The 111,731-nt window shown below is 73.1% G+C and carries 101 protein-coding genes and 2 pseudogenes; 49 read left to right on the forward strand and 54 right to left on the reverse strand.

All coding sequences use genetic code 11. The features are described 5' to 3' along the window. Positions 1-138 precede the first annotated feature (138 nt). Positions 139-537 carry a MarR family winged helix-turn-helix transcriptional regulator gene (locus ACFY2B_RS06355; protein WP_390761996.1) on the forward strand — a complete coding sequence of 133 codons (399 nt, stop codon included), beginning with the start codon at positions 139-141 and terminating at the stop codon, positions 535-537. On the opposite strand, the gene ACFY2B_RS06360 is transcribed toward ACFY2B_RS06355, so the two are convergent. Further along, a complete protein-coding gene (locus ACFY2B_RS06360; RefSeq protein ID WP_390761997.1) occupies positions 534-1,481 on the reverse strand; it encodes an MBL fold metallo-hydrolase in 948 nt (315 codons plus the stop codon). The genes ACFY2B_RS06355 and ACFY2B_RS06360 overlap by 4 nt on opposite strands. A gap of 571 nt (positions 1,482-2,052) precedes the next feature. On the opposite strand from ACFY2B_RS06360, the gene ACFY2B_RS06365 reads away from it, so the two are divergent. From ACFY2B_RS06365 to ACFY2B_RS06375, 3 genes are all read left to right on the forward strand, one after another. Further along, positions 2,053-3,468, forward strand: a complete 1,416-nt coding sequence (locus ACFY2B_RS06365; RefSeq protein WP_390762341.1) for a family 2B encapsulin nanocompartment shell protein — start codon at positions 2,053-2,055, stop codon at positions 3,466-3,468. 294 nt (positions 3,469-3,762) lie between these two features. Further along, positions 3,763-4,722, forward strand: coding sequence for an adenylyl-sulfate kinase (locus ACFY2B_RS06370; protein ID WP_390761998.1), 960 nt, complete (start codon positions 3,763-3,765; stop codon positions 4,720-4,722). 141 nt (positions 4,723-4,863) lie between these two features. Further along, positions 4,864-5,256, forward strand: a complete 393-nt coding sequence (locus tag ACFY2B_RS06375) for an SCO5389 family protein (protein WP_390761999.1) — start codon at positions 4,864-4,866, stop codon at positions 5,254-5,256. 58 nt (positions 5,257-5,314) lie between these two features. Here ACFY2B_RS06375 and ACFY2B_RS06380 read toward each other — a convergent pair whose 3' ends face one another. Next, positions 5,315-6,283, reverse strand: a complete 969-nt coding sequence (locus tag ACFY2B_RS06380; RefSeq protein WP_390762000.1) for a threo-3-hydroxy-L-aspartate ammonia-lyase — start codon at positions 6,281-6,283, stop codon at positions 5,315-5,317. Between the two features lie 561 nt (positions 6,284-6,844). Here ACFY2B_RS06380 and ACFY2B_RS06385 point away from each other — a divergent pair. Then, entirely contained in the window at positions 6,845-7,111 is a 267-nt protein-coding gene (locus ACFY2B_RS06385) for a DUF1876 domain-containing protein (RefSeq protein WP_390762001.1), read from the forward strand. Positions 7,112-7,130: 19 nt separating this feature from the next. Here the strand turns inward: ACFY2B_RS06385 and ACFY2B_RS06390 are convergent, their stop codons facing one another. After that, positions 7,131-9,500: a glycoside hydrolase family 65 protein gene (locus ACFY2B_RS06390; protein WP_390762002.1), complete on the reverse strand. Its 2,370-nt coding sequence runs from the start codon at positions 9,498-9,500 to the stop codon at positions 7,131-7,133. Positions 9,501-9,743: 243 nt separating this feature from the next. After that, entirely contained in the window at positions 9,744-10,619 is an 876-nt protein-coding gene (locus tag ACFY2B_RS06395; RefSeq protein ID WP_390762003.1) for a universal stress protein, read from the reverse strand. A gap of 293 nt (positions 10,620-10,912) precedes the next feature. Here ACFY2B_RS06395 and ACFY2B_RS06400 point away from each other — a divergent pair, with 293 nt between their 5' ends. Continuing rightward, the gene (locus tag ACFY2B_RS06400; protein WP_376531297.1) at positions 10,913-11,371 is read left to right on the forward strand and encodes a Crp/Fnr family transcriptional regulator; all 459 of its coding nucleotides are present in this window, start codon (positions 10,913-10,915) and stop codon (positions 11,369-11,371) included. A gap of 26 nt (positions 11,372-11,397) precedes the next feature. Here the strand turns inward: ACFY2B_RS06400 and ACFY2B_RS06405 are convergent, their stop codons facing one another. Next, entirely contained in the window at positions 11,398-12,411 is a 1,014-nt protein-coding gene (locus ACFY2B_RS06405) for a zinc-dependent alcohol dehydrogenase (RefSeq protein WP_390762004.1), read from the reverse strand. A 346-nt stretch (positions 12,412-12,757) separates the two neighbouring features. Further along, complete coding sequence (locus tag ACFY2B_RS06410) at positions 12,758-14,482, reverse strand: GAF domain-containing protein (protein WP_390762005.1); 1,725 nt, start codon at positions 14,480-14,482, stop codon at positions 12,758-12,760. A 520-nt stretch (positions 14,483-15,002) separates the two neighbouring features. Here ACFY2B_RS06410 and ACFY2B_RS06415 point away from each other — a divergent pair. After that, a complete protein-coding gene (locus ACFY2B_RS06415) occupies positions 15,003-15,524 on the forward strand; it encodes a pyridoxamine 5'-phosphate oxidase family protein (protein WP_390762006.1) in 522 nt (173 codons plus the stop codon). Here the strand turns inward: ACFY2B_RS06415 and ACFY2B_RS06420 are convergent. The 3 genes from ACFY2B_RS06420 to ACFY2B_RS06430 are packed head-to-tail and all read right to left on the reverse strand — an operon-like array spanning position 15,500 to position 17,761. Then, a complete protein-coding gene (locus ACFY2B_RS06420) occupies positions 15,500-15,940 on the reverse strand; it encodes a pyridoxamine 5'-phosphate oxidase family protein (RefSeq protein WP_376531308.1) in 441 nt (146 codons plus the stop codon). The two genes, ACFY2B_RS06415 and ACFY2B_RS06420, sit on opposite strands and share 25 nt — an antisense overlap. Positions 15,941-16,000: 60 nt before the next feature. Next, on the reverse strand, positions 16,001-16,675 hold the full coding sequence (locus ACFY2B_RS06425; protein ID WP_390762007.1) for a helix-turn-helix domain-containing protein: 675 nt from the start codon (positions 16,673-16,675) through the stop codon (positions 16,001-16,003). 18 nt (positions 16,676-16,693) lie between these two features. Continuing rightward, the gene (locus tag ACFY2B_RS06430; protein WP_390762008.1) at positions 16,694-17,761 is read right to left on the reverse strand and encodes a zinc-dependent alcohol dehydrogenase family protein; all 1,068 of its coding nucleotides are present in this window, start codon (positions 17,759-17,761) and stop codon (positions 16,694-16,696) included. A 277-nt stretch (positions 17,762-18,038) separates the two neighbouring features. Here ACFY2B_RS06430 and ACFY2B_RS06435 point away from each other — a divergent pair, with 277 nt between their 5' ends. The 3 genes from ACFY2B_RS06435 to ACFY2B_RS06445 all read left to right on the forward strand — a co-directional run bounded on the left by ACFY2B_RS06435 (position 18,039) and on the right by ACFY2B_RS06445 (position 21,236). Next, the gene (locus ACFY2B_RS06435; protein WP_390762009.1) at positions 18,039-18,431 is read left to right on the forward strand and encodes an STAS domain-containing protein; all 393 of its coding nucleotides are present in this window, start codon (positions 18,039-18,041) and stop codon (positions 18,429-18,431) included. A 164-nt stretch (positions 18,432-18,595) separates the two neighbouring features. Next, positions 18,596-19,927 carry a phosphoribosyltransferase family protein gene (locus ACFY2B_RS06440; RefSeq protein WP_390762010.1) on the forward strand — a complete coding sequence of 444 codons (1,332 nt, stop codon included), beginning with the start codon at positions 18,596-18,598 and terminating at the stop codon, positions 19,925-19,927. A gap of 169 nt (positions 19,928-20,096) precedes the next feature. Beyond that, positions 20,097-21,236, forward strand: coding sequence for a site-2 protease family protein (locus ACFY2B_RS06445; RefSeq protein WP_390762011.1), 1,140 nt, complete (start codon positions 20,097-20,099; stop codon positions 21,234-21,236). 56 nt (positions 21,237-21,292) lie between these two features. On the opposite strand, the gene ACFY2B_RS06450 is transcribed toward ACFY2B_RS06445, so the two are convergent. After that, positions 21,293-23,674 (reverse strand): phosphoketolase, encoded by a 2,382-nt coding sequence (locus ACFY2B_RS06450; RefSeq protein ID WP_390762342.1) that lies wholly within the window; start codon positions 23,672-23,674, stop codon positions 21,293-21,295. A gap of 67 nt (positions 23,675-23,741) precedes the next feature. Here ACFY2B_RS06450 and ppk2 point away from each other — a divergent pair, with 67 nt between their 5' ends. Together ppk2 and ACFY2B_RS06460 are read left to right on the forward strand one after the other, a co-directional pair. Beyond that, the gene (gene ppk2, locus ACFY2B_RS06455) at positions 23,742-24,545 is read left to right on the forward strand and encodes a polyphosphate kinase 2 (RefSeq protein ID WP_390762012.1); all 804 of its coding nucleotides are present in this window, start codon (positions 23,742-23,744) and stop codon (positions 24,543-24,545) included. A gap of 197 nt (positions 24,546-24,742) precedes the next feature. Further along, a complete protein-coding gene (locus ACFY2B_RS06460; protein WP_390762013.1) occupies positions 24,743-25,447 on the forward strand; it encodes a response regulator in 705 nt (234 codons plus the stop codon). A 244-nt stretch (positions 25,448-25,691) separates the two neighbouring features. On the opposite strand, the gene ACFY2B_RS06465 is transcribed toward ACFY2B_RS06460, so the two are convergent. Next, positions 25,692-26,114 carry an Hsp20/alpha crystallin family protein gene (locus tag ACFY2B_RS06465; protein ID WP_390762014.1) on the reverse strand — a complete coding sequence of 141 codons (423 nt, stop codon included), beginning with the start codon at positions 26,112-26,114 and terminating at the stop codon, positions 25,692-25,694. 211 nt (positions 26,115-26,325) lie between these two features. Here ACFY2B_RS06465 and ACFY2B_RS06470 point away from each other — a divergent pair, with 211 nt between their 5' ends. Continuing rightward, the gene (locus tag ACFY2B_RS06470) at positions 26,326-26,769 is read left to right on the forward strand and encodes a cyclic nucleotide-binding/CBS domain-containing protein (RefSeq protein WP_390762015.1); all 444 of its coding nucleotides are present in this window, start codon (positions 26,326-26,328) and stop codon (positions 26,767-26,769) included. A gap of 24 nt (positions 26,770-26,793) precedes the next feature. Here the strand turns inward: ACFY2B_RS06470 and ACFY2B_RS06475 are convergent, their stop codons facing one another. From ACFY2B_RS06475 to ACFY2B_RS06490, 4 genes are all read right to left on the reverse strand, one after another. After that, positions 26,794-27,240 (reverse strand): universal stress protein, encoded by a 447-nt coding sequence (locus ACFY2B_RS06475; protein WP_390762016.1) that lies wholly within the window; start codon positions 27,238-27,240, stop codon positions 26,794-26,796. 270 nt (positions 27,241-27,510) lie between these two features. Then, on the reverse strand, positions 27,511-28,578 hold the full coding sequence (locus tag ACFY2B_RS06480; RefSeq protein WP_390762017.1) for a CapA family protein: 1,068 nt from the start codon (positions 28,576-28,578) through the stop codon (positions 27,511-27,513). Between the two features lie 485 nt (positions 28,579-29,063). Beyond that, on the reverse strand, positions 29,064-29,537 hold the full coding sequence (locus ACFY2B_RS06485; RefSeq protein WP_376531338.1) for an SHOCT domain-containing protein: 474 nt from the start codon (positions 29,535-29,537) through the stop codon (positions 29,064-29,066). A gap of 180 nt (positions 29,538-29,717) precedes the next feature. Further along, the gene (locus ACFY2B_RS06490; protein ID WP_390762018.1) at positions 29,718-30,254 is read right to left on the reverse strand and encodes a cupin domain-containing protein; all 537 of its coding nucleotides are present in this window, start codon (positions 30,252-30,254) and stop codon (positions 29,718-29,720) included. A 483-nt stretch (positions 30,255-30,737) separates the two neighbouring features. Between ACFY2B_RS06490 and ACFY2B_RS06495 the strand changes: the two genes are divergently transcribed. The 3 genes from ACFY2B_RS06495 (at position 30,738) to ACFY2B_RS06505 (ending at position 33,087) form a co-directional block, all read left to right on the forward strand. Beyond that, positions 30,738-31,166 (forward strand): hypothetical protein, encoded by a 429-nt coding sequence (locus ACFY2B_RS06495; RefSeq protein ID WP_390762019.1) that lies wholly within the window; start codon positions 30,738-30,740, stop codon positions 31,164-31,166. 255 nt (positions 31,167-31,421) lie between these two features. Beyond that, the gene (locus ACFY2B_RS06500) at positions 31,422-32,567 is read left to right on the forward strand and encodes a PP2C family protein-serine/threonine phosphatase (protein ID WP_390762020.1); all 1,146 of its coding nucleotides are present in this window, start codon (positions 31,422-31,424) and stop codon (positions 32,565-32,567) included. A gap of 148 nt (positions 32,568-32,715) precedes the next feature. Next, positions 32,716-33,087, forward strand: a complete 372-nt coding sequence (locus tag ACFY2B_RS06505; protein ID WP_390762021.1) for a DUF2255 family protein — start codon at positions 32,716-32,718, stop codon at positions 33,085-33,087. Positions 33,088-33,175: 88 nt separating this feature from the next. Here ACFY2B_RS06505 and ACFY2B_RS06510 read toward each other — a convergent pair whose 3' ends face one another. Next, positions 33,176-34,603: an aldehyde dehydrogenase family protein gene (locus ACFY2B_RS06510; RefSeq protein WP_390762022.1), complete on the reverse strand. Its 1,428-nt coding sequence runs from the start codon at positions 34,601-34,603 to the stop codon at positions 33,176-33,178. A 209-nt stretch (positions 34,604-34,812) separates the two neighbouring features. Here ACFY2B_RS06510 and ACFY2B_RS06515 point away from each other — a divergent pair, with 209 nt between their 5' ends. From ACFY2B_RS06515 to ACFY2B_RS06530, 4 genes are all read left to right on the forward strand, one after another. Continuing rightward, positions 34,813-35,943, forward strand: coding sequence for a sensor histidine kinase (locus ACFY2B_RS06515; protein ID WP_390762023.1), 1,131 nt, complete (start codon positions 34,813-34,815; stop codon positions 35,941-35,943). Beyond that, the gene (locus tag ACFY2B_RS06520; protein ID WP_390762024.1) at positions 35,940-36,620 is read left to right on the forward strand and encodes a response regulator; all 681 of its coding nucleotides are present in this window, start codon (positions 35,940-35,942) and stop codon (positions 36,618-36,620) included. The genes ACFY2B_RS06515 and ACFY2B_RS06520 overlap by 4 nt, the downstream gene beginning before the upstream one ends. A 439-nt stretch (positions 36,621-37,059) precedes the next feature. Next, the gene (locus ACFY2B_RS06525) at positions 37,060-37,476 is read left to right on the forward strand and encodes a hypothetical protein (RefSeq protein ID WP_390762025.1); all 417 of its coding nucleotides are present in this window, start codon (positions 37,060-37,062) and stop codon (positions 37,474-37,476) included. Between the two features lie 295 nt (positions 37,477-37,771). Next, positions 37,772-39,169: a glutamate decarboxylase gene (locus ACFY2B_RS06530; protein WP_390762026.1), complete on the forward strand. Its 1,398-nt coding sequence runs from the start codon at positions 37,772-37,774 to the stop codon at positions 39,167-39,169. A gap of 113 nt (positions 39,170-39,282) precedes the next feature. Here ACFY2B_RS06530 and ACFY2B_RS06535 read toward each other — a convergent pair whose 3' ends face one another. Then, a complete protein-coding gene (locus tag ACFY2B_RS06535; protein WP_390762027.1) occupies positions 39,283-40,203 on the reverse strand; it encodes a LysR family transcriptional regulator in 921 nt (306 codons plus the stop codon). Between the two features lie 217 nt (positions 40,204-40,420). Then, positions 40,421-40,834, reverse strand: a complete 414-nt coding sequence (locus ACFY2B_RS06540; protein ID WP_390762028.1) for a hypothetical protein — start codon at positions 40,832-40,834, stop codon at positions 40,421-40,423. A 448-nt stretch (positions 40,835-41,282) separates the two neighbouring features. On the opposite strand from ACFY2B_RS06540, the gene ACFY2B_RS06545 reads away from it, so the two are divergent. After that, on the forward strand, positions 41,283-42,674 hold the full coding sequence (locus tag ACFY2B_RS06545; protein ID WP_390762029.1) for an MFS transporter: 1,392 nt from the start codon (positions 41,283-41,285) through the stop codon (positions 42,672-42,674). Positions 42,675-42,900: 226 nt separating this feature from the next. Here ACFY2B_RS06545 and ACFY2B_RS06550 read toward each other — a convergent pair whose 3' ends face one another. The 3 genes from ACFY2B_RS06550 to lnt all read right to left on the reverse strand — a co-directional run bounded on the left by ACFY2B_RS06550 (position 42,901) and on the right by lnt (position 45,915). Next, a complete protein-coding gene (locus tag ACFY2B_RS06550; RefSeq protein ID WP_390762030.1) occupies positions 42,901-43,701 on the reverse strand; it encodes a 3-hydroxybutyrate dehydrogenase in 801 nt (266 codons plus the stop codon). A gap of 54 nt (positions 43,702-43,755) precedes the next feature. Beyond that, on the reverse strand, positions 43,756-44,235 hold the full coding sequence (locus ACFY2B_RS06555; RefSeq protein WP_389015711.1) for an NUDIX domain-containing protein: 480 nt from the start codon (positions 44,233-44,235) through the stop codon (positions 43,756-43,758). A 69-nt stretch (positions 44,236-44,304) separates the two neighbouring features. Further along, positions 44,305-45,915, reverse strand: coding sequence for an apolipoprotein N-acyltransferase (gene lnt, locus ACFY2B_RS06560; protein WP_390762031.1), 1,611 nt, complete (start codon positions 45,913-45,915; stop codon positions 44,305-44,307). A gap of 455 nt (positions 45,916-46,370) precedes the next feature. Here lnt and ACFY2B_RS06565 point away from each other — a divergent pair, with 455 nt between their 5' ends. Further along, positions 46,371-47,405 (forward strand): O-antigen ligase family protein, encoded by a 1,035-nt coding sequence (locus ACFY2B_RS06565; protein WP_390762343.1) that lies wholly within the window; start codon positions 46,371-46,373, stop codon positions 47,403-47,405. On the opposite strand, the gene ACFY2B_RS06570 is transcribed toward ACFY2B_RS06565, so the two are convergent. After that, positions 47,383-47,937, reverse strand: a complete 555-nt coding sequence (locus ACFY2B_RS06570; protein ID WP_390762032.1) for a hypothetical protein — start codon at positions 47,935-47,937, stop codon at positions 47,383-47,385. The two genes, ACFY2B_RS06565 and ACFY2B_RS06570, sit on opposite strands and share 23 nt — an antisense overlap. A 115-nt stretch (positions 47,938-48,052) precedes the next feature. Then, entirely contained in the window at positions 48,053-48,838 is a 786-nt protein-coding gene (locus ACFY2B_RS06575) for a glutamate racemase (protein ID WP_390762033.1), read from the reverse strand. A gap of 39 nt (positions 48,839-48,877) precedes the next feature. Here ACFY2B_RS06575 and ACFY2B_RS06580 point away from each other — a divergent pair, with 39 nt between their 5' ends. Further along, complete coding sequence (locus tag ACFY2B_RS06580) at positions 48,878-50,071, forward strand: glycosyltransferase (protein WP_390762034.1); 1,194 nt, start codon at positions 48,878-48,880, stop codon at positions 50,069-50,071. Positions 50,072-50,078: 7 nt separating this feature from the next. Here ACFY2B_RS06580 and ACFY2B_RS06585 read toward each other — a convergent pair whose 3' ends face one another. Continuing rightward, positions 50,079-51,389 (reverse strand): TerD family protein, encoded by a 1,311-nt coding sequence (locus tag ACFY2B_RS06585; protein WP_390762035.1) that lies wholly within the window; start codon positions 51,387-51,389, stop codon positions 50,079-50,081. A 286-nt stretch (positions 51,390-51,675) separates the two neighbouring features. Between ACFY2B_RS06585 and ACFY2B_RS06590 the strand changes: the two genes are divergently transcribed. The 4 genes from ACFY2B_RS06590 to ACFY2B_RS06605 all read left to right on the forward strand — a co-directional run bounded on the left by ACFY2B_RS06590 (position 51,676) and on the right by ACFY2B_RS06605 (position 56,751). Beyond that, the gene (locus ACFY2B_RS06590; protein ID WP_390762036.1) at positions 51,676-52,119 is read left to right on the forward strand and encodes a DUF6643 family protein; all 444 of its coding nucleotides are present in this window, start codon (positions 51,676-51,678) and stop codon (positions 52,117-52,119) included. Positions 52,120-52,161: 42 nt separating this feature from the next. Next, positions 52,162-52,986, forward strand: coding sequence for an MOSC domain-containing protein (locus ACFY2B_RS06595; RefSeq protein WP_390762037.1), 825 nt, complete (start codon positions 52,162-52,164; stop codon positions 52,984-52,986). Between the two features lie 553 nt (positions 52,987-53,539). Then, positions 53,540-54,145, forward strand: coding sequence for a hypothetical protein (locus ACFY2B_RS06600; protein ID WP_390762038.1), 606 nt, complete (start codon positions 53,540-53,542; stop codon positions 54,143-54,145). Between the two features lie 164 nt (positions 54,146-54,309). Continuing rightward, a complete protein-coding gene (locus ACFY2B_RS06605) occupies positions 54,310-56,751 on the forward strand; it encodes a right-handed parallel beta-helix repeat-containing protein (protein WP_390762039.1) in 2,442 nt (813 codons plus the stop codon). A 147-nt stretch (positions 56,752-56,898) separates the two neighbouring features. On the opposite strand, the gene ACFY2B_RS06610 is transcribed toward ACFY2B_RS06605, so the two are convergent. Beyond that, positions 56,899-59,271 carry a hypothetical protein gene (locus tag ACFY2B_RS06610; RefSeq protein ID WP_390762040.1) on the reverse strand — a complete coding sequence of 791 codons (2,373 nt, stop codon included), beginning with the start codon at positions 59,269-59,271 and terminating at the stop codon, positions 56,899-56,901. A 289-nt stretch (positions 59,272-59,560) separates the two neighbouring features. Between ACFY2B_RS06610 and ACFY2B_RS06615 the strand changes: the two genes are divergently transcribed. Together ACFY2B_RS06615 and ACFY2B_RS06620 are read left to right on the forward strand one after the other, a co-directional pair. Continuing rightward, positions 59,561-60,391 (forward strand): DeoR/GlpR family DNA-binding transcription regulator, encoded by an 831-nt coding sequence (locus ACFY2B_RS06615; protein WP_390762041.1) that lies wholly within the window; start codon positions 59,561-59,563, stop codon positions 60,389-60,391. A 71-nt stretch (positions 60,392-60,462) separates the two neighbouring features. Then, positions 60,463-60,954 (forward strand): SRPBCC family protein, encoded by a 492-nt coding sequence (locus ACFY2B_RS06620; protein WP_390762042.1) that lies wholly within the window; start codon positions 60,463-60,465, stop codon positions 60,952-60,954. A gap of 301 nt (positions 60,955-61,255) precedes the next feature. Here ACFY2B_RS06620 and ACFY2B_RS06625 read toward each other — a convergent pair whose 3' ends face one another. Beyond that, positions 61,256-62,380: a PLP-dependent cysteine synthase family protein gene (locus ACFY2B_RS06625; RefSeq protein WP_390762043.1), complete on the reverse strand. Its 1,125-nt coding sequence runs from the start codon at positions 62,378-62,380 to the stop codon at positions 61,256-61,258. A gap of 357 nt (positions 62,381-62,737) precedes the next feature. Between ACFY2B_RS06625 and ACFY2B_RS06630 the strand changes: the two genes are divergently transcribed. Beyond that, positions 62,738-63,061, forward strand: a complete 324-nt coding sequence (locus ACFY2B_RS06630) for a hypothetical protein (protein ID WP_390762044.1) — start codon at positions 62,738-62,740, stop codon at positions 63,059-63,061. A gap of 181 nt (positions 63,062-63,242) precedes the next feature. Beyond that, the gene (locus tag ACFY2B_RS06635; RefSeq protein WP_390762045.1) at positions 63,243-63,785 is read left to right on the forward strand and encodes an ATP-binding protein; all 543 of its coding nucleotides are present in this window, start codon (positions 63,243-63,245) and stop codon (positions 63,783-63,785) included. A gap of 274 nt (positions 63,786-64,059) precedes the next feature. Here the strand turns inward: ACFY2B_RS06635 and ACFY2B_RS06640 are convergent, their stop codons facing one another. From ACFY2B_RS06640 to ACFY2B_RS06655, 4 genes are all read right to left on the reverse strand, one after another. Further along, positions 64,060-64,203, reverse strand: coding sequence for a hypothetical protein (locus ACFY2B_RS06640; RefSeq protein ID WP_390762046.1), 144 nt, complete (start codon positions 64,201-64,203; stop codon positions 64,060-64,062). Between the two features lie 283 nt (positions 64,204-64,486). Then, positions 64,487-64,777 carry an SHOCT domain-containing protein gene (locus ACFY2B_RS06645; RefSeq protein ID WP_390762047.1) on the reverse strand — a complete coding sequence of 97 codons (291 nt, stop codon included), beginning with the start codon at positions 64,775-64,777 and terminating at the stop codon, positions 64,487-64,489. A 394-nt stretch (positions 64,778-65,171) separates the two neighbouring features. Then, positions 65,172-66,419, reverse strand: coding sequence for an ROK family protein (locus ACFY2B_RS06650; RefSeq protein WP_390762048.1), 1,248 nt, complete (start codon positions 66,417-66,419; stop codon positions 65,172-65,174). A 139-nt stretch (positions 66,420-66,558) separates the two neighbouring features. Further along, complete coding sequence (locus ACFY2B_RS06655; protein WP_390762049.1) at positions 66,559-67,209, reverse strand: alpha-ketoglutarate-dependent dioxygenase AlkB family protein; 651 nt, start codon at positions 67,207-67,209, stop codon at positions 66,559-66,561. 68 nt (positions 67,210-67,277) lie between these two features. Here ACFY2B_RS06655 and ACFY2B_RS06660 point away from each other — a divergent pair, with 68 nt between their 5' ends. Then, complete coding sequence (locus ACFY2B_RS06660; protein WP_390762344.1) at positions 67,278-68,411, forward strand: methyltransferase; 1,134 nt, start codon at positions 67,278-67,280, stop codon at positions 68,409-68,411. Positions 68,412-68,470: 59 nt separating this feature from the next. On the opposite strand, the gene ACFY2B_RS06665 is transcribed toward ACFY2B_RS06660, so the two are convergent. Both ACFY2B_RS06665 and ACFY2B_RS06670 read right to left on the reverse strand, forming a co-directional pair. Beyond that, positions 68,471-69,343, reverse strand: coding sequence for a ketose-bisphosphate aldolase (locus tag ACFY2B_RS06665; protein WP_390762050.1), 873 nt, complete (start codon positions 69,341-69,343; stop codon positions 68,471-68,473). A 23-nt stretch (positions 69,344-69,366) separates the two neighbouring features. Beyond that, the gene (locus tag ACFY2B_RS06670) at positions 69,367-70,248 is read right to left on the reverse strand and encodes an SIS domain-containing protein (RefSeq protein ID WP_390762051.1); all 882 of its coding nucleotides are present in this window, start codon (positions 70,246-70,248) and stop codon (positions 69,367-69,369) included. Between the two features lie 142 nt (positions 70,249-70,390). On the opposite strand from ACFY2B_RS06670, the gene ACFY2B_RS06675 reads away from it, so the two are divergent. Next, positions 70,391-71,170: a DeoR/GlpR family DNA-binding transcription regulator gene (locus ACFY2B_RS06675; protein WP_390762052.1), complete on the forward strand. Its 780-nt coding sequence runs from the start codon at positions 70,391-70,393 to the stop codon at positions 71,168-71,170. A gap of 420 nt (positions 71,171-71,590) precedes the next feature. Here ACFY2B_RS06675 and ACFY2B_RS06680 read toward each other — a convergent pair whose 3' ends face one another. Then, a complete protein-coding gene (locus tag ACFY2B_RS06680; RefSeq protein WP_390762053.1) occupies positions 71,591-71,986 on the reverse strand; it encodes a luciferase family protein in 396 nt (131 codons plus the stop codon). Positions 71,987-72,183: 197 nt separating this feature from the next. Here ACFY2B_RS06680 and ACFY2B_RS06685 point away from each other — a divergent pair, with 197 nt between their 5' ends. From ACFY2B_RS06685 to ACFY2B_RS06695, 3 genes are all read left to right on the forward strand, one after another. Further along, a complete protein-coding gene (locus ACFY2B_RS06685; protein WP_390762054.1) occupies positions 72,184-73,038 on the forward strand; it encodes a class I SAM-dependent methyltransferase in 855 nt (284 codons plus the stop codon). Positions 73,039-73,463: 425 nt separating this feature from the next. Beyond that, complete coding sequence (locus tag ACFY2B_RS06690) at positions 73,464-74,666, forward strand: MFS transporter (RefSeq protein WP_390762055.1); 1,203 nt, start codon at positions 73,464-73,466, stop codon at positions 74,664-74,666. Positions 74,667-74,985: 319 nt separating this feature from the next. Further along, positions 74,986-76,872: an ATP-binding protein gene (locus tag ACFY2B_RS06695; RefSeq protein ID WP_390762056.1), complete on the forward strand. Its 1,887-nt coding sequence runs from the start codon at positions 74,986-74,988 to the stop codon at positions 76,870-76,872. Between the two features lie 869 nt (positions 76,873-77,741). Here ACFY2B_RS06695 and ACFY2B_RS06700 read toward each other — a convergent pair. Further along, positions 77,742-79,380, reverse strand: a pseudogene (locus ACFY2B_RS06700) (ATP-binding protein); the annotation flags it as partial. Positions 79,381-79,663: 283 nt separating this feature from the next. Here ACFY2B_RS06700 and ACFY2B_RS06705 point away from each other — a divergent pair. After that, a complete protein-coding gene (locus tag ACFY2B_RS06705; RefSeq protein ID WP_390762057.1) occupies positions 79,664-80,410 on the forward strand; it encodes a maleylpyruvate isomerase family mycothiol-dependent enzyme in 747 nt (248 codons plus the stop codon). Positions 80,411-80,421: 11 nt separating this feature from the next. On the opposite strand, the gene ACFY2B_RS06710 is transcribed toward ACFY2B_RS06705, so the two are convergent. Continuing rightward, on the reverse strand, positions 80,422-80,814 hold the full coding sequence (locus ACFY2B_RS06710) for a MarR family winged helix-turn-helix transcriptional regulator (RefSeq protein WP_390762058.1): 393 nt from the start codon (positions 80,812-80,814) through the stop codon (positions 80,422-80,424). An 85-nt stretch (positions 80,815-80,899) separates the two neighbouring features. On the opposite strand from ACFY2B_RS06710, the pseudogene ACFY2B_RS06715 reads away from it, so the two are divergent. Both ACFY2B_RS06715 and ACFY2B_RS06720 read left to right on the forward strand, forming a co-directional pair. After that, positions 80,900-82,368 (forward strand): annotated as a pseudogene (locus ACFY2B_RS06715) (MFS transporter). A 71-nt stretch (positions 82,369-82,439) separates the two neighbouring features. Beyond that, positions 82,440-82,724 carry a DUF6332 family protein gene (locus ACFY2B_RS06720; protein WP_390762059.1) on the forward strand — a complete coding sequence of 95 codons (285 nt, stop codon included), beginning with the start codon at positions 82,440-82,442 and terminating at the stop codon, positions 82,722-82,724. Here the strand turns inward: ACFY2B_RS06720 and ACFY2B_RS06725 are convergent. From ACFY2B_RS06725 to ACFY2B_RS06735, 3 genes are all read right to left on the reverse strand, one after another. Further along, positions 82,685-83,350: a response regulator gene (locus ACFY2B_RS06725; protein ID WP_390762060.1), complete on the reverse strand. Its 666-nt coding sequence runs from the start codon at positions 83,348-83,350 to the stop codon at positions 82,685-82,687. The genes ACFY2B_RS06720 and ACFY2B_RS06725 overlap by 40 nt on opposite strands. After that, complete coding sequence (locus ACFY2B_RS06730) at positions 83,347-84,582, reverse strand: sensor histidine kinase (RefSeq protein ID WP_390762061.1); 1,236 nt, start codon at positions 84,580-84,582, stop codon at positions 83,347-83,349. Before ACFY2B_RS06730 ends, ACFY2B_RS06725 begins: the two co-directional genes overlap by 4 nt. Positions 84,583-84,871: 289 nt before the next feature. Further along, complete coding sequence (locus ACFY2B_RS06735; RefSeq protein WP_390762062.1) at positions 84,872-86,140, reverse strand: geranylgeranyl reductase family protein; 1,269 nt, start codon at positions 86,138-86,140, stop codon at positions 84,872-84,874. A 175-nt stretch (positions 86,141-86,315) separates the two neighbouring features. On the opposite strand from ACFY2B_RS06735, the gene ACFY2B_RS06740 reads away from it, so the two are divergent. Next, on the forward strand, positions 86,316-87,671 hold the full coding sequence (locus ACFY2B_RS06740) for a dipeptidase (protein ID WP_390762063.1): 1,356 nt from the start codon (positions 86,316-86,318) through the stop codon (positions 87,669-87,671). A gap of 513 nt (positions 87,672-88,184) precedes the next feature. Here ACFY2B_RS06740 and ACFY2B_RS06745 read toward each other — a convergent pair. Further along, entirely contained in the window at positions 88,185-89,225 is a 1,041-nt protein-coding gene (locus tag ACFY2B_RS06745) for an NUDIX domain-containing protein (protein WP_390762064.1), read from the reverse strand. A 46-nt stretch (positions 89,226-89,271) separates the two neighbouring features. Continuing rightward, positions 89,272-89,406 carry a hypothetical protein gene (locus ACFY2B_RS06750; protein ID WP_390762065.1) on the reverse strand — a complete coding sequence of 45 codons (135 nt, stop codon included), beginning with the start codon at positions 89,404-89,406 and terminating at the stop codon, positions 89,272-89,274. Between the two features lie 224 nt (positions 89,407-89,630). Here ACFY2B_RS06750 and ACFY2B_RS06755 point away from each other — a divergent pair, with 224 nt between their 5' ends. Then, positions 89,631-90,002, forward strand: a complete 372-nt coding sequence (locus ACFY2B_RS06755; RefSeq protein ID WP_390762066.1) for a YciI family protein — start codon at positions 89,631-89,633, stop codon at positions 90,000-90,002. Next, a complete protein-coding gene (locus tag ACFY2B_RS06760; RefSeq protein WP_390762067.1) occupies positions 89,999-91,258 on the forward strand; it encodes an RNA polymerase sigma factor in 1,260 nt (419 codons plus the stop codon). The genes ACFY2B_RS06755 and ACFY2B_RS06760 overlap by 4 nt, the downstream gene beginning before the upstream one ends. A 68-nt stretch (positions 91,259-91,326) precedes the next feature. On the opposite strand, the gene ACFY2B_RS06765 is transcribed toward ACFY2B_RS06760, so the two are convergent. Continuing rightward, a complete protein-coding gene (locus ACFY2B_RS06765; RefSeq protein WP_390762068.1) occupies positions 91,327-91,518 on the reverse strand; it encodes a hypothetical protein in 192 nt (63 codons plus the stop codon). 7 nt (positions 91,519-91,525) lie between these two features. Beyond that, the gene (locus ACFY2B_RS06770) at positions 91,526-91,852 is read right to left on the reverse strand and encodes a DUF6191 domain-containing protein (protein WP_390762069.1); all 327 of its coding nucleotides are present in this window, start codon (positions 91,850-91,852) and stop codon (positions 91,526-91,528) included. A 450-nt stretch (positions 91,853-92,302) separates the two neighbouring features. On the opposite strand from ACFY2B_RS06770, the gene ACFY2B_RS06775 reads away from it, so the two are divergent. Beyond that, positions 92,303-94,378 carry an NPCBM/NEW2 domain-containing protein gene (locus tag ACFY2B_RS06775; protein ID WP_390762345.1) on the forward strand — a complete coding sequence of 692 codons (2,076 nt, stop codon included), beginning with the start codon at positions 92,303-92,305 and terminating at the stop codon, positions 94,376-94,378. Between the two features lie 48 nt (positions 94,379-94,426). Here ACFY2B_RS06775 and ACFY2B_RS06780 read toward each other — a convergent pair whose 3' ends face one another. After that, on the reverse strand, positions 94,427-95,380 hold the full coding sequence (locus tag ACFY2B_RS06780) for an ROK family protein (protein WP_390762070.1): 954 nt from the start codon (positions 95,378-95,380) through the stop codon (positions 94,427-94,429). Between the two features lie 203 nt (positions 95,381-95,583). Here ACFY2B_RS06780 and ACFY2B_RS06785 point away from each other — a divergent pair, with 203 nt between their 5' ends. Together ACFY2B_RS06785 and ACFY2B_RS06790 are read left to right on the forward strand one after the other, a co-directional pair. Then, a complete protein-coding gene (locus ACFY2B_RS06785) occupies positions 95,584-96,633 on the forward strand; it encodes a LacI family DNA-binding transcriptional regulator (protein ID WP_390762071.1) in 1,050 nt (349 codons plus the stop codon). A gap of 6 nt (positions 96,634-96,639) precedes the next feature. Continuing rightward, positions 96,640-97,440: a hypothetical protein gene (locus ACFY2B_RS06790; RefSeq protein WP_390762072.1), complete on the forward strand. Its 801-nt coding sequence runs from the start codon at positions 96,640-96,642 to the stop codon at positions 97,438-97,440. A gap of 108 nt (positions 97,441-97,548) precedes the next feature. On the opposite strand, the gene ACFY2B_RS06795 is transcribed toward ACFY2B_RS06790, so the two are convergent. Continuing rightward, positions 97,549-98,853 (reverse strand): DUF6986 family protein, encoded by a 1,305-nt coding sequence (locus ACFY2B_RS06795; protein ID WP_390762073.1) that lies wholly within the window; start codon positions 98,851-98,853, stop codon positions 97,549-97,551. 210 nt (positions 98,854-99,063) lie between these two features. On the opposite strand from ACFY2B_RS06795, the gene ACFY2B_RS06800 reads away from it, so the two are divergent. Continuing rightward, the gene (locus tag ACFY2B_RS06800; RefSeq protein ID WP_390762074.1) at positions 99,064-99,969 is read left to right on the forward strand and encodes an endonuclease/exonuclease/phosphatase family protein; all 906 of its coding nucleotides are present in this window, start codon (positions 99,064-99,066) and stop codon (positions 99,967-99,969) included. A 68-nt stretch (positions 99,970-100,037) separates the two neighbouring features. On the opposite strand, the gene ACFY2B_RS06805 is transcribed toward ACFY2B_RS06800, so the two are convergent. The 4 genes from ACFY2B_RS06805 to ACFY2B_RS06820 form a co-directional block, all read right to left on the reverse strand. Further along, positions 100,038-101,000, reverse strand: coding sequence for an electron transfer flavoprotein subunit alpha/FixB family protein (locus ACFY2B_RS06805; RefSeq protein WP_390762075.1), 963 nt, complete (start codon positions 100,998-101,000; stop codon positions 100,038-100,040). Positions 101,001-101,051: 51 nt separating this feature from the next. Then, positions 101,052-101,840, reverse strand: a complete 789-nt coding sequence (locus ACFY2B_RS06810) for an electron transfer flavoprotein subunit beta/FixA family protein (RefSeq protein ID WP_390762076.1) — start codon at positions 101,838-101,840, stop codon at positions 101,052-101,054. Positions 101,841-102,058: 218 nt separating this feature from the next. Further along, complete coding sequence (locus ACFY2B_RS06815; protein ID WP_390762077.1) at positions 102,059-102,568, reverse strand: flavin reductase family protein; 510 nt, start codon at positions 102,566-102,568, stop codon at positions 102,059-102,061. A 207-nt stretch (positions 102,569-102,775) separates the two neighbouring features. Then, positions 102,776-103,192 carry a TlpA family protein disulfide reductase gene (locus ACFY2B_RS06820; RefSeq protein WP_390762078.1) on the reverse strand — a complete coding sequence of 139 codons (417 nt, stop codon included), beginning with the start codon at positions 103,190-103,192 and terminating at the stop codon, positions 102,776-102,778. A gap of 376 nt (positions 103,193-103,568) precedes the next feature. Here ACFY2B_RS06820 and ACFY2B_RS06825 point away from each other — a divergent pair, with 376 nt between their 5' ends. Further along, a complete protein-coding gene (locus ACFY2B_RS06825) occupies positions 103,569-104,294 on the forward strand; it encodes a lysophospholipid acyltransferase family protein (RefSeq protein ID WP_390762079.1) in 726 nt (241 codons plus the stop codon). A gap of 100 nt (positions 104,295-104,394) precedes the next feature. Here ACFY2B_RS06825 and ACFY2B_RS06830 read toward each other — a convergent pair whose 3' ends face one another. From ACFY2B_RS06830 to ACFY2B_RS06850, 5 genes are all read right to left on the reverse strand, one after another. Then, complete coding sequence (locus ACFY2B_RS06830) at positions 104,395-105,111, reverse strand: B3/4 domain-containing protein (RefSeq protein ID WP_390762080.1); 717 nt, start codon at positions 105,109-105,111, stop codon at positions 104,395-104,397. Positions 105,112-105,121: 10 nt separating this feature from the next. Further along, the gene (locus tag ACFY2B_RS06835) at positions 105,122-105,694 is read right to left on the reverse strand and encodes a transglutaminase domain-containing protein (protein WP_390762081.1); all 573 of its coding nucleotides are present in this window, start codon (positions 105,692-105,694) and stop codon (positions 105,122-105,124) included. 117 nt (positions 105,695-105,811) lie between these two features. Continuing rightward, a complete protein-coding gene (locus ACFY2B_RS06840) occupies positions 105,812-106,891 on the reverse strand; it encodes a threonine aldolase family protein (protein WP_390762082.1) in 1,080 nt (359 codons plus the stop codon). Continuing rightward, positions 106,888-107,640: an SDR family NAD(P)-dependent oxidoreductase gene (locus tag ACFY2B_RS06845; RefSeq protein ID WP_390762083.1), complete on the reverse strand. Its 753-nt coding sequence runs from the start codon at positions 107,638-107,640 to the stop codon at positions 106,888-106,890. The genes ACFY2B_RS06840 and ACFY2B_RS06845 overlap by 4 nt, the downstream gene beginning before the upstream one ends. A 41-nt stretch (positions 107,641-107,681) precedes the next feature. Continuing rightward, entirely contained in the window at positions 107,682-109,079 is a 1,398-nt protein-coding gene (locus ACFY2B_RS06850; RefSeq protein WP_390762084.1) for a DUF6421 family protein, read from the reverse strand. Between the two features lie 418 nt (positions 109,080-109,497). Here ACFY2B_RS06850 and ACFY2B_RS06855 point away from each other — a divergent pair, with 418 nt between their 5' ends. After that, entirely contained in the window at positions 109,498-110,181 is a 684-nt protein-coding gene (locus tag ACFY2B_RS06855) for a glycerophosphodiester phosphodiesterase (RefSeq protein ID WP_390762085.1), read from the forward strand. A 3-nt stretch (positions 110,182-110,184) separates the two neighbouring features. On the opposite strand, the gene ACFY2B_RS06860 is transcribed toward ACFY2B_RS06855, so the two are convergent. Further along, positions 110,185-110,724: a GNAT family N-acetyltransferase gene (locus ACFY2B_RS06860; protein WP_390762086.1), complete on the reverse strand. Its 540-nt coding sequence runs from the start codon at positions 110,722-110,724 to the stop codon at positions 110,185-110,187. A gap of 71 nt (positions 110,725-110,795) precedes the next feature. Here ACFY2B_RS06860 and ACFY2B_RS06865 point away from each other — a divergent pair, with 71 nt between their 5' ends. After that, positions 110,796-111,188, forward strand: a complete 393-nt coding sequence (locus tag ACFY2B_RS06865) for a VOC family protein (RefSeq protein WP_376526879.1) — start codon at positions 110,796-110,798, stop codon at positions 111,186-111,188. The last annotated feature ends 543 nt before the right edge of the window (positions 111,189-111,731 follow it).

Consider the following 111,731-nt stretch of genomic DNA (forward strand, 5'->3'; position numbering starts at 1 on the left):
GCCGACGACATCTTCGAACGCCTCGCCGGCTATCTGAACCGCCTACCGAACCCCAAATCCTAGATATGCGGCCCTTCCGAGACTCAGGACACTAGTTGCATACTCAATAATTGGCCCGATCGGTGTTACCGTGCGGATATGGCAGTCAAGGTGGCCGAGGCAGGGCTGGAGGATCGCTGGCGGGACATCCTGTCGGTGCACGCACGCACGATGTGCGAGATCGACCGGGTCCTGCACCCTCACGGCCTGGGCGCGAGCGACTTCGAGGTGCTCGACGTCCTGGCCGCGGAGTCCCCGCGGGAGGGCGACCAGTGCCGGGTGCAGAACCTGGCCGGACGCGTCCATCTCAGCCAGAGCGCGCTGTCCCGGCTGATCGGGCGGCTGGAGAAGGACGGTCTGGTGGTGCGCTCGGTGTGTGCCGAGGACCGGCGCGGTGTGTGGGTCACGCTCACCGGCAAGGGTCGCGACCTGCACGCCGAGGTGCTGCCGCTGCAACGGGCGGTGCTGGAGCGGATGCTGTCCGCCCCGGCGGGTTAGGTCCCGGGCCCCGGCGTCGGCTCCCCGGGGTTCGCACGGGGGACGCGCGCACCGGCACCGCGGCGTGAGGAGCGTGTCCTCCGCCCTGGAGGGCGTGCCGGGTGCCGTCTTTCCCCCGGCTCGACGGAGCGTGCGTGCCTGGACCACGAACTCGGACCCGTCCGGCAGGACTTCCACCTGCTGGGCGGCGATCTGCGCGCGGGCCGGTGAGTCGGGGTCCAGCAGGGGGTTCGTGTCGTCCAGGTGGGTGTAGACCCGGCGGCGGCCCGCGCGGCCGTCCCCGTCGCGGAAGCGTCGAAGTGGGTGCCGTCCAGCAGGACACAGTCGGCCGAGGCGCACAGGTCGTCCAGCGCGGGGCTCCAGGCGCCGACGCAGGGCGCGTACAGCAGGACCCGGCCGGTGACCAGGTCCTCGACGCGGTACGCCGTCACCCACGGGGCGTCCGCCGCCGTACGGGCCGGTACGTATGCCGGGACCTTCGCGGCCAGCGGATGGGCCGTGACCACCAGGCCGCCGGCCAGCACGAAGCCGCCGTCGGCCAGGCTGTCGGCCCACTCCCAGGGGGCGTAGCGGTCGAGTCCGGCACGGACCGGCGCGAGGACGGCGCGGACGGGCGGGGTCGCGTACACCTTGAGGCCCGTGGACCCGCGGAGCGCGGCCAGGCCGCCGACGTGGTCGGCCTCGGCGTCCGTCAGCAGCACCCCCCGCAGCCAGGTGTCGCGCGGACGGGCCCCCGGCCACAGCGCGGGGGTGACGGTGAGCTGGGTCCGTATGTCGGGCGAGGCGTTGAGCAGCCACCAGTCGCGTCCGTTGCCGGTGATCGCGGCGCATTGCTGGGTACGGGACGGCAGCTTGACGTCCCGGGCGGCCGCGCACAGCGCGCAGGCGCAGCTCCACCGCGGGAAGCCACCGCAGGCGGCGGTGCCCAGCGGGACGACCCTCAAGACGATCTGCCCTCTCGCTCACCCGGCCCTTCGCTGGGATCTTCCCGCCGGAACCGGGTGGAGCACACCTTCCCGGGGAGAAGTTCCGGCCGACCTCACCGCGCCGCCGGGGCCGGTGCCCACCGCGGAACGCGGACAACGGCCGCGCTTTGCGGAGTGCCGAAGTCGTCCCGTGCGCCTACGGTTTGCTCACGGCACTCGGAGATCGCCGAGGGGATGGGCGGGGTCGGCGCCGCTCATCCTCGTCCGGGCCCGCCCGGGATCGCGCCTGCGCGGCGCGGTCGCCCCCCCACCTCGGCCACACCACGCCGCGAAGCGACGGACCGTACCGGATCCCCGGTCGGCGACGGCCCTGCGGTCCGGAGCACGTCCTGTCTCGGCCGTTCCACCGCGGAAACCGTCGAGCGGGGGAGCGTGGGTGGCACGGGGGGTGGTGCGGATGCAGTTCTCGGGGGCGTGTGCCTCGCCCGCCGTCGGAGTTCATCCCTCGGGGCCGCCGGCCGCGGGTAGCTGTTGGCACGGAGTGACGGCACGCACGTGGGCCGTCCGGTGCGACAGGAAAGAAGGCATGATGTCGGTCGAGACCGAACCGGTGCCCGAAGCGGCCGCCGGAGCACGGGAGCAGCAGAGCCTCGGCACGTCCGCGGCCCGCAACCTCACGACGACGAAGAAGTCCGAGCCCCAGATGCAGGGGATCAGCTCGCGCTGGCTGACCCGCACGCTGCCGTGGGTGGACGTCCCGGGCGGCACGTACCGCGTCAACCGCCGGCTGTCGTACGTGCTCGGCGACGGCCGGCTGACGTTCGTCAAGACCGGTGCGCAGGTCCGGGTGATCCCGGCGGAGCTGGGCGAACTGCCGCTGCTGCGCGGCTTCGCCGACGGCAGCTCGCTGGAGGCACTGGCCGCGCGGTTCGAGCAGCGCGAGTACGCGGCCGGGCAGGTGATCGTGACGGCGGGCCGCCCCGCCGACCACGTGTACCTGGTCGCGCACGGCAAGGTGGAGCAGATCAGGCAGGGCCCCTACGGCGACGAGGCAGTCGTCGCCCTGCTCTCGGACGGCGACGCCTTCGGCGGCCAGGTGCTCGCCGGGCCGGACGGCGCCTGGGAGTTCACCGCCCGCGCGGCCACGGCCACCACCGTACTGGCCCTTCCACACGCCGCGTACCTGGAGGTGGCCGAGCGCCACGAGGCCCTGCGCGCGCACGTCGAGCGGGCCCTGCTGGACAGCCGTCCGCCGGTGAATGCGAGCGGTGAGGCCGAGATCGCGCTGCGGTCGGGGCACACCGGGGAGCCCGACATCCCGGGCACGTTCGTGGACTACGAGGTGGCGCCCCGCGAGTACGAGCTGAGTGTCGCCCAGACGGTCCTGCGGGTGCACTCCCGGGTGACCGACCTGTACAACGGCCCGATGAACCAGACCGAGGAGCAACTTCGCCTGGTCGTCCACGAGTTGCGAGAGCGCCAGGAGTACGAGCTGGTCAACAACCGCGACTTCGGGCTGCTCCACAACGCCGACCACGACCAGCGGATCTCCACCCACTCCGGTCCGCCGACCCCGGACGACCTGGACGAGTTGCTGAGCATGCGGCGCGACACCCGCTTCCTGTTCGCGCATCCCCGGGCCATCGCGGCGTTCGGCCGCGAATGCAGCAAGCGGGGCCTGTACTTCGGCAGCATCGATCTGAACGGCCACCATCTGCCGGCCTGGCGCGGGGTGCCGCTGCTGCCGTGCGGCAAGATCCCGGTCACCGAGAACCGTACGTCGTCGATCCTCGCGCTGCGCACCGGCGAGGACGACCAGGGCGTGATCGGCCTGTACCAGACGGGGATCCCGGACGAGATCGAACCGGGTCTCAACGCCCGTTTCATGGGCATCAACGAGCAGGCGGTGATCTCCTACCTGGTCAGCACGTACTTCTCGGCGGCGGTGCTGGTGCCCGACGCACTCGGTGTCCTGGAGAACGTGGAGGTCTCCCGCCGCGACTGAGCCGCTGCCGGACCTCTCCGCCGGGACCGCCAGGACCGCCAGGACCGCCAGGACCGCCAGGAACAGCGGAAACACCGTGAGCGCCGGGGCCACCGGCACCACCGGGCGCGTCCACCCGGTCAGGCCCCGCGCCACCGTGCGCGACGACGGCGCCCCGGCCGCCGGCGCACACACGCCGGGGCGCCCGAACCGGGTGCGTGCGCACCCCCATTGGCCGACCACCGATTTGACACCCGTTCCGCACCCCCACCACTGTACGCTCATGAAATCCATTTCCAATAGGAACGGCTAGTCATGCGCGTCGCATTCGTCGGCAAGGGTGGCAGCGGCAAGACGACCCTGTCGGCCCTCTTCTCCCGGCATCTGGCGCGCGCCGGCGCGCCGGTCGTCGCCATCGACGGCGACATCAACCAGCACCTGGCCCATGCCCTGGGCCTCGACGAGGAGGAACGCCTGACGGCGCCGCCCCTGAGCGCGCGCACCGGCGAGATCAAGGACTACCTGCGGGGCACGAATCCGCGGATCCCCTCCCGCGACGCCATGGTCAAGACGACCCCGCCGGGCCGCGGCTCACGGCTGCTGCGGCTGCTCGGGGACGACGAGATCCACACCCGTCATGTCCAGGTGGTGGGCGGGGTGCCGCTCATGGCCACCGGCGCGTTCGACGAGAGCGACCTCGGAGTGGCCTGCTACCACTCCAAGCTGGGCGCCGTCGAGCTGTATCTCAACCACCTGGTGGACGAACCCGGCGAGTACGCCGTGGTCGACATGACGGCGGGCGCGGACGCCTTCGCCTCGGGTCTGTTCACCCGGTTCGACCTCACGTTCGTCGTGGTCGAACCCACCCGCAAGAGCCTGTCCGTGCTGCGTCAGTACCGGGACCACGCGGCCGAGTTCGGCATTCCGGTCGCCGTGGTCGGCAACAAGGTCACGGGCGCGGACGATCTGGACTTCCTGCACCGGCACGTCGGCGAGGACCTGCTCGCCCACTGCGAGCTGTCGTCCTTCGTCCGCGCCCAGGAACAGGGCCGCGGCGCGGGCGCGCTGGAGCCGCACAACGCCCTTGCCCTGGACCGGATGCGCGCGGCCGTCGACGCCCGGCCCAAGGACTGGACCGTCTTCCAGCGGCACGCCGTCGACTTCCATCTGCGCAACGCCACCGCCTGGGCCGACGACGCCACCGGCCACACCCTGGCCGACCAGATCGACCCGCAGTTCCGGCACGGCCCCGCGGCGATGGCCGCCTTCGCCTGACCCGCAGCCCCCATCCCGCAGCCCGCAGCCCGCAGCCCGCAGCCCGCAGCCCGCAGCGACTCGTGTCGCCCGGCCCCGCGGAACGCCACCCAGCAGCACCCAGCACATGCCGAACCAGCCCGACAGACAGGACACCTCATCATGTCGCTCGACGTCTCCCCGCAGTTGCTCGCCCAAGCCGAGAACGGCGAGGTGCGGGAGCGGGACTTCGTGGAAACGGTCCGCACGTCCCTGCCGTACGCCTACGACCTCATCGCCCGGCTGACCACCGAACTGCGCGCCGGTGACCGGGAGTTCGCCGACAACCAGACCCCGCCGCCCTCGGAGCCGGAGCGCGGGCAGCTGCTGCGTGCGCTGTCCAGCGACGCGATCCGGGGCTGCCTGGAACGGCACTTCGGCGTCGCCCTCGCGTTCCAGAACTGCCACCGAGTCGCGGTCTTCCCGCCCGGGGCCCGTGGCGGGGCGACCCACGCCCGGTTCACCTCGCCGCGTGCGCAGCTCCTCAACCAGTCGCCCGAGCTGCGGGACTGCTGAGCCGGCCGCGGGCCGGACCGTGGTCCGGCCCGCTCGCACAGCCGTCAGCCCTCGGCCCTCAGCCGTGGAGCAGTTCCGCGAAGCGCTGGGCGCCGACGTTGCCGCCGGAGACGATGACGCCGATCCGGCGCGGCACCGGATCGATCCGGTGTGCCAGCAGCGCGGCCAGGGCGCTCGCGCCGCTCGGTTCGACGACGGTCTTCATCCGCTCGAAGGCGAACCGCATCGCCTCCCGGATCTGGTCGTCGCTCACCAGGACGATGCCGTCCAGCAGACGCCGGTTGACGGAGAAGGTGAGTTCCCCCGGGATCTCCGCAGCCTGCCCGTCGGCGATGGTGCGGGGCACCGGGATGGCGACGCGACGGCCGGCCTCCAGGGACCGCTTGGTGTCGTCACCGGCCTCCGGTTCGACGCCGACGACCCGGATCCCGGGGAACAACCCGGTGGCCGCGACCGCGCTGCCCGCGATCAGCCCGCCGCCCCCGACCGGCACCACCAGGGCATCGAGCTCCCCCGCCTCCTCGATGAGTTCGAGGGCCGCGGTGCCCTGTCCGGCGATGATGTGCGGATGCTCGTACGGGGGCACGAGTGCCAGCCCGCGGTCGGCGGCCAGCGCCGCACCGATGGCCACCCGGTCGCCGGTGTAACGGTCGTAGGTGACGATCTCGGCGCCGTAGCCGGCGGTCGCCTCCATCTTCGAGCGCGGGGTGTCCTCGGGCATCACGATCACCGCGGTGGTGCCCAGCTCCCGGGCCGCCAGCGCGACGGCCTGCGCGTGATTTCCGGAGGAGTAGGCGGCGACGCCCTTGGCGAGCTGCTCCGGGGGCAGCCGGGAGACGGCGTTGTAGGCACCGCGGAACTTGAAGGCGCCGACGCGCTGGTAGTTCTCGCACTTCACATGGACCTGGGCGCCGACGAGCCGGTCCAGGGTGCGCGAGCGCAGTACGGGCGTGCGGTGGGCCACGCCCGCGATCCGCGCGGCGGCGTCCCGGACGTCCTGGAGGGTGACGGGCGGGTGATCGGGCATGTGCGTACTCCGTTCCGGACGGTGCGGCGAGGGCGGGGAGGGAGAGGTGGGGAGCTGGTCGGCGTTCTTCGGCGTTGTCCGTCGTCCTTCGGCGTTCTTCGGCGTTCTTCGGCGTTCTTCGGCCTACGGTGCGGGACGATGTTCCGGATCCGCGGGACGATGCGCTGGACGGTCAGCGGGCGGTGGCCGCGGAAGGTCTCGGCCGCACCGTGCACTCCGGTCCGGCCGGTCCGGGGACGACCGCCCGGCCGGTCCCGGCCGCTGAGGAACCACCGATCGAGGAAACACCCGCTGGAGAAACGCCCACGGGGAAATACTGCACCTGCCGTACGCCGGACACCCATGGTCTGGACGGTCACGCCCGGTGGAGCCTGCCGCGTACCCTCGCCGTCCCGGGCCGTCCCGGGCGCAGGCGGACGCAGGACAGACCCGACACCGTGGTCCGGCCGTCGGCCGCCGCACCGCCCGGAAGGGGCAGGGCCGGGCGGAATGGGCCGTTCGGCTCTGGACCGCCCCCGCGGACGCGCGCAGCCTGGGGAGGGTGGGGGATCGCCACGGGAGGTGGACACGGTGGAAGCCAAGCAGTGGACCGTGCAGATCTACATCACCGAGGAGGGCGACGACACGCATGCGCGTGCTGTGCTGACCACCCGCGACACGTCCCGGCTCACCGGCCGGGGCATCGCCCGCCGCAATCCGGTCGACCGGCCGATCCCGGAGGTCGGCGACGAACTGGCCGCGAGCCGGGCCCTGGAGGATCTGGCCATCCGGCTGCACGACGTGGCCGCCGACGACATCGTCCAGTTGGCGGGTCCCGTCCACCGGTGACGGTCGCCTGCCGGGCAGGTCACTGCGGGAGCACGAGCAGGAACGTCTCCCCCGGCCGCACGCCGACCGACCGGCCGGGCAGCCGGAGGTCGACCGGCGCACGGTCGGACGGCGGGACGGCGACCTCCAGCTTCCCGCACTCCAGCCGCAGCCGGATGCCCCAGTGCCCCCGGTAGCGGAGCGAGAACCCGTACGACGACAGCTGCGGCAGCGGCACCGGATCGAGCCACAGGGCTCCCTGCCGGGTTTCGAGACCGGTCAGTCCGCGCTGGACGAGGTCCAGGGTGCCGGCCATGGCACCGAGGTGGATGCCCTCGCCCGTGGTGCCGCCCTGGAGGTCGGCGATGTCGCCGCGGAGGGCTTCCTGGCAGAACATCCAGGCGTCCGCGCGGCGGGCCCGGGCCAGGATCCAGCCGTGGACGAGGCCGCTGAGGGTGGAGCCGTGGCTGGTGCGGCGCAGATAGTACTCGACGGTGTGCCGCCAGGTCTCCTCGTCCAGCCGGTAGCCCAACCGGTCGAAGAGGGAACGCAGTTCGGCCGGCGAGAAGAGGTAGCCGAGCATGAGCGCGTCGGCCTGCTTGGACGCCTTGTAGCGGTTGACGGTGTCGCCCTCGGCCTCCAGGATCCGGTCCAGCCGCCGGATGTCGTCGTAACGTTTGCGGTAGCCGTCCCAGTCGAGTTCGGTGAGGTCGGCGTAGCCCTCGAACTGGCTGATCACACCGTCGTGGAAGGGCACGTGAAGGGTGCGGGACACCTCCTCCCAGCGTTCGGGCTCGTCGTCGGCCAGGCCGATGCGGTCGGCGAGTTCCCGGCGCCGCGGCTCGGGCAGGACGCCCAGCAGGTCGAGGGCGCGGCCCAGCACCCAGGCGGCCGTCACATTGGTGTAGGCGTTGTCGTCCAGGCCCGGTCGCGGTGCGTCGGGGTAGGCGTCGTGGTACTCGTCGGGGCCGACCACGCCGAGGATGCGGTGCCGGCCCCGGTGGGTGTCGTGGACGGCCGAGTCAGCCCAGAAGCGGGCGATCTGCAGCAGGATCTCGGCGCCCTCGGTGTGCAGGAACTCCGTGTCGCCGGTCGCCTCGCAGTACTGCCACACGTTGTACGCCACCGCCGAGCCGACGTGCCGCTGGAGGCGGGAGTGGTCCGGCAGCCAGTGCCCGGAGCGCGGGTTGAGGTGCAGTCGCTGCGTCTCCTCGCGGCCGTCGCTGCCGCTCTGCCAGGGATACAGGGCGCCCCGCCGGCCGATCGCGCGGGCCGCCGAGCGGGCCTGGCCGAGGCGCCGGTGGCGGTAGCGGAGCAGGGCGCGGGAGACCTCCGGGAAGTGCAGGTTGAGGTAGGGCAGGACGAACAGTTCGTCCCAGAAGACATGGCCGCGGTACGCCTCGCCGTGCAGTCCGCGGGCGGGCACGCCCACGTCCAGGTCGGCGGTGTGCGGGGAGAGGGTCTGGAGCACGTGGAAGAGGTGCAGGCGCAGGATGTGGCCCGCCCGGCCGGGGACGTCCAGGCCGGTGCGGGTCCACAGCTGGTCCCAGGCCGTGCGGTGCGCGGCCAGCCGCTCGTCGAACCCGGCCGCGGTCCCGAGCCGGTCGGTGGCGGCGCGCAGCGGGTCGCTGATCGCGGGGTCGTGGGAGGTGTGCAGGGCCACGGTCTTGTCGACGCGGACGGTGCGGCCGGGGGTGAGGCTCAGCCGCAGCCGCTGCACGACCCGTGGCGGTTCGTGCGCCACCGCCACCGGGACGTCGGCGGTCAGGCGGGCGGCCAGACCGATCCGGACGTCCGAGGTGCGGGTGCGGCAGCGCAGCCACACCGTGTCGGGGGCGGCGGCGCCGGTGAGCACATGGGTGAGGTGGCGGCCGTCCAGTTCCCGGTAGCGGGCCACGCCGGTGTTGGCGACCCCGCCGTCGAGCGCGGCTTCCACGTCGAGTTCGCCGGCGAAGCCCTCGGCCGTGAACTCGGTGCGCAGGGCGGCCAGGTGGGGATCGGCCATGTCGACGAGGCGCTGCTGGCGGACGAACAGTACCTGCCCCTCGCCGAGCCCGTAGCGGGTGTGCCGCTCCAGCAGGCCCGAGTGGAGGTGCAGGACCTGCCGGTGGTCGAGCACCGTCGCGGTGTCGGGGGTGAGCCAGTCGTCTCCGGCGGGGCAAAAGCGCAGCGGCAGCCAGTTCGGCAGGTTGACCAAGTCCTCGTTCTCGACCCGCTGTCCCGCCACCTCCGAGGTGAGCCGGTCGTAGCAGCCCGCCGCGTAGGTGCCGGGGTAGTGCACGTCGTCGGCGGCGCACTCGGGCAGCGCCCCGCGGGTGGCGAAGTAGCCGTTGCCCAGGGTGCACAGCGATTCCCTGAGGCGTTCGTCAGCGGGTGCGTAGCCGTCGTACTCCCAGGTCCAGCCCGTCACTGCGGCACCCCTTCGTCGAGTCCGTCGAGTCCCTCGGGTGCGTCCGGTCTCCCCTCCCTCTCCGCTTGGTCCTGCCGCGGAGGGCCGCCGCCCCTGTCGAGGACCCCCTCACCCCACTGTCCGGGGATCGGGCCCGGCCCGCCACCGGCGCCGGTGGCGGGGCGGAGCCGGACCGCGGGCGGATCGCCGGCCGCGCCGGGGAGGCCGCCGCGGCCCGTGCCGGCGGAGGGGCGCGGCGGGGTGTCACCCGGCTCGCGGTACGACGGCAACGGGGCAGGCCGCGTGGTGCAGCAGCGCGCGGCCCACCCGGCCGGGCCGGGGTCCGAAGCGGCCGGTCCCCTCCCCCGCTCCGACGATCACGAGGTCGGCCGCGGCCGAGCGGTGCACGAGGATCCTGCGGGCCGAGCCCTTCACGGTGGCGCTCCGCACCCGGACCCCGGGGTGGTCGGCGGTGGCGTCCCGGAGCAGCGCGTCCAGGGTGGCGGCGGCCTGCCGCTCGTGGGCGCGGGCCGGATCCTCGGGCGGTGCGGGGAACTCGGCGCTCTCGTACACGGCACATCGCCAGGCGCGGACGACGTCCAGGGTGCACCTGCGCGCCTCGGCCTCTCGGAACGCGAACCGCACGGCCGCCGCGCCGGTGTCCGCCTCACCCGCGCCGAGCAGGATCCGCGCATGGGTGCCGGCCAGGCCCGCCGCGTCCCCGCGGACGACGATCACGGGGCTGTGCGCGCGGGCGGCCACGGCCGGGCCGACCGCGCCGGGCAGCAGTCCCGCGGGCCCGCCGCGGGCCCGTGCCCCCGTCACCACCGCGAAGGCGCGGCCGGTCTCGCGCAGCAGCGCGTGCGTCGCGTCCTCGGGGACGATGTCCGTGCCGATCTCCACTCCCGGCGCACGGCGGGCCGCCCGTTCGGCAGCGGCGGCCACGATGTGCTGCGCCGCGGTACGTCCGGCCGCGCGTCCCCGCTCACCCACCGGCAGGGCCGCCTCGTAGCGCTCCCACAGCGAGGCGTGCACCAGGAGCAGCGGGACACCGTGGCGGGCGGCCTCGGCCGCCGCCCAGTCGACCGCCAGCAGGCTCGGCTCCGCACCGTCGACACCCACGACCAGGGGCCGGGTCATCGTCGTCCCCCGCGCGCCGGGGGCCGGCGCCCGCCGGGCCGCGGGACGGCCCGGCTCGCCGTCGCACCGGCCGGCGGGCCGTCCGCGAGGCGCGCGGCGCCTGTTCGCGGGTGCCCCGACCCGGGTCGCCCGGGAGCACGAGGGCGGTCCGTCCCGTACCGGGGCCGAACGACCCGGTGTCCGGTCCGGGCGGCCCGTGGCGGGCGGCCGCGCCGGCGCCCAACCTGGAAGAAGGAGCCCAGTGGCGTGCGGCGCTGTCGGGCCGCGGGCCGCGGACGGAAGGAGCCGGCGCGATGACCTCCGCCACCACCCTCAACTCGGCCCTGGCGGCCGAGCATCGTGAACGACTGATGCGGATCGCCCGTGAGGTCTCCTTCGAGGCCGGCACCCGGCTGTTCGAGGAGGGCCGGCGTGCCGACCGGCTGTGGATCGTACGCACCGGGACGGTCGCCCTCGACCTGCACGTGCCCGGCAGGCGCGCGGCCGTGGTCGAGTCGCTGGGCCCGGGCGAACTGATCGGCTGGTCCTGGCACTTCCCGCCGTACGTGTGGCACATGGGTGCCGAGGCGGCCACTCCGGTGCGGGCCTACGAGTTCGATGCGAGGAGCGTGCGGGCGATGTGCGCCGAGGACGCCGAATTCGGGCGGGCCGTCGCCGTCTGGGTGGGCCGGGTGATCGCCCAGCGGCTGCACGCGGCCCGCATCCGGCTCCTCGACCTCTATGCGCCCTACGGCAGCGGAGTGTGGCCCTGACCGCTCCACGCCCGGCACGGCCGGCCTCAGAATTCCAGGACGAGCCGTGCCTCGGCCCGTCCGCCGAGCACCTCGTCGAAGGCGTCGTCGACCTGCTCCAGGCGGCGCGGTTCGGCGATCACCCGGGTACGGCCGGCGGCGTGCAGCGCGAACACCTCGGCGAGGTCCTGCCGGGTGCCGACGACGGAGCCGATGACGGAGATCCCGCCGAGGACCGTCTTGTGGATCGGCAGGTCCATCGAGGCGTCGCCGCCGGGCAGGGCGACCACGACCAGGCGCCCGCCGCGGTCGAGGGACCGGAATGCCTGCTCGAACGCCTGGGGCGCGGTGGCCAGGACGAGGGCCACGTCCGCGCCGCCGGCCCGCCCGATCTCCTCGACCGGGTCATGGGTGCGGGAGTTGACGACCTGGTCGGCCCCGAGCTGGTGGGCCAGGCCCAGTTTGTCCGGTTCGATGTCGACGGCGCTGACGAATCCGCCGACGAGGCGCGCGTACTGTACGGCCAGGTGGCCCAGGCCGCCCGCGCCGAAGACGGTGACGCGTTCGGCGGGCACCACGGCGGCGGCCTTGATCGCCTTGTACGTGGTGACGCCCGCGCAGGTCAGCGGTGCGGCCTCGAAGGACGGCACCGCATCGGGGACCCGGACGACCGCGCGCGCGTCCGCCACGGTGTACTCGGCGTAACAGCCGTCCACGGAGTATCCGGTGTTGACCTGGCTCTCGCACAGCGTCTCGCGGCCGGTGACGCAGTAGCGGCAACTGCCGCAGGACGAGCCGAGCCACGGGACGGCGACGCGGCTGCCGACGAGGCCGGCGCCGACACCGGAACCTACGGCGGTCACGGGGCCGATGCCCTCGTGGCCGGGGACGAACGGGAGCCGCGGCCTGACCGGCCAGTCGCCTCGCGCGGCGTGGATGTCGGTGTGGCAGATCCCACAGGTCTCCATGCGCACCAGCACCTGGCCGGGACCCGGCTCGGGCACGGGCCGCTCCTGGATCTCCAGGGGCTTGCCGAAGCCTGTGACGACCGCTGCCTTCATCTCTCCTCCTCGTCCGGCCGACGGTGCAGGTCTGCATGCCGGACCGGCCGTACGGCAGGTCGCCCGGCCCGGACGACAGGACATGTCGGCCGAGGGCGACAGGAAAGATTCTTCCGTTACGCACGGTTTGTCGTCCACTGCGAGCGGGCCGACCGATTGCCGTGGACGGCGCACACAACGGCGTGCAGGCTCACCGACCGATCACCCGAGCCGGTCGGGCACCCACGCCGACCGGACCGAGGTGGTGCGGCGCGCCGACGGTCGATCACGCGCACCGACACGGGCCGGTCACCTTGCAGGGCGGACGGCGCGGGCCGGGAAGGGCGCCCGGCCCGCGCGCGTACCGCTATCCGGGAAGCGGAACCTGCCAGACCAACGTGGCCCCGCCGCCGTCCGTCCCGGTCACCTCCAGCCACCCGCCCAGCTGTTCGGCCCGTTCGGCGAGGTTGCCCAGCCCGCTGCGCCGGCCGTCGGGCGGGATGCCCACGCCGTTGTCGGCGACCTTGACCCGTACGTGCCGGCCGTCCGTGGTCAGCGCCACCTCGGTCCGGTCGGCGTGGGCGTGGCGGGCGACGTTGGTGAGGGCCTCGGAGAGCACGGCCACGACGTGCTCGGCCGTCTCCCGCGGCACATCGGTGTCGACCAGGCCCTCGATGCGCACGCTGGGCGCGAAGCCCAGCAACGGCGCGGCCTCCTGGGCCACCCGGACGACCCGGGCGCGAAGCCCGCCGCCACGGGGCATGTCCTCGCGGGCCCGCAGGCCGAAGATGGTGGACCTGATGATCTTGATGGTCTCGTCGAGGTCGTCCACGGCCCGCAGCACCCGCTCGGACGCCTCCTTGTGCTCGATGAACCGGCCCGCGCTCTGCAAGGTCATCCCGGTCGCGAACAGCCGCTGGATCGCCAGGTCGTGCAGGTCGCGGGCGATCCGGTCACGGTCCTTGAGCACCGCGATCTCCTGGGCGTCCTGGCGGCGCTCGGCCAGTTCCATGGCGAGCGCGGCCTGGGCGGCGAAGCCTTGCAGCGTCTCGGTCTCCTGCGCCGAGAACAGCGACTGCCCGGACTCGCGGGCCAGCAGGACCACACCACGCACACCGCCGCCCGTGCCGATGGGGACGGCCACGGCGGGGCCGAGACCGTCGAACCGCGGGGGATCCTGGGAGATGCGCTCGTCGTGCGCGACGTCCGCGCTGGTGACCGGAGCGGCAGCGGAGAAGGCCAACCCGATCAGGCTCTCGCCCATGGGCAGCACGAGACCGCGGTGCGCCTCCGAGTCCGTCCCGACGGCGATCTCCACGGTGAGCGACCCGGTGTCCGCCATCGGCATGGCGACCACGCCCAGGGCCGAACCCGTGATCTCCCGGGCGCGGTCGGCGATCACGCCGAGCGCCTGGGCCCGCTCGCTGCCCGCCATCAGGCTGTGGGTGATCTCGGCGTTGGCCTCCAGCCACCGCTCGCGCAGCCGGGACTCCTCGTACAGCCGGGCGTTGTCGATCGCGACGCCCGCCGCCACGGCCAGGGTGGACAGGACCGACTCGTCCTCCTCGTCGAACTCCGCCCCGCCGCGCTTCTCGGTCAGGTACAGGTTGCCGAAGACCTGGTCGCGGACCCGGATCGGGACGCCCAGGAAGGTGTTCATCGGCGGGTGGTTCGGCGGGAAGCCGTACGAGGCGGGGTGCTGGGAGAGCTTCGTGAGCCGCAGGGGTTCGGGGAGCCGGATCAGCTCGCCGAGGATGCCGTGACCCTCCGGGAAGTGGCCGATCTCGGCGATCTGCTCCTCGGTGACCCCGACCGTGTGGAAGGCGGACAGCCGCTTACCGCCCGGCCCGATCACGCCGAGGGCGCCGTACTCGGCGTCGACCAGGACCACGGCGGCCTCCACGATGGAGTGCAGGGCCTGTTCGAGGTCCAGTTCCCGGCCGACCGAGAGCACCGCCTCCAGCAGACTGTGCACGCGGTCGCGGGTGCCGCGGGCCGCGTTGAGGCGGACCTGCAGCTCCGCCAGCAGCTCGTCCAGCTTCAGCTGCGGCAACCGGAGGCGGGCCTCCCGGAACTCCTCGGAGCTTCCCACCGGCGTTCCTCCAGCTCCCCTCGGCTCGTGGGCACCGACCGGCCCGTCAAGTGCCACGGTAATGCTCCACCACCCGGGCCGGTACGGCATCCCGCCCCGTATCTCGGCCGGCGAACGCCCCGCGCACCGGTCGTCATCGCCCGCCCGGCGTCCACCGGCCGTCCAGGGCCGGTCGGCCCTGGATGCGCGGCCGGGTATCGGCGACAGTGGAGTCAGGAGCGGCACCGGTCCCCCGCGGTGCCGCTCCGTCGTGCGGCCGCGGGCCCGGCACCGCGGGGAACGGTCCGCGAGCGCCCGTCCGCCCGAACGGTCACCGGCCGGCGGCCGGCACACGGTGACCGGCGCCGACCGGGGCGCCTGGCACGCGAAGATCTCGCCCCTGCGTGCGAAATTCGCATCCTGGGCCGAAAGACCCTAGCGGGCAGAGCCGCGGGACGGTTCGAATGGCCTGTCCGAGCCGTCCGCAGCCGCCGCGTCCGGATTCCGCGAGGCGTGCGCACACCCGCCATGGAAAGCCGCGATGACCACCGAAGACGACCGACCGCGCGTGAGCGTCGAACTCGACCGCGCCGAGGCCCTGCGTCTGCTGGGCAGCGTGCCGCTGGGCAGGGTCGTCTTCACCCGGCACGCCCTGCCCACCGTCCGCCCGGTCACCCACGTCCTCGACGGCTGCGACATCGTCATCCGCACCCACGAGAGCGCGGAACTGACCTCGTACGCCCGGCGGGCCGACGGCGCGGGCGTGGTCGTCGCCTACGAGGCCGACGCCATCGATCCGGACACCCACCTGGGCTGGAGCGTGGTGGTCACCGGCTACGCCCGGCTGGTCACCGACCCGGACGAACTGGCCCGCTACCGGCGGCTGCCGCACCCCTGGGTCGCGCGCACGATGGACCACGTGGTCCGTATCCGTCCCGACCTGGTCACCGGAATCCGCCTCACCACGAACGGGGGTCCGCCGTCGCCGTCCGCGCCGGAGGCGAGCGGGTCGTCCGCGCCGGACGCGGGTGACGGGGCTCAGGGGGCCAGGTCCAGGCCGTAGAGCGTACGGCCGCCGACCAGTTCCCGTCCGGTGACCAGTTCCGGCGCGATGCGTACGAAGACCTCGTGCGGCGCGGGCACCCAGGAGCGCGGGCCGGTGCGGACCAGCCGTTCGTGTTCGGCCGAGTCGGTGACCACAGTGGCCGCGCCGGTGACCACGACGCTCCAGCCGGACTGGGTGTCCGCGTCGACCTGGTCGGCCTCGAAGGCGACCACCGACCCGTGGATCGCCCGCACCAGCTCCGACGACGCGGAGGTGCGCAGCAGCACCGTGCCGTCGCCGTCCAGGGAGAAGTTCACGGGAAGCACCGCCGGCAGGGCGTGGTGCGTGTGGACGATGCGGCCGACGGGCACCTTCGCCAGCAGTTGCAGGCACTCCTGCCGGTTCAGCTCGCGGAATCCGTCATTGGCGTACATCTGTCGTCCCGTCCTCTCGCCTCGGTACGGGCCCGTGTCACCGGGCTCGGCCGGTCCGGCTCAGACCGTGATCCGGCGGCCGGTGAGGGTGTACGGATCGATGCACACCCACAGGGCGCGTTTGCCGCCCGCCCAGGGCGTGCTGTACGCCCTGGCCGCGAGCCGGCGTTCCTCGTCCGGGTCCGCGACCGTCCGGGCGTGCCCGCGCACCAGCACGCTCCAGCCCTGGCTGAACGCGTCGTCGATGTGGTCGACCTCGAAGGCGACCTGGCAGCCTGCCGCCAGCGACGGCGTGGCGCCCTGCGCGGTCCGGAAGACGATCGCGTCGTCGATGACGCTGTAGTTCACGGGCACGATCACCGGTCCGGAGGCCGTGGGCACGCCGAGCCTGCCCACGCCGTGCGACGAGAGCAGGGAGCGGCACTCCTGCGGGCTCAGCTCCGTGAACTCGGGGGCGCGCGCCGCACGTCCGGGGCCCGGCGGCAGGGTGACCGTGCCGCCCGTGAGGTCGTTCACCGTGGTCTTGAGGACCTCGGCCAGCCGGGCGAGGGGGCCGGTGCCCGGAGCGGCGCCGGGATGCTCCTCCAGGTAGCGGAGGTAGCTGGGCGCCATACCGGCGCGCGCGGCCGTCTCCCGCCGCGACAGGCCGAGCTGGGTGCGCCGGGTGGCCAGCCTGCGGCCCAGGTCGCCCAGGGGTGCGCCCTCCACCACGTTCGTCCGGGACTGTTCCGCCATGGCCGTCACGTCCTCTCGTCAGGCCGCCCGAACGGCCACTTCGTGCTGTTCCACGCCGAGCACGACCTTGAGCGCGCCGGTCTCGGCGGCCCGCGCGAAGACGTCGTACGCCTCCGTCATGTGCGACAGCGGGAAGGTGTGGGTGACCAGTTGTCCGGTCGGCAGCCGGCCCGCGGCCGCCATGCGCAACAGGGTGGGGGTCGAGCAGGTGTCCACCAGGCCGGTGGTGATCGTCAGGTTCCGGTTCCACAGGTCTTCGAGGTGCAGGGTCGCGGGCCCGCCGTGCACACCGACGTTGGCCACGTGCCCGCCCGGGCGCACCATGCGGGTGCACAGCTCGAAGCTCTCGGCCACGCCGACCGCCTCGACGGCCACGTCCGCGCCGAGCCCGTCGGTCAGATCGTCGACGAGTTGCCGGGGCGCCTCACGGGCGTCCGCCACGGCATCGGCACCGATCCGCCTGGCCGCCTCCAGCCGGTCCGGGGCCAGGTCCACGGCGATGATCCGCTCGGGCGCGAACAGGCGTGCCGCGGCGATGGCCGCGAGACCGACGGGCCCGGCGCCGACGACGGCGACGGTGTCCCCGGGACGCACCCGGCCGTTGAGCACGCCCACCTCGTAGGCGGTCGGGAAGACATCGGCGAGCAGCACGGCTTCGCTGCTCGGCAGCGTGCCGGGCAGCGGGTGCACGGACAGGTCCGCGTAGGGGACGCGGACGTACTCGGCCTGGGTGCCGTCGATCAGATGGCCGAGGATCCAGCCTCCGCCGCCCCGGCACTGACCGTAGGAGCCCTGCCGGCAGTAGCGGCAGCGGCCGCAGGCGCTGATGCAGGAGAGCAGCACCCGCTCGCCCGGCCTGACGCTCCATACGTCGCCGCCGGTCTCGACGATCTCGCCGACGGCCTCGTGCCCCAGCACCGTGCCGGGGCGTACTTCCGGCACGTCGCCCTTGAGGATGTGCAGATCCGTCCCGCAGATGGTGACGGCGTCTACCCGCACGATCGCGTCGGTGGGCTCCTTGAGGGCGGGGTCCGGGACATCCTCCCAGGCGGACTGTCCGATGCCGTGGAAGACGAAGCCTTTCATGTCGCTCCTCACGTTCATGGGAACACCGGGGCGCATCCGGATCCGCCTCCATGCCGACGGCCGGTGCGGGCAGCGCGCCGCACCGGGGCGCGGATCGCCGCTCAGCTCCAGCTTGTCCGGCGGCCGGGGGCCACGCTTGGGCCGGTCGGCCCCGGTGCCCGGCCGACGGGGCCCGTCCGTCCGCGGGGCCGCACGGGGGCCGAAAGACCCTGCGGGCCCCGCAACGGGTACCGACCGGCCCTTCCGTGTGACCGGTCCCACACGCTTGTCTCAGGACATGACCGACAACCGGACCGGTTCCGGCCCGCTGCACTCGGCGCGCATCGTCGGCGGGGCCACCGTGGTCACGCTCCGCGGTGAGATCGACCTTCTGGCCGCCGCTCCGCTGTCGGCCCGGCTGGACGCGCTGACCGCCGGTCCCCGGCCCGATCTGGTGCTCGATCTGCGTACGGTCGATTTCATCGACTGCGCCGGGCTGGGGGTGCTCTGCCGCGCCCGCAACCGGGTGCGGGACCGGGACGGCCGGCTGCGGCTGGTCACCGACAGCGCCCAGTTCCGGCGGCTGCTGCGGGTCACGGGTCTGACGGACGTCTTCGAGGTGCACCCGCGGCTTCCGGGATGCCTCGGCGGCGGGGCGCCCCCGGGCCCGCGCGCCGCGTCGACGGGCTGAGCACGGCGGGCGGCGGCGGGACTCCTGGAGAGACCCGGTCCGGACACGCCGCGAGGGACAAAGGCCCCGCGAAGGCCGGACTTCCCGGGCAAGGAGCGGGCCTCGGCCGAGGACGGCCGTGGCCCCGGCGCCGGGAAGACCGGCCGCGCGCGAGGAGGTGCCGCATGCCGTTCGAGGACCGTACGGAGGCCGGACGCCACCTCGCCCGGCGGCTGGAGCGGCTGCGCGGCCCGGACGTGATCGTGCTCGGGCTGCCGCGCGGCGGGGTCCCAGTGGCGTACGAGGTGGCACGGGCGCTGGACGCTCCGCTGGACGTACTGGTGGTGCGCAAGCTCGGGGTCCCGTGGCAGCCCGAGCTGGCGTTCGGGGCGATCGGCGAGCGGGACGTGCGGGTGCTCAACGACGACGTCGTCGCGGACACCGGTCTCGAAGCGGACGAGCTGGCGGCCGTCGAGGAGGCGGAGCGGGCCGAACTCGAACGCCGGGTGCGCCGCTACCGGGTCGGCCGTGCCCCCGAACCGCCGGCCGGACGTACCGCGGTGATCGTGGACGACGGGGTGGCGACCGGTGCCACCGCGGAGGCCGCCTGCCGGGTCGTGCGGCAGGCGGGCGCGGCCCGGATCGTGCTCGCCGTCCCGGTCGGGCCCGAGGGGACGCTCAGCCGGCTGCGGAACGTGGCCGACCAGGTGGTGTGTCTGGAGACGCCGCGCCACCTCGGCGCGGTCGGCGCCTGGTACCACGACTTCACGCAGACCACCGACCACGAGGTCGCCGCGCTGCTCGGGCGGGCCGCGGGACACGCTCCCGCGGCCCGCCCGCGCCCGTCCAACCGGGAGGTCGAGGTACCGGCGGGGCCGGTGCGGCTGGCCGCCCGGTTCGTGCTGCCGGACCGGGCGCCGGCCGTGGTGGCGTTCGCGCACGGCAGCGGGAGCGGCCGGCACAGCCCGCGCAACCGGCATGTCGCCGCCGTCCTCGACCGCGCCGGTCTGGGCACGCTGCTGCTCGACCTGCTCACCGAGGACGAGGAGCACGACCGGCACAACGTGTTCGACATCATCCTGCTGGCGGGCCGGCTGCGGGCCGCGTCCGCCTGGCTGCGCCGGGAGACCGGTCTGCCCGTGGGGTACTTCGGCGCGAGCACCGGTGCGGGTGCGGCGCTGGAGGCCGCCGCGGACGACCCGGAGATCGGCGCCGTCGTCTCCCGCGGCGGCCGTCCCGACCTCGCCTCCCCCGCCGCGCTGTCCCGGGTCCGGGCGCCGACGCTGCTGATCGTCGGCGGCCATGACTGCCGGGTGCTGAGCCTCAACCGGCTGGCCGCGGACTGGCTGCGGTGTGAGCACCGGCTGGCCGTCGTGCCGGGCGCGGGTCATCTCTTCGCCGAGCCGGGCACCCTGGCCGCGGCCGCCGTCCTGGCCCGCGACTGGTTCACCGCGCACCTGACCCACCCGGAAACGGGGGATCCGGAAGCCGGCGGCCCGCCACCGCCTTCGCCCTGATCCGCCGGGCACGGGCCCGGCTGGAGCCGACCGGCCCTGTCCGCTTGCCGCACGGCGCCGGACAATGGAGGTACCGCGGGAGCGTCCGCGGTGTGCACGAGGCCGCCGGGCCGCTGTCACCGGACGGCGGCCGCCGACTCCGCTAGCCGGAGGGCGAGGCGAGAGATTCGTGAAAGAGACGCTGTCCCTCGGCCGGATCGCCGGCGTACGCGTCGGGCTGAACTGGAGCGTGCTGGTCATCGTCGTACTGGTGACGCTCGCGCTCGCCCGGGGCCGCTTCCCCGCGGCCCATCCCGGCTACTCCGCCGCCGCCTACTGGGCGCTCGCCCTGCTGACCGCGGTGGTCTTCCTCGCCTCGCTGCTGGTGCACGAACTCGCCCACGCGATGGTCGCGCGGCGCAACGGCGTGCAGGTGGAGGGAATCACGCTGTGGATGCTGGGCGGCGCCGCCCGGCTGCACGGCGAGGCGCCGAGCCCGGCCGCGGAGTTGCGCATCGCGGGCGTGGGGCCGCTGACCAGTGCGCTGGCCGGCGGTGTGTTCGCCGGGCTGGCGGCGTGGCTCGCGGCGCTGCGCGTGCCGGGGCTGATCGTCGAGGCGGTGGCGTGGCTGGCCGCGATCAACATCGTGCTGGCCCTCTTCAACGCGCTGCCCGCCGCCCCGCTGGACGGCGGCCGGCTGCTGCGGGCACTCCTGTGGCACCGCACCGGTGACCGGCTGCGGGCCACCCGGGGAGCCTCGGCCGCGGGGCGGGCGCTCGGCTGGTTCCTGGTGGCCGCCGGTTTCGCCGCCGTCCTGTTCGCCGGGAACCTCTCCGGGCTGTGGTCGGCCCTGATCGGCTGGTTCCTGATCGCGGCGGCGACCGCGGAGGTCCGCCAGGCCGAGATGCAGGGCGCGCTGGAGGGCGTCCCGGTCGGGCGGGTCATGACCCCGGACCCGATCACGGTGCCGTCCTGGACGACCATCGCGGGCTTCCTCGCCGAGGGGCCGTTCGGCCCCTACCGGCACTCCGTCTTCCCCGTCGTGGCGCCGGACGGCTCGCTGGCCGGGCTGTTCACCATGGGCATGGCCGAGCGGACTCCGGCCCGGGCCCGGACGCGGACGACGGTCGGTGACGTGATGCGCCGGCTGCCGGACGTCGTGACGGTCGGCCCCGACGAGCCGGTGGTGGACCTGCTGCCCCGGTTGCAGGAGGGCGGCCTGCGCCGGGCCCTGGTGCTCGACGGCGACCGGCTCGTCGGCATCGTCACCCTCGCCGACATCACCCGCGCGCTGACGTGGCCGACCGCGGCACCACGGCAGCCGCACTGAGCGCCGCCCCCGTCACGCGCGTCGGCGCCGGCCGGACTCCGCGGTCCCTGCCGCGGTCAGGCGGTCCAGCTCCACTCCGCGACCTCGGGCAGGTCCAAGCCGTGCTCGCGGATCCAGGTGTGGTGGCGGGCGCGGGCGTCCGCCATCGTCTGGCGCACGCCCGCCGCACGCACGGCGAGCCCGGGAACGCGGTCGATGACGTCCATCACCAGCCGGAAACGGTCGAGGTCGTTGCGGACCACCATGTCGAACGGGGTGGTCGTGGTACCGGACTCCTTGTAGCCGCGCACATGCAGGTGATCGTGACCGTCCCGGCGGTAGGCGAGCCGGTGGACCAGCCACGGGTAGCCGTGGTACGCGAAGATGACCGGCTTGTCGGTGGTGAACAGGCCGTCGTACTCGAAGTCGGTCATCCCGTGCGGGTGTACGTCGTGGGGCAGCAGCCGGGTCATGTCGACGACGTTGACGACGCGCACGGCGAGCTGCGGCAGGTGCCGGCGCAGCAACTGCGCAGCGGCCAGCACCTCCTGGGTGGGCACGTCGCCCGCGCAGGCCAGCACCACGTCGGGTTCGCCGCCGTCCTCGGTGCCCGCCCACTCCCAGATGCCGGCGCCGCGCGCGCAGTGCACCCGGGCCTGGTCCATGGACAGCCAGTCGAAGCAGGGCTGCTTGCCGGCCACGATGACGTTGACGTGGTCGCGGCTGCGCAGGGCGTGGTCCGCGACCGACAGCAGCGTGTTGGCGTCCGGCGGCAGGTAGACGCGCACGACCTCGGGGCTCTTGTTGAGGACGTGGTCGACGAAGCCGGGGTCCTGGTGGGAGAAGCCGTTGTGGTCCTGCCGCCACACGTGTGAGGTCAGCAGGTAGTTGAGGGAGGCGATCGGCGCCCGCCACGGCAGTTCGCGGGACGTCTTCAGCCACTTGATGTGCTGGTTGACCATCGAGTCGACGATGTGCACGAACGCCTCGTAGCAGGAGAACAGCCCGTGTCGGCCGGTGAGCAGGTAGCCCTCCAGCCAGCCCTGGCACAGGTGCTCGGAGAGGACCTCCACCACCCGGCCGTGCCGGTCCAGGTACTCGTCCACCGGCAGGGTCTTCTCCTGCCATGCCTTTCCGCTGGCCTCGAAGACGGCCTGGAGCCGGTTGGAGGCGGTCTCGTCCGGGCCGACCAGCCGGAAGTCGCGGCGGTCCTGGGTGTCCGCCATGACCTGTTCGAGGAGGGTGCCGAGGATCCGGGTCGGTTCGTGCAGGCTGGTGCCCGGCTTGTCCACCGGTACGGCGAAGTCGTCCAGGGAGCGGATCGGCAGGTCGCGGACGAGGAGGCCGCCGTTCGCGTACGGAGTGGCGCCGAGCCGCGCCGCTCCGGCCGGGACGCGGGCGAGGACGTCGGCGACGGGCCGGCCGTCCCGGTCGAACAGCTCGTCCGGGCGGTACGAACGCAGCCACCTCTCCAGTTGCCGCAGGTGCTCAGGGTTCTCGCGGACGCCGGGCAGCGGGACCTGGTGGGCGCGCCAGGTGCCCTCGACCGGTACGCCGTCGACCTCCGCGGGGCCGGTCCAGCCCTTCGGGGTGCGCAGCACGATCAGCGGCCAGTGCACGCGTTGGGTGCTGCCCTCCTCACGGGCGGCACGCTGCGCCCGCGCGATGCGGTCCAGGGCCCGGTCGAAGGCGGCGGCCAGGTCGCGGTGCACCTGCGCCGGGTCGTCGCCGGACACATGGACCGGCTCGTGTCCGTACCCGCGCAGCAGCGCATCCAGTTCGGGCTCCGGCAGCCGGGCGAGCACCGTCGGGTTGGCGATCTTGTAGCCGTTGAGGTGGAGGATCGGCAGGACGGCGCCGTCGTGCACCGGGTCGAGGAACTTGTCGGAGTGCCAGGAGGCGGCCAGCGGGCCGGTCTCCGCCTCGCCGTCGCCGATCACGCAGGCGACCAGCAGACCGGGGTGGTCGAAGGCGGCTCCGTAGGCGTGGGCCAGTGAGTAGCCCAGTTCGCCGCCCTCGTGGATGGAGCCGGGTGTCTCCGGCGCCACATGGCTCGGCACACCGCCGGGGAAGGAGAACTGCCGGAACAGCCGCGCCATCCCGGCCGCGTCCCGTGTCACGTCCGGGTAGGTCTCGCTGTAGCTGCCCTCCAGCCAGGAGTTCGCGAGGACGGCCGGTCCGCCGTGCCCGGGACCCCATACGCACAGCGCGTCCAGACCGCGCGCCGCGATCACCCGGTTGAGGTGGGTGTACACCAGGTTGAGGCCGGGCGTGGTGCCCCAATGGCCGAGCAGCCGCGGTTTGATGTGCTCCGGGCGCAGCGGCTCGGTCAGCAGCGGGTTGGCGAGCAGGTAGATCTGCCCGGCCGCGAGGTAGTTGGCGGCCCGCCAGTGCGCGTCCAGGGTGCGCAGTTCCGCGTCGGAAAGTACGGTGGCGTCCTGGTGTTCGGCAGGCGGCATGAGTGCTCCGGAAGTCATCGACGCAGGTCATCGGGCGGTTCGTAGGTCATCGGGCGGTGGAGGCGGCATGGCCGGCAAGCAGGCGGAAACGCTGCCGCGCAAGGCGTACGAGAAGGAACTGCTGCGCCTGCAGACGGAGTTGGTCAAGCTCCAGGAATGGGTGCGGACGGAGGACGCCCGCCTTGTCGTCATCTTCGAGGGGCGGGACGCGGCGGGCAAGGGGAGCACCATCAAGCGGGTCACGGAGCACCTGAATCCGCGGGTGGCGCGGATCGCGGCGCTGCCCAAACCGACCGAGCGCGAGCGGACCCAGTGGTACTTCCAGCGGTACGTGGAGCATCTGCCCGCCGCCGGGGAGATCGTGCTGTTCGACCGGTCCTGGTACAACCGGGCCGGGGTCGAGCGCGTGATGGGTTTTTGCACCAAGGAGGAGTACCAGCTGTTCCTGCGGCAGTGCCCGATCTTCGAGCGGATGCTGGTGGAGGACCGGATCCTGCTGCGCAAGTACTGGTTCTCGGTGAGCGACGCGGTGCAGGAGGAGCGGTTCCGGCGGCGGCTGGACGATCCGGTGCGGCGGTGGAAGCTGTCCCCGATGGATCTGGAGTCGATCGCCCGTTGGGAGGCGTACTCCCGGGCGAAGGACGAGATGCTGGTGCACACGGACATCTCCGAGGCGCCCTGGTACGTCGTCGAGAGCGACGACAAGCGCCGGGCGCGGCTGAACATGATCGCCCATCTGCTGGGCTCGGTGCCGTACCACGAGGTGCCCCCGCCGGTACTGGAACTGCCGCACCGGCCGCCGTCGACCGGCTACCAGCGCCCGCCGCGCGACCTGCAGACCTACGTCCCCGACCACGCGGCGGACCTCTGAACCACACATGTCGGCCACGCGCGTCCGGCGACCGGGCCGGTGCCCCCTCGGCGGTGCGCCCGGGTACCGGTCCGTGCGGCCGGACGAGTGGGGCGGGGGGCGTGGGCCGGTCGGCCCTGGTGTCCGCGGGACGGGCGGACAATGATCGTTGTCGTGGGCGGCCGACGGAGCGATCGCCGCCCTGGAACGAGGGGCGCATGAACGCGACACGCACATTCACGGAGCAGGACCCCATCAGGGTGTTCCTGCTGGACGATCACGAGGTCGTGCGGCGCGGGCTGATCGATCTGCTCGACTCCGAACCCGACATCACCGTGGTGGGCGACGCGGACACGGCGCAGCACGCGATCGTCCGGGGTCCGGCGCTCCGCCCAGACGTCGCGGTGCTCGACGTGCGCCTGCCGGACGGCGACGGCATCACGGTCTGCCGGGAACTGCGCGACCGCATGCCGGGCCTGGCCTGTCTGATGCTGACGTCGTTCGACGACGAGGACGCGCTGCTCGACGCCATCATGGCCGGTGCCGCAGGCTATGTCCTCAAGCAGATCAAGGGCTCCGACCTGGTCTCGGCGGTGCGGACGGTCGCGTCCGGGCAGTCGATGCTGGACCCGGCGACGACGGCGAGGCTGATGCGCTCCCTGCGTGCCGATCCCGCGCAGACTCCCGCCGTCCCGTCCGAGCTGGCGAACCTGTCGCCCCGCGAGCGGGACATCCTCGCCCTGATCGGGGACGGTCTGACCAACCGGGAGATCGGCCGGCGGCTCTACCTGTCGGAGAAGACCGTCAAGAACCACATCTCGCGGCTGCTGGCCAAGCTGGGCGTGCAGCGCCGGGTGCAGGCGGCGGTCCTCGCCTCCCAACTGGAGCAGTCGGAGCGGGGCGAGAGCGGCCGGGGCGGGTGACGGCCGAGAGGGACGGGGACGGAAGACGGCCGAGAGCGACCGGGACGGGGTCGGGCATGGGCAGAGCCCGGCCCGGGGCCTTCCCGGCCGATGAGGCGCGGGTACGGCGCGGATCCGGGCGAGGCTCGGACGCGGGTCGGGGCGGGGCTCGGACGCGGGTCCGGGCGAGGGCTCAGACGCGGGTCCGGGCGAGGGCTCAGACGCGGGTCCGGGCGAGGGCTCAGACGCGGGTCCGGGCGAGGGCTCAGACGCCATGCTGGATCTCGACGTGCTTGGCCTCGGGCTTCTCGCTGCCCAGGCCCACACTGACGGTGAGAATGCCGTCGGTGTAGTCGGCCCTGACATCGTCCTCGTCGGCTCCGGGCGGCAGCGGGACGCTCCGGCTCATGGAGCCGTAGCGGATCTCGCTGCGGTTCTTCTCCACGTCCCGTTCGGTGCGCTCGGCCTTGACGGTCAGCATCCCGTCGCCGATCTCAACGTCGATGTCCTCAGGGGCCATCCCGGGCAACTCCGCCCGCAGCACGTACCGGCCCTCCTCCATGAAGTCCTCGATGCGGACCGTGTACAGGTCGCCCATGGTCGGCATCGCGAACCGCGCGGGAAAGGTCTCGAACCACTCGGGAATCTCCGGGAAGGGGAACCTCTGCCTGCGTGTCAGTGTCGTCATCGCCGTGCCTCCTCGGCCGTGGTTGCGGCTGCTGACGCTTCCCAGTGCACCGCGTGCCCCGTCGGCCCGCTGAGGCCGAACAGCCCATGCCCAGGGGCCCCAAAGTCCCTTTCGCCCGGTGCCGCCACAGCGACACTGGTGTCAGGGACAGTCCGTGCCCCGGACGGATCGCGAGGATCCAGGCCCGCACGGATCGCGAGGAGACCGATCCATGAAGGTCCGCGACGTGATGAGCGCTCCGGCCGTCACCGTCCCTCCGCACGCCCTGCTCGCGGAGGTGATCCGGCGGATGGCGGACCACGCCGTGGGATCCGTGATCGTCGTCGAGGACGGCGGGCCGTGCGGCATCGTCACCGATCGCGACCTGGCGATGCGCGCGCTCGGCGACGGCATGAGCCTGTCGGCGCGGGCGTCGGAGGTGATGTCCCCGCGGCCGGTCACGGTCGACGCGGCCGACGAACTGCACGTGGCCTACCGGGCGATGCGCCTCGCCGGCGTGCGCCGGCTGCCGGTGCTGGAGGGACGGCGGGTGGTGGGGGTGGTCACCGCCGACGATCTGCTCCTCGACGTCTTCCAGCGACTGTCCGACCTGTTGGGCCCGGTGGCCCGCAGCATCCTCGAAGAGGCGCCGGGTCCGCCCGGTCCGCGGAGGTGACCGCGGCCCCTCGCTCGCGGGCACTCACGGCCGGGGCGCTGCCGCACGCACGATCACGACGGGACAGCTCGCGTGCTGGGCGAGGTGCCCGCTGACGGATCCGAGCAGGGCTCGGGCGAAGCCGCCCCGCCCGTGGCTGCCGACGACCAGCGCCTCGGCGCCCTCGGCCGCCCGCAGCAACACCTCGACGGGATGGCCGCGCACCAGCAGCGCCCTGACCGAACCCGCCTCGGGGCCCAGCGCCTCCCGCAATTCCTCGGCGAGCCGTCGCCGGGCGTCCTCCTCGTCGAAGTCGGTGTCGACGGCGGGCGCCGACCATGCCTCGATCCCCGGCAGTTCCCAGGCGGCCACCGCGTCCACACCGCCGCCGACGAGACCGGCGTACCGTGCGGCCCAGCGCACCGCCGCACGCGCGGACGGCGAACCGTCGACGCCCACCACGATCCGCGGCCCCGAGACACCCGTGTCCATCCGTCCCACCTCTCCTGCGGTCCGCTCCCCGGCCGCGCCGGTGCGCCGTCTCCCCTCCACGCTGCGGGACGCGCGGCGCCCCGCCGCGGAGGCGCGCCCCGGGGGATGGCATCCGGGTGGTCCGAGCACGAGGTGGTCCCGGACACGAGGTGGTGCGATCACGAGATGGTGCAGTCAGGAGGTGGCGCGGTCACAAGGCCGTGCGGTCACAAGGTCGTGCGGCGACGTGATGGTCCGGTCCCACCGCATTGCGGTCACCCGACCGGTGGGTCACGCGGTACTGCGGTCACGTGATGGTCCGGTCCCACGGTGATCCGGTCCGTGGTGATCCGATCCGCGGTGGTCCGGTCGGCTCGCGCGGGCCGCGGAGCGCCGCCAGAGCGCGCGGAGCCGGCCGCCCTCGTCGACGACGTCCGTACCCAGTTCGGCACAGGCGCGGATCAGCCGGTCGGCGATCCAGCGGTACTCCGCCCGGTCGGCGAGGCGGGTGTGGCAGTGGTCCAGGGCGAGCGGAACCGCCTCGGTCCGCAGCGGGCCGTGTTCGTCGAGGGTGACCAGCCAGAGCAGCCCGAGGTCGTTGCGGAGCGCCGGGTGGACGGCGTAGTCGTCGATGAAGTCGCCCAGGTCGAACAGGACGTGCCGGGTGAAACCGTGGAAGACGTGCGCCGAGTGCCCGATCACGAGGTCCGCCCCCGCGTCGGTGAGGGCGGGCGCGGCACGCAGGACGTGCGGCACCGGGCGCGCGGTCATGTTCGGACCCCAGTGCGCGCTGACCAGGACCAGATCCGTCTCCCGGGCCAGTTCGCGGATCGTGTCGGTGAGCCACCGGGGCGCGTCCTCGTGCCAGAGGTCGGCGTAGGCCACGCCGGGCCGGTCGGGGTCCGCGGCGAACTCGGCGGGGTGGTCGGTGACGGCGACGATGCCGAGGCGGAGGCCGCCGGCCGCCAGGCGGAGCGGGGCGCGGGCCTCGGTGACGGTCGGCCCGGCCCCGACGCTGCGGATGCCCGCCCGGGCCAGCCGGGTCCGGGTGTCGAGGAGCGCTTCGGGGCCGTAGTCGAGGGCGTGGTTGTTGGCGAGGACCGCCACGTCGACGCCGAGCCCGGCCAGGACGTCGGCGGCTCGGGGCGGGCCGCGGAAGAAGAAGGTCTTCCCGGGCAGTCCGACCGGGGAGCCCCGGTCGGACACGCAGCATTCGAGGTTGAGCAGGAACAGGTCGGCGTCCCGGACGGCGTGGCGGACCGCGGGGGTGAACAGGGGGCGGGGCGTGCTGTGGGCGAGGACTTCGGCGACGTCCCGGCCCAGCATGGTGTCGCCCGCCAGGGCGACGGTGACGGCCATGAAACCCGCACCTCCAGTCTTCCGCCCGCGTCCCCGCTCGCTCGGCGGCGGCGCGGCCGGCGCGTGAGCGGGACGGCGAGGGGCGGTCCGGGGTGGGGTGCGGGGCCCGCGCGGCCGTCCGGGGGATGCGGGGCACGGACCGTGCCGTCACCCGTTCCCGCGCGCGGGCCCGCCCGCCCCGCCCGCGAGCCACGCCGCCCACGCCCCGCGCCGCCACCCCAGCACGGCGGGAGCCGGATGGCGCGTGGGTCGGGGCCTGAGGAACGGCCTCGATCCCGCGGATCTCCCGGGCCTGTGTCCACCGTGACACGGGACCGCCCCCGCCGCAGGGGCCGAACGGCCCAGCGGCGGGGGCCGATCGCCCCACCGCCGCCCCTGTGGACTCCGGCAGCAGGCGTCGTGGTGCGGCGTACGGCACGTGCCGTACGGCATGCCGCAGGCCGCCGGCCGCACGGCCGGGTCGACGCGGATGCGCGACGGACCGGTCAGCGATCGGCGGCGCCGGGCGGCACGGTGCTCTGTCCGGCCCCCGGCCCGGCGCCGTGACCGGACAGGACCAGTTCCTTGGCCCGGCGGAACTCGTCGTCCGAGATGTCACCGCGGGTGCGCAGGTCGGACAGCTTGACGAGTTCGTCGGCGCTGCTCGGTTGCGCCGGTCCGGCGGTCCGGCGGACGTAGCTGTCGAACGCCTCCTGCTGGGACCGTGCATGTGCCATTTCACGGCGTCCCATGCCCTCGCCGCGGGCGACGAGATAGACGAAGACGCCCAGGAAGGGCAGCACGATGACGAAGATCGTCCAGCCCGTCTTGGCCCAGCCGCTGAGGGAGTCGTCGCGGAAGACGTCCATGACGACCCGGAACAGCACGACGAACCACAGGATCCACAGGAAGAACCAGAGCAGCGTCCAGAACGCGCTCAGCAGCGGATAGTCGTACGCGAGGTACGTCTGCGCGGTCATTGCCGTCCTCCGTCCCGGGCAGCCGCCCACGTAGTGCTTTGCCGTTGTGTTGCCTTGTCGCTCGACGCACTCAGCGTGCACAGGGCGGGGGTGAGGGGGCCTCACCCGGGACGGGTGAGCGTGCGGCGGCTCGTCCCGCGGCAACCGCACGCCCCGTCCGAGGCGTCCGCGGCGCCGGGGTCACCCCGCCTGCTCCTCCTTGTCGAGCACGTACAGCCCGGGCAGGTTGACGACGATCGCCTCCTGGGTGCTGCGGGCGATGACGACGACCGCCTCGGTGTCGGTGCTGGGGTTCTCCTCACGGTGCGGGACGAACGGCGGTACGAAGACGTAGTCGCCGGGTGCCGTACGGATCCGCACCTCCTCGGGTGTGCCGCAGGAGTCGTCGAGGAAGACGAATTCCGGGTTGCCCCTCAGGACGTGGATGGCGGTCTCGGAGGGGCCGTGGTGGTGGTCGGAGGAGGCGACGCCGGGCGGGACGTGGGTCTGGCCCATCCAGACGCGCTCCGAGCCGACGGTGCGGCCGCTGATGGCGGCGAAGCGTCGCATGCCCTCGGTCTGCGCGGTCCTGTCGTCGAGTGCGTCGGCGCGGATGTGGTATACCCGGGCCCGCGACGGCGGGACGGGACCGGCGGGCCGGGTGAGGTCGGGGTGGAACGCGTCGCGCTCGCCCTCCGTGCCGGACGCACCGGTGAGGGATGTCTCGTGCGAGGTCATGGGGGTTCCTGCTCGTCGAAGGTGCGGGTGCGGCCGGGCCGGGACCGGCGCACCACCGGGACGGAACGGATCGGGCGGCCTGGCCGGCCGGGCGTCGGCACGTCCGCGTGGCCATGCGTCCATCGTCCGCCCGTGGGCCGGTACGCGCACGGTCCGGCGACCACGGCGGCAGCCCACCCGGCCGAAGTGATCCCGGCCGCGGTGCACACCGACGTCGCCGGCCGGCACCTGACTGGCGACGACGTCCTGGACCGAGCCCCTCACCCGCCCCGGTAGGAAAGAGGGAGGCAGGAGATAGGCAAGAGACATCGGCCGTGCACCCGGCGCCCATCTGCGCTCTTACACAGAGATAAACCCTTTTTGGGAAAATCCATACACTTGTCAGGATTTCTTACTCCACAGAGCCGACAAACTTGGACACACGAGACAGGGGCGTCTGCGGCCCCCGTTCGTCAGCTTGTCGGCTTGCTGATGGGAGTCACCATGAACATCTCTCTCCGTAACCGCGGCACGCGCGCGGTGGGCACCGGCGCCCTCTCGCTCGCGCTGCTGTCGGCCGGGGCGGCGGGAGCCTACGCCGCGAACGCCACGCCGAGTCCACGCCACCCCGTGCCGCACGGTGCCACGTACCGGCACGGGGCCGCCGCGATCTCGGTCCGGGCCACTCCGACCGTCGTGCGGCACGGGGAACAGGTCAGGTTCAGCGGGCGCGCCTCGGGCCTCAGGACAGGTACCCCGGTGTACCTGCAGCAGGAGAGGGGCGGCAGGTGGACCACGCTCCACTCGCACGCGAGGGTCGACGGGCATGACCGTTTCTCCTTCACCGACCGGCCGGACGCCAGGTACACCCAGCACTTCAGGGTCGCGTCCGGGCGGACCCACTCCCCCACGGTGGCCGTGACAGTACGGTGAGGGGCACCGGGAGGCGCGCGTAACCCCGCTCGACGAACGGGGAGACGCCCACCTCCCACACCGCCTCGACCGCCGCCGGGCCCGCCCGGACGCGGGCTCCGGATCGGTCGAGGTCGTACGGCGGGTGACGCCGGTGGCGGCCCGGTCGGGCCGCACGAAGCGCGGCGTCCGGCCAGGCCAGGCCGGGCCCCAGCCGCCGACTCCAGCGTTCGCGCTCATGCGCGAACTCTTCCGGCGCGGTGCACTGTGGGAGACATGTTCGCCTCGCAACAACTCTTCGCCCGGCCGTGGCAACCCTGGCGGCCGAGCCGCTTGCTGCTGCTCGTTCCCCTGGTGCTCATCGTCGTGATCACGGTGGCCGACATCGTGTCGCCAGTGGACATCGTGCTCGGTCCGCTGCTGGTCATCGCACCGGCGATCACCGCCTGGTTCGAGGGCCCGCTGCTGACGGGGGCCATCGGGGGCATCGCGGTGGCGGCCCAGGCGATCATCGGCTGGCGTTCCAGCGTGCTGTGGACACGGAACACCATCGTGCAGGTCTTCGCCCTGATCGTGCTCTCCCTCCTGATCGTGGTGTTCTGCGCGGTCCGCGACCGGCGCAGTCGCGAACTGGCCCAGGTCCGTTCCGTCGCCGAGGCGGCCCAGCGGGTCCTGCTGTGGCCGCTGCCGCACCGGCTCGGCACGCTGCAACTCGCCTGCGTCTACATGGCCGCCGAGGAGGAGGCCGAGATCGGGGGCGACCTGTACGCCGCGGCCCGCGGCACGGAGGGCACCCGGGTGGTCATCGGCGATGTGCGCGGCAAAGGCCTGTCGGCCATCGGGGAGGCGGCACTCCTGCTCGGCGCGTTCCGTGAGGCCGCGCACCACAACTCGGCCCTGCCGGAGCTGGCCGCCTCGCTGGAACAGAGCGTCACGCGCTACCTGGCCGACTTCGAGCCCACGGAGGAGATGGGCGAGCGGTTCGCCACCGCCCTGCTGCTGGAGATCCCGGACGACGATCCGGTCGCCCGGTTGACCAGCTGCGGCCACCTGGCGCCGCTGCTGTTGCAGGACGGCCATCCGGCGAGCGTCCCCGACCTGGTCCCCTCGCCCCCGCTCGGGGTCGGTCTGACCGACCCGGGTGACGCGACGGTGGCGGTGCTGCCGTTCGCCGTCGGGGACACACTGTTGCTGTACACCGACGGCGTCGTCGAGGCCCGCGACCGCGGCGGGGCCTTCTACCCCCTGACGGAACGCGTCGCCCAGTGGTCCGGGCAGTCTCCGCAGGCCCTCCTCCACCACATACAGCACGATCTGCTCGCGTACACCGGCGGCCGGCTCGGCGACGACGCCGCCCTCATCGCCATCCGCCGCGCCCCCGCCGCGGACCACCCGGCCCGGCGGCTCCCGCACACCCGCTGAGCCGCCGTCGTCCGGCCCGGGCGCGCAAGCCCCCTCGGCGTGCCGTCGGGCCGCCCCCGGCTCGTCGGGACGGGCGGCGCCGGTCATGCTGGTGAGTACGGCCCCGCCGCCTCGCACGTCCGACCGACTTCCCGAGGGAGACCCTCCGATGACGACATGGACGAACGACGAACTGACCAGGATCGGCACGGCCGACGAGCTCCAGATGGCCCCGGCCCGCGGGGACGGCACCCTGCGCACGCCGGTGCCCATCTGGGTCGTCCGGGACGGCGACGATCTCTACATCCGCTCCTACCGCGGCGACGACGGCGTGTGGTGGCGCACCGCCCACACGAGCCACGAGGGCCACATCCGCTCCGGCGGCGTCGACAAGGACGTGACCCTCGTCGAGGAGGCCGACTCCACCGTCAACGACCGCATCGACACGGCGTACCGCACGAAGTACGGCCGCTACGGCGGCTCCTACGTCGATCCGATGGTGGCCGCCCGGAGCACCACGCTGAAACTCGTCCCGCGGTGACCGGTCCGGCGGCCCCGTCCTGACGCCGGGTCGGACGGGCCCGCCGGACCAGCGGCCCCGTCCGACCCGGCGGGCAGGCCCGGTGACCTCAGTTCGGCCGGTACAGGAGCTGTGGGGTCGTGAAGGACCGCAGGCCCCACAGGCCGCCCCCGGTTCCCAGGCCGCTCCACTTGCTGCCGCGGAACGGGAGATGGAGTTCGATCGTGCCGTGGTCGTTGACCCAGCACATGCCGCTGTCCAGCCGGCGCCCGACGGCCAGCGCGCGGTCCGGGTCGCTGCTCCACACCGAGGCGCCCAGGCCGTAGTGGGTGGCGTTGGCGCGGGTGACGGCGTCGTCCAGGTCGTCGAAGGCGATGACGGGCAGCACCGGTCCGAACTGTTCCTCGTCGACGACCGCGGTGCCGTCCTCGGCGCCCATGAGCACGGTGGGCCGGAAGAAGTAGCCGGGACCGGCCGACGGCCGCCCGCCCGACACCGCGACGGCGCCCCGCGACAGCGCGTCCGCGACGAGCCCGCTCACCCGCTTCCACTGGGCGCCGGTGGTGACCGGCCCCAGCTCGGTGCCCGTCGCCTTCCCGTCACCGACCTCGGTCCCGCCGGCGAGGTCGGCGAGGGCCTGCACCAGCGGACGGAAGACGGCACGGGACGCGTAGACGCGTTTCGGGGCGACACAGGTCTGCCCGTTGTTCCGGAAGGCCGCCGCGAACAGCTTCGGCGCCGTCGTCGCGGGGTCGGCGTCGTCGAGGACGAGGGCCGCGTCGTTCCCGCCGAGGCCGAGGTACAGCCGTTTCAGATCGGGGGCCACCCCGGCGGCCACCTCCTTCCCTGCGGACACCGACCCCGTGAAGCAGACCTTGCGGGCCAGCGGGTGCACGCTCACGGCGGCACCGAGCCCGTCGCCGCCGCTCAGCACGTTGAGCACGCCGTCCGGCAGCCGGTCGCGCAACAGCGCGCCGAACGCCAGCGAGGCGAGCGGGGTGTGCGGGGACGGCTTGAGCACCACGGTGTTGCCCGCCCGCAGGGCCGGGGCGATCCGGGAGGCGGCCAGGACGAGGGGAAAGTTCCAGGTCGTGATCACCGCGACCGGGCCGATCGGCCGGTGCGCCACCTCCGCGTAGCGCCGGCCGTCGTCGTGCACCACCTCCCGGTCCACCGGCAGGTCCGCGTAGTAGCGCAGCCAGGCAGCGGCGGCGTGCACCTCCCGCACCGCGTCCGGCAGCGGCTTGCCCTGCTCGGCGGTGAGGATGTCGGCCAGTGGCAGCGCCGCGTCGGCGACGACGTCGGACGCCGCGAGCAGCGCCACCCGCCGGACGTCGTCGCGCAGGCTCCACACCGGGAAGGCCCGCAGGGCGGCGTCGAAGGCCCGGTCGAGGTCCTCCCCGCGGGCGAGCGGCGCCCGTGCGACGGACTTCTCGGTCGCCGGATCGAGGACGTCGAAGGTGGACGGTGGACGTACCGGTCCGCCGTCGACGGTCAGGGCGGGGACACCGTCGACGAGATCCGGAAGGTCGACCATGGCTGCGGCTCCCTTCGGCTGCGCGGGCCATCCGGTCGTTGCCGGATGCGAAGACGCAGTCCACCGTGGCGCACGGGAGACCGGGGCGGCGTTATAGCAGGGGGTGGGCGGCGGTACCAGATTTCCCGGGCCGCCCTCACCCCCAGGTACCAGGCCCGCGCCATCGCCGCACCCGTCACCGGGCCGCCCGATCCCGTTAAGGTGAGGCTGTGCTGCGCACCGCCTCCTGGCTGGCGAGGGTCGCGACCTTCGTACTGGTCGGGCTGGATGTCTTCCTGCGGGGCAGGCCGGAGCAGTGGGCCCTGATCTCCGCGGCCGTCGCCTATGCCCTGTGCGGGGTGCTGATGGCGCTGTGGGTGCTCCTCGAACAGCGTCCGCACGCGGCCTGGACGGTGCCCCTCGTGCTCGGTCTGATCACCGTCGTCTCCGGCGCGGCGTGCGTCCTGGACGGGTCGACATCGCTGGGCGCCCTCGCCGTGGTCGCCACGATGGACGCGGGCACCGAGCCGCGGCTGGTGTCGGGGTGGGCGGTGTTCACGGCGGGCATCCTGGCCGTGACCACCGGTGCCCTGGTCGGCGACGCCGGTCCCGAGAGGGCGATCGGGGTGATGCTGCTGCTCGCGGTGGGCCTGCTGGTCGGCCTGAACCGGCGCGCCTACCGGGTGTGGGCCGAGCAGAACGCGACCCTGCTGGCGCAGGCCGAGGAACTGCGGGCGGAGCAGCAGCGCAGTGCCGTTCTGGACGAGCGTGCCCGGATCGCCCGGGAGATCCACGACGTGCTGGCGCATTCGCTCGGTGCCCTGGGCATCCAGGTCCAGGCGGCGCGTGCCCTGCTCGCCGACCGCCCGGACCCGGCCCGCGCGGACCATGCCCTGTCCGTCGCCCAGCAGCTCGCCGCGGAGGGCCTGGCCGAGACCCGTCGCGCGGTGCACGCGCTGCGGGCCGACAGCAGGCCCCTGGAGGCGGAACTCGCCGCGCTCGCCACCACCCATGAGCAGCGCCATCACACTCCGGTGGCGCTGCGCGTGGACGGTACGCCCGTGCCGCTGTCGCCCGAGCAGACGCTCGCTCTGATCCGTACCGCGCAGGAGTCCCTCACCAACGCGGCCAAGCACGCCCCGCGCCAGCCCCCGACCCTCACCCTGACCTACGAGGACGCCGACGTGGTCCTGCGTGTCGCCAATCCGCTCGGCGCGGGCGCGGCCTCCGGATTCGCGACCGTGGACGGCGGCTACGGGCTCACCGGCATGCGGGAGCGGCTGCTGCTGCTGGGCGGGACCCTCACCTCCGGTCCGGTGCGGGGCACCGGCTGGGCCGTGATCGCCCGGGTGCCGCGATGACCGGGCCGGAGCACGCACCGCTGCGGATCGTCGTGGCCGACGACCAGGCCAGCGTGCGCGAGGGGCTGTCGCTGATGCTGGACCTGCTGCCGGAGGTGGACGTGGTCGGCTCCGCCGCCGACGGCGCGGAGGCCCTGGAGCTGGTGGCGCGGCTGCGGCCCGACGCGATCCTGCTGGATCTGCGCATGCCGGTGCTCGACGGTGTGGAGACCACGCGCCGGCTGACGGCCGAGCACCCGGAGGTCGCCATCGTCGTGCTCACCACGTACGCCGACGACCGGTCGATCCTCGACACCCTGCGGGCGGGTGCGCGCAGCTATCTGACCAAGGACTCCGACCGGATGCACATCGTCAGCACGCTGCACAGCGCCGTGGCGGGGCTGTCCGTGCTGCACCCCCAGGTGCAGGAGGCGCTGCTGGCCGCCGCCGGCACCGACGAACCGCCACGGGACGACGCCGGGGGCGGCGCGACGAAGGAACTGCCGGACGGGCTGACCCCCCGGGAGTCCGAGATCCTCACGCTGATCGCGCGCGGCCTGAACAACGCGGAGATCGCCGACCGGCTGTTTCTGAGCGGCAACACCGTGAAGACGCACATCAACCGTATCTTCGCCAAGACGGGCTCGCGCGACCGGACCGCGGCGGCGCTGTACGCCCGACGGCACGGGCTGGCGTGACCCGCCCTGCGACACGGGGCGGCGTGACCCGACCTGCGACACCGGCCGGCCGCCCGGCGACCCGGCGGAACGCACTGGTGGACCGGCCGACGGCACGCCTCGGCGGACCGGCCCGGCCGCCGACTCCGCGCGGCGGGGAACGCCGGGCCGGCCCGTCGCGGAGTGCGGCCCGTCCGCCGGTCCTTCCGGGGCCCTTGGGGTGCTGCCGGACGTCGTCTGTGGCAACGCACCCGAAGGTAAAAGAAAAATAAGTGACCCAGGGTCGGTAACAGTCGTCCCACCTGCGGCGACGCATACCCGAGGCGTCTCCTGCGACACCCGTCGCGCCCGGACCGAGATGCCGTGACGGACCACCAGGTTCACTCTGATGGAGGCGTGGCATGGCCCCAACGGCCCATGCCCGGCCCAGGGGGGCATCCGTCGACCAACGGGAGTCACCATGACCTTCACCTACCGCAGCCGTACCCTCCGGACGATGGCCACCGGCGCCCTGACGGTGGCGCTGGTCTCCGCCGGCTCGACCGCGGCCCAGGCCGCGACGCCGAGCCCGGGAACCGACCTGACCCGGGCCACAGCCGCCCAGCGCACCTCGCTCACGGCCGAGGTCAGTCCGGCCAGCGTGAAGCCGGGCGAGGAGGTCCGGATCACCGGCCGTACCACCGGTCTGAAGGTCGGCGCCGAGGTGACGTTGCAGCAGGACAAGAACGGGAAGTGGACCACCGTCCCCGGCCGCAGCACGGTCAAGCAGGGCGACATGTACTCCGTCAGCACCCGTCCCACCGCCAAGGGCACCCAGCACTACCGCGTGGCGTCCGGCGGTACGCACTCCCCGAGCGTCACCGTGACCGTCAAGTAGCCCCCGCCGGGGCGGTTTTCGGCCGAGCCGGATCCGTACCCGTACGCCGGCCGCTGTCACCCCGTGTGACGGCGGCCGGTCCGCGGGGAGGGACCGGCCCGCCGCAACACCCTGCGGGGCACCGGCAATGCCACGGTGAACCCATGACCGGTTGTCACAAGAGGAAAATCCGGTTCATCACTCCGCAAATCGCTCACTAGATCGGGGTAATCGGCGCGGATGCCGGGCCGCGAAGAGATCTAACGTCCGGAATGTACGCGGGCCGCACCAGGACCAGAAAGGCCACCAGGCACCCATGCCCATTCCGGATACCGGCCTCTTGCCGGAAGCAGACCTTGACCCCCTCCTCGTCTCCCCCTGCGCCGCTCCCCAGCCCGTCGGCACGCTGCTCGTGCCGGTCGAGGAACTGCCCGCGGCGGAATCGTCACCGGACGCGGTGTCCCGCCGCGTGCGCGACGAGCTGATGCTCGACGGGAACGCCCGGCTCAACCTCGCCACCTTCGTCACGACATGGATGGAACCCGAGGCGCGGCAACTCATGGCCGAGACCGCGGAGAAGAACCTCGCGGACCGTGCCGAGTACCCGCAGATCACCGCCATGGAGGAGCGCTGCGTCCAGATGCTCGCCCGGCTCTGGCACGCGCCGCGCCCGGAACTGGTGCGCGGCTGCTCCACCACCGGCTCCAGCGAGGCGGCCATGCTCGGCGGTCTCGCGCTCAAGCGCCGCTGGCAGACCCGCCGCCGCGCCCAGGGCAAGGACGTCACCCGCCCGAACCTCGTGATGGGCGCGAACGTCCAGGTGTGCTGGAAGAAGTTCGCCAACTACTTCGAGGTGGAACCCCGTTACGTCCCGATGGAACCGGGCCGCTACCACCTCACACCCGACACCCTGACCGCGTACTGCGACGACAACACCATCGGCGTGGTGACCGTCCTGGGTTCCACGTTCGACGGGTCCTACGAGCCCGTCGCGGACATCTGCCTGGCCCTCGACGGCTACCAGACGGCCACCGGCACCGACATCCCCGTCCATGTCGACGGCGCCTCCGGCGCACTGGTGGCGCCGTTCCTCGACCCCGGCCTGATGTGGGACTTCCAGCTCGAACGCGTCGCCTCCGTCAACGCCTCCGGGCACAAGTACGGCCATGTCTTCCCCGGCCTCGGCTGGGCCCTGTGGCGGGACGCCGAAGCCCTCCCCGACGACCTCGTCTTCGAGGTGGACTACCTCGGCGGCAAGTCCCCGACGTTCACCCTCAACTTCTCCCGTCCCGGCGCCCATGTCGTCGCGCAGTACTACAACTTCCTGCGGTACGGCTTCGAGGGACTGCGCAACCTGGCGCGCCAGAGCCGTACGACGGCCCGCTCGCTGGCCGCGCAGATCCGCGCACTGCCGCCGTACGAACTGGTCACGGACGGCTCCGACCTCCCCGCCTTCGCCTTCCGGCTCACCCCCGGCACCACCGACTTCACGGTCTTCGACGTGTCCGAGGCGATGCGCGCACGCGGCTGGCACCTGCCCGCCTACACCTTCCCCGCACCCTGTCAGGACGTGTCCGTCCTGCGCCTGGTGGTACGCACCGGCTTCACGGCCGAACTGGCCCACCTGTTCATCTCCGACCTGTCCCAGGTCACCGCGCACCTCAGGGTGCCCGATCCGCGCGGGCACACACCGGTCCTCAGTTCCTCGGCCTGAGCCCGTGTCCCGCGGCTCCTCGGCCTGAGCCCGTGTCCCGCGGCCCGTCCGGGACCTGACGGACGGAAGGGGCGAGCCGCCGTGGCCCGCCCCGGGCACGCGGAGGAGCCGCGTCAGGAATCGAGGTCCGTCTCCAGTGCCGCGGCTCTCAGTGCCTCGCCGACCCGGGCGACGGCCTCTGGCATCGGACCGGGCAGCCTGGCCAGAAGGAGCCTGCGCTGTTCCTGCGGTCCGCCGCGTACGGGCCGGACGCACACCCCTTCGGGCACCGCCCGGGCGATCCCCGCGGACACCGTGGTCAGCCCGCATCCGGCGGCGACCAGGTGCAGCTTGGCCAGCCAGTCCCGGGCGGAGTGGACGATCGCGGGCCGCTCGTCCAGGCCCGGCCAGACCCCCATGAGCCGGTCCTCCCCGGAAGGTGCCGCGATCCACTGCTGCCCGCGCAGGTCGGTGACGTCGACGTAGTCACGGCGGGAGAGCGGATGGGAGACGGGCAGCGCCAGGTACAGGCTGCGCTCCGTCAGGGTCTGGCACTCCAGGGGCGGCGACTGTCCGTCCAGCGGCCGGAACGGGGGCGCGGAGCTGATGAGCGCGAGGTCGACGCTGCTGGTGCGCAGGGCCCTGGCCAGGGCGGGTGTGCTTCCCTCACGGGTGACCACCGTAATGGCCGGATGCGAGGCCCGCAGGGCGGTGATCGCTAGGGGGACCAGGACCGCGCCCGTGCTCGGCAGCCAGCCCACCCGGACGGTGCCGCCCTGGTCGGGGAGACCGGACACCTCCCGGGCCATGCGGTCGATCTCGTCGAGCGCGGCCGTGGCGCGGCGGAGGACGAGGTGCCCCGCGGCGGTCAGCCGCACCCCGTCCCGCCGCCGCTCCAGAACGGACGTCCCCGCGGCGCGTTCGATCGCCGCGATCTGCCGGGAGACCGCCGACTGCGTGTACCCGAGTGAGACGGCCGCCGCGGTGAAGGTGCCTTGCTCGGCGACCGCCCGGAAGACCCTCAGGGCGGTGAGCGAGAGATCACGAATCTCCATGACAGCTACGCATACCACCTTTGCGAGAAATTCGCCGACCGCATGGGAGCGATGCTTCGGCGCACGTCACACCAGGTGTTCTCAGAGGCCGGCGGAGCTGCCGCAGACACTCTCCGAGGACCGGCGAACCCGCCGGAAGATCCCCCCGGGCCCGCACCGGGGCAGCCGGAAGGGGACCTCCTGGGGGGAGGTCCCCTTGTCGTGCCGCGGTGGTGTGTCAGGCGGCGATGCCGTCGGTGTGGACCGCGGTGCCGCTGGTGCCGGCGGAGCGCACCTCCAGGGCGTGCACGACGTGTTCGGTGCTCAGCTCATGGGCCGTCAGGTCACCGAGGGCCGCGACGGCGAGGGCGACGGCGTCCGCGAAGACGAGCCAGGTCTGCGCGGTGCCGTGGAAGGCCAGGGCAGCGATCAGGGACCACAGACCGACCACCGCGAGCACGGCGTGCCCGGCCTTCGCCGAGGCGCGGCGGGCGAAGACCGCGGCGGCGGCACCCGCGACCGCGACGCCCGTGGACACCCCGAAGGCGATCCAGCCGGCGACATGGGCGGAGAAGGCGAAAGAGGACACAGCGAGGAATCCGCCGGCGATGACGGCGACGGTGTTGAGCGCGTAGCGAGGGCTGACAGCCATCTCGTGAACACCTCCTGGGCTCCGCAGGCATGCGGAACCACACGTGAATGTGGGAAGTGGGTCGTCACGGGGCGTTGCATCGACGCCGAGGGCGGCTCGCTACCTCCGATCCGTTGTCGGAGACACCGCTTACAACCAACGCCGGGCCTCCCGCATGCCCTCATCCGGCTCCTACGTGGTGTGATCCGGGTCATACCCCTCCCATGCGGAAGGCCAGGAAGGACAACTGACGGACCCCGAGTCGGCCCGCGCAGCCACGACACGGACCGCGCCCACCGGCTTCCGGCGGCTCGCCAGGCCGTCGAGGAGGCCGGGCACCGGCCCATGGTGGGCACGCGCACTCCCGCACCAAGAACTATGGTGTCCCACCACATACGCCTCTGACCTGCACGTTCCTACGGTGTGGCGACACACGGACGTCCCCGTCGAACGCCAGGAAGTGGTACCGATGTCCTCCCCCTCGACCGCTCCGCCCGCACCGACCGACCTCAAACGCATCGTCGCCGCCAGCCTCGTCGGCACCACCATCGAGTGGTACGACTTCTTTCTGTACGGCTCGGCCGCCGCGCTCGTCTTCAACAAGTTGTTCTTTCCGGACTCCGACCCCGTCGTCGGCACCCTGCTCTCCTTCCTCACGTACGCGGTCGGGTTCGCAGCGCGGCCTCTGGGCGCCCTGGTGTTCGGGCACTACGGGGACCGGCTGGGCCGCAAGCGGCTGTTGGTGCTCAGTCTGCTGCTGATGGGTGCGGCGACCTTTGCCATCGGTCTGTTGCCCACGCACGCGAGCGTCGGGACCGCCGCGCCCGTGCTGCTGACCGCGCTGCGGCTCGTCCAGGGGTTCGCCCTCGGCGGCGAATGGGGCGGTGCCGTACTGCTGGTGTCCGAGCACGGGGACGCCCGGCGCCGTGGGTTCTGGTCCTCGTGGCCGCAGACCGGAGCGCCGGCCGGGCAGTTGCTGGCGACGGGTGTGCTGTCGCTGCTCACCGCCCTGCTGTCGGACGCCTCGTTCGCCGGCTGGGGCTGGCGGATCCCGTTCCTGCTCTCGGGCGTGCTGGTCGCCGTCGGTCTGTGGATTCGGCTGTCCGTCGACGAATCACCCGTGTTCCGGGAGGCGTTGGCACGGGCCGAGGCCCGCAAGGTGACCGAGGCCGCCGATCCCGAGCAACTGCCGCTCGTCGCCGTACTGCGGCGCCACTGGCGCGACGTCCTGGTGGCGATGGGCGCCCGCATGGCGGAGAACATCAGCTACTACGTGATCACCGCCTTCGTCCTCGTCTACGCCACGACCTCGGCCGGCGCCTCCCAACAGACGGCGCTGAACGCCGTGCTCATCGGCTCCGCCGTGCACTTCGCGGTCATTCCGGCCTGGGGCGCGCTGTCGGACCGGATCGGGCGCCGGCCCGTGTATCTGCTGGGTGCGGCCGGGACCGGTCTGTGGGTGTTCCCGTTCTTCTCCCTGGCCGACACGGCCTCGTTCGGCAATCTGATCCTGGCCGTGACCGTGGGTCTGGTGCTGCACGGGGCGATGTACGCGCCGCAGGCCGCGTTCTTCTCCGAGATGTTCGCGACCCGGATGCGCTATTCCGGTGCCTCGATCGGTGCCCAGTTCGCCTCGGTCGCGGCCGGTGCGCCCGCACCGCTGATCGCCACCGCGCTGCTCTCCGAGTACGGCGGCTCCACACCGATCGCGCTGTACGTGATCGCGGCCGCCGTGCTGACCCTGGTGGCCGTCGCCCTGGCCGAGGAGACCCGGCACCGGGACCTCGCCGAGATCGGCCCCGAGACCGCGGCGGACGGGGAGCAGGCCAGGGGCCGGGCGGAGGGCAACCGCGGGGGGTGACCCCGCGGCTCTCACAGCGGCCCCGTACCGCCGTCGGCGCACGGCGACGCCGACGTCCGTGCCGAGCAGTGAGCGGCGGGGGGCGGCACCGGCCGGGAGTCCGGCGGCGGTGGCGGGGCGCGGGGCGGAGTGCGGGTGGTGGCGGGACATGGTCACAGGATCCCGCACGGTCCGCCGGTCGCGTTCGGCCTGTGGAAAACTTCCCGGCCCGTGGTCGTCCGGCCGGTCAGTGGGCGGTCCAGCCCCCGTCGAGCACCAGCGAGGTACCGGTGACGAAGGTGGTGTGCGGGCCGCACAGATAGGCGACGGCCTCGGCGACCTCGTCGGGTTCGATGAGCCGTTTGACGGCGCTGTCCTGGAGGAGCACCTCGGACAGCACACGTTCCTCGGAAACGCCGTGGGCCCGTGCCTGGTCGGCGAGTTGCTTCTCGACCAGGGGGGTGCGCACATACCCCGGGTTCACACAGTTCGAGGTGACACCGTGGGCTGCGCCCTCCAGGGCGGCCGTCTTGGACAGGCCCTCCAGACCGTGTTTGGCGGACACGTAGGCCGACTTGTAGGCGGAGGCGCGCAGACCGTGGACGGAGGAGATGTTGACGATGCGGCCCCAGCCCTGACCGTACATGTGCGGCAGGGCGCCTCGGATGAGCCGGAACGGGGCCTCCAGCATCACGGTCAGCACGGTGTGGAAGACATCGGGCGGGAACTCCTCGATGGGGCGCACCAGCTGGAGCCCGGCGTTGTTGACCAGGATGTCGGTGCCTGCGGCGACGCGCTCGGCGGCTTCCAGATCGGTGAGGTCCAGGACCTGCGGTTCGACCGATCCGGCCAGCTCACCGGCCGCTCCCGCGAGTGCGTCCAGCCCGGCCGCGTCCCGGTCGACGGCCCTCACCTCGGCCCCGGCCGCCGCCAGCCGCAGCGCACAGGCGCCGCCGATGCCGCCCGCCGCACCGGTGACGAGGGCAGTGCGGCCGGTGAGGTCGAGTGAGGGGGCGGAGGGGCCGGGCAAGGTGTCGTACGAGGTCATACCCCGACCCTAGGCAGCCCCTCGACCGGGCCACATATGGTCCCGCCCCATACTTCAGTCAGAACTCGTGGGGACGAACCATGTGGGCTCATCGGACAGGGCCTGCTTGATCCGGAAGAGCTGCCGTTCGTTCATCGTCGGCATCGCGTCCACCTCGAACCAGCCGACCTCCAGGGACTCGTCGTCGTTGACCCGTGCCTCGCCGCCGACGGCCCGGCAGCGGAGGGTGATGTCCATGAACTGGCAGATGTCGCCGTTGCCGAAGGTGACCGGCTCGCCGGACTTCACCATCACGACCCGCTCCGGGACGCATCGGACGGCCGTCTCCTCGTACACCTCCCGCACGGCGCAGGCGGCCGGCTGCTCGCCGGGGTCCGGGATGCCCGAGGGGACCGCCCACTTGTGGTTGTCCGCGCGCCGGCCGAGCAGGATCCTGCCGCGGTCGTCCAGGACGACGGCGCTGACACCCGGCAGCCACAGCAGCTGATGGCCCGCCGAGGCCCGGATGGTCCGGATGAAGTCAGGAGTACCCATGGACCCGACCCTAATGGAGCCGGTCGTGTTCCTCGCGCGCGAGGAACGGGCGGACCACGGGGCGGGGCGCTACGCCGTACGGGTGTGCCGGGCGCGCACACCTGCCCCGATCGCCCAGCCGAGGCCGCCCGCGGCGACCAGCACGAGGGCCATCTCGGGCAGGATGCCCAGCCGGGTGGCGGGTGTCTCGGAGGAGCGCAGCGGGATCTTCTGGACCAGGTAGCCGGGGACGAACATGCCGGTCCTCTGGGTGATCCTGCCGTCCGGCATGATGATCGCGCTGACGCCGCTGGTCACCGGCACGGTCACGGTCCGGCTGTGCTCGACGGCGCGGATCCGGGACATGGCGAGCTGCTGGTAGGTCATCTCGCTGCGGTCGAAGGTCGCGTTGTTGCTCGGTACGGAGATCATCTGCGCGCCGTGGGTCACGGTGTCCCGCACGGCCCAGTCGAACGCGGCCTCGTAGCAGGTCGCGAGGCCGACCTTGGTGCCGTCGATGTCGAAGACACCCGGTTCGCTGCCCCGGCTGAAGTCCTGGCGGACCATCGAGGTCCAGTTGTCGTTGATCGCGCCGAGGAGCGAGCGCAGCGGGAGGTACTCGCCGAACGGCTGGATCTGCCGCTTGTCGTACGTCTGTGTGGGGCCCTTGACCGGGTCCCACAGGATCTGCTCGTTGAGCAGCTTGCCGTCCCGTTCGATGACCGCGCCGACGGAGATGGGCACGCCGATCGCCTTGACCGCCTTGTCGATGACGGCGGCCGCGTCGGGGTAGGCGAAGGGGTCGACGTCGGCGGAGTTCTCCGGCCACAGCACGAAGTCGGGCCGTGCGACCTTGCCCGCCCTGACGTCGGCGGCCAGTTTCTCGGTCTCCCGCGCGTGGTAGTCGAGCACGGCCCGCCGCTGCGCGTTGAACTCCAGGCCGGAGCGCGGCACATTGCCCTGGACGACGGCGACGGTCGCCGTGCCGTCCTCGGCCTTGTCGCTCACCAGCGCCCGGGCGGCCAGCGCTCCCACCACCGGGACCGCCACGCTCAGCAGGGCCGCCGCGGCCGCGCCCGTGCGGACCGCACGGGTGCGCCGTCCCTCGGCGGCGAGGTGTGCGGCCTCGTACAGGCCGAATCCGCACAGGACCACGGCGAAGCCGAGCACGGGCGTGCCGCCGACCGCGGCGAGCGGCAGGAAGACACCGTCCGCCTGGCCGAACGCGATCTTGCCCCAGGGGAAGCCGTGGAAGGGTACGCGCGCGCGTACCGCCTCGCCCGCCACCCACACGGCTGCCGCCCACACCGGCCCGCCGGGCAGTTTCGAGACCGCGGCGATCCCGACCCCGACCAGCGCGATGAAGACCGCCTCCACGGCGACCAGGGCGAGCCAGGGCCCGGGGCCGACCTCCACGCCGGTCCACACGAGCAGCGGCAGCAGGAAACCGAGGCCGAAGAGGTAGCCGAGGCCGAGGGCCGCCTTCCAGCCGCGCCCGCGCAGCACCCACGCGAAGCCCGCGAAGGCGGGCAGGGCGAGCCACCACCACAACGTGCGCGGAGGAAAGCTGGCGTAGAGCAGCACTCCACAGAGCGCCGAGACGACGGCCGGGACCAGACGCAGCAACCTGGCGCGGCGCGTCCGCGCCTGCCCTGGTCGGAGCCGGTCCGGCCGGTCCACGGAAGTTGTGGTGACGGTCACCCCGGGAGTGTACGGCGGGTGACTTTGAGGCCGACAGCGCGGCCCGTGGGACCGCCGCGCCCGTCCTCGTCGCCGGAGGCCCGCTGCGTACGCATGACCTTGTCCGTGACACCGTCCAAAGGGGTACGCACGGCCCTGCTGCCGCACCGCCGCGCGCGACCGCGGCACCTCGCCGTCACACCGCTCGTGCGGCGGACCGCGGCCTTGCCGCACACCGCCCCGTGCGTACGCACGGTCCTGTTGTCGCACGCCCCGTGCGTACGGCGGCCGGCAGCCGTTACGGTGTGCCGGAGCCCGTGTGGTACGGCCGGTCCCGGTCCGCCGCACGGGGTCGGCCACTGGTCGGGGGACCGGGTACGGGGGGCTACGGGGTGGGGACGACAGGGCTGACATCCGCGTCCGGATCGGATGCGGATGCGGACAGCGACAGACGAAACGTTTCTGATGTCCTGGGCATCACGGTGCTGGGGGCCTGCGCGGCGTGGTCCCTGATCGCCGCCGCGGCACACGACGGCCGCCCCGAGGGTGTCCTGCTCGCGGTGCTCGCCGTGACCGCCGGCTACGCCTCGGGCCGGATCGCGGGGGCGCTGCTGCCGGTCGCCGCGCCCTGCGCCGCGGCGCTGGCCGGGCTGGGTCTCGCGGTGGCCGTGCCGGCTCCACCGCCGGGTCTCCGGTTCGACGCCCCGCCCGGTCATGCCGGGGCCACGGCCGCGCTGCTGGCCCTGGCCACCGGAGCGGTGTGCTGCGCCGCCTGGGCCACGGCCGTTCCGGGGCTGCGGATCGCCCTGCGGCTGTCGGCCGCGGTGATCGTGCTGACCGGTGCCGCCGTGGGATCGGCCGCCGGGTGCGTGCTGAGCGCGGGCGTCCTGCTGTGGTCGCTCGCGGCCGGCCGGACTCGGCACCGCGGCCGGGGCATCCTGGGCCTGGGCCTGGTGGCGGCGCTGGTCACCGGGGTGACCTGGGCCGTCGCGGGCAACGTCCTGCCGGCCGGTCCTGCCGCCCTGATGGAGTCCCTGCTGACCACGGACCGCGTACGGCTGTGGCGGGACGCCCTGTGCCTCGCCCGCCGGAACCCGGCGCTCGGCACGGGACCGGGCCGCTTCGGCGAGCACGGTGCCGTCCTGTCGCCGACGGCACCGCCCGACGCCAGGCCGCACTCGGCGCCGCTCCAGCAGGCGGCTGAGCAGGGACTCACCGGCGCGGCCCTGCTGGTGGCGGTGTTCTGCTGGGTGTTGTACGCGTTGTGGCGCGCGTCCCGGACCGCGCCGGTCGCGCTGACCGCGGGTGCGGCCCTGACCGCGCTGGCGGTGGTCGCGGCGGTCGGCAACGCGCTGAGCTTCACCACGGTGTCGGCGGGCGCGGGGCTGCTGGCGGGGCTGGCCACCGCCCATCCGCTGCCCGGGGACGCCCCGGAACCCGGGGACGGAGACGTCGGCGGATCCGCGGGTTCGCCGGGCGGAGACGGTGTCAGTGAGCGGTGCCCGGTGTGATCGTCCGCAGCCGGGCCTTGATCACCCGGACCGCGGACTCCGCGTTGTCCACGGTGATCGTGAACGTGTGGCCGTCCCACAGCCGGAGCACCACGCCCTCGCCACGGCGCACCACGACCGCGGTGCCCTTCTCGGGCCGCCAGCGATAGCCCCAGCCGCCCCAGTGACGCGGTGTGACGTGCGGCGCGAACTCGGCGCCGGCGACATGGCTGAGCGGGATGCGGCGGCGCGGCAGCCCGATGTGGCCGCAGCGCACCTCAAGGGAATTCCCGTCCAGCCGCAGATCGACGTGCACGAACGCGAGGGTGCCGAAGAGGACCAGCAGCCCGGCGGCGATACAGCCGACTACGGACATGGCAAGCGGAACGATGCCGGAGGTCCAGGCGGATTCCAGGGCGAGTTCGATGCCGAGCGCCATGCAGGCCGCGCCGACGAGCGCGAGCAGCCACTGGACCCGGTTGGTTGCCCGGCCGGTCCATACCTCGGTGTGGAAGGCGTCGGCGGTGACCTCGTCGTGCGAGTGGTCCTGCATGAGTACGAGGTTACTAAGGTTTCGCTGCGCGGGTAACGTGTTGCGCAGCGTGACTGCGCCGGGTGCCGGGAGACCGATCCCGGATCGGGCCCGTGCCGGGCGCCGGTCGCGGCGGTCAGCGGGCGGCGCTCGCGGCCACCAGGAGACGGCCCTCGGCGTAGTGCAACGCGGCTGCGGGCAGTCCGCCCGCGCGGCCGCTCAGCAGCACCGTCACGGTGCCTGTGGCCGGGGCCTCGGGCGCGGGCGGTTCGGCGATCCGGCGCAGCGTCTGGGCGGCCACCGCGCCGGCGCTGCCGTGCAGGACCAGTGGCGCGGTGGCGGAACGCTGCAGGGCCGTGCGGATGCGCTCCGCGACCAGTTCGTAGTGGGTACAGCCCAGGACGACGGTCGTCACGTCGTGCGGGGTCAGTTCGGCGGCGGCGGCGACGGCGGCGTCGATGGCCGACTCGTCCGCGTGCTCGACGGCCTCGGCGAGTCCCCAGCACGGCACCTCGGCGACCGGTACGCCGTCGGCGAAATCCTCGATGAGTCCGCGCTGGTAGGGGCTGCCGGTGGTGGCGGGTGTGGCCCAGATCGCCACGGGACCGCCGCCGGCCGCAGCCGGCTTGATCGCCGGGACGGTGCCGATCACCGGGATGCCGGGTTCCAGGCGGGCCCGCAGGGCGGGCAGCGCGTGCACGGTCGCCGTGTTGCAGCCGACGACGAGGACGTCGGGGCGGTACGCGGCGGCGGCCTCGGCCACGGCCAGGGCGCGCCCGGTGAGGTCCTCGGGGGTGCGCGGTCCCCAGGGCATGCCGTCGGGGTCGAGGGAGAGGACGAGATCCGCGTCGGGCCGCAGCCGCCACACCGCGGCAGTGGCCGCCAGGAGGCCGATTCCGGAGTCCATGAGCGCGATCTTCACGCGGCCACCATAGAGGATGGCTGCCGACGCTCCGGCCGGGTGGTGCAGACTGCGCGGGTGAGTGCCCTCGTGTGGATCGCCGTCCTGTCGTTCGTCGCCTGGCTGTGGCTGCTGCTGTGCCAGGGCTTCTTCTGGCGGACGGACGTCCGCCTGCCGCCGCGCCGGGACCCGGACGTGTGGCCGTCGGTGTGCGTGGTCGTACCCGCCCGCGACGAGGCCGCCGTGCTGCCGTCGAGCCTGCCCTCACTGCTGGCGCAGGAGTACCCGGGGCGGGCGGAGGTCTTCCTGATCGACGACGGCAGCTCGGACGGCACCGGGGAACTGGCCCGCGAACTGGCCGGGCGCCACGGCGGGCTGCCGCTGACCGTGGCCTCGCCCGGCGAGCCGCCCGCGGGCTGGACGGGCAAGCTGTGGGCGGTGCGCCACGGCATCGGTCTGGCACGCGCGCGTGACCCCGAGTACCTGCTCCTGACGGACGCGGACATCGCACACGAACCGGACAGCCTGCGGCACCTGGTGGCGGCCGCGCGCACCGGGGGCTTCGACGTCGTCTCGCAGATGGCCCGGCTACGGGTGGAGAGTTTGTGGGAACGCCTGGTGGTGCCCGCCTTCGTGTACTTCTTCGCCCAGCTGTACCCCTTCCGCCGGATCGGGAAGCGGGGCGCGCGGACCACGGCGGCCGCGGGCGGCTGCGTGCTGCTGCGCACGGAGACGGCAATGCGGGCGCGGATCCCCGACGCCATCCGGCATGCCGTCATCGACGACGTGGCGCTCGCGCGGGCCGTGAAGGGCGGCGGTGGGCACATCTGGCTGGGACTGGCCGAGCGGGTGGACAGCGTGCGCCCGTATCCGCGGCTGCACGACCTGTGGCGGATGGTCTCGCGCAGCGCGTACGCGCAACTGCGGCACAACCCGCTGCTGCTGGTCGGCACGGTCGCCGGGCTGGCGCTGGTGTACCTCGTACCGCCGGTGGCACTCGTGGTCGGCGCGGCAGGCGGGAGTACGGCGGCCACGGTGGCCGGCGGGGCGGCGTGGCTCGTGATGACGGGGACGTACCTCCCGATGCTCCGCCACTACCGCCAGCCGCCGTGGCTCGCCCCGCTGCTGCCGTTCACCGCCTTCCTGTACCTGCTCATGACGGTCGATTCGGCGGTTCAGCACTACCGGGGGCGTGGCGCTGCCTGGAAGGGCCGTACGTACGCCCGCCCGGACGCCGTCCCCGACGAGGGCTGAGGGGCCGTCACTTCCGGCCGGGTGTCCAGTTCATGCCCCACCCGTAGGCGCGGTCGACCGTCCGCTGCGGGCTCACACCGCGCGGCGGTACCAGATACTGGGCCTCGCGCCGCACGACGAGGTCGCCGCCCGTGTTGGTGATCAGGGCGAGCGCGCACACCGGCGACGGCACGGTGCACTCGTCGAGCGAGAACTCGACGGGTGCGCCGTGCTGGGGGCGCAGGGTGACCGTGGCATGCAGGTCGGCGAAGGAATTGGCACCTTCGTAGATGGTCACGAAGACGAGGATGCGCCGGAAGTCCCGGGTGTGGTCGAGGTTGACGGTGAGGTTCTCGCCGCTCGTCGTGGCACCGGTGCGGTCGTCGCCGTCGAGGTGGATGTACGGGGGCCGGTCGAGCGATCCGAAGGCGTTGCCGAGTGCCTGGACGACTCCTTTGCGGCCGTCGGTGAGTTCGTACAGGGCGCACAGGTCGAGGTCGAGATCGGTGTGCGCGGTGCCCCACCGGCCGCCCCATCCGCGCGTCTGCTTGCGCATCTGCCAGTTGAGGTTGACCCGCAGCGCGCCGGAGGTGCCGCCCTGCTTGGCCAGCGAGACGGAGGGGGCCGCCTTGGTGAGCGTGACTTTGCTGAGCCGTACGGGCGCGGCGGACGGCGGCGGGACCGGCGGGGCGACCGGCGGCGGTGCGGGCACCGGAGGCTTCGCGGTCAGGTGCGGCGGTGGGGTGACAGGTGCCCGCGGCGGCACCGGAGGTGCGGCCGGCGGGGCGGGGGCGGAGTGCGGTGCCGCGTGCTGCGGCTCGTCCACGGTGATCCCGAAGTCGGTGGCCAGGCCCTCCAGCCCGCTGCTGTAGCCCTGCCCGACGGCCCGGAACTTCCAGCCGCCCTGACGGCGGTAGAACTCGCCGAGCACGAAGGCCGTCTCGACCGTGGCACCCGCGCTGTCGAAGCGGGCGACCACGTCGCCCCGGCCGGCGTCGGTCACCGCGATGTAGAGGTCCGGGACCCGGCCGAACGTCCCGCCGTCCGCCGAGGCGGCGAGGACCACCCGCTCGACGGTGCCCTCCACGCGCGCGAGGTCCACGAAAAGGGTGTCGGTCACCTTCCCCGCGCTGTTGTGTTTCCCCTCGTGGCGCACCGCACCGGAGGAGTGGCCGGGCTGGTTGTAGAAGACGAAGTCACCGTCGGAGCGCACCTTTCCGGCCACGAGGAGGAGCGCCGAGGCGTCCACGTCCGGAACCCCGGGCTCCGAACGCCACCCCAATTCGACGCGCAGTGCCGTCGTGGGCACCGGCGCATTCGATCCTTTCGGCATTGACATGTCCGCCCCCCTCACGTCTCACCGGCCGGCGTCCCGGCCGTCCCTTGCATCCCTACCCGGCCAACCTATTCCCGAGGGCAGGGAACTCCCACCGGCCGCACAGAAAGATCGCCGTCCAACACCCGGTAACCTGCCAGGAACTCGGCCTTTACAGGATCCAAACGTCGAACACCGCCCCATTTTGCCAAGTTCGCTCGGATTAGCGATCCCACGTCACCGCCGACACGGAAAACAACCCTCTTATCGGTCTCCCCAACCAGCACATCGTGGGCTTAACTTATGTGCCATGACCTCCCCCCGCTCCACTTATGGCGGCGGCTACTACTCCGCCTCCTTCCCGGACACTCCGATCTACGACTCGCTCGTGGCCGAGCGGGGCACCCCGCAGATCGCCCCGATCCGGGTCCCCGCGGCCTACGACATGCCGGGCAGCAACCTGCCCGCGCTGCCGTCGGCACTGCCCGCGCTCCCGGCGGGCCCCTCTCAGAGTGCCCCTATGTACGGTTACCCGCAGGCGCAGCAGCCCGCTCCGCTGCAGCAGGCTCCCACGGCCTACATCCCGCAGCAGGCCACCGCGCCGCGCGGCTACCCCGGTCCGCAGGCGCCGCAGCCGCCGCGGCCGATGGCGCACGGCAACGGCTACGAGGCGATGCGTCCCGCGGCTCCGCGGCCCGCTCCGGCCCCGTACCAGGACCCGTACAACAACCAGCAGCCCTACCGCGGCTACTGACGCAGTTCCCCGGCTGTCGGTGACGCCTGGCACGATGGCGGCATGGGGAACGCCACGCTGCAGTCGATCCACGTCCATCCGGTCAAGGCGTTCCGGAGCATCGCGCTCCGGGAGGCCGCCGTGGAGCCCTGGGGGCTGGCTGGGGACCGGCGCTGGGCACTGATCGACGACGGGGGAAAGGTCGTCACACAGCGTGAGCGGCCGCACCTGGCGCTGGCCGCCGCCGAGCCCATGGCCGGCGGCGGCCTTCGGCTGTCCGCGGCCGGGAGGACGCCGCTGACCGTGCCCGTCCCCGAGCCTGCGGGCACGGTGACGATCTCCGTCTTCGGCACCAAGGTGGAGGCCGTTCCCGCCGGGGAGGCCGCGCACGCCTGGTGCACCGCGTATCTGGGGACGGACGTCCGTCTGGTCCACCTGGACGACCCGGCCACGCGCCGCCCGGTCGATCCGGACTTCGCCCTGCCCGGTGAGACGGTGAGCCTCGCCGACGGCTTTCCGCTCCTGGTGACCACGCTCGCCTCCCTCGACGCCCTCAACTCCCTGCTGGCCGAGGGCGATCACGCCCAGGAGGGCCCACTGCCCATGAACCGCTTCCGGCCGAACGTGGTCGTGGCGGGCACGGCACCCTGGGCCGAGGACGGCTGGTCGCGCATCGCCATCGGCGAGGTGGGCTTCCGCGTCGCCAAGCCGTGCGGACGGTGCGTCGTGACCACGACCGACCAGAGCACCGCCGCGCGCGGCGCGGAGCCCCTGCGCACGCTGGCCCGCCACCGCCGCATCGGCGGCTCGCTGGTCTTCGGACAGAACCTGGTCCCCCGGTCCACCGGCACGATCCGCGTCGGGGATCCGGTGCGGATCCTCGGCTAGTTCGTGCTCCTCCGGTTCGTGCTCCTCCAGTCCGTGCTCCTCGGCCTGTACGCGATAGGAGTCTGTGCGTGACACGCGGGTGATCCGTGATCCCCGGCTGGGTGCGGATCACGGCGCCGTCCACGCGGGGGCCTCGTCCAGGGCAGAGGGCCGCAGATGTAGGACAGTGCGGTCCGTCCGTGCGTGGCGACGCTCCGACGCGGCACACGGGGGGCGTGGCGCGGCAATACCTGTACCGCGGGCGAGCGCGCGCCACGCGCCGCCGAGTGTGGGTGGATCGCGCTCCGGCCGGCGGGCCGCCGCGGCGCGGTCGGTGGCTCCCGCTCTGCCCGACCGGTACGCCGAGCGGACGGGCCGCGCGGTTGGCTCGATCCCGGCGCCGCGGGGAACCAGACCCCGCAGCCCGGTCGTTAGGAAGTCGTGAGAAATTTGAGAAGTTGTTGACCGGACCCGGTCGAAGGTGCGGGGGTGACGTGGCTCTCTCCTCGGCCGGGACCTCAGGTGCACGGCTCCACCAGGGATTGTCACGGAGCGGGAAGGGGGGTGCGGGACCGTGTGGGCAATCAGCGGTCTCTGGCGCTGGCGGCGCAATCCGCTGCGCCGTGCGACCGATCTGGCCGAGGCTTGGGTGGCCCTGGGGACGCTGCTGCTGATCGCGGTGGCCGCGCCCGTTGTCGGCTCGCTCGTCGGAGCCGGGGCGCAGAACGCCCTCCAACGCTCCGTACGGGCCCAGCAGCAGTCCCGGCACGCGGTCACGGCCACCGTGCTGCGCAAGCTGGAAGACGCCATGCCCGAGCCCGACCCGGAGAGCGGCACAGGCGACAGTCCGCGTAGCCGGGTCCTGGCCGAGTGGACCGCCCCGGACGGCGCCCGGCAGCGTGGCCCGGTCATGGCGGACCTCATCTCCCCACGGCAGGGCGACCACTTCAGCCTGTGGACGGACGCCCACGGCCGCATGGTGGCCCGCCCGCTGGACTCAGCGACGGCGGCGACGCATGCGGTGCTGGCCGGGCTAGGTGCGGCACTGCTGACGGCGGGGCTGGTCGAGGCCGGCAGACGGATGATCGTCTGGCGCATGGTCCGCCGCCGGTACGCGCGTTGGGACCAGGCATGGGACCGGGCGGGCCCGGACTGGGGCAAGGCAGGCACCGGCAGCTGACGGCCTGCCGCCTCTGGTCAATCCACCGTCCGCGCGCACGCTACGGTGGACCGGCCGAGACACTCGGCTTTGACCCGCGCGCGACGAGCCGCAGGGGCGCGGCACCGGCCGTGCACCCCGAGGCGAACGAGCCACGTACGACGAGGTGGGGGCACGGCAACGCCATGGCACAGGGCACGGTCCAGGTGACGCACACCGGTACATCGCGGTGGCGGCGCCGCACGGGTGAGTACACATCGCTCGCCGCTGCCCTGGAGGCCGCCGCCGACGGTGACGTCCTCACCGTCGCCCCCGGCACCTACCGGGAGAACCTCGTGATCCAGCGGGCGGTGACGCTGCGCGGCCCCGAGGGCTCGCCCGGCTCGGTGCGGATCGCCCCGGTGGACGGAGTGCCGCTGACCGTGCGCGCCTCGGCCGTGGTGCAGGACCTGCTCGTCGAGGGTCAGGACGCCGCCGCGCCCGCGCTGCTCGTCGAGGAGGGCGCGCCCGAGCTGCGGGACGTGCGGGTCGTCACCCGGTCCGCCGCGGGCGTGGAGGTGCGCGGCGCCGCCCGCCCGACCGTGCGGCGCTGCACCGTGGACAATCCGGCGGGCATCGGCATCGCCGTACTCGACGGCGGGGCCGGGGTGTTCGAGGACTGCGAGGTGGTGGCGGCCGGGCAGTCCGGCGTCACGGTGCGCGGCGGCGCGCACCCCCGGCTGGAGCGCTGCCGGGTGCACCACGCCTCGGGCGTGGGCCTGATGGTGACGGGCGAGAACTCCGCGCTGGAGGCGGTCGGCTGCGAGGTCTACGAGGTGCGGGGCGCCGGTGCCCAGATCACCGCGCGGGCCACGGCACACCTCACCGACTGCGATGTGCACCGCACGGCCTCGGACGGCGTCACGCTCGACACGGACGCCGTGCTCACCCTCGCCGACTGCCGTATCCACGACATCCCGGAGAACGCGGTCGACCTGCGCTCCCGCTCGGTGCTCACGCTGACCCGGACGACGGTGCGGCAGTTCGGGCGCAACGGCCTGTCGGTGTGGGACCCGGGCACCCGGGTGGACGCCAACCAGTGCGAGATCTTCGACAGCACGGGCGACTATCCCGCGGTGTGGGTGAGCGACGGCGCGACCGCCGTGCTCGACTCCTGCCGGGTGCACGACGTGCCGGACGCCCTGTTCGTCCTGGACCGCGGCTCCCGCGCGGACGTGGTGGACAGCGACCTGTCCCAGGTGCGCAACACCGCCGTGTCGGTCAGCGACGGGGCGACCGCACAGCTCGACGACTGCCGCATCCGGGAGGCGGCGACCGGCGCCTGGTTCCGCGACCACGGCAGCGGCGGCACCCTCAACAACTGCACCCTGGACGGCACCCAGACCGGTGTGATCGTCACCAAGGGCGCGGACCCCACCATCGAGCGCTGCACGGTGGACTCCCCCGCCGAGGCGGGCTTCTACGTGTCGGCCGGGGGCCGGGGCAGCTTCCTGGGCTGCCGGGTGACGGGCAGCGGCGGCTACGGCTTCCATGTCATAGACGGCTGCCGGGCAACGCTGCGGAAGTGCCGCACGGAGCGCTGCGCGCGCGGTGGCTACGAGTTCGCGGACGGCGGTCCCGACCAGGGCTCCGGCACGGGACCGATCGTGGAGGACTGCACCAGCGACGAGAGCGGCGGCGGGCTCCGGCCGCCCGCGGCACAGGAGACCGCCGTACAGACGACCAGCCCCTCCCCCGGGCTGCTGGGCGCCATCCCCGGGCAGCGCAGCGGCGAGCAGGAACCGATCGTCGTCGCCGCGGAGCCCGGGCAGCCCGCGCGGAGTTCCCAGGACGTCCTCGGTGAACTCGACGGTCTGGTCGGCCTGGAGAGCGTCAAACGCGAGGTCCGTGCGCTCACCGACATGATCGAGGTGGGCCGACGCCGCCGGGAGGCGGGCCTGAAGGCGGCCTCGGTCAAGCGCCATCTGGTGTTCACGGGCTCCCCGGGCACCGGCAAAACCACCGTGGCCCGGCTCTACGGCGAGATCCTCGCCTCCCTCGGCGTGCTGGAGAAGGGGCATCTCGTCGAGGTGTCCCGGGTCGATCTCGTCGGCGAGCACATCGGGTCCACCGCGATCCGCACCCAGGAGGCGTTCGAGCGGGCGCGCGGCGGTGTGCTGTTCATCGACGAGGCGTACGCGCTCTCGCCGGAGGACGCGGGCCGGGACTTCGGCAAGGAGGCCATCGACACCCTGGTCAAGCTGATGGAGGACCACCGGGACGCGGTGGTGGTGATCGTCGCGGGCTACACGGCGGAGATGGAGCGGTTCCTGGCTGTCAACCCCGGTGTGGCGTCCCGTTTCTCACGGACCATCACCTTCGGTGACTACGGACCGGAGGAACTGCTGCGGATCTTGGAGCAGCAGACCGAGGACCACGAGTACCGACTGGCGCAGGGCACTTCGGAGGCCCTGCTGAAGTACTTCGCGGCCATCCCGAAGGGCGCCGCGTTCGGCAACGGCCGCACTGCCCGGCAGACCTTCGAGGCGATGGTGGAACGGCATGCGAGCCGGGTCGCCCAGCTCCCGGATCCGACCACCGACGACCTGACGCTGCTGTACCCGCAGGACCTGCCGGAACTGCCCTGACCGGCCGTTCCGCCGGAACGGCCGTGACTGGCGCAGCGCGTCCGCGTCGGCTGTCGTGACCGGTCGCGCGGTTCCCGCGGCCCCTCCTCCGCCCGTTTGCCCCTCCCGCTCAGCCGCGGCCGGCCGCAGCGGACTGCACCGGCCCGCTCAGGCCGCCGGTCCGGGGCGCTGGCCCGGTACGTCGGGGCGCAGCCGGGTCAGCAGCCGCTCCCGTTCCTCGGCGAACGCCGGGTCGGCCTGATAGTCGGAGTGGCCCAGGATGGGCGCGGGGAGCGGATGCTGGGGCGTGCGGCCGTAGGCGAGCGGGTCCTTCAGCGGCTCGCGGTCCACGAGCGGGCTGCAGTCACCGGGCAGCCGCACCGGGCCGCCGATGGGATCGGTGAGCCGGTAGAGATTGCGCCAGCAGGCCACCTCGCGGTGCAGTGAGCCGAGTTCGGCGGGACCGAAGTAGGCGGGGAACCAGCGTCCGTACAGGCGCTCCAGCGGAGAACCGTAGGTGAGCAGCGCGACCCGTCCGCGCACGGACGGCGTCAACTGCCAGGCCGCGGCGGCCGCGAGGACGCTGCCCTGGGAGTGGCCGGAGATCACCAGGCGTCCGCCGGTGCTGCGCGTCCAGGTCGCCATCCGCCAGGTCAGGTCGGGCACCGCGCGCTCGGCATAGCACGGGGGCGCGAACGGGTGGGCGGCGCGCGGCCAGAAGGTGCCGACGTCCCAGAGGATGCCGACGGTGCGCCGCGCGGACGCGTCCTTGTAGGCGCGCCGTCCCAGGGCGACGAACAGGACGAAGCCGAGTCCGACCAGCCAGGAGCCCAGGGCCTGCGCGACCTCGGCCCCGCCCTGCACGACGGTGAACGCGTGCCGGGCCGCCCGCACCGGGGTCTGCCCGGTGTTCATGGCACCCACCAAGGCCCCCGCGCCGAGCAGCAGCGTGGTTCCGCAGACGAGGGCGATGAGGAGAGGGGCCCGGTCGGTGAGCGTGGCCATCGCCCGGGTGCGGGCGATACTGCGGGTGCGTGCCGGGTCGGCGGGCTCCTTCGGGTAGTCGGTGTCCACCGCCGCACACTCGGCGCGGCTGAGCCGCAGGGTACGCCAGGCCAGCCAGCCGACCAGCGCGAGCAGCGCCACCAGGAGCGGTGGGATGACGGACGCCTGCCAGGTCAGCAGCACCGGCGGGCCGTCGATGGAGGAGCCGGTGCCGTCCATCCAGTCGGCCACGCGCTGTGCGACGCCGCCCGAGAGCACACCGCCCAGCCCGCAGGCCAGCAGCGCGACCGCGGGTCCGCCGAATCCGCGCATGGCGACCCGCCGTCGGGCCCCGGAGTCCGTCGCGGCGGACGGCCCGGGATCCCGGGGCCCGGAGCGGTACAGCACCTGGGCGACCACACCGATGACGATCACCAGCAGTCCCTGGGCCAGGACGACGCCACCGAAGGTGGTGTCCCCCGACAGCCGTCCCGCCGACTGCCAGCCCGGCCGGGACCAGCCCGCGTACACCAGCGCGAGGAGCAGCAGGACCAGGGTGCCCAGCGGCAGCCGGCGTACCAGGTGCTCGTCGAGTTCCTGGTCCAGGCGGCTCTCGCTGCGGCCCCTGCGGCACACCACCCAGAGCACCGTGGCCGTGGTGGCGCACAGCGCGGCGAGCAGCAGCCAGCCGAGGGTGTCGAGGAGTCCGGAACCGCCGGCCCCGCGGTCGAAGCGCGCGGCCGGGGAGACGACCGCGGCCGTGACCGTGAGCAGGCCCGCGGCGGTGTGCGCGGCGCGCAGCCGGGCCACCAGGCGGCGCCCGTACCAGAAGCCGGGGCGGCCCAGCGCGGTGGGGCCGGTCTGTTCGTCCCGTTCCGGACGGTGGGTCAGCGGCGGCTGGGACTCGTAGGCGCTCCAGGTGCGCCGCGACAGGTACCAGAGCAGCCAGGTCAGGGCGGCAGGCACCGCGGCGGCCAGGGCGAGGCGCCGCCCGGGCGGGCTCCACCAGCCGTCGCCGGAAACCGCGGGTGAGAGAAAGCCCAGCCAGGAGTGGCGCTCGGCGCAGGCGCTGACGCCGGCGCACTGCCAGGCCACCAGGTCCAGGGCGACCTCGCAGGCCGCCGCCACCAGCAGCACCGTGAGCGTGAGTCCCACGAGCCGCACCAGCAGCCCGTACAGCCGCACCGTCCGCCGGTGGCCCGAGGTGGCGGGCCGCATCCAGTGCGCGAGGTTGACGACCATGAAGGGCAGCAGCAGGAGCCACAGGGCGCGGGCGCTGTTGCCCGAGGTCAGGTTGGACCAGACGTACGCCTCGGCGACCGGTCTGTCCCGGTACTCCTCCGGCCGGGCCTCCGCGTCGACGTCGACGGCGCGCCGGAAGACCGCGGCCCGGTCGTCGCCGGTGATCCGTACCGTGCACGGATCGTCGAGCATCTCCTGAGGTGTGGCGCCCCCTACTCCGTGGACCAGGAGTTCCAGGTCGATCGGGGCCTCTTCGGATCGCGTCGCGGGGCTGTCCGCCCCGTCGGCCGCGGTCTCCTGCTGCGCACGCTCCACTGTCCTCGCACTTCCCCCGTGACGGGCCGACGGATGGTCTCCGTGCGGCCTTCAGATTCTCCGCTCCAGGTGTGTTGTACACCTCTCGTCACGGAATCTCCTCGATCCGTGTGACACCCGGCGACACCGATCGTGCCCGAAGGGCATGTGCACGTCGATGCGGGGGACGCAACCGCAAGCTTCCCGTGACAAGATGGGACGTCCGCGCACCGGAAGCACGGCGGAACATCCTGGTCGGAGCGGGTGCGGTGGGCGAGTCGGCGGCTGAGGCGAAAGGACCGGAGCGTACGTGAGTGAGAATCAGAACCTCCTCGCGGAGCAGCGCCGCGCCCTGATCCTGGACGAGGTCCGCCGGCGTGGCGGTGTCCGGGTGAACGAACTGACGCGCAAGCTCGGCGTGTCGGACATGACCGTGCGACGCGACCTGGACGCGCTGGCCCGCCAGGGGGTTCTGGAGAAGGTGCACGGCGGGGCGGTTCCGGTCATCGAGGCGAGCACGCACGAGCCGGGCTTCGAGGCCAAGTCGGCTCTGGAGCTGAGCGCCAAGGAGGACATCGCGCGGGCCGCCGCCGGCTTGGTCAGTCCGGGCACCGCGATCGCCCTGTCCGGTGGCACGACGACCTACGCACTCGCGCACCACCTTCTTGAGGTTCCGGACCTGACGGTGGTGACCAACTCGGTGCGGGTCGCGGACGTCTTCCACGCCGCGCAGCGGACCTCGGGGCAGCGGCAGGGCGCGCCCGTGGTCGTGCTGACCGGCGGGGTGCGCACCCCGTCCGACTCGCTGGTGGGGCCGGTGGCCGACCAGGCGATCGGCACGCTCCACTTCGACCTGCTCTTCCTCGGTGTGCACGGGATATCGGTCGAGGCCGGCCTGTCGACACCGAACCTCGCGGAGGCCGAGACCAACCGCCGGCTGGTGCAGTCTGCGCGGCGCGTGGTGGTGGTCGCGGACCACACCAAGTGGGGGACCGTGGGCCTGAGTTCCTTCGCCACCCTGGATCAGGTCGACACCCTGGTCACCGACGCGGGTCTGCCGGGCGCGGCACGCGCTGAGGTCTCCGAGCATCTGCGGCGACTGGTGGTGGCGGGGGCACCGACCGGGGATACTGCCGACTGACGATCCATCAGTTCGGGTCGGCGGGGCGGCGCCCCGTCTCCCCGGGGGATTTCACGAGGGGGTTGGCAGCCATGGCTCACGGCCTGCGTCCGGTGGGAATCGACTTCGTCGAGACCGCCCCCGTACGCCTGGTGTTCACGCACGAGATCAACGCCGCGCCCGACACCGTCTTCCGGGCGCTCGCCGAGGACGTACCCGGTTGGACCGAGTGGTTCTCGGCGGTGACGTCCGCCCGGCCGACCGCGGGCGGACGGCAGATCCGGCTCAGAGGCGGAACCCGGTTCGAGGAGTCGGTGATCGAGGCCGAGCCCCCCGAGCGGTACGCCTACCGCGTCGACGTGGCGAACGCGCCGGGCGCCCGTGCCTGGATCGAGGAGTGGCGGCTCGCCCCGGCCGGTACCGGCACCCGGGTACGGATGACGTTCGCGCTCGACGGGACGGGGCTCTTCCGCGCCGTCGCCCGTCTCTCGCGCCCCGGCGTCGGCCGCGCGTTCCACGACGCCATGACCGCACTGGACCGGCGCCTCACCGACCGGGACCGGGCAGACCCCGCGTCCGGGTGAGGGCAGAGGCGAGGGCCGGAGCGAAGGCGAGGGCGTCAGAGGATCGGGACGTGGTTGCCGTGGGGCGCGAGCACGACACGGGCGCCCTGGTGTCGAGCGCGGGCCTGCCGTCCTCGCACGCGAGCGGCCGCCTGCGCACCGAAGGGCGTCGCGGGCCCTCGCTGGGCGCCCAGGCTGCTGCGGGGCGCCGCGGCGCGGGCCGCCGCGGGCCGCCCGCAAGCCGTCTCCGGACGCGGAGGATCTCGCGTCTCTCGCGCTTCGTGTCTCTCGCGCCTCCCGTCGCGGGGCTTCGTGGTGCGGGTCAGTCCGGCCATGCTCCCGTCGCCAGCAGCGAGTCGATCGCGGCCGAGTACGGTTCGATGTCCAGGCCCTGCTCCGCAAGCCAGGAGTCCGCGTAGTACTTGTCGAGATAGCGGTCGCCCGGGTCGCACAGCAGGGTGACCACGCTCCCGGAGCGTCCCTCGGCGACCAGCTCCGAGACGATCTTGAGGGCGCTCCACAGGCCGGTGCCGGTGGAACCGCCCGCCTTGCGGCCGATGACCCGTTCCAGGGCCCGTACGGCGGCGACGGCGGCCGCGTCCGGGACCTTCATCATCCGGTCGATGGCGCCGGGTACGAAGCTCGGCTCCATACGCGGGCGGCCGATGCCCTCGATGCGCGAGCCGCAGTCGCAGGTGACGTCCGGATCGCCGGTGGTCCAGCCCTCGAAGAAGCACGAGTTGTCGGGGTCGGCGACACAGATACGGGTGTCGTACTGCATGTAGTGCACATAGCGCGCGATCGTCGCCGAGGTGCCGCCGGTGCCGGCGGTGGCGACGATCCACGCGGGCTCCGGGAACCGTTCCAACTCCAGCTGACGGAAGATCGATTCGGCGATGTTGTTGTTGCCGCGCCAGTCCGTGGCACGCTCGGCGTAGGTGAACTGGTCCATGTAATGGCCGCCGGTCTGCATCGCGAGGCGGGCCGATTCCTCGTACATCTTCCGCGGTTCGTCGACGAAGTGGCACCGCCCGCCGTGGAATTCGATGAGGCGGCACTTCTCGGCGCTGGTTGTGCGGGGCATGACCGCGATGAAGGGCACGCCGATCAGTTTGGCGAAGTACGCCTCGGACACGGCCGTCGAACCACTGGACGCCTCGATCACCGGCCGCCCCGGCCGGATCCAGCCGTTGCACAGGCCGTAGAGGAAGAGCGAGCGCGCGAGCCGGTGTTTGAGACTGCCGGTCGGGTGGGTCGACTCGTCCTTGAGGTAGAGGTCGATGCCCCAGTCCTCGGGCAGCGGAAAGCGCAGCAGGTGGGTGTCGGCGGAGCGGTTGGCGTCGGCCTGGACCTTGCGGACGGCTTCCTTCAGCCAGGCACGGTAGGCGAGGTCGGTGCGGTCGACGTCCAGGGTGACGCCGGTCCGGGTCTGTGGGGTGGTGCTCACGAGGTGACTCCTTACACTCCGCGCCGCCGGCGCCCGCGACGGCCGCCGCTCTGATCATAGGCAGCTTCCACACCGCCTCCCATCTGCATAAACACACCTTTGAGCGGCCCAAAGGCGGCGCTTGGGCGCGGCAAGCGGGGCGCATGGGGGCGCATTCCGTGGAAGCTCCGGACGCGTCTGCGTACGGCACCATGGGTACTGGTGTTCAGAGCCAGGGGCGGGCAGACTGCACCGGGTGCGGGGCGGCGTCCCGCGCGAAGGAGCACACTGGATCACGGAACGAGCCGGGACGGCACCGGGCCCCGCCCCGGCGGGCACCGGTCCGGCGGGCGATATGCGCGAGGGGGGCGGGGCAGGATGGCGGAGCCGGAGTTCACGGCCAAGGGCGTCCGGATAGAGAAGCGGCTGCGTTCGCTGACCAGGGCCGGGCAGGTCCGGATCAGCGACGGCAGGGTCGAGTTGCTCACCAGTTACGGCAGCGAGATAGACAGCGCGCCGGTCCAGGCGGTGCGCGCCTCCAAGCCCTGGTTCGCCCCGGACGACCGGGCCCTGGCGGATCTCAACGGCCAGCGGTACCTGCTGACCCTGGGCGATCACGATCCCGCCCCCGGCCACCCCGGTCCGCCGGCGGCGCGGCGGTTCATCGAGGCGGTGCGCCGGGCAGCGGGGCGCGAGGGCTGAGCTACGGCGAGTTGCGTACGCGTGTGTCCTGAGTCACTCTGGTCTCACGTCACTCTGGGTTTACCGGCGATAACGCTGCGAACCAGCCCGCCGGTCACGACAGCAGGCGGCCGCCCACGCAGGCGCCTTGCTGGATCCGTACTCCGTGTTCTTCCGGACCTCACGTCGGGGAGTCGCAGCCGTGATCAGTCACCCAAGCAGGCACTGCACGGTGGAGCTCCAAGCCCTGCCGTCGCGGATCGGTCAGGTCCGCAGAATCGTATCTGCACATTTGCGCTACTGGCATCTTGACCCGTTGATAGACCGGGCCGCGCTCGGTGTGACCGAGTTGTTGACCAACGTCCACCAGCATGCCCGGCCCGACAAGTCGTGCACCGTGGAGATCGAGCTGCTGCTCGACCGGCTGACGGTGTCGGTGCGCGACCGCGATCCGCGCCTCCCCGTGGCGGCGGACATCAAGGATGTCGCCCCCCTGGACACCCGCGGACGCGGGCTCGCCATGGTGGCGGCCGTGAGCGAGAGTTGGGGCGCGCGCCCGGACGGGGACGAGGGAAAAGTCGTGTGGTTCACGTTGCCCGCGCGGGTGGAGGCGAAGCCGCAGCGCGGCCGAGCGCCACAGCGCACGCCCGCGGAGCAGCCAACCCCCCGGTTCCCGGAGGTCGAACCCGTAGCCTGCGTGCCCGCCGTGGCACACGCTCCCGCCCGGTCGGCCGTTGTCGGCTGACCGGGCGGTGACCCTCCCCTCCCCGGTGGCCCGTGGGCGGTGGTCCCCAGAACGTCCTGGCGGGCCGCCCGCCGGCCCGGACGCGGTCCTGCGCGGGGGTTCCCCCGCCGGGCCGGACGCGGTTCTGCGCGGGGTCCCCTGCCGGGCCGGATGCGGTTCTGCGCGGGGTCCCCTGCCGGGCCGGATGCGGTTCTGCGCGGGGTCCGGACCGGATCTCTTGTTACCGTCGCGGGGCTCGGCGCATGCTGGCCTTCCGTGACGGGGCCGGCGCGTTCTACTCGTCCGCAACGGGGCTCGGCACGTCCTGGCCGTCCGTCACGACGGCCTCGTCGTCGACCCGTCCGGTGTGACCGACCGTCATCGGTGCGGCCGGCGCCGCCCTCGCGGTCGGAGCGACCGTGGAGAGCCATCCGTCCACCGTGCGCAGCGATCCATGAACTGGTCCGACTGGCCTTACCGGTCTGGGCGTTGGGCCGGTCCTCTCAGTGGCGGTCCGGTGACGTGGCACGGCCCGGGTGTCGGCGGTCCTGCCGTCTGCGAGCCGAGGGCGGGCCCGATCCAGGTGTCGGCGGTCCTGCCGGCGGCAGGCCGATGACGTGCACGGTCCGGGTGTCGGCAGTCCTACCCTCGGCAGGCCGATGACGTATGCCCGTGTGGTGCCCATGGCCCGACGGCGGAGGTCCGTACGCCGGGCCCGGCGGTCACGCCGCGCCGGTCTTGTCCACGCGGCCGAACCGCTCGTCCAGGACGGAGAGCCGACGCCAGTACTCGTCCTCGTCGATCTCGCCGGTGGCGAACCGCCTGCCCACGATCGCGATCGGTGAGTCGCCCCCGGGACGCCCGGCGGGCTCCGGCCACCAGGGCGCGCCGCGCCCGCGCCGGACCGTGCGGCGCACGACGGTGCCGACGCCGATCGCGACGGCCGCCCAGAACAGGGGGAAGAACAGGATCCACGGGCCGGGACCGCCGTCCCAGTTCGCCAGGGTCTCCATCACAGGTCATCTCCTCCGCAGAAGCACGTGTCAGGTGATGTTCCGAGACTGGCTCGTGGAAGGGGTCCGGGTCGTCGTACCGCCAGCGGCAGTGCGCATACCTCCCGGGGAGTACGCGAACGCGGGGCGACTCCTCACCGGTGAGTTGTCCGAACGGGCGGTTGACGCCACGACGGGTGACTGGCCTCCCGGCGGCGGAGCGGCATCCGAACGAGTGAGGGCCATCGGGCGGTGACGTATGCAGCAGCTCATCGGCCTGGCGTTCACCGCGAAGTTCGGCGCGGCGGCTCCCGAATCGGAACGAGGTGGGAGGTACGGATCCCGGCCGGGCGTCGGCGGTGGCTGCGCCGCGCGGCTTGAGGAACGGGCGCGTCAGACCATCAGCCCGTGGCCGTCAGGCAGTCAAGGGGAGCGCCGTGAGCGGATCGTCGAGGACCGGTTGCCAGGCCAGTTCCGCCGCGCCGACGAGGCTGTTGTGGTCGAGGGTGCAGGGGAGGATCGGGACGCCTCCGCTCTGGCCCCACAGGCTCCGGTCGGCGACCACCGCGTGCAACCGGTCGGGATCGGCGTCCAGCAGGGTGCGGTGGAGGCCGCCGAGGATGATCCGGTCGGGGTTGAGGATGTTGACCAGGCCCGCGAGGCCCAGCCCCAGACGGTCGATCAGGGCTTCGGCCGCCCTGCGGACCATCGGGTCGGCGTAGTCGTTGCGGACGAGGTCGTCGGCCTGCTGGAGCAGGGACACCTCCGGGCCGGGGGTACGGCCCGCCTCGACGAGCAGGGCCAGCGGATCCGCCTCGACGTCGAGGCAGCCGCGGCTGCCGCAGTGGCAGGGGCGGCCCTCCGGATTCACCGTGAGGTGGCCGACCTCCAGTGCCAGACCCGAACTGCCCGTGTGCAGGCGTCCGTCGAGGACCAGCGCACCGCCCACCCCTCGGTGGCCGGTGGCCACGCACAGCAGGTCACGGGCGCCGCGGCCCGCGCCGTGCCGGTGCTCGGCGAGCGCGGCGAGGTTGACGTCGTTGCCCGCGAACGCCGGGCCGGTGATCCCCGCGGCGCGCACGCACTCCGCGAAGATCCGCCGGACCGGCGCGCCCACCGGCCAGGCGAGGTGGAGGGGGTTGAGAGCGAGGCCGTCCGGTTCGGCCACCGCCGACGGCACGGCCAGCCCGGCGCCGACACAGCGGCGGCCCGTCGCACGGAGCAGTTCGGCGCCGGCCTCGACCACCGAGCCGAGCACCTTCGCCGGGTCGGCGTCGATGGTCTCACAGCCGGGCGCGGTGGCCACGATACGGCCGCCGAGACCGACCAGGGCCGCCCGGAAGCCGTCGGCGTGCACCTGCGCGGCGAGCGCCACGGGTCCGTCCTCGGCGACCGCGAGCCGGTGCGAGGGGCGGCCCTGGGAACCGGCCGCCGCGGCCGGGCGGGCGTCGACCCGGATCAGGCCCAGCGCCTCCAGTTCGGCGGCCACTGCGCCGGCGGTCGCCCGGGTCACGCCCAGTTCGGTGGTGAGCACGGCCCGGGTCGGGGCCCGTCCCGTGTGCACGAGCTCCAACGCGGGCCCGAGCGCCGCGCGCCCCCGGTCCAGCCGCGTCCTTGAGGTGGTCCCATCCCCCGCCGCCCGGGGGTCCGCCTTGCCGCTCATGGGGCCGAGTCTCCCATGATCCCCACCCGGTGCGACCGGCACTGCGATCGGGCGGTCCGCCTGGAGGGCGGTGCCGCGGCGCCGGCCGTCCGCCGTGGCACCGTAGCCCGGTCGTCCCCGGGTTGTCGGCTCAGACCGACTAGCAGCCGCTCACCCGCAGCGTGATGTTCAGCCGCCCGGTGAGCCCCAGCCCGGGTGGTGCCGTACCCGGGTGTATGCGCGGCACCCCGTGGTGGGCGAGCCGGGAGGCGCCGCCGAAGACGAACAGGTCCCCGCTGCGCAGTTCGACGTCCGTGTACGGCCTGCCGCGGGTCTCGGTGTTGCCGAAGCGGAAGACGCAGGTGTCACCGAAGCTCAGCGACACCACCGGTGCGTCGGACCGCTCGTCCGCGTCGCGGTGCATGCCCATGTGGGCGTCGCCGTCGTAGAAGTTGATCAGTGCGATGTCGTACGGCTCCGGTGCGACCGCCGCCGGGCCGAGTACGTCGGCCACCGCCCGGCGGCCCAGCTCGCCCAGCCATTCGGGGAAGGGCTTCACCGGCACACCGTCGCCGTCGACGACGGTGCGCGCGTAGGCGTACGGGTACCAGTGCCAGCCGAGGCACACCTGGCGCGCGCTCATGGTGCCGCCACCGGGTGTGCGGACGGTACGCAGTCCGGCGGGCGGGCGCGCCCACTCGCGGCAGGCAGCCAGCAGTTCGTGCTGGACACCGGCGTCCAGCCAGTCGGGCACCTGCACGGCTCCCGGCGCGATCTCGGCCCGTGCTCTGGGAAACAGCTCCGCCGTCATGGACCCCATCCTGCCCGACCGGCCCTGAACTGCGGTTCCGCTAGCCTGGACGCACGATGGACGACCGTATGACCACCCCGTGGGGCACGTTCGAGCTGTCCCGGTTCCCCGACGATCCGCGTGACCGGCTGCGTGCCTGGGACGCCTCCGACACCTATCTGCTGCGGCAGCTGGCCGAGCGGGAGGTCCCGCTGTCCGGCCAGGTCGTGGTCGTCGGGGACCGGTGGGGCGCGCTGACCACGGCGCTGGCCGAGCACCGGCCGGTGCAGATCACCGACTCCTTCCTCAGTCAGGAGGCGTCCCGGGCCAATCTCGCGCGGGCCGGTGCGGAGCCCGGTGCCGTACGCCTGCTCACCACGCAGGACCCGCCGCCCGAGCGGATCGACGTGCTGCTCGTCCGCGTGCCGAAAAGTCTCGCGCTGCTGGAGGACCAGTTGCTCCGGCTGGCGCCCGCCGTGCACTCGGGCACGGTCGTCGTCGGCACCGGCATGGTGAAGGAGATCCACACCTCGACGCTTCGGCTCTTCGAGCGGATCCTCGGCCCGACGCGGACCTCGCAGGCTGAGCAGAAAGCACGGCTGATCCTGTGCACGCCGGACCCGTCCCTGATCCGCCCGGCGAACCCATGGCCGTACAGCTATGCGCTCCCCGACGGCATCGGTCCGGCCTCCGGGCACACCGTCGTCAACCATGCGGGGGTGTTCTGCGCCGATCGGCTGGACATCGGCACCAGGTTCTTCCTGCGGCACCTGCCCGACGGCCTGGGCAGTCGCAGGATCGTGGACCTGGGCTGCGGCAACGGCGTCGTCGGGACGGCGGTGGCGCTGGCCAATCCGGAGACCGAGGTGCTGTTCATGGACGAGTCGTTCCAGGCGGTGGCCTCGGCGGAGGCGACCTACAAGGCCAACGGGGTACCGGGGCACGCCGAATTCCGGGTCGGTGACGGGCTGGCCGGGGTGGCGGCGGGCAGTGTGGACGTCGTCCTCACCAATCCGCCGTTCCACTCCCATCAGGCGCTCACGGACGCGACCGCGTGGCGGATGTTCACCGGAGCGCGGCGCACGCTGCGGCCGGGTGGCGAGCTGTGGGTGATCGGCAACCGGCACCTGGGCTACCACGTGAAGCTGCGCCGCCTGTTCGGCAACAGCCGGCTGATCGCCGGTGATCCGAAGTTCGTGGTGCTCAAGGCCGTCAAGAAGTAGGCGCGGCACGGTCCACTCGCCGAGGGGCACGGTGTGGGGTGGGCGTGCACGGCGGCACGTCATCGCGGCCCCGGTCGGCCGAGGGCGCGGACGGTCCGCGTCACCTCGCGGGCCATGGCCTCCCGGCCGACGCCGAGGTACGTGCGGGAGTCGACGGCTGCGGGGTGGGCGCCGAGGAAGTCACGTATCGCGCCGGTCATCGCCACGTTGAGGGCGGTGCCGACGTTGACCTTCGCGATGCCCCCGGCGACGGCCGCGCGCAGTTCGTCGTCCGGCAGCCCGGAGGAGCCGTGCAGGACGAGGGGGACGGGCACGGCGACGGCGAGCCGCCCCAGCAGGCCGTGGTCGAGGGTGGCGGTACGGGTGGTCATGGCGTGGACGCTGCCTATGGCGACGGCCAGGGCGTCGACCCCGGTCTCGGCGACGAAGGCACGCGCCTCGTCGGGATCGGTGCGGACGCCGGGCGCGTGCGCGTCCAGCGGCGCCCGGCGGCCTGGCACCGCCTTGCCGCCGACCTCGCCCAGTTCGGCCTCGATCCAGAGCCCCCGGGCGTGTGCCCAGTCGACGGCGGCCCTGGTCGCGGCGACGTTCTCGGCGTACGGCAGGCGTGCCGCGTCGTACATCACGGAGCCGAACCCGGCGTCGGGCGTCTGACGCAGCAGGTCGTCGCTCTGCACATGGTCGAGGTGCAGGGCGACGGGTACGGCGGCCCGTTCGGCGGCGACGACCGTCGCGCCGGCCAGCGGAAGCAGCCGTCCGTGGCGGAACTTGACCACGTTCTCACTGACTTGGAGGATCACCGGCACGCCGGCGGCCTCGGCGCCGGCGACGACTGCCTCCACGTGCTCCAGGGTGATGACGTTGAACGCGGCGACGGCTGAGGCTGTTCCGACGGCGCGGGCGACCAGGTCGCCGGTGGCTGCGAGCGGCACGGCTGCTCCTTCCGGCGCGCGGGTCAGGGGGCGAGGATCACTGAGCGGGTGAGGTGACGCGGCCGGTCGGGATCGAGGCCCTTGCGGGCAGCGACGGCCACCGCGAGCCGCTGGGCACGGACGAGTTCGGCCAGCGGGTCGAGCGTGCCTTCGATCCACCGGCCACCCGTCCCCCGCACCTGTTCGGCGAGTCCATCGGGTGCCTGGCCGAACATCCAGGCCACTGTGGTGCCGGTGGTGATGCTGATGGGGCCGTGCCGGTACTCCATCGCCGGGTATGCCTCGGTCCAGGACAGCGCGGCCTCGCGCATCTTCAGCCCGGCCTCGCTCGCGAGGCCGACGGTCCAGCCCCGGCCGAGGAAGGTGAACTGCGTGCAGTCGACGAGCCCGTCGGGCAGCGGGGCGGACACCGCCGTACGACCGTCGGCGACCACGGTGTCGGTGTGCAGGCCCAGGTGAGCGCGGAGCAGGGTGAGCGCGGTGGTGGCGAACCGGGTCTGCGCGACGGAGCGCTCGTCCGCGAAGTCCAGGACCACGACGTCGTCGGCGGCCGTGCGCACCGGTGTGTCCGGGTCCGCCGTGACGGCGGTGGTGCGCGTGCCGCCGCGCAACCGGGCGAGCAGGTCCAGCACTTCGGTGGTGGTGCCGGAGCGAGTGAGGGCGACGACCCGGTCGTACCCACGCCCGGACGGGAACTCCGATGCGGGGAAGGCGTCCGTCTCGCCCTGGTCCGCGCCCTCGCGCAGGGCGGCGGCGGCCTGCGCCATGAAGTACGAGGTGCCGCAGCCGACGATCGCGACCCGCTCCCCCGCACCCGGCAGCGCCCCGCCGTGCCGCGGTGCCTCCTCCGCCACCCGGGACCAGCACTCGGGCTGGCTGTTCAGCTCGTCCTCGACATGAGTCATGCCGCACCCCTCCCGTCGCCCTGCCTTGCTTGTTCCTGCAAGATATCGCGGCCTTTCAAGCACAATCAATCATTCGAACGGGTGAAGTGTGCGCTAGGGTCGCGTGAGTACGCAGGACAGGACGGCGGAACGGAGGCTGCGGATGTCGCGCGACGCCCGCTGGAAGTCGCTGCTGGAACTGCTCGTCGAGCGCGGCCGGCTGGACGTGGAGGAGGTGGCGTCCGAACTGGAGGTCTCTGCCGCCACCATCCGGCGTGACTTCGACCAGCTCGCCGAGCAGCAGATGCTGGTGCGCACCCGGGGCGGTGCGGTGGTGCACGGCGTCTCGTACGAACTGCCGCTGCGCTACAAGACCGCCCGCCGCGCGTCCGAGAAGCAGCGCATCGCCAAGGCGGTGGCCAGGCTCGTCGCGCCGGGCGAGGCAGTGGGTCTGACCGGCGGCACGACCACGACGGAGGTGGCCCGCGCCCTGGCCGAGCGGGCCGACCTCGCCGCGGGCTCACCGGCGCTGACAGTGGTCACCAACGCGCTCAACATCGCCAACGAGCTGGCCGTGCGGCCCCAGTTCAAGATCGTGGTGACCGGTGGGGTCGCGCGTCCGCAGTCGTACGAGCTGATCGGACCGCTCGCGGACGGGGTGCTCGGTCAGATCACCTTGGACGTGGCGGTGCTCGGGGTGGTCGGCTTCGACGTGGAGCACGGCGCCGCGGCGCACGACGAGGCGGAGGCGGCCGTCAACCGGCTGTTGTGCGAACGAGCCGAACGGGTAGTCGTCGCCGCCGACTCCAGCAAACTGGGGCAGCGGGCGTTCGCCCGGATCTGCGCGACCGAGGACGTGGACACGCTGGTCACGGACGCGTCGGTGGCACCACGGACGGCACACCGGTTCGAGGAGGCGGGAATCCAGGTCCTGGCGGTGTGAAGTGCGGTGCGCGGCCACCGGGTTCGGGCCGGCTGTGCCGGGCGGGCGGCAGCGGGCGGACGAGCGGCGTTGGGGGCAGGCGCGGTTCGGCGGTACGGGGGCGCAGTTGGGCGGTACGGGAACGCGGTTGGGCGGTGCGGGGCACGTGTCCGGTGAACGGGGCGCAGCAGCACAGGGCCGGACGAGCTGGGCGCGGCACCGGGCCGAGCGAGCGGCAAAGGCCCGACGCGGGCGAGCGGTCGGGGCGCGATGCAGGGTGGACCGCGCGCGGCGCAGGGCCGCGTGAGTGGCAAGGGCCTGGCGCGAGTGGGCGGTCCGGGCGCGATGCGGGTGAGCCACGGGGCCGACGCCCTGCCCGATGGGCTGCGGGACGAGGCGCGGGGGGTCCGCCGTGTCAGATCGCGGGGAGCGTCCGCTGCGTCAGATGCCGCCGGGATCGGCCCGTAAGAACCCCACGCTCCGCTGGTCGTTGCAGCCGAGCGAAGGCCGGCCGACGGGGTCCGGCCATGCCGACTGCGCCTGGAGCGCGACGCTCACCAGTGTCAACAACAGATCGACGTCGCTCGTGGCGTCGAGATGGATCGTCACCCACTTCGAGCCGGGCACGATGCGGATCGCCCCGGTGCTCCTGAGGTCGCCGGCGAACCGCCGGATGGCACGGTCCGTCAGCAGCAGGTCGACATCCCGGTCCGAGTGGAAGTGGACGATCTCACCCTGTGCCGAACGGAGTGCCTGTCCCTGGCCGCAGCTTGGCACGGACCTTTTCAGATCTGGCCAGGTCGCCAGTTGCGCGAGTGCGCGCGAGGCCAACGTCATGGGGACATCATGGACTGCTCACCGCCGCGCAACCACCACGTGCGTAAGCATTAACCATCCTGTAGCCAAGACGCCGAACACCCGCCCGATCAGCGATCATGTCTACGGTACTTACGGACCCGCCTTGGCGCAGGCCGAACGCCGGAGAGCGCCCCCCGAACCGGGTGGGCGGGATCCCGATCGGGAGGAGAGGCACCGTGGCAGAGGAGACGGGGGCGACCGCGGATCCGACGGCGGTCCGGGTCGCCCTGTGGCGAGCCCTGCACGTCCTGGCCGATCCGCCGCCGTACGTGCTGGACGACGAGATCGGCCTGCGGCTGGCGGACCCGGACGAGAACTGGCGCGCACGCCCGGACGTGGACCCGCAGGAGACCCTGGTCATGCGTGCGTCGATCATGGCCCGGGCCCGCTTCGTCGAGGATCTGGTGGCCGAACGCGCCGCCCGAGTCGGGCAGTTCGTGCTCCTCGGCGCCGGACTCGACTCGTTCGCACAGCGCAGACCGGATGTCGCCGCGGGCCTGAAAATCTACGAGGTCGACCAGCCCGGCCCGCAGGACTGGAAGCGGCGGCGTCTGGTCGAGCTGGAGTACGGCATTCCCGAGTGGCTGCGGCTCGTGCCGGTCGACTTCGAGACGCAGTCGTGGTGGGAGCGGCTGCTGGCCGCGGCGGGATTCGCGGCCGACCGGCCCGCCGTGGTGGCGTCCACCGGCGTCACCATGTACCTCACCCGGGACGCCGTCGTCGCGATGCTGCGGCAGGCCGCCGCGCTGGCGCCCGGCTCCACGCTGGTCACCACGTTCATGCCGACGCTGGAACGGGTCGAATCGGCGGATCGCGCCCTGCGCCGCGAGAGGGAACGCCGGGCCGCCTCCTCCGGGACGCCCTTCATCACCTTCTTCGCTCCGGAGGACCTCGTCGCCCTGGCCCGCGACGCGGGCTTCAGCCAGGCCCGGCACGTTCCGGCGGCTGAGCCGGCCGCACGCTACTTCGCCGGCCGGACCGACGGTCTGCGGCCGTCCGGTGGGGAGGAACTGCTGGTGGCGACGGTCTGACGACCGGCACGGGGATGCGACGGCGGCCGCAGCGGGCCACGACTGCGGGGCAGTCCGGACACGGAAACTCAAGACTCTGGCGGTCAGGCAGACGGGCGCTCGGGCACCGATGACCGTGGCGGCCGGGCCAGGTCCGTCCGGCGGCGGAGAACCCGGCGGTCCGCGGCCTGGACGGCCGACCTGCCAGGCGGTCCCCGACCCGGCGGTCCGGGGCGCGATCCCGGAGGCCGACGGCCGTAGCCGCTTCGGTACGGCGAACAGGTGCGTGCCCGGTGCCCGGTCCGGCAGCAGGCAGCAGGCAGTCCGGACCTGCGCGACCGGCGCAGTCGGGTACGTGAGAAGGGGAAGCCGGACACAGCCGGGCCCGCGGACGGACGCCCGCCCCATCCCTTGCCCCGCCTTCTCCACGCCCCTAGCCTGACTTTGTGCCGCTAATAAACAAAACCCTCACCCGCAGTGCCGCCCAGGGGGACACGCTGACCCGTCTGCGCGTCGCGATCACCACGTTCTTCGCGCTCGACGGCTTCGTCTTCGCGGGCTGGGTCGTCCGTATCCCCGCGATCAAGCACCAGACCAACGCCTCCGCCAGCTCGCTGGGGCTCGCCCTGCTCGGCGTCTCGGCGGGCGCCGTGGTCACCATGACCCTCACCGGACGCCTGTGCCGCCGCTTCGGCGCCCATCCGGTGACCGTCGTCTGTGCCGTCCTGCTCTCCCTGAGCGTCGCACTGCCCCCGCTCACCCACTCGGCGCTCGCGCTGGGTGCCGTCCTCCTGGTGTTCGGCGCGGCCTACGGCGGGATCAACGTCGCCTTCAACAGCGCGGCCGTCGACCTGGTCACCGCGCTGCGGCGGCCCATCATGCCGAGTTTCCACGCGGCCTTCAGCATGGGCGGCATGATCGGCGCCGGGCTCGGCGGACTGGTCGCCGGTGCCCTCTCCCCCACCGAGCACCTGCTCGGACTGACCGTCGTGGGGCTGCTGGTCACCGCCGTCGCCGGACCCACGCTGCTGCGGCACGAGCCGCCGCGACCGGCCGAGCACGCGCACGGCACCGCCGATGGCACTCCGCGGCGCCGTGCCGGCCGGACCCGCGGGCTGGTGGTGGTCTTCGGCCTGATCGCGCTGTGCACGGCGTACGGCGAGGGCGCCATGGCCGACTGGGGCGCCCTCCACCTCGAACAGGACCTGGACACCTCGCCGGGCCTCGCGGCGGCGGGTTACTCGTGCTTCGCGCTCGCCATGACCGTCGGGCGGCTGACGGGTACGACCCTGCTCGAACGCCTCGGCCACGCCCGTACGGTGGTCGCGGGCGGCACCGTCGCGACGGCCGGCATGCTGCTCGGCTCGCTCGCCCCCTCCGTGTGGGCGGCCCTGCTCGGCTTTGCCGTCACCGGGCTCGGCCTCGCCAACCTCTTCCCGGTCGCCGTGGAACGGGCCGGGATGCTCGCCGGTCCCAGCGGTGTCGCGACCGCTTCCACGCTGGGCTACGGCGGCATGCTCCTCGGGCCGCCCGCGATCGGCTTCATGGCCGACTGGTTCTCCCTGCCCACCGCGCTCACCAGCGTCGCCGTACTGGCGGCCGTGGCGGTGCTGATCGGCGTGACGACGCGGCGCGCCGCGGCGGGCTGACCGCCCGTCCCCGCCGCCCCCGTGACGTCATACGTACGCATGGGGACCGAGGACGAGCACCGGCCCTGGGCATACGTAGCGGCACTCGCCATACCCCGGAGGGACGGGGCAGACATGCGTTCGACCGATCGTTGGCGGGTGTGATTCGGCCCGCGGCGGCGCCACCCCGCGTACAGGTGACGCGTTGGGCGTGCCGTGGCAGCACAGCAGAGACGATTCTCTGGCCGTGACCGCCGCTTTGGTCCGTCGGTTTGCGTGAACTACGGCATGGGGTGTTTCGAACGTGTGGACATGTGTCGGCGACTCCTGTGTACCGCCTGTGTCCCGTGCGGGGGCGGATCACGACCTGGTCGGCAGGGCACGGGAGACCAAGAAGCTGCGGCAGTTGCTCACCGTGCACCGGATGGTGAGCGTGACCGGTCACGCGGGGGTGGGCAAGAGCCGTCTGGCCCACGCCGTCGCGGTGGTGACGGCCGACGGGCCATGGCGGCGGATCGTCCACGTGCGCGGCACCCGCACCGGCCCGCTCTCGCCGGGGGCACTGGCCTCGGCGGTCGTACGGGCGCTCGGCGGTCCGGGCGCCGCATCCGGGCCGGCCGGCCCGGATGCGGTCGGGGCGGTGCGCGCGCTGCGGGACGCGCGGATCCTGCTGTTCCTCGACGATGTCGACCCCGTCCGCACCGAGTGCACGGGCCTGGCGCAGCGGCTGCTGATGGCCGTACCGGACGTACGGATCCTGGTGACCTCGCGCCGCCCGCTGGGCCTCGGACACGAACGGGTGCTGCGGCTCGGCGGGTTGCGCTTCGGGGAAACGGGCGGTGACCGCTCGGCACCTGCGGTGGAGCTGTTCCTGGCGCGGGCCCGCGCCAGGGTGCCGGGGTTCGCCCCACGCGGCACCGAGCTGTGGGCCGTACGGGAGGTGTGCCGGCTGCTGGAGGGCAATCCCCTCGCCATCGAACTGGCCGCGGGACAGCTCGCCGACCGCCCGGTGACCCGTCTCCCGTCACTGCTCGCCCACCAGCAGGACCGGCTGGCTCGCGCCCACTACCTGCTGTGCACGCCCGAACTGCGCACGGTGTGGGCGCGGGCCGGGGTCTTCGCCGGTTCCTTCACCGAGTCGACCGCGGTGTTCCTGTGCACCGGCGGCGGTGTGGCGGAACACCGGGTGCCGGGGGCGCTCGCCCGGCTCGCGGCGCTGGGGATCCTGGAGCGGGTGGGCGATCCGGGCGGGCGGGGCCGGCCGCGCTACCGGATGGCGCGTTCCGCCCGGGAGTTCGGTGCCGAACGGCTGCGCGAGATGGGCGAGTTCGCGGTGACCGCCGAGCGGCGCATGGCGCACGGCCGCCGGGTGGCCGCGGTCGCGGAACACTTGTGGAGCGCGGGCGGCCAGCGGCAGGCCGTGCGCCTGGTGCTCGACGAGTACGAGGAGCTGACCGACACGGTGCGCTGCGCCCTCGCCCGGCCCGAACACGCCGAGGCCGCCCTGGAGATGGTGACCGGCCTGTGGTTCTGGTGGGCGGTGTACGACCGGGCCGAGGAGGGCCTGGGCTATCTGCTGCGTCTGCTGCCGCACTGCGAGCCCGACGGCCCGGCGGTGGCACGCGCGCAGTGGCTGGCCGCGTGGCTGGCCGCGCCCCACGATCCGCGCACCGCCCGCGTCCTGCTGGGCCGGGCGTGGCCCGCCGCCGTGCTGGCCGGGGACGACGCCCTCATCGGTCGCATCGCGCACGTCCAGGGCGTGCTGGCGCTGGAACAGGGCGATGCCCACGGGGCGGCCGAGCACTTCCGGTTCGCCGCGGACACGATCCCGGACGACGCTCCGGCGGGCCCGTCCCCGGCCGTGAGCCGGGCGGTTCTCGCGATGGTGCAGGCCGGATTCGCCCCGGGCGCGGCCCGGCGCAGCGCGCGCCGCGCGCTGGCCCACCCCGGCATCCGTGACGACGCCTGGGCGACCCTGCTCGCCCGCTACGCCCGTGCCGCCGCCGATCACCGGTGCGGACGGCCCGGCCGGGCCTGGCAGCGCGCCCGGCGGGCGCTGGCGACGGTGGAGGCACGCCTGCCCGCACCCCTCGGTCGCGCCGCGCTGGCCCAGCTCGTCGCCGACGTCGAGGCCGGTCTCCCCGCCGGGCCGCGCCGCCCGGCACCGCCGAGCCCCCGCACGGAGGTACGCCTGCCGGATCCCGCCGCGAGTCCGTCCCGACGATGACGGCCGGAACTCCCCACTGGAACGGCGCCGGGTGTCGGCGTCGACCGCCGACGCCGTCCCGCGGCGTACCGACGACCACCGGCGCCCACCAGCACGGACCGCCCGTACCAAACGCACCACCCCGACCGAAGACAGCGACCGCCCGCCACCGCAACACACTCGCCCCCGCACCCGCACCGACAACGGCCGTCGACGCTCTGCCGGACCCACCCGTGCCGTGGCACCGCCGGTGCGCGGACGGCCCGCGTCCGGTCCTCGGTGGCGCGGTGCCGTGGACATTCGCCGCCGCCGGTCAGGCGCGACGGACCGCGGCCAGGTACGCACGGCACAGCACGGCGCCGGCCCCGCACCTCCGGGGCAGACAGCGGAGGCAGCCGCGTACGTGCTCCACATATGCCCGACAGGTGCTCCGGGTGGTGGCCGAAGCGGATTCCGGCATCTCCGGCATGTGCTGTCTCCCCGTGAAACGTCCGGCTGGGCCGCGGTGTGGGGCGGCGGCTGGGCACCGGCCCCGCGGCCGTCCGCGACGCGCCGTGCGGGGGCCGATGCGCGGCTGCCCCACCGACCTGGGCAGCCACGCATCCTCCCGCGCCGCTCGGGGGAGCACGGCGCGCGCCCGGGCCCCGGCGGCCGTGCGGGGCTCCCGTGTGGGCCCGCGCGGCTGCCGACGTCCGTCGGCGGAACGTCCGCCCGGTCCGGCTGACCGGGCGGCGGTCACCCGCCTGCTGGCCGGGCCCTGCCGGTGCGGCGGACTTGGCCGAAGGTCCATATGCCGACCTGGGTTTTTCCGCATACGTAGGCGTCGCTGGGGCGTGTTTCGAAAGTAGCGTCGCGGCCCGGCATGACTTTCGAAACACGCTCCAGGGCCGCAGGGCCTCGGCGATCTGGGTGCGTGAAGTGACCCCGAGCTTGGCGAGGATGCGCTCGACGTGGGTGCCCGCGGTGCGTTTGGAGATCACCAGCCGTTCGGCGACCTCGCGGTTGGACAGCCCCTGTGCCTCCAGTTGGGCGACCTCCCGCTCGCGTGGCGTCAGCTCGCCGGTGGCGGTCCGCGGCGCCTGCCCGGAAGCGGTCCGCTGGTGCGGCACCGGGACGTCCGCGTCGGTGCGGACCGCCTGAGGGATCTCGGTCCCCGACATCCGGGCGCCCAGGGCACGGCGGTGGTCGAACTCCTCGTCGCCCAGGGCCTCCTGTACCGCCTGCCGCACCCTGTCCCGTTCCTGCAGCAGTTTGGGCAGCATGGCCACCGGGTCCCCGGCCAGCCGGCGCGCGCCCTCGGCGTAGCCCAGCGGCCAGGCGGCGCGCACATGGCGTCCGCTGTGGGCGGCGTGCCAGGCCAGACCCGGACAGCACAGGGCCGCGACCAGTACCTCGCCGATCTCGGCGACCGCCTCCAGCGCCTGGTGCAGCGGTGCCGTGGTCTCCTCGCGGCGCCCGGCCAGCCACAGGATCAGGCCCTGCACCGTCAGCGTGGACGCGTAGATCTGGCGCTCTCCCGTGTCCCGCAGATGGGCGAGACCGGCCTCCCCCAGGCCCGCTCCGGGCAGTCCTCGCGCGCCAGGGCCAGGCCCTTGTCGAGCCAGTACCGGCCCTCCGAGAGCGTCCCGGTGCCCGCCAGAAGGGTGCCAGCCGTGCGGCCAGCCACAGGCCGCGCGCCGCCCGGCCCTCGGTGGCGCAGGAGAAGCGCAGCGCCTCGCGCACGTCCGCGATCCCGGAGCGGATCTCCCGGTACAGGCCGACCTGGGCGCCGGAGATCAGCTCGTCCCAGAACCGCCCGGCGAGGTCCTCGTAGTACGTGAAGTGCCGTTCACGGACCGCGAGGGCGTCACCCATGGCATCCAGTTGCTCGGCCCCGTAGGCGCGCAGGGTGTCGAGCAGCCCGTACCTGGCGCCGTCCTCGTAGGAGCGCTGCACCACGGGCTTGTCGACGAGGGAGAAGAGTGTCGCCACGACCCGCTCGCGGGGGAGCGTGTCGTCGGCGCAGATCCGTTCCGCGGCGGCCAGGTCGAAGGAGCCGGCGAACACCGACAGCCGCCGCCACAGCAGCCGTTCGTCGGCGGTGCACAGCTCGTACGACCAGCCGATCGCCGTGCGCAGGGCCAGGTGCCGGTCCAGTGCGCCACGCCGGTTGCCGGTGAGGACGTCGAAGCGGTCGTCGAGCCGGGCGGCGAGTTCTTCGAGCGGCGCCAACCGCAGCCGTACCGCAGCCAGTTCGAGGGCGAGCGGAATGCCGTCGAGCCGCTCCACGAGTTCCCGCACGCGGGGGCGGCCGGACTCGGTCACCTGCCAGCCCGGTGTCGCCAGGGCGGCGCGCTGCGCGAACAGTTCCATGGCGTCGTCACGGCCGAGGGGCGCGAGGGGGACGACGAACTCGCCGGCCACGTCCAGCGGTTGCCGACTGGTGGCCAGCAGGCTCGCCTCCGCCGCGCCGCGCAGCAGTACGTCACAGAGCCCGGCGCACGCCTCCAGGAGGTGCTCGCAGGTGTCCAGCACGATCAGCAGCCGCCGACCGCCACAAGGTATCCGGACCACAGCGCAGCGTGAGCAGTCCCCGGCGGTCGTTCACGGGCCCCGCACCGAACGGCCTGACGGCTACGGCCACCCGAAAATGGGTCCAGCGGGTGAACACTTTCCCACGGGGCGGCTGCTGTCACTCCCGGACACCGGGCCCGGGACGCCCGCTGTCACCCCAGGTACCGGACACGGACCGCTCACTGCCACCCCGGGTGACGGTGCGCGGGAGCGCGGTACGCGGGAGCCCGATGTCGGTCCGGTACGGCACACTCGCCGCATGGAGACTGCGGAGTTCGTCCGGATCCTGGACCGGGAGGGCCGGCTGCTGGCCGCGGCCGCCGCGGCGGCCGGCACCGACGCCGAGGTGCCGGCCTGCCCGAAGTGGCGCGTGCGGGATCTGCTGCGGCACACCGGCGCCGTGCACCGGTGGGCGGCCGGGTTCGTCGCGGACGCACACGCCGGTCCGCGCCGCTTCCCGGATCCGCCCGACCTCGACGGCGACGCGCTGGTGGACTGGTACCGGGACAGTCACCGCCGGCTCGTCGACACGCTGACCGCGGCACCGGCCGACGTCGTGTGCTGGACCTTCCTGCCCGCGCCGGGCCCGTCCCCGCTGGCCTTCTGGGCGCGCCGGCAGGCCCATGAGACGACTGTGCACCGGTACGACGCCGAGTCGGCGGGCGGCGGCCGGACGTCCCCGATCGCCGCGGAGTTCGCGGTCGACGGCATCGACGAATTGCTGCGCGGTTTCCACGCCCGCGCCGGCAGCCGGGTCCGTAGCGACGAGCCGCGAGTGCTGCGGGTGCGGGCGGTGGACCCGGACCCGGCCCGGAGCGCGGTGTGGACAGTACGCCTGTCGGACCTGCCGCCGGTGACGTCGCGGGACGAGGCGGGCTGTCCGGATGCCGAACTGGCCGGTCCGGCCGACCGGTTGTACCTGGCGCTGTGGAACCGGGCTCCGCTGCCGAGGGTCACCGGGGACGAGGCGCTGGCCGCGCTGTGGCAGGAGAGATCCGCGGTCTGACCGCGGCCGTATCAGACGGTCAGCATCCGGGTGAGCACCGCGCGCTGCACCGGCAGTACCTGGCCGTACAGTGCGCGGCCCTTCGCCGTGAGCGCCACGCGCACGCCCCGCCGGTCCTCCTCGCACATGCCGCGCTCGACGAGTCCGTCCCGCTCCAGGCGGGCGATCAGCCGGGACAGCGCGCTCTGGCTGAGGTGGATGCGGTCGGAGATCTCCTGGACCCGGAGGGAACATCCGCTGTCCGCTCCGGCGTTCTGGGACAGCAGGTCCAGCACCTCGAAGTCACTGGCGCACAGGCCGTGCCCGTTCAGCGCGCGGTCGAGTTCGCACTGGGTGCGGGCGTGCAGTGCCAGGATGTCCCGCCATTGGTCCACGAGCGCTTGCTCGGCCCTTTTCGCCGCCATGAACGCACGGTAGCAGAGCAGCGACTTCTTTTCGCCCACATTAAATGCACTTGCATTCAATGCATGTGCATGTAGTCTCGCCGCCATGACCTCATCGCTCACCGTCGCGTCCGAGGGACGCTGGACCCCCCGGCTGTGGGGCACGCTGCTCGTGCTCTGCGCCGCCATGTTCCTCGACGCGCTCGACGTGTCGATGGTCGGCGTCGCCCTGCCGTCCATCGGCTCCGATCTCCACCTGTCCACGTCGACGCTGCAATGGATCGTCAGCGGCTACATCCTGGGATACGGCGGCCTGCTGCTCCTCGGCGGACGCACCGCCGATCTGCTCGGGCGGCGCCAGGTGTTCCTGGTGGCCCTGGGGATCTTCGCGCTCGCCTCGCTGCTCGGCGGGCTGGTCGACTCGGGGCCGCTCCTGATCGCCAGCCGCTTTGTCAAGGGCCTCAGCGCGGCGTTCACGGCGCCCGCCGGCCTGTCGATCATCACCACCACGTTCCCCGAGGGCCCGCTGCGCAACCGCGCCCTGTCCATCTACACCACGTGCGCGGCCACCGGGTTCTCCATGGGTCTGGTGCTGTCCGGGCTGCTCACCGAGGCCAGCTGGCGGCTGGCGATGCTGCTGCCCGCGCCCATCGCCCTGATCGCGTTGTTCGCCGGTCTCAGGCTGCTGCCGCGCAGCGCCCGCGAGCGGGACCACAACGGCTACGACCTCCCCGGCGCCGTCCTCGGCACCGCGTCGATGCTGCTGCTCGTCTTCACCGTCGTCCAGGCACCGCAGACCGGCTGGACCTCCGCCCGCACCCTGCTGTCCTTCCTCGCGGTCGCCGTGCTGCTCACCGTGTTCGTCCTGGTGGAACGGCGTTCCCCGGGACCGCTGATCCGGCTCGGCGTGCTCCGCTCGGGCAGCCAGGTCCGCGCCCAACTCGGCGCGGTGGCCTCGGCTCGTACGTCGGGTTCCAGTTCCTCACGACGCTGTACATGCAGTCCCTGCTGGGCTGGTCGGCGCTGCACACCGCGCTGGCCTTCCTGCCCGCGGGCGCGCTGGTGGCGGTGTCCTCGACGAAGGTCGGCGCGATCGTCGACCGGTTCGGCACCCAGCGGCTGATCGCTGCGGGCTTCACCTTCATGGTCGTCGGGTACGCGCTGTTCCTGCGCGTGAACCTCGACCCCGTGTACGCCGCCGTCATCCTGCCGTCGATGCTGCTGATCGGCGCGGCCTGCGCGCTCGTCTTCCCGTCGCTGAACATCCAGGCCACCAACGGGGTCGAGGACCACGAGCAGGGCATGGTCTCCGGGCTGCTGAACACGTCGGTCCAGGTCGGCGGGGCGATCTTCCTGGCCGTCGTGACCGCGGTGGTCACCGCGGGTGCCCCCGAGCACGCCGGCCCGCAGGCCGTCCTCGACAGCTACCGGCCCGGACTGATCGTGATCACGGGCATCGCCGCCGCCGGGCTGCTCCTCAGCCTGACGGGCCTGCGCACCCGGCGTCCGCAGCAGTCCCTCGTCGTCGCCACGTCCACCCTCCGGGAGGCGGATCGCGTCACCGTACGCGACTAGGGGGACGCCTCCCCCGCGCGCCCGGCGGGGTCCTCTTGCTCCGCCGGGCGCACGCCTGTGAGACTCCTCCCGTGGAGGCTTACGGAGGGCGGCGCGGTCAGGCCGAGCGGGACGCGATCACCGTCGAGATCGGATACGCGCTCTGCAGCGCGGCGTTCGCGGCGGCGGTCCTCTTCGGGGCCGTCGCCGGGCCCGCGTTGCTCTTCGCCCTGCCGGACACCGTGGAGCACGTCTCGCTCCGCGCCGGCCTCGTCCTCGCCGCTGTGCTCTTCGTCGTCCGGGTCGTCAGCGTGCTGGTCCGCTTCCGACAGGCGTCTCAGCCCAGCCAGCCCGGCCGTACCAGGCCCGACTCGTAGGCCAGTACGACCAGTTGGGCACGGTCCCGGGCGCCCAGTTTCACCATCGTGCGGCTGACGTGGGTCTTCGCGGTGAGCGGGCTGACCACCAGGCGACGGGCGATCTCCTCGTTCGACAGGCCGATGCCGACCAGGGCCATCACCTCCCGCTCCCGGTCGGTGAGCCGGGCCAGTTCGTCGGCCGCCGCCGGTTCCTTGGACCGCGCCGCGAACTCGGCGATGAGGCGGCGGGTCACGCTCGGTGACAGCAGTGCGTCGCCCTCGACCACCGCCCGTACGGCGCGTACCAGTTCCTCCGGCTCGGTGTGCTTGACCAGGAAGCCGGAGGCGCCCGAGCGGATCGCCTCGAAGACGTACTCGTCGAGTTCGAAGGTGGTGAGCATGACCACCTTGACGTCCCGCAACTCCGGCTCGCCGGTGATCCGGCGGGTGGCGGCCAGCCCGTCGAGCAGCGGCATGCGGATGTCCATCAGGACGACGTCGGGGCGCAGTTCGCGCACCTTGGCCAGTGCCTCGGCCCCGTCGGCGGCCTCGCCGGCCACCTCGATGCCCGGCTGTGCGCCGAGCAGCGCCCGGAAACCGGCCCGCACCAGCGCCTGGTCGTCGGCAAGCAGTACCCGGATCACCGGTCGTCCTCCTCGGCCGCGGTCCGCAGCGGCAGTACGGCGAGCACCCGGAAGCCGCCGTCGGGGCGCGGCCCCGCCTCGATCGTGCCACCGAGGGCGGCGGCCCGCTCGCGCATCCCGGCCAGCCCGTTGCCGCTGCCGCCCGCGTCGGCACCGGTCGCCGGCCCGTCGTCGTCGACGCGCAGCCGCAGCGTCGCCGCGTCCCCGTCGAGCCGTACCCGCGCGTGCCGCGAACCCGAGTGCCGCACGACGTTGGTGAGTGCCTCCTGGACGATGCGGAAGGCGGCCAGGTCGGCGCCCGGTGCGAGCTGCGGCGCCGTGCCCTCCACCGCGACGGTGAGCCCCGCGCCCGCCGCCTGCTCGACGAGTTCGGGCAGCCGGTCCAGACCGGGCGCGGGCGCACGCGGCGCGGCGCCCGGAGCACGGAGCGTGTCCAGCACCTGCCGCACCTCGCCGAGCGCCTCCTTGCTGGCGGCCTTGATGGTGGTGAGCGCCGCACGGGCCTGCTCGGGGTCGCGGTCCAGGAGCGCGAGACCCATGCCCGCCTGGACGTTGATGACGGAGATGCTGTGGGCGAGGACGTCGTGCAGTTCACGGGCGATCCGCAGCCGTTCCTCGTCCGCGCGCCGCCGGGCCGCCTGCGCACGGTCGGCTCGTTCCCGCACCCACTGCTCGCGCCGCACCCGGGCCAGCTCGGACAGCGCTCCGATGGCCAGGACCCAGGTGGCGATCACGATCTCCTGGCCGACGGTCCCGCCGGCGTCCCCCGGCGGCGGGAGCAGGCGGTAGAGCCAGAGCGCGATCAGGACGTGCCCGGCCCAGAGCAGTCCGACGGCGGTCCAGGCGGCCCTGCGGTGCCCGTCGGCCACGGCGGTGCAGCAGCTCACGGCGACGGTCAGGAAGACCGGGCCGTACGGGTAGCCGGCGCCCAGGTAGACCAGGGTCACCCCGGCGGTGCCGAACGCCACGAACACGGGGTGACGGTGCCGCCACAGCAGCAGTACGGAGGCGGCCAGGAGCAGCACGCGCGCGTAGCCGTCCAACGGCACCCGGTGGGGCTGATCGTGGGCGGCGAAGTTCGAGCCGACCAGCACCACGCCGGTGAACAGCACGGTGGAGCGCCACGGCAGCCGGGCGGCCCGCGGCTCGGCGTCGTCGGGCCGGTCCCACCACGGCGGCCCGTACCGCCACCACCGCACCGGGCCGTGCCCACGCACGCGCTGCTCCTCCATGACGGCCACGCTAGACGCCGCCGGCCGCGGCGGCGTCCGCCCGGCGTGGTGATCACGCGTACTCCCGGGGAAGTACGGCCGGGTCCCCGGGGTGCCGTACGCCGCCGTGGCCGCCCGGCACATGCGTACGGAAGCCGGAAGCCCGCACCGGCCGGCCGCGGAAGATCGCCTCGGCGGCGGCCCGCCGTGTCCGAGGTCGGTGGTGTCTTCCTCGGCGGAGTCGGCCCCGGCTCCGCCGCCGCCGAGCCGCGTCGTGGCGCGCCCGATCAGCCGGTCTTCCGGATCACCGTCACGAAGTGACCGCGTCGTCGTCCGCCGCGTCCTCCGCCGTGGCGTCCGGGACCGGGTCGGACCGCCGGTCCAGCACGGTCAGGGCGCGCTGGGCCATCGGGTGGTTGCGGACCAGCCCGGCCAGGGTCGTGGACCCCCGGGTGATGTCCCGGAAGGCGTTCCAGGCGGGGCGGAAGCCGGTGAGCGCCGCATGGAACAGACCGGGCCGGCGCTCGTACACGGCGAGCATCCGGCGGCCGACGCTCATCTCCACACCGAGCCCCGCCTTGATCGCGAACGCGTAGTTCAGGGCCTGGCGGCGGGTGTCCACCGCGTCGTGCGCCTCGGCGATGCGCACCGCCCACTCCCCCGCGAGCCGGCCCGACCGCAGCGCGAACGAGATGCCCTCGCGGGTCCACGGCTCCAGCAGCCCGGCGGCGTCGCCGCAGACCAGGACCCGGCCGCGGGACAGCGGGGAGTCCTCGGCACGGCACCGGGTCAAGTGCCCCGAGGAGACGGCCGGTTCGAAGCCCGCCAGGCCGAGCCGGGCGATGAAGTCCTCCAAGTACCGCTTGGTGGCCGCGCCTTCGCCGCGCGCGGAGATCACGCCGACCGTGAGGGTGTCGCCCTTGGGGAACACCCAGCCGTAGCTGCCGGGCATCGGGCCCCAGTCGATGAGGACCCGCCCCTTCCAGTCCTCGGCGACCGGTTCCGGTACCGGGATCTCGGCCTCCAGACCGAGGTCGACCTGCTCCATCTTCACGCCGACGTGCGCCCCTATGCGGCTGGCGCTGCCGTCGGCGCCCACCACCGCGCGGGCCAGGACGGTCTCGCCGCCCTGCAGGACGACGGCGACCGTGCGCCGGTCCGGTACCGCGGAGCCGTGCTGCTCCACCCGCGACACCGTGACACCCGTGCGCAGCTCGGCGCCCGCCTTCTGCGCGTGCTCGACCAGTTGCAGGTCGAACTCCGGGCGGTTGATCAGGCCGAACAGCATCTGCTTGGAGCGGCGGGTACGGGTGAAACGCCCGTTGTTCGAGAAGGTGACCGCGTGCACCCGGTCCCTGAAGGGCAGTTCGAAGCCGGGCGGGAGCGCGTCGCGCGAGGGTCCGATGATGCCGCCGCCGCAGGTCTTGTAGCGGGGCAGCTCGGCTTTCTCCAGCAGCAGCACGCGCCGCCCCGCGACCGCCGCCGCGTAGGCGGCGGAGGCCCCCGCGGGTCCCGCGCCCACCACGACGACGTCCCACACCCGCTGTACGTCCTCCGCCGAAGAGTTCTCGCCGCTCACGATGGTCTACTGCTCCGATCAAGCCGCTGCCGCTACCGCTCCCCAGGCTCGCGACCGCGCCCGAGCAGGGGGGACCTCATGTCCCCCCGCATCCTACGGCGCACGTCGCCGCAGGCCACTGTGGGAGGATCGGTGTTCTCACCGCTACAACGTCGCACCCACGAGGAGCGTGCCCATGTCGTCGAATCCGGTCGCCGAAACCGTCGCCTCGCTGCTGCCCAGGGCCAAGGCGGAACTCACCGAACTGGTGGCGTTCAAATCGGTGGCCGATTTTGATCAGTTCCCGAAGAGCGAGAGCGAGAAGGCGGCGGACTGGTTGGCCGGCGCACTGCGCGCCGAGGGCTTCCAGGACGTGGCCCTGCTCGACACTCCGGACGGCACCCAGTCGGTGTACGGCTGCCTGCCCGGCCCGGAAGGTGCGAAAACGGTTCTGCTCTATGCCCACTACGATGTGCAGCCGCCGCTCGACGAAAGTGCCTGGACCACTCCGCCGTTCGAACTGACCGAGCGCGACGGCCGCTGGTACGGGCGGGGCGCGGCCGACTGCAAGGGCGGCGTGATCATGCACCTGCTGGCGCTGCGCGCACTGCGGGCGAACGGCGGCGTCCCGGTGACCGTCAAGGTCATCGCCGAGGGCTCCGAGGAGCAGGGCACCGGCGGTCTGGAGCGGTACGCCGAGCAGCACCCCGATCTGCTGGCGGCCGACGCCGTCGTCATCGGCGACACCGGCAACTTCCGCGTCGGCCTGCCGACCGTCACCGCCTCGCTGCGCGGCATGGTGCTGGTCCGGGTGCAGGTCGACACGCTGGCGGGCAATCTGCACTCCGGCCAGTTCGGCGGCGCGGCCCCGGACGCCCTGGCCGCGCTGATCCGCGTCCTGGACTCGGTGCGCGCAGCGGACGGCTCCACCACGATCGACGGACTCGCCTCCGAGGGCCGCTGGGACGGGCTCGCCTACCCGGACGGGCAGTTCCGGGCGGACGCCAAGGTACTGGAGGGCGTCGGGCTGATCGGCGAGGGCACCGTCGCCGACCGGCTGTGGGCCCGCCCGGCCGTCACGGTCCTCGGCATCGACTGCCCGCCGGTGGTGGGGGCCACCCCGTCCGTGCAGGCGAGCGCGCGGGCCCTGGTCAGTCTGCGGGTGCCGCCGGGCGTGGACGCGGTCGAGGCGGGCAAGCTGCTCCAGGCGCACCTGGAGGCGCACACGCCGTGGGGCGCCCGGGTGCAGACCGAGCGGGTCGGACAGGGCCAGCCGTTCCGCGCCGACACCGAAAGCCCCGCGTACCGGGCGATGGCCGACGCCATGGCGGTGGCCTACCCGGGCCAGGAGATGCAGTACGCCGGTCAGGGCGGCTCCATCCCGCTGTGCAACACCCTCGCGCAGCTCTACCCGGAGGCGGAGATACTGCTCATCGGCCTGAGCGAGCCGGAGGCGCAGATCCACGCCGTGAACGAGAGCGTCTCGCCCGAGGAACTGGAGCGGCTGGCGGTGGCGGAGGCGCTGTTCCTGGGCAACTACGCCGCGGGCTGAGCCGTTCTGCCCACGGCAGCGGGTCCCCGTCCGCGGACGGGGACCCGCCCTGCGGTCGGCCCATGGACGTGATCGGGCTGCTGCCCCGCCTCCGCCTGCGGCGCTTCCCGGTCGGCCAGGTCTGCCTCTGGACCGACCGCGTCACGGCCACGCGACTCGACACCGGGGCGGTCGGCTCCGGCCGGGCGATCGCCGACACGCTCACCGCGCCGGGCCCGTCGCCGGTGTGGCGGATCGTGCCGACCGCCTTCCCCGAGGACCACGCGGACGGGGCGGGCGAGTTCGCCGCGCCGAGCGGCGCCGAGGTGCCGGCGCACCGCCCGGACGCGCCGGCGGTCTTCGCGGACCGGGAACCGCCCCTGCGCGCGGAGGCCGTGCGGCACCTGCCGCGGGGCGGGCCGGGGCGCCCCGGCCGGGTGACCGACCTGTCCGACGGCGGCGTCCTCGACCGCGGACCGGATCCCGGCCACCGCTCGCCGCGGCGCGGCCCGGCAGCGGACGGGCCGCATGCGCTCAGCCCTGCGGAACGCCGGCCTCCAGGTACAGCGCGACACCGCGCTCACGCGCCCGCAGCGCCCACCGCAACCGCTCGTACCGTACGGGCGGCAGCAGTTCGGCGGCCTCCTGCTCGGTGACGAAGCGCCAGGCGCGCAGTTCGGGCCCGGGCAGCAGCAGCGAGCCGGCCTCCGCGGACGCCAGCCGGCCGCCGTCGAACAGCAGGCGCAGCCCGCCGTAGCCGGGTGGTACGGGCGATTCCCAGTCCACGACGAGCAGCCGCGGTACCTCGGCCAGCCGTATCCCGGTCTCCTCGGTGACCTCGCGCATTCCGGCGCGGGCGGGTGCCTCGCCGGGCTCGACGACTCCGCCGGGGAACTCCCAACCCGGTTTGTACGTCGGGTCGACGAGCAGGACGCGGTCCTGATCGTCGAAGAGCAGCACCCCGGCCGCGAGCGTCTCCGCGGTGGGTTCCGGCGTCTGCACGATGTCGCAGGGGGCCACGGCACCGCCGGCCACGGCATCGGCGATGCGGACCGCCGTCTCGTAGGGGGTGAGGGCGCTGGTGTCGACGGGATGGGCGTCGGCGGCGAGCCAGGAGGCGAGCGCGGCGCGGTACGGCTCGATGTGGTCGTACGCCCACTGACGCACCCGCAGTTCGCCGTCCGGCAGGTCGGGCGGGACGTCCCGCCCGGCTATGCGCGCCCGCAGGATCGTTTCGGCCGGGGCGAGCAACAGATGCCGTACGGCTATCCGGCGGGCGGCGAGGCCACCGAAGATCTCGTCCCGGTACTCCTGGCGCAGCAGGGTCATCGGGACCACGAGGGTCCCGCCGAGTTCGGCCAGCATGGCGGCCGCCGTGTCGATCACCAGCCGGCGCCAGATCGGCAGGTCCTGGAAGTCGCCGACCTCGGCGAGGCGTTTGGGCGGCAGCAGGCGTGCGAGCGCTCCGCCGATGGCCTCGGGGTCGAAGAGCGTGCTGTTCGGGATCAGGTCGATCAATTCCCGTGCGGTGGCCGTCTTCCCCGCACCGAACGCGCCGTTGATCCAGACGATCATTCATACTCCAGAGCTGGAAGGCCGCTGAGCAGCGACGGAGCCGTCTTCAGGAGATCACCTGGGAGCGAACACGGGAAAAGGAGGCGTCCACAAACCCCGCACCCACTTCTTCCTTCTCCCATACGCCCCGAAGGTACTCCACGAACCGCGCCTCCATGACGACCGTCACGTCGCTGTACATACCCTCCACACCCGGAGGCCCGTGCCCCTGCCCGGCCACCGCCGCCGGAAAGGGCATCGCCGGCCCGGGCCCCGGGACCGTCGCCCCGCACCCGCACCCGCACGAGAGAGACACGAGAGAAATTCGTGCGACTGTCGGGACAGCGGATGTCAAGACGGTGGCGCCGGCTCCGACCAAGAGGTCGAAGGGTCCCGCCAGGACCCGCGAACCACGAGGAGTACGAGATGAAGTTCCTGATCAGCCTGCACATCAACCCGGCCGTGCTGGACGCCCTGACCGAAGCGGAGAAGGAAGCGATCGGCGCAGGCCACGGCAAGTTCATCGAGACGCTGAAGGCGTCCGGCGAGCTGATCACCACGCAGGCGCTCGTCGACCCGTCGCAGGCCGCCGTGGTCTCGGTGCGGGAGGGCCGGCCGGTGGTGACCGACGGACCGTTCCTGGAGGCCAAGGAGCATCTCGGCGGCTTCTACCTGATCGACTGCGAGAACAAGGAGCGGGCGATCGAGCTGGCGGCGCAGATCCCGGACGCCGCGATCGGGGGTCTGGGGGTCGAGGTGCGGCAGGTCATGTTCGCCGACGGACAATTGGAGGCATGACGGCAGCGCGCTTCGAGGACCTGCTGCGGGAACTCACGCCGCAGGTCCTCGGCACCCTGGTACGCCGGTACGGCCAGTTCGAAGGATGTGAGGACGCCGTACAGGAGGCGGTCCTCGCCGCCGCCGTGCAGTGGCCGGCCGAGGGGGTGCCGGACAACCCGCGGGGCTGGCTGCTGACTGTCGCGTGCCGGCGGCTCGTCGACCAGGCACGCAGCGACCGGGCGCGCCGTGCCCGGGAGTCGGCGGCGGCCACCGAGGCGGTGCCCGAGGACGTACCGGACACCGACGACACGCTCGTCCTGCTGTTCCTGTGCTGCCATCCGGCGCTGACCGCGGCCTCCCAGACCGCTCTGACGCTGCGCGCGGTCGGCGGCCTGACCACGGCCGAGATCGCCCGCGCGTTCCTGGTGCCGGAGGCCACCATGGCGGCCAGGATCAGCCGGGCCAAGCAGCGGATCAGGGCCGCAGGCAGCTCGTTCGGGCTGCCGGACGGCCCGGAGCGCGAGGAGCGGCTGCGGGTCGTCCTGCACGTCCTCTATCTGATCTTCAACGAGGGCTACACCGCCTCGTCGGGCCGTGCGCTGCACCGTGCCGACCTCGCGCGCGAGGCGATCCGGCTGACGAGGATGGTGCACGCGCAACTGCCCGCGGACGACGAGGTGACCGGGCTGCTCGCGCCGATGCTGCTGACCCATGCCCGCAGCAGGGCGCGGACGACGGCGGCCGGGGATCTCGTACCGCTGGACGAGCAGGACCGCGGGACCTGGGACCGCGAGCTGATCGAGGAGGGCACCGAGTTGGTCAAGGCGGCGCTGGCCGGTCCGACGCTGGGGCCTTACCAGGTGCAGGCCGCCATCGCCGCCACGCACGCCGACGCGGCCACGGCCGAGGAGACCGACTGGCGCCAGGTGCACGCCCTTTACCTCATCCTGGAACGGATCGCACCCAACCCGATGGTCACCCTCAACCGGGCCGTCGCGCTCGCCGAGACCGAGGGCCCGCCGGCCGGGCTGGCCCTGCTGTCCCCGCTGGACGCCGACCAGCGGATGGCCGGGCATCACCGGCTGCTGTCCGTACGGGCGCACCTGCTGGAGAGGAACGGCGACCCGGCCGGGGCGTACGCGCTTTACCGGCGTGCCGCGAAGTCCACCGCCAGCATCGCCGAACAGCGCTTTCTGGAGTCCCGGGCCGACCGGGTGGCGCGCCGTGCGCCGGAGGTGCCGCGGTCGGGCCGCCCGGAGACCGGGCACGGCTGAGGGAGCTGCGCGGGTGCCGGTGCGCGGCACCGGCACCCGGCCGGGGCGGCGGAGCCGACGCCGGGGATCTACTCCTCGAACAGGACGTGGTCGGCGGGGGCGAAGCTGTCCTGGCTGACGGCGTGGTCGGCGGTGTCGAGCGGGTCCGAGACGTGCAGATCGTCGAGGACCGCGTGGTCCGCGCCGTGCGACGGGGTGATCGCGGCCACGACGAAGCCGGTGGCGAGGGAGGCGAGGGCGAGCATGCTGCGCTTCTTCATGCCCCTATCAACTGTGCGAGCCGCCCGGAGTCACGCGGATCACGGCCGTTCCCCCCTCCAGGTCCACCGTGCTGCGGTGCGGCGGCGCCCCGTCCTCGTCGTCGTCACGGAGCAGCAGTGCCGACTGCCGTTCCCGCAACTCGTGCTGCTTGCCCGGCGACAGGGCGCCGTGCAACTGCTCGAACCCGGTGGCCGACACCTGCCCGGTTCTCGCTCCGTTGCGCCACGGCGGCACGCCCGCGTGCCCGGCCCGCAGCAGCAGCTGGTCGACGAAGGCCACCACGGTGAGCAGGATGACGAGCCCCGGCAAGGTCATGAAGACGGCGAACTGCATGTACCGAGTATCGGGAACGGCGGCAGGCGGGGAAAGCCGCCTGGTCCGGGCTTCCGGTCGGGGCGGCGGCCGGACCAGGGTGATCCCGGCCGCGTCCGCCGCTCCCGGTCCGTCGCCGTGGCGGCCGGCATCGGGTCGGGGCGGGTCCGGAGAGCGTATGACCTGCGATTTGGGTACCCCGGGACATCCGATGTCCCGACGGATCGACAGGCGGAGCACACCGGTCGGGTGAGGAACGAACCCGTCGGTCTACGGGAAGGTGATCCCACACAACCGAACGTGCGGCGGAACATCGCTCGCAAATACAGCGTCCATCAAGGAGTTTGGCGCGATATCGGTCGGCCGTCACCGCTTCTCTTCCACCATAGTCCGACACGTCCTACCGTAAACGGACGGCCATGACGCGCGCATGACGTCATCCCATCTTTCGCGAGTCGGAGGAACGTAATGATGCGTCACCCTCGCACCCGCACGACCCGCACGGTCCGCCGAAGAGTGGTCGGGGTCCTCGCCGCAGGGCTGCTGTCCTCGGCCGGCCTCGCCGCCCCCGCCGCCGCGGCGGCCCCGGCGGCGCAGCCTGTCGCCCCCGCCGGCGCGGCGCCCGCCCCGGCCGAGCCGTCCCGGACGTCCGCGCCAGCCGACGGCCTGGCCCTCACCCCGCCGATGGGCTTCAACAACTGGAACTCCACGCACTGCCGCGCCGACTTCAATGAGGAGATGGTCAAGGGCATCGCCGACATCTTCGTGGCGAAGGGCCTCAAGGACGCCGGGTACCAGTACGTCAACCTCGACGACTGCTGGGCCCTGCCGAGCCGGGACGCGGACGGCAAGCTGGTCCCCGACCCGGTCCGGTTCCCCGGTGGGATCAAGGCCGTCGCCGACTACGTCCACGAAAAGGGCCTCAAGCTCGGCGTCTACACCAGCGCCGGCACGAAGACGTGCAACCCCGCCGGGTTCCCGGGCGGCCTCGGCCACGAGTACAGCGACGCCCAGCAGTTCGCCGACTGGGGCGTGGACTACCTCAAGTACGACAACTGCAACAACCAGGGCGTGGACGCCAAGCTGCGCTACACCACCATGCGGGACGCCCTGCGGGCGACCGGGCGGCCCATCGTCTACAGCATCTGCGAATGGGGCCAGAACAAGCCCTGGGAGTGGGCGGGCGACCTCGGCCAGCTGTGGCGGACGACGGGGGACATCAGTGACAGCTGGGGCTCGATGCTGTCGATCCTGAAGCAGAACCTGCCCCTCGCGCCGTACGCCGGGCCCGGCCGCTGGAACGACCCGGACATGCTGGAGGTCGGCAACGGCGGCATGACCGACACCGAGTACCGCTCGCACTTCTCGATGTGGTCGGTCATGGCGGCGCCGCTGCTCATCGGCACCGACCTGCGCAAGGCGTCCCCGTCGACCTTCGACATCCTGGGCAACAAGGAGGTCGTCGCCGTCGACCAGGACCCGCTGGGCAAGCAGGGCACGGTCCTCTCGTCGGAGGGCGGACGCTGGGTCGTCGCCAAGGAGATGCGGGACGGCAGCCGCACGGTGGCCCTGTTCAACGAGTCCGGCACCGCCCAGCGCATCACGACGACCGCGCGGGCCGCGGGCCTTCCGGACGCCCCCGCCTACACCCTGCGCGACCTGTGGCAGCACCGGAGCTACAACACCGCGGGCACCGTCTCCGCGACCGTACCGGCCCACGGCACGGTCCTCGTCCGGGTCTTCGCCGACCACGACTGGGCCGCGCACCCGCCGGCGGTCGAACCCGGCCTGGACGGCAGCCCGTACGTGGAGGCGGGCACCCCAGCCGAGCTGACCACCACGGTCACCGACCTCGGCCGCACCCCGGCCCGGCAGGTGTCCGTGGCCCTGACCGGCCCCGAGGGCTGGACCGTCACCCCGACGTCGGCCACCCGGGCGGCGTCCCTGACGACGGACCGGTCGCTGCGCACCGGCTGGCGGGTGACCGCTCCTTCGGGCACGCCGACGGGGTCGTACGGCCTGACCCTGAAGGCCGCGTACCGCTCGCCGTCGGGAACGCCCGTCGACAGCACGCTGCCCCTGACGGTGTCCGTCGCGGTACCGCCCCCGTCCGGCACGTCGTACCTCAGCGATCTGCCGTGGCTGGAGGCCGCCAACGCCTGGGGCCCGGTGGAACGCGACACCAGCAACGGTGAGAGCGCGGCCGGCGACGGCCGCACCCTCACCCTGGGCGGAACGGCGTACGCCAAGGGGCTCGGCGTGCACGCCGACAGCTCCGTCGCCCACTACACGGGCGGTGCCTGCGAGACGGTCACCGCGGACGTCGGGGTCGACGACGAGAAGGGCGCGAACGGCACCGTCACCTTCGAGATCTGGGCCGACGGCACGAAGGCCGCCGCCACCGGAGTGCTGACCAACGCGATGCCGGCCCAGCCGCTGACCGCGGACGTGACCGGCGCCCGGGTGGTCCGGCTCGTCGTCACCGACGGCGGCGACGGCATCGACTCGGACCACGCGGACTGGGCGGACGCACGGCTCAGCTGCTGAGCCCGGCCATCGACAGGTGAACGTTCCGGTGGCACCGGGCGACCGGTGTCAGACCCCCGCCGCGGTCGCGTCCGGCCTGCGCGCCAGCGCGGCGGCGGCGGCGCCCACCAGACCCGCGTCCGTGCCCATCTGCGCGGGGGTCACCGTCAGCCGCTGGACGAAGGAGAGGGTCGCGTAGTCGCCGAGGGCCTTGCGCAGCGGCGCGAAGAGGATGTCGCCCGCCTTGCCCACACCGCCGCCGATCACCGCGATGTCGATCTCGACGAGGGTCGCGGTGGCCGCGATGGCGGCGGCCAGCGCCTGCGCGGCCCGCTCGAAGGACGCCACCGCGACCGGGTCCCCGGCGCGGGCGGCCGCCGCGACCGCGGCCGCCGAGGCGTCCCCGTCGGGACCCGGCTGCCAGCCGCTCTCCAGCGCGCGCCGGGCGATGTTGGGGCCGCTGGCGATCCGCTCCACGCAGCCGCGCGAGCCGCACGGGCACGGATCGCCGTCGAGGTCGACGCTGATGTGGCCGATGTGCCCCGCGTTGCCCGTGGGCCCCGGGTGCAGCTGGCCGCCCAGGACGAGACCGCCGCCGACACCGGTCGAGACCACCATGCACAGCGCGTTGTCGTGGCCGCGGGCGGCTCCCTGCCAGTGTTCGGCGGCCGTGATCGCCACGCCGTCGCCGATCAGCTCCACCGGCAGGCCGCCGGTCGCCGCCCGGACCCGCTCCACCAGCGGGAAGCCGCGCCAGCCGGGCACGTTCACCGGGCTCACCGTGCCCGCGGAGGCGTCCACCGGACCGGCGCTGCCGATCCCGATGGAACCCGCGCGCGCCCACAGGGGCGACCCGGCGAGTTCGCCGAGCACCTCCGTCACGGCTCGCATGACGGTCTCGCCGTCCTGCCGAGCGGGCGTCGCACGCTGGGCGCGTACCTGAATCCGTCCGTGGCCGTCCACCAGCGCGCCGGCGATTTTGGTGCCGCCGATGTCGAGCGCAGCCACGAGGTCGGTGTGCATCAGAGTCGAATCTCCCCGTCAAACATGAGAAAACGAAGTGCGAGACAGCCCGGTCTCGTCATCGGGCGCAGGCCGGTGATTGCGGTGGACAGTCTCCCCCGGATCTGACAACGTTGTCCAGGCTCTATGCTCGACGCCACATCCTCATACGACCCCATGGGCCTTCGCACCACCCCGTGGACGACAGGACAGGACGCCGCATCGTGCCAGAGACCACCCGCCGCGCTGACCGCCTCACCGGATCACGCTACGGCAACCGTCCGACGATGAAGGACGTGGCGGCCCGGGCCGGTGTCGGGCTCAAGACGGTCTCCCGGGTGGTCAACGGCGAGCCGGGGGTCACCCCCGACACCGAGCGCCGCGTCCAGGAGGCCATCGACGCGCTCGGCTTCCGGCGCAACGACAGCGCGCGGGTGCTGCGCAAGGGCCGGACCGCCAGCATCGGCCTGGTCCTGGAGGACCTGGCCGACCCGTTCTACGGTCCGCTCAGCCGCGCCGTCGAGGAGGTGGCCCGCGCCCACGGCGCTCTGCTGATCAACGGTTCCAGCGCCGAGGACCCGGAACGCGAGCAGGAACTGGCGCTGGCCCTGTGCGCCCGGCGGGTGGACGGGCTGGTGATCATCCCCGCGGGAGGCGACCACCGCTATCTGGAGCCGGAGATCAGGGCGGGCGTCGCGACCGTGTTCGTGGACCGTCCCGCCGGGAAGATCGACGCCGATGTCGTGCTGTCCGACAACTTCGGCGGCGCCCGCGACGGCGTGGCCCATCTGATCGCCCATGGGCACCGCCGCATCGGGTTCATCGGTGACATGCCCCGCATCCACACCGCGGCCGAGCGGCTGCGCGGCTACCGGGCGGCCATGGAGGACGCCGGAATAGAGGTCGAGGACGGCTGGATGTCCCTGGGCGCCACCGATCCGGAGCGGGTGCGCCGGGCCGCCGCGGAGATGCTGGCCGCGGACTCCCCGGTCACCGCGATCTTCACGGGCAACAACCGGGTGACGGTGACGGTGATCCGGGTCCTGGCCGAGCACACCGGGCCCGTCGCCCTGGTCGGTTTCGACGACATCGAACTCGCCGACCTGCTCCGGCCGGGCGTCACGGTCGTCGCCCAGGACGCGGCGGCCCTCGGCCGCACCGCCGCCGAACGCCTCTTCCGGCAGTTGGACGGCAGCCTCGTCACCCCGGAGCGCATCGAGCTGCCGACCCGGCTGATCACCCGTGGCTCGGGTGAGCTGCCGCCGGCGGGCTGAGCGCCGATGACCGGACGGACCCTGGAGGAACTGGGGCTCGCCGAGGCGCCGCGGGACCATCCTCTGAGTTATCCGGGTGCCTGGCCCGCGGACTCCGGAGTCCTGTGCGGGGACCGGATGCTGCCGGCCGACCGCCTGGTGCACCCGGACCGGGTGCCGGTCCTCGCGGTCGGCTCCAACGCCTGCCCCGGCCAGTTGCGGCACAAGATGGCCGAGTTCTCGGTCACCTCCGGCATCCCCATGGTGAAGGCCCGGGTGACGGGCCTCGGGGTCGGCGTCTCCGCGCACGTGAGCCGCATGGGGTACGTTTCCGCCTCACCGTTCCGCGCGCCCGCGGCGGTGCGGGAGCTGTTCGTGACCTGGCTCGACGCACGGCAGCTCGCGGTGGTCGACGCCAGCGAGGGCGTGCCGCTGCCCGCCGGGAACTACGACCGGGCCTGGCTGCCCGCGCCCGACGTGCGGATCGAGCTGGCCGACGGTACGGCGCTCGCGGGAGCGTTCGCGTACGGCAACCGGCACGGCGTCCTGCGCGACGGGGACGGAGCGCCTCGGCACCATCCGGGCCAACGGCCGCTGCTCGCGGGGCTGCTACGGGCATCCGCCGAGCTGCGAGAGCTGTTCGGCGGCACGCCCGAGGAGTTCTGCGCGCGGGCCCGGGCCGACGCGGGGCTGTGCGACCGCGGCACGGAGCTGTTCGCGCAACGTGGCTGGGCGACGGCGTCCGGCCTTGAGCGGTACGCCGACGCGCGGCGGTCCGGGGAGCGGACCGGCGGCCCGGGGCCGGTCCGTGGGCGGCGCCGCCCTTGAGGTGGACGTTCCTCGCCCGGACACCGTGTCGCGTTGTCGCCGCTGGATCTCGTCCACGGGATCCCCACGGAGTCGGGAGCCGCGGCCGGCCGCCGCGCGCCGGGTCCGCTACCCGGCCGACGCGGTGAGGTCGCCGCGCCGTGGCGCCGCGAAGCCCTCCAGGTCCGAGCGGGACAGACCGGTGAGCCGGGTGACCTCCACGAGGTCGAGGGCGCCGCAGTCCAGGCCGCGCAGCAGGTAGCCGCTGAGGGCCTTGGCGGTGGCGGGCTCGTCCATGATGTCGCCGCCGGCCCGGTTGGCGTACCGGGCCAGACGGTCCGCCGCCGGTGCGAAGCCCTCGCGGTAGAAGGCGAACACGGCGGCGTAGCGGGTGGGCAGGTGGCCGGGGTGCATGTCCCAGCCCTGGTAGTAGGCGCGGGCCAGCGCGCGCCGGGTGAGGCCGTAGTGCAGTCGCCAGGCAGCGTGCACCTGTTCGGCCGGGCCGACCGGGAGCACGTTGGTCGAGCCGTCCGAGAGGCGTACGCCCGTGCCCGCGGCCGCGACCTGCATGACCGCCTTGGCGTGGTCGGCGGCCGGGTGGTCACTGGCCTGGTGGGCGGCGGAGACACCGAGGCAGGCGCTGTAGTCGAAGGTGCCGTAGTGCAGTCCGGTGGCGCGCCCCTCGGCGGCCCGAATCATCCGGGCGACCGTCGCGGTGCCGTCGTCGGCGAGGATGGACTGGCTGGTCTCGATCTGGATCTCGAAGGCGATCCGGCCGGGCTCAAGACCTCGTGCCTTCTCGAAGGCGTCGAGCAACCGCACCATGGCGGTGACCTGCTCGGCGTAGGTCACCTTGGGCAGCGTGAGGACCAGCCCCTCCGGCAGGCCCCCCGCCTCCGTCAGGCCGGTCAGGAAGATGTCGAGGGTGCGGATGCCCCGCTCGCGCACCGCCGCTTCCAGGCACTTCATGCGGATGCCCATGTACGGTGTCGCGGTGCCCCGCGCGTACGCCTCGGCGATCAGCCGGGCCGCGCGCGCGGCCGTCTCGTCCTCCTCGGCGTCCGGACGCAGTCCGTAGCCGTCCTCGAAGTCGACCCGGAGGTCTTCCACGGGCTCGTGCTCCAGCTTGTCGCGCACCCGGTCGTACACGGGCCCGGCCAGTTCGTCGGCGAGGCCGAGGACGGCGGCGAAGGAGGCGGCGTCGGGGGCGTGTTCGTCGAGTGCCGCAAGGGCCTGCTCGCCCCAGGTGCGGATGGTGTCGGCGGCGAACAGGTCGCCGGGGACGTAGACGGTGTGGACGGGCTGGCGGGTGCCGGGGTCTCCCGGGTAGCGGCGCTCCAGCTCGGCGTCGACGGGGGCGAGGGCCGCGCCGATGTCCTCGCTGACGGCGGCCGCGAGGCTCGTCGAGACCTTCTCCTGCTGGCCCTGGCCCATCGCCACACCCTCCACTGGTCCGCTTGATCTTCCGCTCTGCGGAATCAACAATCCGTAGAATGAAGTTATCCGGGTGCCTTCCGGATGGTCAACACCCTGTCCGCGGGCAGCCGCTCGGCCATGTCGCCATGTTCACGCCCATCCGCCAGGGCAGTGTCACGCGTAGTTCGCCCACCGACTCGTCCGGCCGTCACGACCGAAGGAGCCCCTGTGCCGCACCACAGCCGAGTCACGCGCCGTCTGGGCCTCAAGGCCGCCCTGTCCGCGGCGGCAGCCCTGCCCCTCACCAGTACAGCACCGTCCGCCTCGGCCGCCCCGGCGGCGCCGGAGCCGAGCCGCGAACTGGAGGTCATGTCCTTCAACCTGCGCTTCGCGAGCACCACCGAGCCGAACAGCTGGGCGGTCCGCAGGCCGGTGCTGCACGCCCTGCTGGACCGCGCGGCCCCGCACGTCATCGGCACCCAGGAGGGCCTCTTCCCGCAGTTGCTGGACATCGCCTCCGACCTCGGTCCGCGCTACGACTGGATCGGCACCGGCCGCCTGCACGGCAGCCATGACGAGTTCATGGCCGTCTTCTATGACACCCAGCGCCTCACCCCGACCGAGTACGACCACTTCTGGCTGTCCGACACCCCGGACGTGATCGGCTCGAACACCTGGGGCGCCGCACTCCCCCGCATGGTCACCTGGGTGCGCTTCCGGGACCGGTACGCGGACGGCCAGGAGTTCCACCTCCTCAACACGCACTTCGACCATGCGAGCCAGTCCGCACGCGAGCGCTCCGCCGCGCTGGTCGCCGAGCGCGTCCGGAGCCTCGACGGCTCGCTGCCACTCGTGGTGACCGGCGACTTCAACGTCGCCGCCCGCCGCAACCCGGTCCACGACACGCTGCTGGCCGCCGGTCTTGCCGACACCTGGGACACCGCGGGCGAGCGCAGCCCGCTGTACGGCACCTTCCACGGCTACGAGCCGCTGACACCGGACGGCGACCGCATCGACTGGATCCTGACCACACCGGGGGTGACCACGCGGCGGGTGGTGATCGACACCTTCTCCGCCGACGGCCGGTTCCCGAGCGACCACCTGCCGGTGCGGGCCTCCCTCACCCTGGGCTGAGCGCACCGGAACGAACCGGGGCCCCGCGACCGGCACTCGGTCGCGGGGCCCCTCACGGCCGGCGGGGATCAGCCCTTGCGGGCCTTGATCTCCTCGGTGAGCTGCGGGACGACGGTGAAGAGGTCGCCGACGACGCCGTAGTCGACCAGGTCGAAGATCGGGGCCTCCGGGTCCTTGTTGATCGCCACGATGGTCTTCGAGGTCTGCATGCCCGCCCGGTGCTGGATCGCGCCCGAGATGCCGGAGGCGATGTAGAGCTGCGGGGAGACCGACTTGCCGGTCTGGCCCACCTGGTTGGTGTGCGGGTACCAGCCCGCGTCCACCGCGGCGCGCGAGGCGCCCACCGCGGCGCCCAGCGAGTCGGCCAGTCCCTCGATGATCGCGAAGTTCTCCGCGCCGTTGACACCGCGTCCGCCGGAGACCACGATCGCGGCCTCCGTCAGTTCGGGACGGCCCGTCGACTCGCGCGCCGTGCGGCCCGTCACCTTGGTGCCGGTCGCCTGCGCCGAGAAGGTCACCTCCAGGGCCTCGACCGTGCCGGCCGCGGGCGCCGCCTCCACGGCCGCGCTGTTCGGCTTGACCGTGATGACCGGAGTGCCCTTGGCGACGCGGGACTTGGTGGTGAAGGACGCGGCGAACACCGACTGGGTGGCCACCGGACCCTCGCCGCCGGCCTCCAGGTCGACGGCATCGGTGATGACGCCCGAGCCGATGCGCAGCGCCAGCCGGGCGGCGATCTCCTTGCCCTCCGCGGAGGACGGGACCAGGACGGCGGCCGGGGACACGGCCTCGTGGGCAGCCTGCAGCGCGTCGACCTTGGGCACGACCAGGTAGTCGGCGTACTCGGCGGCGTCATGCGTGAGGACCTTCACCGCGCCGTGCTCGGCGAGCGTGGCGGCGGTGCCGGCGGCGCCCGCGCCGAGGGCGACGGCGACCGGCTCGCCGAGCCGGCGGGCCAGGGTCAGCAGCTCCAGGGTGGGCTTGCGGACGGCACCGTCCACGTGGTCGACGTAGACGAGGACTTCAGCCATGGGATTGCTCTCCTGCGTACGAAAGTTGAGGGGCGGTCGGCGAATGCGGGCTCAGATGAACTTCTGGCCCGCGAGGAACTCGGCGAGCTGCTTGCCGCCCTCGCCCTCGTCCTTGACGATCGTGCCCGCCGTACGGGCCGGGCGCGCGGCCGCGGAGTCGACCTTCGTCCAGGCGCCCGCCAGGCCGACCTCCTCGGCCTCGATCTCCAGGTCGGACAGGTCCCAGGACTCGACCGGCTTCTTCTTGGCCGCCATGATCCCCTTGAAGGACGGGTAGCGGGCCTCGCCCGACTGGTCGGTAACCGACACGACCGCCGGAAGCTGGGCCTCCAACTGCTCCGAGGCGGCGTCGCCGTCGCGGCGGCCCGTGACCGTGCCGCCCTCGACCGCGACCTCCGACAGGAGAGTGACCTGCGGGACGCCCAGGCGCTCGGCGAGCAGGGCCGGGACGATGCCGCCGGTGCCGTCGGTGGAGGCCATGCCGGAGACCACCAGGTCGTACCCGGCCTTCTCGATCGCCTTCGCCAGCACCAGGGAGGTGCCGATGGCGTCGGTGCCGTGCAGGTCGTCGTCCTCGACGTGGATGGCCTTGTCCGCGCCCATGGACAGCGCCTTGCGCAGCGCGTCCTTGGCGTCCTCCGGGCCCACCGTCAGGACGGTGATCTCGACGTCGTCATCGGAGTTCTCGGAGATCTGCAGCGCCTGCTCGACCGCGTATTCGTCCAGTTCGGAGAGCAGACCGTCCACGTCGTCCCGGTCGACGGTCAGGTCATCGGCGAAGTGCCGGTCGCCAGTGGCGTCGGGCACGTACTTCACAGTGACAACGATCCTCAAGCTCACGCCGGCTCTCCTACTGCTTCGTCTGTTCCGGTCTGCCTCTTCCAGGCAGCATAGGCGCCTGCGGCGGCCGATCCCGGTCGGGTCGGCCGCGCGCTCCGAACTGAATATTACTCGCCAGTACACCCAGTTCGTTCCCGCTGAGCAAGCGCTTTGAACTGTGACCTGCGCAACGCAGCGTAACCGGAACCCGACAGCTTCGCAGGAGGGCGGGAGCGTGCTCAGTCCCTCAGCGCACGGAAGCCGCCCTCGTGGTAGAGGAGGGGGCGGCCCGCGCCGGCGGGGTCGCCGAGCACGACCTCGGCGAGCACGATGCGGTGGTCGCCGGCCGGGACCCGCTCGACGACCCGGCACACCAGCCAGGCGAGCACTCCGCCGAGCACCGGTACGCCTTCCGGCCCCTCGCGCCAGGCGGTGGGCGCGCCGAACCGGTCGGCGCCGCTGCGGGCGAAGGTCGCGGCCAGCTCGCGCTGGTGCTCGCCGAGTATGTGGACGCCGACATGGCCGGCCTCGGACATCGCGGGCCAGCTGGAGGCGCCGACGCCGATGCCGAAGGAGAGCAGCGGGGGTTCGGCCGATACGGAGGTGAGGGAGGTGGCGGTGAAGCCCGCCGGCCCCAGGGCGCCGCGGGCGGTGATCACCGCGACCCCCGCGGCGTGCCGTCGGAAGGCGGAGCGCAACAGGTCGGTGGAGGCGGGCCGGGAAGTGCCGAGACCGGGCGTGGCCGTCATGAAGGTGTCCTTCTCGGTGAGGTGACGAGCGGGTCCGTTGCTGCTCAACGGCCCGGACAGCGCGCACTCGCGGTACGGGACAGGTCGACGTGGGCCCGTCCGAAGAGAAGGAGTTCCCTGCGCATGGGGTCAGAGTGACGATAGGTGGCGCGCACAGTCAAGTAGGTTCCGGCATCCGGGAGCTGTCTCGCCGTCACGGGCAGCACGTCACACCGCCTCCCCCAGCGCCGCGATGACATCTGCCTTGCGCGGTTGTCCCGCGGCCCGCCGCACCACGCGGCCGGCCGCGTCGAGGACCAGCACGGTGGGGGTTCTCCGGATGCCGAGTTCCCTCACGAGGTCCAGCCGGGCCTCGGCGTCGATCTCCACATGGGCGACCCCGGGGACCAGGCCCGCCACCTCGCCGAGGACCCGCCGGGTCGCCCGGCAGGGCGCGCAGAAGGCGGTGGAGAACTGTACGAGCGTGGCCCGCGCCCCGAGTTCGCCGCCCAGCTCGGCCTCCCCGAGCCGCCTGTCCTCGTCCCGTCCGCGCACCCCTGTCCTCCCACTCCGCCGCCGGCGCGGCCCTCCGTGGCCGCTCGCCGCGGCACGCGCCGCCGGCCCGGTCCTCTGGCACAAGAGCATTCGCGCGACCGCAAAGATTCCCGGTCCCCGCACCTGTTTCCGCCGCGGAACGCTGCCGGGCGCGGGCCGGCCGGGGCTTGCGGCCACCGGCTCCGCGCTCGCCGTCGCCTTCCCGGACGCGGCGTTCGGCCACTGCCCGGGGGCGAGTTGTTCCGGCTGCCGCGGCGGGCCGGTGTGCGTGCCGGGCGGAGGGGAGCGTGACGGGCCGGTGCGACCGCTGGGCCGACGTGACGAGTATCTCGCCGCGTCGGGGTGCCGAGGCTGGCTCCCCGTCCGTTCTTCGGGCACGATCTGCGATGCGCCGTAAACCTACGGCTGCGTAACTTGTCCGCCGGGAGTGCCTTCCCAGGCTGAGCAGGAAGGGTCCGTCCCGCCCATGGAGCTGGTCTACCGTCCCGTCATCGGTTTCGCCAAGACGATGTTCAAGGTCTGGGACCTCAGGATCGACTGCAAGGGTTCGGAGAACATCCCGCGCTCGGGCGGCGCCGTCCTGGTGAGCAATCACATCAGTTACCTGGACTTCATCTTCAACGGGCTGGCGGCACTGCCGCAGAAGCGGCTCGTGCGTTTCATGGCGAAGGAGTCCGTCTTCCGCCACCGGGTCTCCGGGCCGCTGATGCGCGGGATGAAGCACATCCCGGTGGACCGCGGACAGGGCGAGGCGGCGTACGAGCACGCGCTGGACTCGCTGCGGTCCGGCGAGGTCGTCGGGGTGTTCCCGGAGGCCACCATCTCGCAGTCCTTCACACTCAAGAGCTTCAAGTCGGGTGCCGCGCGGCTCGCCCAGGAGGCGGGCGTCCCGCTGATCCCGATGGCCGTGTGGGGGACGCAGCGGCTGTGGACCAAGGGGCACCCGCGCAACTTCAGACGCAGTCACCTCCCGGTCACCGTCCGGGTGGGCGAGACCGTCGAAGCCCCTCGCGACCAGTACGCGGGCGCGATCACCCGCCGGCTGCGCGGGCGGGTCCAGGACCTCCTGGACTCCGCCCAGCGCGCCTACCCGGGAGGTCCCAAGGGCACCCACGACTACTGGTGGCTGCCGGCCCATCTGGGCGGCACGGCCCCGACGCAGGAGGAGTTGCGCGCCGCCGAGGCACACTGACGCCTGCCGCCGCCCCGCCGCGGAGTGCCGGAGCGGCCTCCGCGGCGCGGTCGCCCCGGCCGCACGTCGTACCGGCCGGCGGACCGCCGGGACACGCCGGTCAGCGGCGCGCCCGGCCGTCGGCGGACTCGGGGGCGCCGACGGAGATCCGGGCGCCGGGGCTGAACTTCTCCAGGAGTTCGGCGAGTTCGGCCGCGGCCCGTTCGACGTCGGCGACCGGCATCGGGGCCAGGCCCTCCAGCAAGAAGACACCGGAGGCCGTCGCCTCGGTGAGCCGGGTGCGCGGGCCCTGGCGCCAGTTCCAGCGGCGGCACGTCACGCCCGTGTCGTCGCGCCACACCACTTCGCCCGGGGCGGGGTGCTCGACGGTCTCCTCGCCCCCGGCGACGGTCACGAAGTCCTCGTCGCCCGTGGCGCGCACGAGCCGCATGGCGCCCTCGACGCGGTCGGCGTCCTCGCCGCCGACGGGGATCAGACGGGCGACGCTGACGGCGTTGTAGACGTCGACGAGGAGATTGATCCGGGGCAGCCCGGACTCCGACAGGGCTCGCTTCGCCAGCGCCTCCGCCGAGTTGCGGGTGCGGGACGGCTTGGCGCCGAACGCCGTGTACACTCCGCGCCAGGCCGCCATGTGCGGGTCCTCGTGCGGGGCGCGCCCGGCCAGGCGGCCGACGAGCCTGCGGGTGGCGTCGTCGAGCAGCGCCGAACTCGCCTCGGTGCTGGGCCCGCCCCTGAGGCCGTGCGCCTCGATCACGACATGGGTGAAGCCGGGTGCGAGGGCGCGCACCTCGTCGGACACGGTGAGGGTGCGGGGCATCTGTCTCACCTCAGAGTGCGGTGGGGAGCGTCTTCCAGAGGCCGGGCCGGTCCTGGGCGGCCCGCAGGGCACGCAGCACGGCCGGGTGAGGTTCAGCATACAGGACCGGATAGTCCATCTCATTGGACTCCGGGTCGGGCGTCCAGGCCAGCCGTTCGCCGTCCAGGGAGAACCGCGCGTCGACACCGGGCTTGTTGCCGCGCGGATCCTGCCGGTGCCACGCCCCGTTGAACCGGACGGCGACCAGTCCGTGCACCACGTCGAGCTTCTGGTAGCACAACGCCGTGGGGATGTCCTCGGCCCGCAGCAGCGCGGCCAGCGCGTGGGCCTTCGCGTAGCAGATGCCGGTCCGCAGCGCGAGCACGTCGGAGGCGCGCCAGGTGACCCGCGGATCCCCGGAGTCCTGCGAGTGCGGAACCGCGTCCCGGACGAACTCGAAGGCGGCTCGCGCATAGGCATACGAGTCCGCGACCTTCGCCGCCAGCCGGGCGGCCGTCTCGCGCACCACCGGGTGATCATGGTCGATGGCCTCGTCCGCGGCCAGATAGGCGGACAGGTCAGGGGTGTTCTGGATCAGCTCCATGCCCGTAGAGCATAGGAATGCGATCACCCAACAGTCAATGACTTTTCAGGTGACCGCATATCTATGCACAGTGCGATGTGGCCTCGGTGCCAGGGGCCTGGCGCCGCGGCCCACTGCCTACCGGTGCGCGTGCGCCATCTCCTCCTTGACCGCCGCCACGAACGCGTCCACGTCCTCCTCGGTGGTGTCGAAGGCGCACATCCAGCGCACCACGCCCGCCGCCTCGTCCCAGAAGTAGAACCGGAACCGCTTCTGCAACCGCTCGCCCACGTCGTGCGGGAGCCGGGCGAAGACACCGTTGGCCTGCACCGGGTAACAGATCTCCACGCCGTGCACCGCGCGCACGCCCTCGGCGAGCCGCTGGGCCATCTCGTTGGCGTGCCGCGCGTTGCGCAGCCACAGGTCCTTGGCCAGCAGTGCCTCCAACTGCACCGAGACGAACCGCATCTTGGAGGCCAACTGCATGGACATCTTGCGGATGTGCTTCATACGGCGCACGGCGTCCTGGTTGACGACGACGACCGCCTCGCCGAACAACGCGCCGTTCTTCGTCCCGCCCAGGGAGAGGATGTCGACGCCGACGGCGTTGGTGAAGGACCGCATGGGCATGTCCAGGGAGGCCGCCGCGTTGCCCAGCCGTGAGCCGTCCACGTGCACCGTCATGCCGTGCGCATGGGCGTGCTCGCAGATCGCGCGGATCTCGCCGGGCGTGTAGACGGTGCCCAGTTCCGTGCTCTGGCTGATCGAGACCACCTGCGGCATCGCCCGGTGCTCGTCCTCCCAGCCGTACGCCTGCCGGTCGATCAGCTCCGGCGTGAGCTTGCCGTCCGGCGTGGGCACGGTGAGCAGCTTGAGACCGGCCATCCGCTCGGGGGCGCCGCCCTCGTCCGTGTTGATGTGCGCGCTCTCGGCGCAGATCACCGAGCCCCAGCGGTCGGTGACCGCCTGGAGCGCGACCACGTTCGCGCCGGTGCCGTTGAAGACCGGGAACGCCTCCGCCGTGGCCCCGAAGTGGCTGCGGACGATCCGCTGGAGGTGCTCGGTGTAGGCGTCCTCGCCGTAGGCGACCTGGTGGCCGCCGTTGGCCAGGGCCAGGGCGGCGAGCACCTCGGGGTGGGCTCCGGCGTAGTTGTCGCTGGCGAAACCCCGGACCTGCGGGTCGTGGTGGCGGCGGGCGTCGGTCCTGGGCGGGTTCATGGCTTCTCGGTCAGCCACAGATGGTGTCCGTTCACTTCTGCGGCGGGCTTGCTCCAGACCTCGGCGATGGCCTCGGCCAGGTCCCCGACGTCCGTGAAGCCCGCGAACTTCGCGTTGGGGCGGTCGGCGCGCATCGCGTCGTGCACCAGTGCCTTCACCACCAGGATCGCAGCCGCCGAGGTCGGCCCCTCGGCGCCCCCGGCCTTGCGGAAGTAGTCGGCCAGGGCCAGCGTCCATGCCTCGGCGGCGGCCTTGGCGGCGGCGTAGGCCGCGTTGCCCGCGGTGGGCCGGCTCGCACCGGCGGCGCTGATCAGCACGTACCGGCCGCGCTCGCTGCGCTGCAGCGCCTCGTGGAAGGCGAGGGTGGTGTGCTGCACCGTGCGGATGAGCAGCAGTTCGAGGAAGTCCCAGTCGTCGAGGCTGGTCTTGGTGAAGGTCTCACTGCCCCGCCAGCCGCCGACCAGGTGCACGAGTCCGTCGATCCGGCCGAAGTCCTTCTCGATGTGGGTGGCCCACTCGCGGGTGGACCGCAGGTCGAGCAGGTCCACCGTGTCCCCGGTGACGGTGGCGCCACCGGAGGCGTAGCGGGCCGCGTCCACGGCCTCGAACAGCCGTTGCGGATCGTTGTCCGCGCCGACCACCGTCGCCCCGGCCTCGGCGAGCCTGCGCAGCGTCGCCCGGCCGGCGGGTCCGCCCGCGCCCGCCACCGCGATGACCGCACCGCTCAGTGCCCCGTTCCCGTTCCCCATCGTCGCCTCCTGAGCCTGCCGAGCGTCTGTCGTACGGCCGCTCACGCGGCGACCCGCTCGGCGCTGTCCGCCGTGATGCCCCGAGTGGAGGCGATCACCTTCTTGAGTTTCTTGGACAGTGCCTCATAGAACATGCTCAGCGGAAACTCGTCCGGAAGCACATCGTCCACGAGCTTGCGCGGCGGCTGGCTCAGATCGAGGGCGTCCGGGCCCTTGGCCCACCTGGAGCCCGGGTGCGGGGCGAGGTAGGCGGCGACGAGCTCGTAGCCGGCGAACCAGTGGACCAGCTTGGGGCGGTCGATGCCGTCGCGGTAGAGCTTCTCGATCTCGGCGCACAGCCGGTTGGTGACCTGCGGAGCCCGTTCCCAGTCGATGGAGAGCCTGTTGTCGGTCCAGCGGACGACGTCGTGCCGGTGCAGATAGGCGAAGAGGAGCTGGCCGCCGAGCCCGTCGTAGTTGCGCACGCGCTCGCCGGTGACCGGGAAGCGGAACATGCGGTCGAACAGGACCGCGTACTGCACGTCCCGGGCCTGCGGCACGCCGTCGGCCGCGAGCTTCACGGCCTCCTTGAAGGCGGTGAGGTCGCAGCGCAGTTCTTCGAGGCCGTACATCCAGAACGGCTGCCGCTGCTTGATCATGAACGGGTCGAACGGCAGGTCGCCGTGGCTGTGGGTGCGGTCGTGCACCATGTCCCACAGCACGAAGGCCGCCTCGCAGCGCTTCTGGTCGCCCACCAGCGCGGCTACGTCGTCGGGCAGCTCAAGGCCCAGCACGTCGACGGCCGCGGCGGTCACCCGGCGGAAGCGGGCGGCCTCGCGGTCGCAGAAGATGCCACCCCAGGAGAATCGTTCCGGCGCTTCCCGCACGGCGATGGTCTCGGGGAAGAGCACGGCCGAGTTGGTGTCGTAGCCCGCCGTGAAGTCCTCGAAGGTGATGCCGCAGAACAGCGGGTTGTCGTAGCGGGTGCGCTCCAGTTCGGCCAGCCAGTCGGGCCAGACCATGCGCAGCACGACCGCCTCCAGGTTGCGGTCCGGGTTGCCGTTCTGCGTGTACATCGGGAAGACGACCAGGTGCTGGAGGCCGTCCGCGCGCTGCGCCGCAGGCTGGAAGGCGAGCAGCGAGTCGAGGAAGTCGGGGACCCGGAAGCCGTCGTCGGCCCAGCGGCGCAGGTCCTGGGCGAGCGCCCGGTGATAGGCCGCGTCGTGCGGCAGCAGCGGGGCCAGCCGCCCGACGGCGTCGATCATCCGGTCGACGGCCTGCTCGGCCTCGGTCCGGTCCGGTGCGTCCTCCGCGTCGAAGTCGATCGACCCGTCCTTGGACTGCCATGGCCGGATCTCTTCCACGGCATCCTTGAGCACGGGCCACGCCGGGTGCTCGATCACCCTGGCCACCGGAGGAACCTTCCCCTCCGCACCCACCTGCACAAGAATTTCCGTCATCTTCCATCCTCCACGGGAGAACCTCGCGTAAGGACACCGTATGCATCCAGCCTTTCCCCTAGCAAGGGGGCCTTCGGGAAATTATCCTGTCGCACCGCGGGGCCACCGCTGTTTTTCCTGTCGTCAACCACGACGACGCTCACTTTCTCTTCACAGCGGGCGGACATCCGGTCGACGGAGCGTGTCGGGCGGGGTGCGGATCCGGCCGGTCAACCCCGTGGGGGACTCGCCCACGCCGGGGTGACCGCCAATCGGCGGCTCGGGCGCGGAACCGCCCCGCCCGTCACCCCAATCCCCCGTGTACGCGCGGGTTCAACGGCCCATGCGGCGGTTAGGCTGCGATTCCGCCGCGTGGACGATGGGGTCCGTCCGGTCCGCGCGTGTGCCGAGCCGCCGTCGACGGAAAGCGAGTCGAACCTTGAACCTCCTTACCATCGGTCACCGCGGAGTCATGGGTGTGGAGCCCGAGAACACCCTCCGTTCCTTCGTCGCCGCCCAGCAGGCCGGCCTCGATGTCATCGAACTCGATCTGCACCTGAGCAAGGACGGTGCCCTCGTCGTCATGCACGACGCGGAGGTGGACCGCACGACCGACGGCACCGGCCCGATCGCCGAGAAGACCCTCGCCGAGCTGCGCGCGCTCGACGCGGGCCGCGGCGAGCGGGTTCCGGTCTTCGAGGAGGTGCTGGACGCCGTGAAGGCGCCGCTGCAGGTCGAGATCAAGGATGTGGCGGCGGCCCGCGCGCTGGCCGAGGTGTTGACGCGCCGGGACCTGGTCTCCCGGGTCGAGGTGTCCTCGTTCCACGACGAGGCGATCACCGAGATCGCGCGGCTGGTGCCGGGCGTGCGCACCGCGCTCGTGGCCGGCCGCTACGGCACGGACGTCGTGGAACGCGCCGTCACGGCCGGGGCCGCGACCCTCTGCCTCGACATCCGGCGGCTCACGCTGGAGGTCGTCGAGCACGCCCGCAGGGCGGACCTGAGGATCATCGGCTGGGTGGTGAACACGCAGGAGCACCTGCGGCTGGTGCGGGCCCTGGAGCTGGACGGCGCGACGACCGACTACCCGCAGATCAAGCGGACCGGCCGGTTCACGGCGTGACGGTCAGCCGAGTTCCTTGACCAGCAGCTCGAACTGGAGGTCGTCGCGCTGCGGGATGCCGAAGCGCTCGTCGCCGTACGGGAACGGCGTCATCCGTCCCGTACGGCGGTAGCCGCGCCGCTCGTAGAAGGCGATGAGGTCCGCCCGCACGGAGATCACTGTCATGTGCATCTCGGTGACGGCCCAGGTCTCGCGGGCCCGCCGCTCCGCCTCCGCGATGACCAGCTTGCCGACGCCCGTGCCCTGGAGCGTGGGGCTGACCGCGAACATGCCGAAGTAGGCGTGGTCGCCGCGGTGCTCCAGCTGGCAGCAGGCGACCACCTGGTCCTGCCGCCAGACCGTCAGCAGCTTGCTGTCGGGCGACTTGATCACCTTCAGCACACCCTCCGGATCGGTCCGCTGCCCTTGGAGGATGTCGGCCTCGGTGGTCCAGCCGACCCGGCTGCTGTCCCCGCGGTACGCCGATTCGACCAGTGCGACCAGCGTGTCCACATCGGCGTCGGTGGCGTCGCGGAAGACGAGTCCGGTGGTGGCGGTGTCCATGGGCAGGTGTCTCCGATCTGAGGCGCGGCTCGGCACGGACGAGGGTAACGCTGCCATTAGGGTGCTGGCGCATGGTGCATGTACTCAGCAGCCGGACACTTCTGCGGCCCACCGACCCCGAGCGCTCCAGGGTCTTCTACGGCGAACAGCTCGGTCTCCCCGTCTACCGCGAGTTCGGCACCGGGCCCGAGCGCGGGACGGTCTACTTCCTCGGCGGCGGCTTCCTGGAGGTCTCCGGCCGGTCCCGGACCTCGCCGTCCGCGGCCCCGCAGCTGTGGCTCCAGGTCGAGGACGCGGAGGCGGCACACGCGGAGCTGCGCGCGAAGGGCGTCGAGATCGCGCGTCCGCCGGTGCGGGAGCCGTGGGGGCTGATCGAGATGTGGATCACCGACCCGGACGGCATCGGAATCGCCCTGGTCGAGGTACCGGCCGACCATCCGCTGCGGTACCGGCCGGGGATCTAGGCACCGGGCTGCCGACCGGCCGCCCCGCACCCCGGCCGCCCGGTGCCACCGGCTGAAAGCCCGGGTACCGGCGGCCGATCCACCCGGTCGGCGCCCTTGTGCCCGGCATGGCTGCGCGTTCGCCGGCCGGCACCGGTGCGGCCGGCGGGACGCCGGGCCGTCCCCGGTGCCTGCGCGCCGTTCGGCGGGCCGTGGCCGGGCGGCACTTACGGCGCCTGGCGAGGGCCCGGCCCGGAGGCACCAGCCGTATCGGCGTCCGGCGTCCGGGCCGGTGCCGGTGGCCGGTGTGCGGTGCCGGTGTGCGGTGCCGGTGTGCGGTGCCGGTCGAGGAACGCCCGCAGCGGGCGTACGGCGTCGAACCGCTCGGCGGACACGGCCCGCCGCCGCCGGACGGCCCGGCGGCCACCCCGGAAAAGGCGCACCTCGCCGACCGTGCTCCGCCGAGTGCTCCCCGTGTACATCCTTGCGCTCGCGTGCGCGCCTCATGTCCCGGGCATCGCAACCAGCGAGGCCCCATGGAGCGCGGAACTGGCAACGGGGAAC

Source organism: Streptomyces sp. NPDC001270, assembly GCF_042896695.1.
Lineage (GTDB): Bacteria > Actinomycetota > Actinomycetes > Streptomycetales > Streptomycetaceae > Streptomyces.

Excerpts from the sequence above, each read along its gene's own strand:
- ACFY2B_RS06710 (WP_390762058.1), bottom strand. The coding sequence starts at position 80,814 with ATGGCGGCGAAAAGGGCCGAGCAAGCGCTCGTGGACCAATGGCGGGAC.
- ACFY2B_RS06555 (WP_389015711.1), bottom strand. The coding sequence starts at position 44,235 with ATGGGTACTCCTGACTTCATCCGGACCATCCGGGCCTCGGCGGGCCAT.
- ACFY2B_RS06550 (WP_390762030.1), bottom strand. The coding sequence starts at position 43,701 with ATGACCTCGTACGACACCTTGCCCGGCCCCTCCGCCCCCTCACTCGAC.
- ACFY2B_RS06420 (WP_376531308.1), bottom strand. The coding sequence starts at position 15,940 with ATGTACGCCAATGACGGATTCCGCGAGCTGAACCGGCAGGAGTGCCTG.
- ACFY2B_RS06750 (WP_390762065.1), bottom strand. The coding sequence starts at position 89,406 with ATGTACAGCGACGTGACGGTCGTCATGGAGGCGCGGTTCGTGGAGTAC.
- ACFY2B_RS06740 (WP_390762063.1), top strand. The coding sequence starts at position 86,316 with ATGTCGTCGAATCCGGTCGCCGAAACCGTCGCCTCGCTGCTGCCCAGG.
- ACFY2B_RS06675 (WP_390762052.1), top strand. The coding sequence starts at position 70,391 with ATGTCGCGCGACGCCCGCTGGAAGTCGCTGCTGGAACTGCTCGTCGAG.
- ACFY2B_RS06820 (WP_390762078.1), bottom strand. The coding sequence starts at position 103,192 with ATGCTCTTGTGCCAGAGGACCGGGCCGGCGGCGCGTGCCGCGGCGAGC.
- ACFY2B_RS06520 (WP_390762024.1), top strand. The coding sequence starts at position 35,940 with ATGACCGGGCCGGAGCACGCACCGCTGCGGATCGTCGTGGCCGACGAC.
- ACFY2B_RS06395 (WP_390762003.1), bottom strand. The coding sequence starts at position 10,619 with ATGACCCGGCCCCTGGTCGTGGGTGTCGACGGTGCGGAGCCGAGCCTG.
- ACFY2B_RS06545 (WP_390762029.1), top strand. The coding sequence starts at position 41,283 with ATGTCCTCCCCCTCGACCGCTCCGCCCGCACCGACCGACCTCAAACGC.
- ACFY2B_RS06765 (WP_390762068.1), bottom strand. The coding sequence starts at position 91,518 with ATGAAGAAGCGCAGCATGCTCGCCCTCGCCTCCCTCGCCACCGGCTTC.
- ACFY2B_RS06805 (WP_390762075.1), bottom strand. The coding sequence starts at position 101,000 with ATGGCTGAAGTCCTCGTCTACGTCGACCACGTGGACGGTGCCGTCCGC.
- ACFY2B_RS06790 (WP_390762072.1), top strand. The coding sequence starts at position 96,640 with ATGACCGGACGGACCCTGGAGGAACTGGGGCTCGCCGAGGCGCCGCGG.
- ACFY2B_RS06425 (WP_390762007.1), bottom strand. The coding sequence starts at position 16,675 with ATGGCGGAACAGTCCCGGACGAACGTGGTGGAGGGCGCACCCCTGGGC.
- ACFY2B_RS06490 (WP_390762018.1), bottom strand. The coding sequence starts at position 30,254 with ATGACCTCGCACGAGACATCCCTCACCGGTGCGTCCGGCACGGAGGGC.
- ACFY2B_RS06630 (WP_390762044.1), top strand. The coding sequence starts at position 62,738 with ATGGCGGAGCCGGAGTTCACGGCCAAGGGCGTCCGGATAGAGAAGCGG.
- ACFY2B_RS06655 (WP_390762049.1), bottom strand. The coding sequence starts at position 67,209 with ATGACGGCGGAGCTGTTTCCCAGAGCACGGGCCGAGATCGCGCCGGGA.
- ACFY2B_RS06475 (WP_390762016.1), bottom strand. The coding sequence starts at position 27,240 with ATGGACACGGGTGTCTCGGGGCCGCGGATCGTGGTGGGCGTCGACGGT.
- ACFY2B_RS06670 (WP_390762051.1), bottom strand. The coding sequence starts at position 70,248 with ATGACTCATGTCGAGGACGAGCTGAACAGCCAGCCCGAGTGCTGGTCC.
- ACFY2B_RS06440 (WP_390762010.1), top strand. The coding sequence starts at position 18,596 with ATGCCGTTCGAGGACCGTACGGAGGCCGGACGCCACCTCGCCCGGCGG.
- ACFY2B_RS06585 (WP_390762035.1), bottom strand. The coding sequence starts at position 51,389 with ATGTCAATGCCGAAAGGATCGAATGCGCCGGTGCCCACGACGGCACTG.
- ACFY2B_RS06835 (WP_390762081.1), bottom strand. The coding sequence starts at position 105,694 with ATGGAGCTGATCCAGAACACCCCTGACCTGTCCGCCTATCTGGCCGCG.
- ACFY2B_RS06620 (WP_390762042.1), top strand. The coding sequence starts at position 60,463 with ATGGCTCACGGCCTGCGTCCGGTGGGAATCGACTTCGTCGAGACCGCC.
- ACFY2B_RS06450 (WP_390762342.1), bottom strand. The coding sequence starts at position 23,674 with ATGCCGCCTGCCGAACACCAGGACGCCACCGTACTTTCCGACGCGGAA.
- ACFY2B_RS06815 (WP_390762077.1), bottom strand. The coding sequence starts at position 102,568 with ATGACGGCCACGCCCGGTCTCGGCACTTCCCGGCCCGCCTCCACCGAC.
- ACFY2B_RS06760 (WP_390762067.1), top strand. The coding sequence starts at position 89,999 with ATGACGGCAGCGCGCTTCGAGGACCTGCTGCGGGAACTCACGCCGCAG.
- ACFY2B_RS06370 (WP_390761998.1), top strand. The coding sequence starts at position 3,763 with ATGCGCGTCGCATTCGTCGGCAAGGGTGGCAGCGGCAAGACGACCCTG.
- ACFY2B_RS06650 (WP_390762048.1), bottom strand. The coding sequence starts at position 66,419 with ATGAGCGGCAAGGCGGACCCCCGGGCGGCGGGGGATGGGACCACCTCA.
- ACFY2B_RS06460 (WP_390762013.1), top strand. The coding sequence starts at position 24,743 with ATGAACGCGACACGCACATTCACGGAGCAGGACCCCATCAGGGTGTTC.
- ACFY2B_RS06525 (WP_390762025.1), top strand. The coding sequence starts at position 37,060 with ATGACCTTCACCTACCGCAGCCGTACCCTCCGGACGATGGCCACCGGC.
- ACFY2B_RS06505 (WP_390762021.1), top strand. The coding sequence starts at position 32,716 with ATGACGACATGGACGAACGACGAACTGACCAGGATCGGCACGGCCGAC.
- ACFY2B_RS06570 (WP_390762032.1), bottom strand. The coding sequence starts at position 47,937 with ATGCAGGACCACTCGCACGACGAGGTCACCGCCGACGCCTTCCACACC.
- ACFY2B_RS06405 (WP_390762004.1), bottom strand. The coding sequence starts at position 12,411 with ATGAAGGCAGCGGTCGTCACAGGCTTCGGCAAGCCCCTGGAGATCCAG.
- ACFY2B_RS06355 (WP_390761996.1), top strand. The coding sequence starts at position 139 with ATGGCAGTCAAGGTGGCCGAGGCAGGGCTGGAGGATCGCTGGCGGGAC.
- ACFY2B_RS06825 (WP_390762079.1), top strand. The coding sequence starts at position 103,569 with ATGGAGCTGGTCTACCGTCCCGTCATCGGTTTCGCCAAGACGATGTTC.
- ACFY2B_RS06850 (WP_390762084.1), bottom strand. The coding sequence starts at position 109,079 with ATGACGGAAATTCTTGTGCAGGTGGGTGCGGAGGGGAAGGTTCCTCCG.
- ACFY2B_RS06430 (WP_390762008.1), bottom strand. The coding sequence starts at position 17,761 with ATGAAAGGCTTCGTCTTCCACGGCATCGGACAGTCCGCCTGGGAGGAT.
- ACFY2B_RS06840 (WP_390762082.1), bottom strand. The coding sequence starts at position 106,891 with ATGAACCCGCCCAGGACCGACGCCCGCCGCCACCACGACCCGCAGGTC.
- ACFY2B_RS06535 (WP_390762027.1), bottom strand. The coding sequence starts at position 40,203 with ATGGAGATTCGTGATCTCTCGCTCACCGCCCTGAGGGTCTTCCGGGCG.
- ACFY2B_RS06705 (WP_390762057.1), top strand. The coding sequence starts at position 79,664 with ATGGAGACTGCGGAGTTCGTCCGGATCCTGGACCGGGAGGGCCGGCTG.
- ACFY2B_RS06595 (WP_390762037.1), top strand. The coding sequence starts at position 52,162 with ATGGGGAACGCCACGCTGCAGTCGATCCACGTCCATCCGGTCAAGGCG.
- ACFY2B_RS06605 (WP_390762039.1), top strand. The coding sequence starts at position 54,310 with ATGGCACAGGGCACGGTCCAGGTGACGCACACCGGTACATCGCGGTGG.
- ACFY2B_RS06530 (WP_390762026.1), top strand. The coding sequence starts at position 37,772 with ATGCCCATTCCGGATACCGGCCTCTTGCCGGAAGCAGACCTTGACCCC.
- ACFY2B_RS06775 (WP_390762345.1), top strand. The coding sequence starts at position 92,303 with ATGCGTCACCCTCGCACCCGCACGACCCGCACGGTCCGCCGAAGAGTG.
- ACFY2B_RS06770 (WP_390762069.1), bottom strand. The coding sequence starts at position 91,852 with ATGCAGTTCGCCGTCTTCATGACCTTGCCGGGGCTCGTCATCCTGCTC.
- ACFY2B_RS06860 (WP_390762086.1), bottom strand. The coding sequence starts at position 110,724 with ATGGACACCGCCACCACCGGACTCGTCTTCCGCGACGCCACCGACGCC.
- ACFY2B_RS06415 (WP_390762006.1), top strand. The coding sequence starts at position 15,003 with ATGACCACCGAAGACGACCGACCGCGCGTGAGCGTCGAACTCGACCGC.
- ACFY2B_RS06795 (WP_390762073.1), bottom strand. The coding sequence starts at position 98,853 with ATGGGCCAGGGCCAGCAGGAGAAGGTCTCGACGAGCCTCGCGGCCGCC.
- ACFY2B_RS06485 (WP_376531338.1), bottom strand. The coding sequence starts at position 29,537 with ATGACCGCGCAGACGTACCTCGCGTACGACTATCCGCTGCTGAGCGCG.
- ACFY2B_RS06480 (WP_390762017.1), bottom strand. The coding sequence starts at position 28,578 with ATGGCCGTCACCGTCGCCCTGGCGGGCGACACCATGCTGGGCCGGGAC.
- ACFY2B_RS06540 (WP_390762028.1), bottom strand. The coding sequence starts at position 40,834 with ATGGCTGTCAGCCCTCGCTACGCGCTCAACACCGTCGCCGTCATCGCC.
- ACFY2B_RS06400 (WP_376531297.1), top strand. The coding sequence starts at position 10,913 with ATGACCTCCGCCACCACCCTCAACTCGGCCCTGGCGGCCGAGCATCGT.
- ACFY2B_RS06660 (WP_390762344.1), top strand. The coding sequence starts at position 67,278 with ATGACCACCCCGTGGGGCACGTTCGAGCTGTCCCGGTTCCCCGACGAT.
- ACFY2B_RS06500 (WP_390762020.1), top strand. The coding sequence starts at position 31,422 with ATGTTCGCCTCGCAACAACTCTTCGCCCGGCCGTGGCAACCCTGGCGG.
- ACFY2B_RS06780 (WP_390762070.1), bottom strand. The coding sequence starts at position 95,380 with ATGCACACCGACCTCGTGGCTGCGCTCGACATCGGCGGCACCAAAATC.
- ACFY2B_RS06465 (WP_390762014.1), bottom strand. The coding sequence starts at position 26,114 with ATGACGACACTGACACGCAGGCAGAGGTTCCCCTTCCCGGAGATTCCC.
- ACFY2B_RS06865 (WP_376526879.1), top strand. The coding sequence starts at position 110,796 with ATGGTGCATGTACTCAGCAGCCGGACACTTCTGCGGCCCACCGACCCC.
- ACFY2B_RS06745 (WP_390762064.1), bottom strand. The coding sequence starts at position 89,225 with ATGATCGTCTGGATCAACGGCGCGTTCGGTGCGGGGAAGACGGCCACC.
- ppk2 (WP_390762012.1), top strand. The coding sequence starts at position 23,742 with ATGGCCGGCAAGCAGGCGGAAACGCTGCCGCGCAAGGCGTACGAGAAG.
- ACFY2B_RS06755 (WP_390762066.1), top strand. The coding sequence starts at position 89,631 with ATGAAGTTCCTGATCAGCCTGCACATCAACCCGGCCGTGCTGGACGCC.
- ACFY2B_RS06845 (WP_390762083.1), bottom strand. The coding sequence starts at position 107,640 with ATGGGGAACGGGAACGGGGCACTGAGCGGTGCGGTCATCGCGGTGGCG.
- ACFY2B_RS06645 (WP_390762047.1), bottom strand. The coding sequence starts at position 64,777 with ATGGAGACCCTGGCGAACTGGGACGGCGGTCCCGGCCCGTGGATCCTG.
- ACFY2B_RS06375 (WP_390761999.1), top strand. The coding sequence starts at position 4,864 with ATGTCGCTCGACGTCTCCCCGCAGTTGCTCGCCCAAGCCGAGAACGGC.
- ACFY2B_RS06510 (WP_390762022.1), bottom strand. The coding sequence starts at position 34,603 with ATGGTCGACCTTCCGGATCTCGTCGACGGTGTCCCCGCCCTGACCGTC.
- ACFY2B_RS06830 (WP_390762080.1), bottom strand. The coding sequence starts at position 105,111 with ATGCCCCGCACCCTCACCGTGTCCGACGAGGTGCGCGCCCTCGCACCC.
- ACFY2B_RS06495 (WP_390762019.1), top strand. The coding sequence starts at position 30,738 with ATGAACATCTCTCTCCGTAACCGCGGCACGCGCGCGGTGGGCACCGGC.
- ACFY2B_RS06680 (WP_390762053.1), bottom strand. The coding sequence starts at position 71,986 with ATGACGTTGGCCTCGCGCGCACTCGCGCAACTGGCGACCTGGCCAGAT.
- ACFY2B_RS06730 (WP_390762061.1), bottom strand. The coding sequence starts at position 84,582 with ATGGAGGAGCAGCGCGTGCGTGGGCACGGCCCGGTGCGGTGGTGGCGG.
- ACFY2B_RS06470 (WP_390762015.1), top strand. The coding sequence starts at position 26,326 with ATGAAGGTCCGCGACGTGATGAGCGCTCCGGCCGTCACCGTCCCTCCG.
- ACFY2B_RS06380 (WP_390762000.1), bottom strand. The coding sequence starts at position 6,283 with ATGCCCGATCACCCGCCCGTCACCCTCCAGGACGTCCGGGACGCCGCC.
- ACFY2B_RS06365 (WP_390762341.1), top strand. The coding sequence starts at position 2,053 with ATGTCGGTCGAGACCGAACCGGTGCCCGAAGCGGCCGCCGGAGCACGG.
- ACFY2B_RS06590 (WP_390762036.1), top strand. The coding sequence starts at position 51,676 with ATGACCTCCCCCCGCTCCACTTATGGCGGCGGCTACTACTCCGCCTCC.
- ACFY2B_RS06435 (WP_390762009.1), top strand. The coding sequence starts at position 18,039 with ATGACCGACAACCGGACCGGTTCCGGCCCGCTGCACTCGGCGCGCATC.